Source organism: Staphylococcus sp. 8AQ, assembly GCF_902506595.1.
GTDB lineage: Bacteria > Bacillota > Bacilli > Staphylococcales > Staphylococcaceae > Staphylococcus > Staphylococcus pasteuri.
Window position 1 is genome coordinate 461,374 of record NZ_LR733871.1, and the last position, 115,343, is coordinate 576,716.

At 30.9% G+C, this 115,343-nt stretch carries 104 protein-coding genes, 2 tRNA genes, 2 pseudogenes and 1 riboswitch (2 of these 109 only partly in view); of the genes and pseudogenes, 69 read left to right on the forward strand and 39 right to left on the reverse strand.

The window, feature by feature from the left end; translation table 11 throughout:
• From lepB to GVY01_RS02480, 5 genes are all read left to right on the forward strand, one after another.
• Positions 1-6 carry the 3' portion of a signal peptidase I gene (gene lepB, locus GVY01_RS02460; RefSeq protein ID WP_017637416.1) on the forward strand. It extends 570 nt beyond the left edge of the window, so the window shows 6 of its 576 coding nt (coding positions 571-576); its start codon lies beyond the left edge, outside the window; the stop codon is at positions 4-6.
• Positions 7-468: 462 nt separating this feature from the next.
• Positions 469-3,939: a helicase-exonuclease AddAB subunit AddB gene (gene addB / locus GVY01_RS02465; protein ID WP_017637415.1), complete on the forward strand. Its 3,471-nt coding sequence runs from the start codon at positions 469-471 to the stop codon at positions 3,937-3,939.
• Entirely contained in the window at positions 3,936-7,595 is a 3,660-nt protein-coding gene (gene addA, locus GVY01_RS02470; RefSeq protein ID WP_017637414.1) for a helicase-exonuclease AddAB subunit AddA, read from the forward strand. Before addB ends, addA begins: the two co-directional genes overlap by 4 nt.
• 135 nt (positions 7,596-7,730) lie before the next feature.
• Positions 7,731-8,633 (forward strand): fumarylacetoacetate hydrolase family protein, encoded by a 903-nt coding sequence (locus tag GVY01_RS02475; protein WP_017637413.1) that lies wholly within the window; start codon positions 7,731-7,733, stop codon positions 8,631-8,633.
• Between the two features lie 254 nt (positions 8,634-8,887).
• Entirely contained in the window at positions 8,888-9,289 is a 402-nt protein-coding gene (locus tag GVY01_RS02480; protein ID WP_017637412.1) for a YisL family protein, read from the forward strand.
• 67 nt (positions 9,290-9,356) lie between these two features.
• Here GVY01_RS02480 and GVY01_RS02485 read toward each other — a convergent pair whose 3' ends face one another.
• Together GVY01_RS02485 and GVY01_RS02490 are read right to left on the reverse strand one after the other, a co-directional pair.
• Positions 9,357-10,673, reverse strand: a complete 1,317-nt coding sequence (locus tag GVY01_RS02485; protein WP_017637411.1) for a CoA-disulfide reductase — start codon at positions 10,671-10,673, stop codon at positions 9,357-9,359.
• Positions 10,674-10,749: 76 nt separating this feature from the next.
• Complete coding sequence (locus GVY01_RS02490) at positions 10,750-11,574, reverse strand: Cof-type HAD-IIB family hydrolase (protein WP_017637410.1); 825 nt, start codon at positions 11,572-11,574, stop codon at positions 10,750-10,752.
• Between the two features lie 113 nt (positions 11,575-11,687).
• On the opposite strand from GVY01_RS02490, the gene GVY01_RS02495 reads away from it, so the two are divergent.
• The 4 genes from GVY01_RS02495 to GVY01_RS02510 all read left to right on the forward strand — a co-directional run bounded on the left by GVY01_RS02495 (position 11,688) and on the right by GVY01_RS02510 (position 17,907).
• The gene (locus tag GVY01_RS02495; protein ID WP_017637409.1) at positions 11,688-11,996 is read left to right on the forward strand and encodes a metal-sulfur cluster assembly factor; all 309 of its coding nucleotides are present in this window, start codon (positions 11,688-11,690) and stop codon (positions 11,994-11,996) included.
• Between the two features lie 493 nt (positions 11,997-12,489).
• Positions 12,490-14,292, forward strand: coding sequence for an acyltransferase family protein (locus GVY01_RS02500; protein ID WP_159333627.1), 1,803 nt, complete (start codon positions 12,490-12,492; stop codon positions 14,290-14,292).
• 300 nt (positions 14,293-14,592) lie between these two features.
• Positions 14,593-17,199, forward strand: coding sequence for an ATP-dependent chaperone ClpB (clpB, locus tag GVY01_RS02505; RefSeq protein WP_017637407.1), 2,607 nt, complete (start codon positions 14,593-14,595; stop codon positions 17,197-17,199).
• Between the two features lie 192 nt (positions 17,200-17,391).
• Positions 17,392-17,907, forward strand: coding sequence for a YbhB/YbcL family Raf kinase inhibitor-like protein (locus GVY01_RS02510; RefSeq protein WP_017637406.1), 516 nt, complete (start codon positions 17,392-17,394; stop codon positions 17,905-17,907).
• 73 nt (positions 17,908-17,980) lie between these two features.
• On the opposite strand, the gene GVY01_RS02515 is transcribed toward GVY01_RS02510, so the two are convergent.
• A complete protein-coding gene (locus tag GVY01_RS02515) occupies positions 17,981-18,175 on the reverse strand; it encodes a YjzD family protein (protein ID WP_017637405.1) in 195 nt (64 codons plus the stop codon).
• Positions 18,176-18,488: 313 nt separating this feature from the next.
• Here GVY01_RS02515 and GVY01_RS02520 point away from each other — a divergent pair, with 313 nt between their 5' ends.
• Both GVY01_RS02520 and fabF read left to right on the forward strand, forming a co-directional pair.
• The gene (locus GVY01_RS02520) at positions 18,489-19,430 is read left to right on the forward strand and encodes a beta-ketoacyl-ACP synthase III (protein ID WP_017637404.1); all 942 of its coding nucleotides are present in this window, start codon (positions 18,489-18,491) and stop codon (positions 19,428-19,430) included.
• Between the two features lie 11 nt (positions 19,431-19,441).
• Complete coding sequence (gene fabF, locus GVY01_RS02525) at positions 19,442-20,683, forward strand: beta-ketoacyl-ACP synthase II (protein ID WP_159333628.1); 1,242 nt, start codon at positions 19,442-19,444, stop codon at positions 20,681-20,683.
• A gap of 44 nt (positions 20,684-20,727) precedes the next feature.
• Here fabF and GVY01_RS02530 read toward each other — a convergent pair whose 3' ends face one another.
• Positions 20,728-21,102 (reverse strand): DUF3899 domain-containing protein, encoded by a 375-nt coding sequence (locus GVY01_RS02530; RefSeq protein WP_026083492.1) that lies wholly within the window; start codon positions 21,100-21,102, stop codon positions 20,728-20,730.
• Positions 21,103-21,310: 208 nt separating this feature from the next.
• On the opposite strand from GVY01_RS02530, the gene opp3b reads away from it, so the two are divergent.
• From opp3b to GVY01_RS02555, 5 genes and pseudogenes are all read left to right on the forward strand, one after another.
• Complete coding sequence (gene opp3b / locus GVY01_RS02535) at positions 21,311-22,237, forward strand: oligopeptide ABC transporter permease (RefSeq protein ID WP_046466517.1); 927 nt, start codon at positions 21,311-21,313, stop codon at positions 22,235-22,237.
• Positions 22,237-23,295 (forward strand): oligopeptide ABC transporter permease, encoded by a 1,059-nt coding sequence (opp3C, locus tag GVY01_RS02540; RefSeq protein ID WP_017637401.1) that lies wholly within the window; start codon positions 22,237-22,239, stop codon positions 23,293-23,295. The genes opp3b and opp3C overlap by 1 nt, the downstream gene beginning before the upstream one ends.
• A gap of 18 nt (positions 23,296-23,313) precedes the next feature.
• Positions 23,314-24,393: an ABC transporter ATP-binding protein gene (locus GVY01_RS02545; protein ID WP_017637400.1), complete on the forward strand. Its 1,080-nt coding sequence runs from the start codon at positions 23,314-23,316 to the stop codon at positions 24,391-24,393.
• Positions 24,386-25,325 (forward strand): annotated as a pseudogene (locus tag GVY01_RS02550) (ABC transporter ATP-binding protein); the annotation flags it as partial. The gene GVY01_RS02545 and the pseudogene GVY01_RS02550, both read left to right, overlap by 8 nt.
• Before the next feature lie 22 nt (positions 25,326-25,347).
• Entirely contained in the window at positions 25,348-27,003 is a 1,656-nt protein-coding gene (locus tag GVY01_RS02555; protein WP_159333629.1) for a peptide ABC transporter substrate-binding protein, read from the forward strand.
• Between the two features lie 76 nt (positions 27,004-27,079).
• Here the strand turns inward: GVY01_RS02555 and GVY01_RS02560 are convergent, their stop codons facing one another.
• Positions 27,080-27,571, reverse strand: a complete 492-nt coding sequence (locus tag GVY01_RS02560; RefSeq protein WP_159333630.1) for a GNAT family N-acetyltransferase — start codon at positions 27,569-27,571, stop codon at positions 27,080-27,082.
• Between the two features lie 97 nt (positions 27,572-27,668).
• Positions 27,669-28,658 (reverse strand): tryptophan--tRNA ligase, encoded by a 990-nt coding sequence (trpS, locus tag GVY01_RS02565; RefSeq protein WP_017637396.1) that lies wholly within the window; start codon positions 28,656-28,658, stop codon positions 27,669-27,671.
• Between the two features lie 289 nt (positions 28,659-28,947).
• Here trpS and spxA point away from each other — a divergent pair, with 289 nt between their 5' ends.
• The 4 genes from spxA to pepF all read left to right on the forward strand — a co-directional run bounded on the left by spxA (position 28,948) and on the right by pepF (position 33,287).
• Complete coding sequence (gene spxA, locus GVY01_RS02570; protein WP_002450775.1) at positions 28,948-29,343, forward strand: transcriptional regulator SpxA; 396 nt, start codon at positions 28,948-28,950, stop codon at positions 29,341-29,343.
• Between the two features lie 262 nt (positions 29,344-29,605).
• Entirely contained in the window at positions 29,606-30,325 is a 720-nt protein-coding gene (mecA, locus tag GVY01_RS02575) for an adaptor protein MecA (RefSeq protein ID WP_029055569.1), read from the forward strand.
• Between the two features lie 117 nt (positions 30,326-30,442).
• On the forward strand, positions 30,443-31,435 hold the full coding sequence (locus tag GVY01_RS02580; RefSeq protein ID WP_159333631.1) for a competence protein CoiA: 993 nt from the start codon (positions 30,443-30,445) through the stop codon (positions 31,433-31,435).
• A 43-nt stretch (positions 31,436-31,478) separates the two neighbouring features.
• Positions 31,479-33,287, forward strand: coding sequence for an oligoendopeptidase F (gene pepF, locus GVY01_RS02585; protein ID WP_017637393.1), 1,809 nt, complete (start codon positions 31,479-31,481; stop codon positions 33,285-33,287).
• A 320-nt stretch (positions 33,288-33,607) separates the two neighbouring features.
• Here the strand turns inward: pepF and yjbH are convergent, their stop codons facing one another.
• From yjbH to GVY01_RS02600, 3 genes are all read right to left on the reverse strand, one after another.
• Positions 33,608-34,417, reverse strand: coding sequence for a protease adaptor protein YjbH (gene yjbH / locus GVY01_RS02590; RefSeq protein ID WP_159333632.1), 810 nt, complete (start codon positions 34,415-34,417; stop codon positions 33,608-33,610).
• Between the two features lie 16 nt (positions 34,418-34,433).
• Positions 34,434-34,805 (reverse strand): truncated hemoglobin YjbI, encoded by a 372-nt coding sequence (locus tag GVY01_RS02595; protein WP_029055566.1) that lies wholly within the window; start codon positions 34,803-34,805, stop codon positions 34,434-34,436.
• An 89-nt stretch (positions 34,806-34,894) separates the two neighbouring features.
• Entirely contained in the window at positions 34,895-35,476 is a 582-nt protein-coding gene (locus tag GVY01_RS02600; protein ID WP_017637390.1) for a CYTH domain-containing protein, read from the reverse strand.
• Positions 35,477-35,736: 260 nt separating this feature from the next.
• Between GVY01_RS02600 and GVY01_RS02605 the strand changes: the two genes are divergently transcribed.
• From GVY01_RS02605 to fabI, 7 genes are all read left to right on the forward strand, one after another.
• Entirely contained in the window at positions 35,737-36,084 is a 348-nt protein-coding gene (locus GVY01_RS02605) for a hypothetical protein (RefSeq protein ID WP_017637389.1), read from the forward strand.
• A gap of 16 nt (positions 36,085-36,100) precedes the next feature.
• Complete coding sequence (locus tag GVY01_RS02610; protein ID WP_017637388.1) at positions 36,101-36,736, forward strand: GTP pyrophosphokinase; 636 nt, start codon at positions 36,101-36,103, stop codon at positions 36,734-36,736.
• Positions 36,737-36,748: 12 nt separating this feature from the next.
• A complete protein-coding gene (locus GVY01_RS02615; protein ID WP_017637387.1) occupies positions 36,749-37,558 on the forward strand; it encodes an NAD kinase in 810 nt (269 codons plus the stop codon).
• Positions 37,555-38,409: an RluA family pseudouridine synthase gene (locus GVY01_RS02620; protein ID WP_017637386.1), complete on the forward strand. Its 855-nt coding sequence runs from the start codon at positions 37,555-37,557 to the stop codon at positions 38,407-38,409. Before GVY01_RS02615 ends, GVY01_RS02620 begins: the two co-directional genes overlap by 4 nt.
• Before the next feature lie 41 nt (positions 38,410-38,450).
• Positions 38,451-39,824: a magnesium transporter gene (gene mgtE / locus GVY01_RS02625; RefSeq protein ID WP_371106437.1), complete on the forward strand. Its 1,374-nt coding sequence runs from the start codon at positions 38,451-38,453 to the stop codon at positions 39,822-39,824.
• A gap of 10 nt (positions 39,825-39,834) precedes the next feature.
• Complete coding sequence (locus tag GVY01_RS02630) at positions 39,835-41,679, forward strand: monovalent cation:proton antiporter family protein (RefSeq protein WP_017637384.1); 1,845 nt, start codon at positions 39,835-39,837, stop codon at positions 41,677-41,679.
• Positions 41,680-41,891: 212 nt separating this feature from the next.
• Entirely contained in the window at positions 41,892-42,662 is a 771-nt protein-coding gene (gene fabI, locus GVY01_RS02635) for an enoyl-ACP reductase FabI (protein ID WP_017637383.1), read from the forward strand.
• Positions 42,663-42,855: 193 nt separating this feature from the next.
• Here the strand turns inward: fabI and cozEa are convergent, their stop codons facing one another.
• On the reverse strand, positions 42,856-43,941 hold the full coding sequence (cozEa, locus tag GVY01_RS02640) for a lipoteichoic acid biosynthesis protein CozEa (protein ID WP_017637382.1): 1,086 nt from the start codon (positions 43,939-43,941) through the stop codon (positions 42,856-42,858).
• 209 nt (positions 43,942-44,150) lie between these two features.
• On the opposite strand from cozEa, the gene GVY01_RS02645 reads away from it, so the two are divergent.
• From GVY01_RS02645 to GVY01_RS02655, 3 genes are all read left to right on the forward strand, one after another.
• Positions 44,151-45,716, forward strand: a complete 1,566-nt coding sequence (locus GVY01_RS02645) for an alanine/glycine:cation symporter family protein (protein ID WP_108016846.1) — start codon at positions 44,151-44,153, stop codon at positions 45,714-45,716.
• 183 nt (positions 45,717-45,899) lie between these two features.
• On the forward strand, positions 45,900-46,646 hold the full coding sequence (locus tag GVY01_RS02650) for an esterase family protein (protein ID WP_029055560.1): 747 nt from the start codon (positions 45,900-45,902) through the stop codon (positions 46,644-46,646).
• Between the two features lie 204 nt (positions 46,647-46,850).
• Positions 46,851-47,360 (forward strand): YjcG family protein, encoded by a 510-nt coding sequence (locus GVY01_RS02655; protein ID WP_017637379.1) that lies wholly within the window; start codon positions 46,851-46,853, stop codon positions 47,358-47,360.
• Between the two features lie 105 nt (positions 47,361-47,465).
• On the opposite strand, the gene ltaA is transcribed toward GVY01_RS02655, so the two are convergent.
• Complete coding sequence (ltaA, locus tag GVY01_RS02660; RefSeq protein WP_017637378.1) at positions 47,466-48,653, reverse strand: lipoteichoic acid biosynthesis MFS flippase LtaA; 1,188 nt, start codon at positions 48,651-48,653, stop codon at positions 47,466-47,468.
• Positions 48,631-49,806, reverse strand: a complete 1,176-nt coding sequence (locus GVY01_RS02665; protein WP_017637377.1) for a diglucosyl diacylglycerol synthase — start codon at positions 49,804-49,806, stop codon at positions 48,631-48,633. The genes ltaA and GVY01_RS02665 overlap by 23 nt, the downstream gene beginning before the upstream one ends.
• A 588-nt stretch (positions 49,807-50,394) precedes the next feature.
• Here GVY01_RS02665 and GVY01_RS02670 point away from each other — a divergent pair.
• From GVY01_RS02670 to GVY01_RS02700, 7 genes are all read left to right on the forward strand, one after another.
• Entirely contained in the window at positions 50,395-51,879 is a 1,485-nt protein-coding gene (locus tag GVY01_RS02670) for a UDP-N-acetylmuramoyl-L-alanyl-D-glutamate--L-lysine ligase (protein WP_017637376.1), read from the forward strand.
• On the forward strand, positions 51,860-52,117 hold the full coding sequence (locus GVY01_RS02675; protein ID WP_231577495.1) for a YueH family protein: 258 nt from the start codon (positions 51,860-51,862) through the stop codon (positions 52,115-52,117). The genes GVY01_RS02670 and GVY01_RS02675 overlap by 20 nt, the downstream gene beginning before the upstream one ends.
• Positions 52,117-53,679, forward strand: a complete 1,563-nt coding sequence (locus GVY01_RS02680; RefSeq protein WP_017637374.1) for a peptide chain release factor 3 — start codon at positions 52,117-52,119, stop codon at positions 53,677-53,679. The genes GVY01_RS02675 and GVY01_RS02680 overlap by 1 nt, the downstream gene beginning before the upstream one ends.
• A 304-nt stretch (positions 53,680-53,983) precedes the next feature.
• A complete protein-coding gene (locus GVY01_RS02685) occupies positions 53,984-54,790 on the forward strand; it encodes a TerC family protein (RefSeq protein ID WP_046466527.1) in 807 nt (268 codons plus the stop codon).
• 205 nt (positions 54,791-54,995) lie between these two features.
• Entirely contained in the window at positions 54,996-56,837 is a 1,842-nt protein-coding gene (locus tag GVY01_RS02690) for a trypsin-like peptidase domain-containing protein (protein ID WP_159333633.1), read from the forward strand.
• A gap of 16 nt (positions 56,838-56,853) precedes the next feature.
• The gene (locus GVY01_RS02695) at positions 56,854-58,212 is read left to right on the forward strand and encodes a TrkH family potassium uptake protein (protein WP_017637371.1); all 1,359 of its coding nucleotides are present in this window, start codon (positions 56,854-56,856) and stop codon (positions 58,210-58,212) included.
• 144 nt (positions 58,213-58,356) lie between these two features.
• Positions 58,357-59,865 carry a bifunctional metallophosphatase/5'-nucleotidase gene (locus tag GVY01_RS02700; RefSeq protein ID WP_017637370.1) on the forward strand — a complete coding sequence of 503 codons (1,509 nt, stop codon included), beginning with the start codon at positions 58,357-58,359 and terminating at the stop codon, positions 59,863-59,865.
• Positions 59,866-60,021: 156 nt separating this feature from the next.
• Here GVY01_RS02700 and GVY01_RS02705 read toward each other — a convergent pair whose 3' ends face one another.
• Positions 60,022-60,624: a CPBP family glutamic-type intramembrane protease gene (locus tag GVY01_RS02705; protein WP_017637369.1), complete on the reverse strand. Its 603-nt coding sequence runs from the start codon at positions 60,622-60,624 to the stop codon at positions 60,022-60,024.
• 5 nt (positions 60,625-60,629) lie between these two features.
• The gene (locus GVY01_RS02710) at positions 60,630-60,815 is read right to left on the reverse strand and encodes a YkvS family protein (protein ID WP_002450747.1); all 186 of its coding nucleotides are present in this window, start codon (positions 60,813-60,815) and stop codon (positions 60,630-60,632) included.
• A gap of 203 nt (positions 60,816-61,018) precedes the next feature.
• Here GVY01_RS02710 and GVY01_RS02715 point away from each other — a divergent pair, with 203 nt between their 5' ends.
• Complete coding sequence (locus GVY01_RS02715) at positions 61,019-62,005, forward strand: lipoate--protein ligase (RefSeq protein ID WP_017637368.1); 987 nt, start codon at positions 61,019-61,021, stop codon at positions 62,003-62,005.
• A 78-nt stretch (positions 62,006-62,083) separates the two neighbouring features.
• Here the strand turns inward: GVY01_RS02715 and GVY01_RS02720 are convergent, their stop codons facing one another.
• Positions 62,084-62,302, reverse strand: coding sequence for an IDEAL domain-containing protein (locus tag GVY01_RS02720; protein ID WP_017637367.1), 219 nt, complete (start codon positions 62,300-62,302; stop codon positions 62,084-62,086).
• Between the two features lie 217 nt (positions 62,303-62,519).
• Here GVY01_RS02720 and GVY01_RS02725 point away from each other — a divergent pair, with 217 nt between their 5' ends.
• The 3 genes from GVY01_RS02725 (at position 62,520) to GVY01_RS02735 (ending at position 63,402) form a co-directional block, all read left to right on the forward strand.
• Positions 62,520-63,089, forward strand: a complete 570-nt coding sequence (locus tag GVY01_RS02725; RefSeq protein WP_017637366.1) for a competence protein ComK — start codon at positions 62,520-62,522, stop codon at positions 63,087-63,089.
• A gap of 148 nt (positions 63,090-63,237) precedes the next feature.
• A tRNA-Asn gene (locus tag GVY01_RS02730) sits at positions 63,238-63,312 on the forward strand.
• Position 63,313: 1 nt separating this feature from the next.
• Positions 63,314-63,402, forward strand: a tRNA-Ser gene (locus tag GVY01_RS02735).
• Positions 63,403-64,107: 705 nt separating this feature from the next.
• On the opposite strand, the gene GVY01_RS12720 is transcribed toward GVY01_RS02735, so the two are convergent.
• Positions 64,108-64,242 carry a hypothetical protein gene (locus GVY01_RS12720; RefSeq protein WP_256219674.1) on the reverse strand — a complete coding sequence of 45 codons (135 nt, stop codon included), beginning with the start codon at positions 64,240-64,242 and terminating at the stop codon, positions 64,108-64,110.
• 69 nt (positions 64,243-64,311) lie between these two features.
• Positions 64,312-64,668, reverse strand: coding sequence for a DoxX family protein (locus GVY01_RS02740; RefSeq protein ID WP_017638419.1), 357 nt, complete (start codon positions 64,666-64,668; stop codon positions 64,312-64,314).
• A 302-nt stretch (positions 64,669-64,970) separates the two neighbouring features.
• Here GVY01_RS02740 and GVY01_RS02745 point away from each other — a divergent pair, with 302 nt between their 5' ends.
• Genes GVY01_RS02745 through GVY01_RS02755 form a run of 3 tightly spaced genes read left to right on the forward strand, consistent with a single transcriptional unit; the run spans position 64,971 to position 66,570 of the window.
• A complete protein-coding gene (locus GVY01_RS02745; RefSeq protein ID WP_070452237.1) occupies positions 64,971-65,423 on the forward strand; it encodes a MarR family winged helix-turn-helix transcriptional regulator in 453 nt (150 codons plus the stop codon).
• Positions 65,424-65,438: 15 nt separating this feature from the next.
• A complete protein-coding gene (locus GVY01_RS02750; protein ID WP_119477648.1) occupies positions 65,439-65,948 on the forward strand; it encodes a GNAT family N-acetyltransferase in 510 nt (169 codons plus the stop codon).
• A gap of 16 nt (positions 65,949-65,964) precedes the next feature.
• Positions 65,965-66,570: an FMN-binding negative transcriptional regulator gene (locus GVY01_RS02755; protein WP_017638067.1), complete on the forward strand. Its 606-nt coding sequence runs from the start codon at positions 65,965-65,967 to the stop codon at positions 66,568-66,570.
• 53 nt (positions 66,571-66,623) lie between these two features.
• On the opposite strand, the gene GVY01_RS12725 is transcribed toward GVY01_RS02755, so the two are convergent.
• Together GVY01_RS12725 and GVY01_RS02760 are read right to left on the reverse strand one after the other, a co-directional pair.
• Positions 66,624-66,725, reverse strand: coding sequence for an SAR1012 family small protein (locus tag GVY01_RS12725; protein WP_017638068.1), 102 nt, complete (start codon positions 66,723-66,725; stop codon positions 66,624-66,626).
• A gap of 103 nt (positions 66,726-66,828) precedes the next feature.
• Positions 66,829-67,041 (reverse strand): TM2 domain-containing protein, encoded by a 213-nt coding sequence (locus tag GVY01_RS02760; RefSeq protein WP_017638069.1) that lies wholly within the window; start codon positions 67,039-67,041, stop codon positions 66,829-66,831.
• 216 nt (positions 67,042-67,257) lie between these two features.
• On the opposite strand from GVY01_RS02760, the gene GVY01_RS02765 reads away from it, so the two are divergent.
• On the forward strand, positions 67,258-67,809 hold the full coding sequence (locus tag GVY01_RS02765) for a GNAT family N-acetyltransferase (protein WP_017638070.1): 552 nt from the start codon (positions 67,258-67,260) through the stop codon (positions 67,807-67,809).
• Positions 67,810-67,856: 47 nt separating this feature from the next.
• Here the strand turns inward: GVY01_RS02765 and GVY01_RS02770 are convergent, their stop codons facing one another.
• Positions 67,857-68,795, reverse strand: a complete 939-nt coding sequence (locus tag GVY01_RS02770; RefSeq protein WP_017638071.1) for a 1,4-dihydroxy-2-naphthoate polyprenyltransferase — start codon at positions 68,793-68,795, stop codon at positions 67,857-67,859.
• Between the two features lie 175 nt (positions 68,796-68,970).
• On the opposite strand from GVY01_RS02770, the gene GVY01_RS02775 reads away from it, so the two are divergent.
• Genes GVY01_RS02775 through menB form a run of 4 tightly spaced genes read left to right on the forward strand, consistent with a single transcriptional unit; the run spans position 68,971 to position 73,593 of the window.
• Positions 68,971-70,326 carry an isochorismate synthase gene (locus tag GVY01_RS02775; RefSeq protein ID WP_017638072.1) on the forward strand — a complete coding sequence of 452 codons (1,356 nt, stop codon included), beginning with the start codon at positions 68,971-68,973 and terminating at the stop codon, positions 70,324-70,326.
• On the forward strand, positions 70,319-71,992 hold the full coding sequence (gene menD / locus GVY01_RS02780) for a 2-succinyl-5-enolpyruvyl-6-hydroxy-3-cyclohexene-1-carboxylic-acid synthase (RefSeq protein ID WP_017638073.1): 1,674 nt from the start codon (positions 70,319-70,321) through the stop codon (positions 71,990-71,992). Before GVY01_RS02775 ends, menD begins: the two co-directional genes overlap by 8 nt.
• Positions 71,979-72,782: a 2-succinyl-6-hydroxy-2,4-cyclohexadiene-1-carboxylate synthase gene (gene menH, locus GVY01_RS02785; protein ID WP_159333634.1), complete on the forward strand. Its 804-nt coding sequence runs from the start codon at positions 71,979-71,981 to the stop codon at positions 72,780-72,782. The genes menD and menH overlap by 14 nt, the downstream gene beginning before the upstream one ends.
• Positions 72,775-73,593 (forward strand): 1,4-dihydroxy-2-naphthoyl-CoA synthase, encoded by an 819-nt coding sequence (menB, locus tag GVY01_RS02790; protein ID WP_017638075.1) that lies wholly within the window; start codon positions 72,775-72,777, stop codon positions 73,591-73,593. Before menH ends, menB begins: the two co-directional genes overlap by 8 nt.
• 78 nt (positions 73,594-73,671) lie before the next feature.
• On the opposite strand, the gene GVY01_RS02795 is transcribed toward menB, so the two are convergent.
• A complete protein-coding gene (locus GVY01_RS02795; RefSeq protein WP_017638076.1) occupies positions 73,672-74,853 on the reverse strand; it encodes an aminotransferase class I/II-fold pyridoxal phosphate-dependent enzyme in 1,182 nt (393 codons plus the stop codon).
• 138 nt (positions 74,854-74,991) lie between these two features.
• Positions 74,992-75,999 carry an acyltransferase family protein gene (locus GVY01_RS02800; RefSeq protein WP_017638077.1) on the reverse strand — a complete coding sequence of 336 codons (1,008 nt, stop codon included), beginning with the start codon at positions 75,997-75,999 and terminating at the stop codon, positions 74,992-74,994.
• Positions 76,000-76,152: 153 nt separating this feature from the next.
• Here GVY01_RS02800 and GVY01_RS02805 point away from each other — a divergent pair, with 153 nt between their 5' ends.
• On the forward strand, positions 76,153-76,572 hold the full coding sequence (locus GVY01_RS02805; protein WP_017638078.1) for a MarR family transcriptional regulator: 420 nt from the start codon (positions 76,153-76,155) through the stop codon (positions 76,570-76,572).
• Between the two features lie 225 nt (positions 76,573-76,797).
• On the opposite strand, the gene GVY01_RS02810 is transcribed toward GVY01_RS02805, so the two are convergent.
• From GVY01_RS02810 to GVY01_RS02825, 4 genes are all read right to left on the reverse strand, one after another.
• The gene (locus tag GVY01_RS02810) at positions 76,798-80,895 is read right to left on the reverse strand and encodes a glucosaminidase domain-containing protein (RefSeq protein ID WP_159333635.1); all 4,098 of its coding nucleotides are present in this window, start codon (positions 80,893-80,895) and stop codon (positions 76,798-76,800) included.
• A 236-nt stretch (positions 80,896-81,131) separates the two neighbouring features.
• Positions 81,132-81,557 carry a GNAT family N-acetyltransferase gene (locus GVY01_RS02815; RefSeq protein ID WP_017638080.1) on the reverse strand — a complete coding sequence of 142 codons (426 nt, stop codon included), beginning with the start codon at positions 81,555-81,557 and terminating at the stop codon, positions 81,132-81,134.
• Positions 81,558-81,633: 76 nt separating this feature from the next.
• Positions 81,634-82,104, reverse strand: a complete 471-nt coding sequence (locus GVY01_RS02820) for a DUF2538 family protein (RefSeq protein WP_017638081.1) — start codon at positions 82,102-82,104, stop codon at positions 81,634-81,636.
• Positions 82,105-82,139: 35 nt separating this feature from the next.
• The gene (locus GVY01_RS02825; RefSeq protein WP_017638082.1) at positions 82,140-83,393 is read right to left on the reverse strand and encodes an LCP family protein; all 1,254 of its coding nucleotides are present in this window, start codon (positions 83,391-83,393) and stop codon (positions 82,140-82,142) included.
• Positions 83,394-84,175: 782 nt separating this feature from the next.
• On the opposite strand from GVY01_RS02825, the gene GVY01_RS02830 reads away from it, so the two are divergent.
• A complete protein-coding gene (locus GVY01_RS02830; protein WP_108016961.1) occupies positions 84,176-85,372 on the forward strand; it encodes a serine hydrolase domain-containing protein in 1,197 nt (398 codons plus the stop codon).
• A gap of 66 nt (positions 85,373-85,438) precedes the next feature.
• Here GVY01_RS02830 and rihC read toward each other — a convergent pair whose 3' ends face one another.
• The 6 genes from rihC to GVY01_RS02860 all read right to left on the reverse strand — a co-directional run bounded on the left by rihC (position 85,439) and on the right by GVY01_RS02860 (position 91,035).
• A complete protein-coding gene (rihC, locus tag GVY01_RS02835; protein WP_017637026.1) occupies positions 85,439-86,347 on the reverse strand; it encodes a ribonucleoside hydrolase RihC in 909 nt (302 codons plus the stop codon).
• Between the two features lie 97 nt (positions 86,348-86,444).
• Positions 86,445-86,735, reverse strand: coding sequence for a cytochrome aa3 quinol oxidase subunit IV (gene qoxD / locus GVY01_RS02840; RefSeq protein ID WP_017637027.1), 291 nt, complete (start codon positions 86,733-86,735; stop codon positions 86,445-86,447).
• Positions 86,732-87,337 carry a cytochrome aa3 quinol oxidase subunit III gene (gene qoxC / locus GVY01_RS02845; protein ID WP_017637028.1) on the reverse strand — a complete coding sequence of 202 codons (606 nt, stop codon included), beginning with the start codon at positions 87,335-87,337 and terminating at the stop codon, positions 86,732-86,734. Before qoxC ends, qoxD begins: the two co-directional genes overlap by 4 nt.
• Entirely contained in the window at positions 87,327-89,315 is a 1,989-nt protein-coding gene (gene qoxB, locus GVY01_RS02850; RefSeq protein WP_017637029.1) for a cytochrome aa3 quinol oxidase subunit I, read from the reverse strand. The genes qoxC and qoxB overlap by 11 nt, the downstream gene beginning before the upstream one ends.
• Positions 89,315-90,433, reverse strand: coding sequence for a cytochrome aa3 quinol oxidase subunit II (gene qoxA, locus GVY01_RS02855; protein WP_017637030.1), 1,119 nt, complete (start codon positions 90,431-90,433; stop codon positions 89,315-89,317). Before qoxA ends, qoxB begins: the two co-directional genes overlap by 1 nt.
• A gap of 284 nt (positions 90,434-90,717) precedes the next feature.
• Complete coding sequence (locus GVY01_RS02860; RefSeq protein ID WP_017637031.1) at positions 90,718-91,035, reverse strand: DUF5011 domain-containing protein; 318 nt, start codon at positions 91,033-91,035, stop codon at positions 90,718-90,720.
• A 261-nt stretch (positions 91,036-91,296) separates the two neighbouring features.
• Between GVY01_RS02860 and GVY01_RS02865 the strand changes: the two genes are divergently transcribed.
• Positions 91,297-92,442 (forward strand): globin domain-containing protein, encoded by a 1,146-nt coding sequence (locus GVY01_RS02865; RefSeq protein ID WP_017637032.1) that lies wholly within the window; start codon positions 91,297-91,299, stop codon positions 92,440-92,442.
• 79 nt (positions 92,443-92,521) lie between these two features.
• On the opposite strand, the gene folD is transcribed toward GVY01_RS02865, so the two are convergent.
• Positions 92,522-93,379 carry a bifunctional methylenetetrahydrofolate dehydrogenase/methenyltetrahydrofolate cyclohydrolase FolD gene (gene folD, locus GVY01_RS02870; RefSeq protein WP_017637033.1) on the reverse strand — a complete coding sequence of 286 codons (858 nt, stop codon included), beginning with the start codon at positions 93,377-93,379 and terminating at the stop codon, positions 92,522-92,524.
• A 199-nt stretch (positions 93,380-93,578) separates the two neighbouring features.
• On the opposite strand from folD, the gene purE reads away from it, so the two are divergent.
• From purE to purD, 11 genes are read left to right on the forward strand one after another with little or no spacing between them, the layout of a single operon-like run.
• Positions 93,579-94,061, forward strand: a complete 483-nt coding sequence (purE, locus tag GVY01_RS02875; protein WP_017637034.1) for a 5-(carboxyamino)imidazole ribonucleotide mutase — start codon at positions 93,579-93,581, stop codon at positions 94,059-94,061.
• Positions 94,048-95,175 carry a 5-(carboxyamino)imidazole ribonucleotide synthase gene (gene purK / locus GVY01_RS02880; RefSeq protein ID WP_017637035.1) on the forward strand — a complete coding sequence of 376 codons (1,128 nt, stop codon included), beginning with the start codon at positions 94,048-94,050 and terminating at the stop codon, positions 95,173-95,175. Before purE ends, purK begins: the two co-directional genes overlap by 14 nt.
• Positions 95,175-95,879, forward strand: a complete 705-nt coding sequence (gene purC / locus GVY01_RS02885) for a phosphoribosylaminoimidazolesuccinocarboxamide synthase (protein WP_017637036.1) — start codon at positions 95,175-95,177, stop codon at positions 95,877-95,879. The genes purK and purC overlap by 1 nt, the downstream gene beginning before the upstream one ends.
• Complete coding sequence (purS, locus tag GVY01_RS02890) at positions 95,879-96,139, forward strand: phosphoribosylformylglycinamidine synthase subunit PurS (RefSeq protein WP_017637037.1); 261 nt, start codon at positions 95,879-95,881, stop codon at positions 96,137-96,139. Before purC ends, purS begins: the two co-directional genes overlap by 1 nt.
• Before the next feature lies 1 nt (position 96,140).
• The gene (purQ, locus tag GVY01_RS02895; protein WP_017637038.1) at positions 96,141-96,812 is read left to right on the forward strand and encodes a phosphoribosylformylglycinamidine synthase I; all 672 of its coding nucleotides are present in this window, start codon (positions 96,141-96,143) and stop codon (positions 96,810-96,812) included.
• Positions 96,805-98,994 (forward strand): phosphoribosylformylglycinamidine synthase subunit PurL, encoded by a 2,190-nt coding sequence (gene purL / locus GVY01_RS02900; protein ID WP_017637039.1) that lies wholly within the window; start codon positions 96,805-96,807, stop codon positions 98,992-98,994. The genes purQ and purL overlap by 8 nt, the downstream gene beginning before the upstream one ends.
• Positions 98,973-100,457 (forward strand): amidophosphoribosyltransferase, encoded by a 1,485-nt coding sequence (purF, locus tag GVY01_RS02905; protein ID WP_017637040.1) that lies wholly within the window; start codon positions 98,973-98,975, stop codon positions 100,455-100,457. Before purL ends, purF begins: the two co-directional genes overlap by 22 nt.
• The gene (gene purM / locus GVY01_RS02910; protein WP_029055540.1) at positions 100,450-101,478 is read left to right on the forward strand and encodes a phosphoribosylformylglycinamidine cyclo-ligase; all 1,029 of its coding nucleotides are present in this window, start codon (positions 100,450-100,452) and stop codon (positions 101,476-101,478) included. Before purF ends, purM begins: the two co-directional genes overlap by 8 nt.
• A 2-nt stretch (positions 101,479-101,480) precedes the next feature.
• Positions 101,481-102,047 carry a phosphoribosylglycinamide formyltransferase gene (gene purN, locus GVY01_RS02915; RefSeq protein WP_017637042.1) on the forward strand — a complete coding sequence of 189 codons (567 nt, stop codon included), beginning with the start codon at positions 101,481-101,483 and terminating at the stop codon, positions 102,045-102,047.
• 17 nt (positions 102,048-102,064) lie between these two features.
• Complete coding sequence (gene purH / locus GVY01_RS02920) at positions 102,065-103,543, forward strand: bifunctional phosphoribosylaminoimidazolecarboxamide formyltransferase/IMP cyclohydrolase (protein ID WP_017637043.1); 1,479 nt, start codon at positions 102,065-102,067, stop codon at positions 103,541-103,543.
• A 27-nt stretch (positions 103,544-103,570) separates the two neighbouring features.
• Positions 103,571-104,809 carry a phosphoribosylamine--glycine ligase gene (purD, locus tag GVY01_RS02925; protein ID WP_017637044.1) on the forward strand — a complete coding sequence of 413 codons (1,239 nt, stop codon included), beginning with the start codon at positions 103,571-103,573 and terminating at the stop codon, positions 104,807-104,809.
• On the opposite strand, the pseudogene GVY01_RS12515 reads toward purD, so the two are convergent.
• From GVY01_RS12515 to graF, 5 genes and pseudogenes are all read right to left on the reverse strand, one after another.
• Positions 104,773-105,134 (reverse strand): annotated as a pseudogene (locus tag GVY01_RS12515) (hypothetical protein); the annotation flags it as partial. The gene purD and the pseudogene GVY01_RS12515 overlap by 37 nt on opposite strands.
• 476 nt (positions 105,135-105,610) lie before the next feature.
• Positions 105,611-106,417 carry an energy-coupling factor transporter transmembrane component T family protein gene (locus GVY01_RS02930; RefSeq protein WP_159333636.1) on the reverse strand — a complete coding sequence of 269 codons (807 nt, stop codon included), beginning with the start codon at positions 106,415-106,417 and terminating at the stop codon, positions 105,611-105,613.
• Positions 106,410-107,813: an ABC transporter ATP-binding protein gene (locus GVY01_RS02935; protein WP_017637046.1), complete on the reverse strand. Its 1,404-nt coding sequence runs from the start codon at positions 107,811-107,813 to the stop codon at positions 106,410-106,412. The genes GVY01_RS02930 and GVY01_RS02935 overlap by 8 nt, the downstream gene beginning before the upstream one ends.
• Before the next feature lie 12 nt (positions 107,814-107,825).
• Complete coding sequence (locus tag GVY01_RS02940; protein WP_017637047.1) at positions 107,826-108,401, reverse strand: ECF transporter S component; 576 nt, start codon at positions 108,399-108,401, stop codon at positions 107,826-107,828.
• Positions 108,402-108,488: 87 nt separating this feature from the next.
• A riboswitch (TPP riboswitch) is annotated at positions 108,489-108,590 on the reverse strand.
• Between the two features lie 278 nt (positions 108,591-108,868).
• Positions 108,869-109,003, reverse strand: a complete 135-nt coding sequence (graF, locus tag GVY01_RS02945) for a glycopeptide resistance-associated protein GraF (RefSeq protein ID WP_017637048.1) — start codon at positions 109,001-109,003, stop codon at positions 108,869-108,871.
• 154 nt (positions 109,004-109,157) lie between these two features.
• Between graF and auxA the strand changes: the two genes are divergently transcribed.
• The 5 genes from auxA to ptsP all read left to right on the forward strand — a co-directional run bounded on the left by auxA (position 109,158) and on the right by ptsP (position 114,641).
• Positions 109,158-110,456, forward strand: a complete 1,299-nt coding sequence (gene auxA, locus GVY01_RS02950; protein ID WP_029055534.1) for a lipoteichoic acid stability factor AuxA — start codon at positions 109,158-109,160, stop codon at positions 110,454-110,456.
• A 270-nt stretch (positions 110,457-110,726) separates the two neighbouring features.
• The gene (locus tag GVY01_RS02955; RefSeq protein WP_108000134.1) at positions 110,727-111,899 is read left to right on the forward strand and encodes a class I SAM-dependent rRNA methyltransferase; all 1,173 of its coding nucleotides are present in this window, start codon (positions 110,727-110,729) and stop codon (positions 111,897-111,899) included.
• Positions 111,900-111,956: 57 nt separating this feature from the next.
• Positions 111,957-112,499: a hypothetical protein gene (locus tag GVY01_RS02960; RefSeq protein ID WP_017637707.1), complete on the forward strand. Its 543-nt coding sequence runs from the start codon at positions 111,957-111,959 to the stop codon at positions 112,497-112,499.
• 155 nt (positions 112,500-112,654) lie between these two features.
• Entirely contained in the window at positions 112,655-112,921 is a 267-nt protein-coding gene (locus GVY01_RS02965) for a phosphocarrier protein HPr (RefSeq protein ID WP_159333637.1), read from the forward strand.
• A 1-nt stretch (position 112,922) separates the two neighbouring features.
• Entirely contained in the window at positions 112,923-114,641 is a 1,719-nt protein-coding gene (ptsP, locus tag GVY01_RS02970; RefSeq protein ID WP_017637705.1) for a phosphoenolpyruvate--protein phosphotransferase, read from the forward strand.
• Between the two features lie 67 nt (positions 114,642-114,708).
• Here the strand turns inward: ptsP and GVY01_RS02975 are convergent, their stop codons facing one another.
• Entirely contained in the window at positions 114,709-114,939 is a 231-nt protein-coding gene (locus GVY01_RS02975; RefSeq protein ID WP_017637704.1) for a glutaredoxin family protein, read from the reverse strand.
• A gap of 199 nt (positions 114,940-115,138) precedes the next feature.
• Between GVY01_RS02975 and GVY01_RS02980 the strand changes: the two genes are divergently transcribed.
• Positions 115,139-115,343 carry the beginning of a cytochrome ubiquinol oxidase subunit I gene (locus GVY01_RS02980; protein WP_017637703.1) on the forward strand. Its footprint extends 1,151 nt past the window's final position, so 205 of the gene's 1,356 nt are visible here — the first part of the coding sequence; the start codon lies at positions 115,139-115,141; its stop codon lies beyond the right edge, outside the window.

Sequence of the window (115,343 nt, forward strand, 5' to 3'; positions counted from 1 at the left end):
AATTAATTTTGAAAGCGATAGACGCTAAGTCTATCGCTTTTTGTGTGTAAAATTGTGTAGATATATTAATGAATAAATATGTATAACGGAAAGTCATACTTTTTGTAAAACAAATTAGTATGACTTACCTAATAGTGATAGCTATTAGGTTCAATAATGTAATTCTGTGAAAATGAAGTGAACTTAAAAAATAGAAATAAGTTACAAATTGGCAGTAGTAGACTGATAAAGTAATTCTTTTTCTTTAGAAATTAGAATTACTTATGCATGAGTGTTAACTCATGTAATCCTTAGTTGAACACTTTAGCTAAAGCTAATGTGTAAGTATCATTAAACTATTATAAATAGTAGTGATACTTTACTAACTTAGTCAACCTTGCCGGGGCGAGACTACGAAATAAATTTTGTAAAAATGTTATTTCTGTCCCGCTCCCATGTTAAAATGTTGTCAAAGGAGTGAGGGTTGTTATGGAATTAAATGCATATATAGGGAGAGCTGGGACAGGGAAGTCTACAGCTATGGTTAATGAAATCAAAGATAAAATGAAAACTGACCCACTTGGTGATCCAATTATTTTAATCGCTCCAACTCAAAGTACTTTTCAATTTGAACAAGCATTTGTTAATGATTCAACATTAAATGGAAGTTTGAGAACAGAGGTACTTCACTTTGAAAGATTAAGCCATAGAGTGTTCCAAGAAGTTGGGGGATTTACGGAACAACGATTATCTAAAGCGGCAACTGAAATGATGATTTATCATTTAGTACAACAATATCAATCAGATATGAAATTATATAAATCACAAGCCAAATACTTTGGGTTTAGTGAGAAATTAGCCGAACAAATTCAAGATTTTAAAAAATATTCTGTCTTACCTGAATATATTGATGAATTTCTAAATACACACGATATTCAAACCAGAACTAAACATAAATTAGAAGATATTTCTTTAATATATAAACAATTTGAGTCTCGAACTCACGGCAATTTTATTACAGTTGAAGATTCGTTACGAAAATTTATCGAACAAATGGATAAATCTGAATGGCTAAAACGCTCAGAAATATACATAGACGGTTTCCATAACTTTTCAACTCTTGAATACGAAATGATTCAAGCATTAGTAAGAAATGCTAAAAAAGTAACGGTATTATTAACTACTGATGGTAATCAAGATGCTTTCAGTTTATTTAGAAAGCCATCTGAAGTTTTAAATCATTTAGAAGAGATTACTCAAGATTTACATATTCAACTTCAAAAGCGTTTTTTCAAAGAAGTCTATCGATTTAATCATAATGATCTAAAAGCTTTAGAATCCCAATTCAACGCATTACAACTAACGCCTCAACAAAATCAGGGGCATATCGATATTCTTGAATCTTCAAGTATGAGAGAAGAAATTAATGAAATTGCAAGACAAATTCTTAAAGATACACGTGATAACCAATTGAGATTTCAAGATATTGCAATCTTATATCGAGACGTATCATATGCCGATTTATTTGAATCTATTTTACCGCTATATCAAATTCCTTTTAACATAGATACAAAACGTTCAATGACACATCATCCTATTATGGAAATGATTCGTTCACTAATCGAAGTAATCCAAACTAATTGGCATATCAATGCAATGATGCGTTTATTGAAAACAGATGTGCTGACTAACCAATATAAAAATAGTACACACCTAATAGATTTATTAGAAAATTTTGCTATAGAACGTGGTATTTATGGAAAAAGATGGTTAGATGACGATTTATTTAATGTAGATAATTTTAGAAAAATGGGTCGTAAAGAACATCAACTTACACAAGAAGAAAGAGAGACATTCGAACAAGTTGTTAAATTAAAAAATGATGTGATTGATAAAATTCTTCATTTTGAACAAGCAATGAATGAAGGTAACACAGTTCGTGAGTTTGCTACTGCATTTTATGAAAGTATGGAATATTTTGAATTACCCAATCAGTTAATGACACAACGAGATATTTTAGATAATGATGGTTACCATGAAGAAGCTGAAGAAATTGATCAAATTTGGAATGGTTTAATTCAAATACTAGATGATTTGGTAACTGTGTTTGAACATGAAAGCATGACATTAACTCGCTTTTTAGAAGTATTTGATATTGGATTAGAACAATTAGAATTTGTGATGATTCCTCAAACACTTGATCAAATAAGCATTGGTACGATGGATTTAGCTAAAGTAGATAATAAAAAGCATATCTATCTTGTCGGTATGAATGATGGTTCTATGCCTCAACCTATTTCTTCTTCAAGCTTAATTAGTGATGATGAGAAAAAATTATTCGAACAAAATGCTCAAATAGAATTAAGCCCAACGTCAGATATCTTACAAATGGATGAAGCATTTGTATGCTATATTGCTATGACTCGTGCAACAAATAGAGTTACATTTTCATATAGCTTGATGGGATCATCAGGTGATGAAAAAGAAATGAGTCCATTTTTAGCACAAATAAAAGATATTTATGACAATTTAGATGTAATAAATATTCATCAAATGCATCAAGAACATCCTATTTCATTAATTGAGCATGTTCATCAAACAAAAATTAATTTGTTTGAGTCACTAAGAGCTTGGTTAGATGAAGAAATTGTAGCAGATACATGGCTTGATGCATATCAAGTAATGAGTGACGATGAGCGTCTTAATGAGGGATTGGATTATTTAATCACTTCGTTAACTTACGATAATGAGACGAAGCAGCTTAGTGAAACACTGGCACAGGATTTATACGGTAAAACGATTAATGCGAGTGTATCTAGATTCGAAGGGTATCAACAATGTCCATTTAAACATTTTGCTTCACATGGTTTAAGATTAAATGAGCGAACAAAATATGAACTACAAAACTTTGATTTAGGTGATATTTTCCATTCTGTATTGAAATATATATCTGATCGTATAGATGGAGACTTTAAACATCTTGATCAGAAAAAAATCAAAACATTAACATCAGAAGCGCTTGAACAAATTTTACCTAAAGTTCAATTTAATCTATTAAATTCATCAGCTTATTATCGTTATTTATCCAGAAGAATAGGCGCAATTGTTGAAACAACTTTAAGTGCTTTGAAATATCAAGGAGACTATACGAAATTCAAACCACAACAATTTGAAACGGGCTTCCGTAAATCACCTAAATCTGATGAAGAATTGATGGCTAAATCATTAACAACTACACAAGGTGTTCCTATTAATATACGTGGTCAAATTGACCGAATAGATACTTATACAAAAGAAAATCAAAGTTACGTTAATATCATTGACTATAAATCATCAAAAAATAGTGCAACACTTGATTTAACAAAAGTTTACTATGGTTTACAAATGCAAATGATGACTTATATGGACATCGTATTACAAAACCAAGAAAGATTAGGCTTAACAGATATCGTTAAACCAGGTGGCTTACTATACTTCCATGTTCATGAACCAAGACTCAAATTGAAAAATTGGTTAGAAATTGATCAAGAAAAATTAGAAAAAGAGCACATTAATAAATTTAAGATGAGTGGATTAGTTAATAGTGATGAAAATGTGTTAGATGCTTTAGATATTAGATTAGAACCTAAATTCAAATCTGATATTGTGCCAGTTGGTTTAACTGCTAAAGGAACAATAAATAAAGCTAGTAGTCAGGTTGCAGATGAAAACACTATTTACAAATTTATAGAACATAATAAAAAGAATTTTATTGAAACGGCAAGTCATATTATGGATGGACATACAGAAGTAGCACCACTCAAATATAAACAAACATTGCCATGCCAATATTGTAGTTACCAATCTGTTTGCCATGTAGATGGCATGATTGATAGTAAAAGATATCGCACTGTTGATGAGTCCATTAATCCAATAGAAGCGATTCAACAAATGGAAGAAAATGGAGGTGGAACTGAATGATACCTACGAAACCACAAGATGTTATTTGGACAGATGCACAATGGCGCAGTATTTATGCCAAAGGTCAAGATATTTTAGTAGCTGCAGCTGCTGGTTCTGGTAAAACAGCTGTACTGGTTGAAAGAATTATTCAACGTATTTTAAGAGATGAAATTGATGTAGACCGTTTACTAGTAGTGACATTTACTAATTTAAGTGCAAGAGAAATGAAACATCGAGTTGACCAACGTATTCAACAAGCTTCGATTGAAGATCCAAATAATGAACACTTGAAAAATCAGCGTATCAAAATACATCAAGCTCAGATTTCCACTTTACACAGTTTTTGTTTGAAATTAATTCAACAACATTATGACGTACTAGATATTGATCCTAATTTTAGAACGAGTAGTGAAGCAGAAAATATCTTACTTTTAGAACAAACGATTGATGAAGTGTTAGAGCGACATTATGATTATTTGAAACCAGAATTTATTGATTTAACTGAACAATTATCAAATGACCGTAGTGATACACAATTTAGAAGTGTAATTAAACAACTTTATTTCTTTAGTATTGCAAACCCGAATCCTCAAGAATGGTTAAATCAACTTTCAACGCCATATATGGATGAATCACAACAAGATGAGTTATTAAAATTATTAAATGATTTGGCAATGATTTTTATAAATGCTGCGCAAGAATCACTTGAAAAAAGCTATGAGTTATTTTCAATGATGGAAAGTGTAGATAAGCAGTTAGAAGTCATAGAATCAGAACGACGATTTATGAGTCAATTATTTGAAAATGATACATTACAAATTGAAACGCTTATAAATCATCAATTTGCAAGTAGATTTCCAGCTATAACAGCAAAAATCAAAGAAGAAAATGCCATGATGGTAGATGCATTAGAAGATGCGAAAGCTGCGTACACTAAATATAAAGATATGATTACTAAAGTTAAAAGTGATTATTTCTCAAGAACTGCAGAAGATTTGAAACATGATATGCAATTGTTAGCGCCAAGAGTTTCATATTTATCAGATATTGTGAAAGATGTCATCAATGAATTTGGGAAACACAAACGCCAAAGAAATGTATTAGACTTTGCGGATTATGAACATTTTGCTTTACAAATTTTAACTAATGAAGATGGTTCACCTTCACAAATTGCTGAAATGTATCGTCAACATTTTTCTGAAATATTGGTTGATGAATACCAAGATACTAACCGTGTTCAAGAGAAGATTTTATCTTGTATCAAAACAGGTGAAGAATCTAACGGGAATTTATTTATGGTTGGTGACGTTAAACAATCGATTTATAAATTCAGACAGGCCGATCCAAGTTTATTTATCGAAAAATATAATCGTTTTAATACTGAAGGACAAGAAGCTGGTATGCGTATAGATTTGTCTCAAAACTTCCGATCCCGTAAAGAAGTATTATCTACTACAAACTATCTATTTAAACACATGATGGATGAAGAAGTAGGAGAAATTACTTATGATGAAGCGGCACAATTATATTATGGTGCGCCATTTGACGATGTTAATCATAATGTCGAATTACGTACAATGGTTGAAGCGAGTTCTGAAGATAGTGATTTAACTGGTACAGAACAAGAGGCTAATTATATAGTTGGGCAAGTTAAAGACATTTTAGACCATAAAAAAGTATATGATATGAAATCTAATTCATATCGGCCTGCGACATATAAAGATATCGTTATATTAGAACGTAGTTATGGTCAAGCGCGTAATTTACAGCAAGCTTTTAAAGATAATGATATTCCATTCCATGTGAACAGTAGAGAAGGTTATTTCGAACAGACAGAAGTACGACTTATATTATCGTTTTTACGTACAGTTGATAATCCGTTACAAGATATCTATTTGGTTGGATTAATGCGCTCAGTTATTTATCAATTTACAGAAGATGAATTAGCAAATATTCGTGTATTTAGTCCTAATGATGATTATTTTTATCAATCAATTCATCAATATATTAATAATGATGTTGCTAATAAAAAGTTAGTTAAAAAGTTAAAACGCTTTTTAGATGATATTCAACACTATCAAGAATATAGCCAACGTTATCCGGTTTATCAATTAATTGATAAATTTTATAACGATCATTTTGTTATTCAATATTTTAGTGGATTAATAGGTGGTAGAGGGCGTAGAGCGAATTTATATGGACTATTTAATAAGGCTATTGAATTTGAAAACTCTAGCTTCCGTGGATTATATCAATTTATTAGATTTATAGATGAGCTAATTGATAGAGGTAAAGACTTTGGTGAAGAAAATATTGTAGGGCCAAATGATAACGTAGTACGAATGATGACAATTCATAGTAGTAAAGGTTTAGAGTTTCCATTTGTCATATATTCTGGTTTATCTAAGAAATTTAATAAAACAGATTTAAGAGGACAAGTTGTTTTGAATCAGAAATATGGATTAGGGATGGATTACTTTGATGTAGAAAATGATATTGCTTATCCATCGTTGTCTTCAGTCGCTTATTCTGCAATAAATGAAAAAGAGATGATTTCTGAAGAAATGCGTTTAATCTATGTAGCATTAACAAGAGCCAAGGAACAATTGATATTAATAGGTAGAATTAAAGATGAAAAGGAATTAGATAAATTAGAAAGATTGCCTATTTCGGGAAATCATATCGCTGTTAATGAACGTTTAACTGCATCTAATCCATTTACAATGATTTATAGCATATTATCAAAATATCAATCGTCTAGTATTACAAATGACCAAAAATTTGAAAAAGATGTTGAACAATTGGATAGTAATGTAAAACCAAGAGTGACATTATTTATTGATCATTTCGAAGATATTTCTACAGAGATTGCAACTACTGATCAAGAACATAGAAGTATAGAAGATATTGAAATGTATCAAAGTGGAAACGAAGATGTTAAAGCTAAAATAAAAGACAAGTTAACTTTCGAATATCCTTATTTAGTCGACACTGAAAAACCCTCTAAACAATCTGTATCAGAATTAAAACGACAACTAGAAACGGAAGAAAGTGGTACTAACTATGATAGAGTGCGACAGTATAGAATAGGTGTCTCAACATATGAACGTCCTAAATTTTTAAGTCAACAAGGAAAACGCAAAGCGAATGAAGTCGGTACATTGATGCATACAGTAATGCAACATTTACCATTTAAGAAAGAAAGAATGACTGAAGATGATTTAGATCAATATATTAATCAGATTATAGATAAAAATATCATTGAATCTGACGCAAAAGAAGATATTAGATATAAAGAAATTATGCGTTTTATAAATAGTAATTTGTATTTAGAAATAGCAAACGCTGATCAAGTTTATAGAGAATTACCTTTTGTAGTGAATCAATCTAAAGTTGACCAATTAGAACTGAAAGATGAAGACGTTTCAATTATTCAGGGGATGATTGATTTAATATATGTTAAAGATAAACAATATTATTTTGTAGATTATAAGACAGATGCTTTTAACCGTCGAAAAGGATTGACAGATGAAGAAATCGGTCAACAATTGAAAGATAAGTATCGCATACAGATGAAGTATTACCGCAATACATTAGAAACGATTCTTCAAACTAAGGTCAAAGGTTATTTATATTTCTTTAAATTTGGCATGTTAGAAATTGATGATAATTAAGATACCCTTACTTACGGATAATTTGAAAAAAGAAATATGTAGAAACTTTCTTAATTTTCTTACTTATATATTTGTTATTTCATGGTCATAACAGTTATAATATGTATTAAGATATAGATGAGGAGTTGATTATGAATGAAATTTTTATCATTCAAGCATAATGACAGAACTTCATATGGTGTTAAAGTTAAACGTGAAGATGCTGTTTGGGATTTAACATTAGTATTTGCAGATTTTGCAGAAAGTGATTTTCATCCGAAAACATTATTAGCAGGATTACAACAAAACCAAACGTTAGATTTCCAAGAACAAGTACGTAAAGCAGTTGTAGCTGCTGAAGATAGCGGTAAAGCTGAAGATTATAAAATTTCATTTAATGATATTGAATTTTTACCACCGGTTACTCCACCAAATAACGTTATCGCATTTGGTCGTAACTATGAAGATCATGCAAGTGAATTAAACCATGAAGTACAACGATTATATGTTTTCACTAAAGCAGCATCATCATTAACAGGTGATTTAGCAACAATTCCAAATCACAAAGATATTACTGATCAATTAGATTATGAAGGCGAGTTAGGTATTGTAATTGGTAAATCAGGAGAGAAAATTCCTAAAGCATTAGCGTTAGACTATATTTATGGATATACAATTATCAATGATATTACTGACCGTAATGCCCAAAATAACCACGACCAAGCATTCTTATCTAAAAGTTTAACAGGTGGTTGCCCAATGGGACCATATATCGTAACTAAGGATGAACTACCTACACCTGAAAACGTTAATATTGTTACTAAAGTAAACAATGAAATTCGTCAAGATGGTAACTCAGGAGAAATGATTTTAAAAATTGACGAATTAATCGAAGAAATTTCTAAATACGTTGCTTTACATCCAGGAGATATTATTGCTACTGGTACGCCAGCTGGTGTTGGTGCTGGTATGCAACCTCCAAAATTCTTACAACCTGGTGATGAAGTTAAAGTAACTATCGATAATATTGGTACGTTAACTACTTACATTTCTGAATAAGATTAAACTAGTAATAATCAATTAGATTATTTAGTTATAGGCCTGGGACATAAACAAATGTCTCAGGCTATAATTTTGTATGGGCATAGGGTTAGCGTTTTATATTTCTGTACTACTCTCATTATTTTTGTTTATTAATATGACGAACAATCTCTAAAATGGGGAATAAATTGTATACTTATATCATTTAAAATAAATTATTCGTTTTGTGGTATCATTAGTTAAGTAAAATTTTAAGTGGGGGGAACATTAATTTGTTACATGTTCATATTTTAAGTTGGGTATTAGCAATTATTCTTTTTATTGCTGCATACTTAAACGTTTCTAAAGCACAAGGAGCTACACCATATTTTAAACCATTACAAATGGCATTAAGATTGTTTATGATATTAACATTAATTTCTGGTTTTTGGGAATTAATTAAAGAATTTGCTGCAGCCAGTAATGGTGAAGGTGGCAATCATATGCTTTTAACATTGAAGATGTTATGTGGTTTAGGTGTTATTGCATTAATGGAAATTTCTATTACTAAAAGAAAGAAACACGAAGATTCTACAAAATTATTTTGGAGTACTATTGTCTTAATTATTATAACAATGGCAATTGGTGTTATTCTTCCTTGGGGTCCTATCTCAAAAATGTTAGGTTTAGGATAGGTCATTAAATTATTTATAAAATAAAAAACATGCAAAACGGTTTTAATTAACCGTTTTGCATGTTTTTTTATTGTGCTTTATATCCAATCATATTAATAAGATCTTTAGGATGACTATAAGGTGGGGCATACGCAACTTCAAACTCTGTTAATTCATCAACAGTCATATTATTTTGCATGGCCATAGATAATACATCAATACGTTTATCAGCACCTTCTTGACCAACTGCAGCTGCACGTATGATTTTTCTAGTATCCTGATCAAAGTATACTCTCAAATGTAATGGTGTATTTCCTGGGTAATAACCTGCATGTGCGCCTTGTTTAGTTTCTACCATTTTATAATTGAATTGAGATAATTCTTCAGGTTTAACACCAACGCTAGCAAACGTATAATTGAAAAATTTAACAATATTAGATCCAAGATATCCTTTAAATTTAACATTATCGTTTCCTGCAAATTGTTCAGCAATAATACTCGCAGCACGATGTGCGCCCCAGGCTAGAGGAACATTTGCTTTTAAATCAACATGTCTGTAATGTGAAGTAATGACATCTCCAAGAGCATAAATATTATTTATATTTGTTTGGAAAGCATCATTCACTGGAATAAATCCCTTTTCATCAAGTTGAACGTTAGAATTTTTTACAAAATCAGAGTTAGGCTTAGTACCTATACCTTCAATAATGATATCGTAGTCTTCTTTTTTTCCTGATTTGAATGTAATTTCATTACCATTTATATCAGCAATTTCTTCATTTAAACGATATTGAATATGTTTATCTTTTAATTCATCAAAGATAGGTTGGTTCATATCTTGGTCCATTAATTTATTTACCTGTTCAGAACGATGAATAAGTGTGATATCTAATCCTCTATGATATAAATTTTCTAATACTTCTAATGAAATGTATCCAGCACCTACAATTAATGCTTTTTGAGCATTATTTTTATCAATATATGAATTGATAGCGTCTGTATCTTCTAAATTTCTTAATGTGAAAGCTATATCTGTATCAAAATTAAGTCGATTTGCACTACAACCAGGGCTTAAAATTAAGTAATCATATGATTCTTCAAATGATTCATTTGTATTTTTATTTTTAACGGTTATAGTTTGTTTAGCATCGTTAATAGCAATGACTTCATGATACGTTTTAACTGATATTTGTTTTTTATCAAAAAACTTATCCGGAGTATAAGCTAACACTTTTTCTCTTTCAGTAATTGTATCACTCAAATAGTAAGGCAATGCGCAGTTGGCAAAGCTCATATCTCTATCTTTTTCAAAAATTATAATCTCGCTTTCAGAGTCTAAACGTCTAATTTGACTTGCACAAGTTGCACCACCTGCAACTGCACCGACGACAACTATTTTACTCATGCGGTTATCCCCCCTGATATAATAAAATTCTGAGACAGCATAGTATATCTATCTCAGATGTGTTGAAACGCTATTCTTATGAATAATAACGTATATTCAAATCAAAGAAATTATTTAAATATCTTCCAATACCATCTTCATTATTACTAAATGTAGTTTCATCAGCAATATCCTTAAGTTCTTGAAGACCATTGTCCATAGCAATACCATATTGTGCGTATTTAATCATTTCGATGTCATTATCTTCATCACCAAAAGCAATAATATGTTCTGGTTCAATATTTAAAAATTGTCTAACTTGGTCAATACCACGAGCTTTATTAATACCGCGTTTAACAATTTCAATAACAGGAAATGGTGCACCCCAACGACGGTGTTCAATATTTTCAGCATAAAACTGTGTTAATTTATCTTTGATTTCTGGAATTTTGCTTTCTTCTGCTTCTACTAATAGAGATGTTGGTGCTTCGTTAAGTTGTTCTAATAAATTACCAGTTTGTATTCTAGGATTTCCCATTGAGAAACCTTCAAATAAACGAGGATCATGGTTGTTAATAAACACATAATCTTTTACTTCAGCAATAATATTAGTTACATGAAATTGCTGTAATTTTTCGATAATATTTTTAGAAATATCAACATCTAAAACTTCATGTATTGTATTAAAATCGTTTGATTTAGGATGATGTACATACGCACCATTAAAGTTTACGACCGGCGTATCCATATTTAATTCATGATAATACATTTGACTGGCACGATATGGACGGCCTGTAGCAATCATGATTGAATGACCACGTTGTTGTAATTCTGTTAAAACTTGTTTTGTATAATTAGAAATTTCTTTATTATCATTTAATAATGTTCCATCTAAGTCTAAGCAAATTAAATGAGGCTGCATAACGTTCTCCTTATGTCGTAATAATATATTGTAGTTGTATCATAGCATTTTATTGGCGTTTTGTCGGATATTTGATATATTAGTATAAAGAAAAATGTAGAGAGGTGATACTAATGGAAGAGGCATTAAAAGATAGTATCCTAGGAGCTCTAGAAATGGTAATCGACCCTGAATTAGGTATTGATATTGTTAATTTAGGATTAGTATATAAAGTTGATGTAGATGACGAAGGACTTTGTACTGTTGAGATGACATTAACTTCTATGGGTTGTCCTTTAGGACCGCAAATTATTGATCAAATTAAAACTGTATTAGCAGAAATTCCAGAAATTCAAGATACTGAAGTTAATATCGTATGGAATCCACCTTGGAATAAAGATATGATGTCTAGATACGCGAAAATTGCTCTAGGTGTTGGTTAATCTAATTCTGATAATAAGAATGGTTATGTAGTAATATACACATTGCGTGTATACATTACATACCATTCTTTTTTATGTTGTCTAAATTAGAGATGGCAAATTAAAATGAATTAAATTTGAAAATTTATGCTATCTAAACGATAAGAAACCAATATTCTGAAAATAAAAATGTATTTATTAATAAATTTAAAAAAATCCAATCGTCATTAAATAAATAATATTCAATTGCTATTTAAATTGAATTTATATTACGGTTGTATTACAATAATTAAGACTAATTGTAACTTGAATGCAATAAATTTAAGTAATAAATAAGTTGTTGCAAGTTTATTTTAACCAAATCATTATTAGTCATAAGATTTATCAAGTTGTTTTAATTATTTCTCAATAAGTAATGAAACTTAGATTAAATACAAGATACATGACTATTTTAATATAAAACTTAAACTACTATGAATATTCGAAAATGATTTGATGGGGAAGAAAGTGAAATATGAATAAGGAATATAAAAGCACTAGAAATAGGGGAAAGAAATTAAGATATATGCCTGGTTTAGATGGTTTAAGAGCAATTGCTGTTATCGGCATTATTATTTACCATTTAAATAAACAATGGTTAACAGGCGGATTTTTAGGTGTAGATACATTTTTTGTTATTTCAGGTTATTTAATAACGAGCTTATTATTAAAAGAATACGAAGAAAATGGCATAATCAATTTAAAGAATTTTTGGTTACGTCGTTTGAAAAGGTTAGTTCCAGCTGTATTAGCGCTATTATTAGTAGTTGGTATAGCCACATTACTTTTTAAATCAGAAGAGATAGTTAGAGTAAAACATGATATTATTGCTGCAATATTTTATGTTTCAAATTGGTGGTATATCGCTAAAGATGTTAACTATTTTGAACAATTCTCTTTTATGCCACTTAAACACTTATGGTCATTAGCTATTGAAGAACAGTTTTATTTAGTTTTTCCAATAGTTTTAATTACTTTATTACTAACTTTAAAGAAATACCGTAATGTGACGCTCATTTTTTGGATCATTTCATTATTATCACTTATGTTAATGATTATCATTTCAGAGCCACATCTGAACCATTCAAGAGTATATTTTGGTACAGATACGCGTTTACAAACATTATTATTGGGTGTCATATTGGCATTTTTATGGCCACCATTCAAATTAAAAGCACAACCTCCTAAAGCGTTACAGCGTGCAATAGATATAGTAGGTATATTAGGATTGGCATTTTTAATTCTATTATTTGTAACTGTTCAAGACGAAAGTGACTGGATTTATAATGGTGGATTTTATATTATTTCTGCGATGACTTTATTTATCATTGCTAGTGTGGTGCATCCAGCAACATTTGTGTCTAAACTATTAGGTAATACTTTGTTTGTATACATAGGTAAACGGTCTTATAGTTTATATTTATGGCACTTTCCGATTATTAGTTTTATTCATAGCTATTATATTGATGGACAAATTCCTTTATATGTCTACATTATAGATATTGTTTTAACATTTGTTTGCGCTGAGTTGTCATATCGTTATGTAGAAACGCCATTCAGAAAACAAGGTTTAAAGGCATTTACTTTGAAACGTAAGTATAAACCTGCACTTATTAGAACGATTACGATTATTATTTTAATTATTCCATTTGCTTTTATTATGATTGGTTCATTTGATGGATTAGGTAAAGATAAAATTAATCATAAGTCCAATTCATTTAACACAGATTTAGAAGATAAGTATTTAATTAGAATGATTCCTATTGATAAAATTGGTCAAAATGGAAAAAATGATACAGATGTAGATACAGATATTAGTCCATTATTAATAGGTGACTCAGTAATGGTAGACATAGGAGAAACTTTTAAAGACAGTGTACCAAAAGCTAAAATTGATGGTAAAGTTGGTAGAAATTTATATCAAGCGATTCCATTAGCAGAACAAAATTATTCTCATTATAATAAAAAATCTGATCAAGTTGTATTAGAATTAGGTACTAATGGCGATTTTAATAAAGAACAGCTTGATGATTTAATTAGTAAATTTGGTAAAGCTCAAATTTATTTAGTCAATACACGAGTACCAAGAGGTTATGAAAATCATGTTAATAAGCTAATGGCTGATGCAGCAAAAGATAAGAGTAATGTGACTTTAATTGATTGGTATAAAAGATCAGAGGATCATAAAGAGTACTTTGCACCTGATGGCATTCATTTAGAAAATAGTGGCGTAAAAGCACTTACTGACGAAATTTTAAAACATATTAAAAAGAAATAATCTAATCAAATAATGGAGTAGTATTGAAAGATGTTTATTAAACTAAACGTACTCAATACTACTTCTTTGTTTATTATTTGAAAATATGTCAATTCAATACTTAAAGAGGTTTTTAGATTGATTTTTTAAGTATTATCTATTCAAATTTCAATTGATTAAAATTAATAAAAATTTTAGGTTCAAGTTGTTGATTAATTTTAAAAAGAGGACTATAATATAGTTAAGGTCAAAGAAAGTCAAAGTCAAAAATAAACTTTGATAAATGAATGACTGACTCTAAATAAATAGAGGTGAAAACAATTGGATATAAATAAAATGACTTTTGCTATTCAAGGCTCATTACAAAGAGCAATTGAATATAGTAAAGAATTTGAATTACAAAATATAGAAATAGAAGCAATACTAAAAGCAACATTAAACGAAAGTGAAAGTTTATTTAAAAGTGTGTTAGAACGTGCAAATATTGACGTAGACCAATTAGAAAAAGCTTATGATAAGAAGTTAAAATCTTATCCAACTGTTCAAGGTGATAATGTTCAATATGGACAATATATCAGTTCTAAAGCAAACGAATTAATGAACAAATCTGAAACTTACATGAATGATTATGATGATGAATTCATTTCAATGGAACATGTTTTAAGAGCAGCTATGGACATTGATCAAACAACTAAAGAATTCATAGGTAATAAATCTGAAGTTATCAAAGAAATTATAAATAAAATAAGAGGGGGAAATCATGTGACTAGCCAGAACCCAGAAGTAAATTATGAAGCATTAGAAAAATATGGCCGTGACTTAGTAGAAGAAGTGCGTCAAGGTAAAATGGATCCTGTCATTGGCCGTGACGAGGAAATACGTAATACGATTCGTATTTTAAGCCGTAAAACAAAAAATAATCCAGTACTTATAGGTGAACCAGGTGTAGGTAAAACAGCAATAGTTGAAGGTTTAGCTCAACGAATTGTTAAAAAAGACGTGCCTGAATCATTATTAGACAAAACTATTTTCGAGCTTGATTTAAGTGCCTTAGTTGCAGGTGCAAAATTCCGAGGAGAATTCGAAGAACGTTTGAAAGCAGTACTTAAAGAAGTTAAAGAATCTGATGGTAGAATAATCCTATTTATTGATGAAATTCATATGTTAGTAGGCGCAGGTAAAACAGACGGTGCTATGGATGCCGGCAACATGTTAAAACCTATGTTAGCACGTGGTGAATTACATTGTATTGGTGCTACAACATTAAATGAATATAGAGAGTATATTGAAAAAGATTCTGCCTTAGAACGTCGTTTCCAAAAAGTAGGCGTAAGCGAACCAGATGTTGAAGATACAATTTCAATCCTACGTGGTTTAAAAGAACGTTACGAAGTATATCATGGTGTACGTATTCAAGACCGTGCTTTAGTTGCAGCAGCAGAATTATCTGATAGATATATTACTGACAGATTCTTACCGGATAAAGCGATTGACTTAGTCGACCAAGCTTGTGCAACTATTCGTACAGAAATGGGCTCAAATCCTACTGAATTAGACCAAGTCAATAGACGTGTAATGCAGTTAGAAATAGAAGAAAGTGCATTAAAAAACGAATCAGATAATGCAAGTAAACAACGACTCGAAGAACTTCAAGAAGAATTATCTAATGAAAAAGAAAAACAAGCCTCATTACAATCTCGTGTTGAACAAGAAAAAGAAAAAATTGCTAAATTACAAGAAAAACGTGCTGAATTGGATGAAAGTAGAAAAGCTTTAGAAGATGCGCAAACTAATAATAATCTTGAAAAAGCAGCAGAATTACAATATGGTAAAATACCTCAATTAGAAAAAGAATTAAAAGAATTAGAAGATGTCTTCCAAGATGAGCAAGGTGAAGATAACGACAGAATGATTCGTGAAATCGTTTCTGACGAAGAAATTGGAGATATCGTAAGTCAATGGACTGGTATCCCAGTATCAAAACTAGTAGAAACTGAAAGAGATAAATTACTGCACTTAGGTGATATTTTGCATAAACGTGTAGTAGGTCAAGATAAAGCAGTAGATTTAGTTTCTGATGCTGTAGTACGTGCCAGAGCAGGTATCAAAGACCCTAATAGACCAATTGGTAGTTTCTTATTCTTAGGACCAACTGGTGTAGGTAAAACTGAATTAGCTAAATCATTAGCAGCGTCATTATTTGATTCTGAAAAACACATGATCAGAATCGACATGAGTGAGTATATGGAAAAACATGCTGTGTCTAGATTAATTGGTGCCCCTCCAGGCTATGTAGGTCATGATGAAGGTGGTCAATTAACTGAAGCGGTAAGACGTAACCCATACTCAGTTATCTTACTTGATGAAGTGGAAAAAGCCCACAGTGATGTATTTAACGTATTACTTCAAATTTTAGATGAAGGTCGATTAACTGATTCTAAAGGTAGAAGCGTTGATTTTAAAAATACAATTATTATTATGACAAGTAATATTGGCTCACAAGTATTGTTAGATCAAGTATCTGAAACAGGTGATATTAGTGAATCTACTGAAAAAGCTGTTATGGATAGCTTACATGCATACTTCAAACCAGAAATTTTAAACCGTATGGATGACATCGTATTATTCAGACCATTATCAGTTGACGATATGAGTATGATTGTCGATAAAATTATTGGTAACTTGAATATAAGATTAGTAGATCAAAGAATAACTATTGAAGTAACTGAAAAAGCGAAAAAATGGTTAGGTGAAGAAGCTTATGAACCTCAATTTGGTGCAAGACCATTGAAACGATTTGTACAAAGACAAATTGAAACACCATTAGCACGTATGATGATTAAAGAAAACTTACCAGAAGGTACTAAAATATATGTAGATTTAGATGAAAACAATGAACTAACATTTGATGTTAACAAACCTGAATAATAAATAACTAAAACCAAGAATTTGAACGTAAGTTCATCTTCTTGGTTTTTTGTTTGTGATGTAAAAGGTGGATTTTAGTATTTAAAAGTATGGATTGATTCACATATTGAACTAAACAAATGATGCATATACTTTAATTAGTTAATTTATAATATAATAAAAATAACAGTAATCATTCGAGGAGTGAACATCATGAAAATCAACACAGAATTTAAAAACAATTTTATCCCATATGCCTATGCAGCTGGCGCAAATGAAAGTGACATAATCAATGGCAATCCAATCAAATCATTTCCTTTTGAAGTGACTGAACTTCCTAAAGATACTCAATATCTTGCTTGGTCATTAATAGACTATGATGCTATTCCAGTTTGTGGATTTGCCTGGATTCATTGGAGTGTAGCAAATCTTAAAGTTTCAAATTCAAATATTTCTGTAAAAGAAGATTTCTCTAGAATTACGACTGACGGTATTCAAGGAAAGAATAGTTTCACAAGTGGCTTATTAGGAGAAGATTTCTCAGCAATTGATAAGTATTATGTAGGACCCACACCTCCTGACAAAGATCATCAATATGAATTAACAGTTTATGCATTAAAAGAAAAATTAGATTTAGATAATGGATTTTATTTGAATGACTTTTTAAAACAAGTAAACAAACATAAAATTGACGAAACAAGTGTACAATTGACGGGGAGAAAAATTTAAAAATAGTAAATTTATGATATAAATTATAAAAAAACTGGTAGCAACTGTATAAAAGTCTGCTACCAGTTTTTACTTATTCGTATTGTTCAGATTTATTTTTAGGACTAATTATTGCACCTAAAATAGCAGTTGTTATTGTAAATATAACTGCCATAATGATAGGTGAAACAACATTTAAGCTGTTACCTTCACCATTTAAACTGTTCAATACGAAATTGACCATTTGTAATAAAACGAATGCCCAAAAGAATGTCATGAGGTATTTCATTGCATGCAACCTCCAATATAGTATATATACATATATTTTAATGGAAAAAAGATTGTTTGTATAGAGTGAATCCAAATGAGTTTGAAACAGTGGTATCAAACTTATATATGATATGATTTAATTAAAGCATTTTTGTATTAGTTGAAATTAAAAAGCTATTTAAATGACGGTATTTAATGATTGTATAGCTAATCATATAAGTATGTGTAGAGATAGCAGCTATTCAATTAGATTTCTATATACTTGAGTTTAAAATGAAAAATATGTTAAATTAATACCTGGTATTAAAAATTTATTAAGAAGGTGTACAACCATGGATGTGGGTATTAAAGGTTTCGGGGCATACGCTCCAGAAAATATTGTAGACAATGCCTATTTTGAACAATTTTTAGAAACATCAGATGAATGGATTTCTAAAATGACTGGAATCAAAGAAAGACATTGGGCTAATGAAGATCAAGATACATCAGATTTAGCTTACGAAGCTAGTGTAAAAGCAATTAAAGATGCTGGTATTCAACCAGAAGATATAGATATGATTATAGTAGCGACTGCGACAGGTGACATGCCATTCCCAAGTGTTGCTAATATTTTACAAGAACGTTTAGGTACAGGAAAAGTACCTACAATGGATCAGTTAGCAGCTTGTTCTGGTTTTATGTATTCAATGATTACTGCTAAACAATATATTCAATCAGGTGATTATAAAAATATACTAGTAGTAGGCGCAGATAAATTATCTAAAATTACTGATTTAACTGACCGTTCTACAGCTGTCTTATTTGGCGATGGCGCTGGTGCAGTTGTTATTGGCGAAGTATCAGAAGGTCGTGGTATTATTAGTTACGAAATGGGATCTGATGGTAGTGGCGGAAAATACTTATATTTAGATAAAGAAACTAAGAAATTAAAAATGAATGGTCGTGAAGTATTTAAATTTGCTGTAAGAATAATGGGCGATGCGTCAACACGTGTTGTTGAAAAAGCAGGTTTAACTTCAGAAGATATCGATTTATTTGTACCTCATCAAGCAAATATAAGAATTATGGAATCAGCTCGTTTAAGATTAGGTATTGAACCTGAAAAAATGAGTGTATCTGTTAATAAATACGGTAATACATCTGCTGCTTCAATACCGTTAAGTATTAATCAAGAGTTACAAAATGGTAAAATTAAAGATGACGATACGCTAGTTTTAGTAGGTTTCGGTGGCGGACTTACTTGGGGTGCAATGGTTATTAAATGGGGAAAATAGGAGGATAACTAATGAGTGAAAATAATAGAGTTGTTATTACTGGTATCGGAGCCTTATCTCCAATCGGTAACGATGCTGAAACAACATGGCAGAATGCACTAAAAGGAGTTAATGGTATCGATACTATTACAAGAATTGATACTGAAAATTATAATGTGCATCTAGCAGGCGAATTAAAAGATTTTAATGTAGAAGATTTTATTGATAAAAAAGAAGCACGTCGTATGGATAGATTTACGCAATATGCAGTTGTTGCTGCTAGAGAAGCAGTACAAGATTCCCAGTTAGACGTTAAAGCGAATGCAAATCGTATTGGTGTGTGGATTGGTTCAGGTATCGGAGGAATGGAAACATTCGAAAAAGCCCATACTCAATTAGTTGAACGCGGACCAAGACGTGTAAGTCCATTCTTCGTGCCAATGTTAATTCCAGATATGGCGACAGGACAAGTATCTATTGATTTAGGTGCTAAAGGTCCAAGTGGCTCAACTGTAACTGCTTGTGCAACAGGAACTAACTCAATTGGTGAAGCATTTAAAATCATTCAACGTGGTGATGCGGACGCAATGATAACTGGTGGTACGGAAGCTCCTATTTCACATATGGCTATTGCTGGTTTCAGTGCGAGTCGTGCATTATCTACAAATGATGATAAAGAAACGGCTTGCCGTCCATTCCAAGAAGGCAGAGATGGCTTTGTTATGGGTGAAGGTGCAGGGATTGTAGTTATAGAATCTCTTGAATCTGCAAAAGCACGTGGTGCTAAAATTTATGCAGAAATTGTGGGCTATGGTACAACAGGTGATGCTTACCATATTACTGCACCAGCGCCAGAAGGTGAAGGCGGTTCTAGAGCAATGCAAGCAGCACTTGATGATGCGGGCATTGAAGCAAAAGATATTCAATATTTAAATGCGCATGGTACAAGTACTCCAATGGGTGACTTATACGAAGTACAAGCTATCAAGAATACTTTTGGTGATGCAGTTAATACATTAAAAGTTAGCTCAACAAAATCTATGACAGGTCATTTACTTGGCGCAACTGGTGGTATTGAAGCGATTTTCTCTGCTTTATCAATTAGAGATTCAAAAATTGCTCCAACGATTCATGCAGAAACACCTGATCCAGAATGTGATATAGATTATGTGCCTAATGAAGCTCAAGACTTAGAAATTACACATGCAATGAGTAATAGTTTAGGTTTTGGTGGACATAACGCAGTACTGATTTTCAAAAAATTCGAAGACTAAAATATACAAAACGCAAGTGTCGGCTTAATGTGACACTTGCGTTTTTAAATAGTGAAAGAAACAATAATAGTGACGATAACTAACAATATATTAATACAAAGACTAGGGAGCACCCATGAGGAAATCATGTAGTGTTCCTTTTTTGCGCTTTTAGGATTAAAAAACGCATCATCTTTCATACTTTTCTTTTTCGAATTAGATGAAAGTTGGTATGTTAAACGTCGAAAACCATAACTAGTGACATCGAATATGCCTTCCTGTACTAAAAGAATAATAAACAATAGTATGAAAGAAATTAAAGATACATAAAATAAGACGTTAATATAATCAGTCCATGTATGAGAAGTCCAAATCCAAAATAGAAAAGATATGATGACTGTTATAAATAACGGTAATAAATAATTTTTTATCGATTTCAATAAAACCACTCCGATTAAGTATTGTCTATAGTTTAACTCAACCAAATTATTCTGAAAACAAAAAAATATATTTTTATAAAATGATTGCTTTATTGCATTAACGCAAAACTATATTGATTTTATATGCATTGTAAATATATAATACTAGTTAAGTATTCAGAAAATTTTGAAGGGAATGTCAATTTTGAAAATAATCGGGAGGAATTAGATGGGAAAATACATATTTAAACGATTAGGATATATGTTTTTATCGTTGTTTATTATTATTACAATTACTTTTTTCTTAATGAAAATGATGCCGGGATCACCGTTTAATGATGCTAAGTTAAATGCTGATCAAAAAGCAATTTTAAATGAAAAATATGGATTAAATGATCCGGTAGCTGTACAATACGTACATTATTTAAAAAATGTAGTAACTGGGGACTTTGGTTATTCATTCCAATATCATAATCAACCAGTTTGGGAACTTATTAAACCTAGATTATTACCATCATTTGAGATGGGTATTACAGCAATGATTATTGGAATTATTTTTGGTTTGGTATTAGGGGTTGCGGCAGCAACAAAACAAAATACATGGGTTGATTATACGACAACAGTAATTTCAGTTATAGCAGTTTCAGTACCATCATTTGTATTAGCAGTATTATTACAATACGTTTTTGCAGTTCGTTTGAGATGGTTTCCAGTAGCTGGATGGGAAGGTTTTTCTACAGCAGTATTACCGTCACTTGCTTTATCAGCAGTAGTTTTAGCAACTGTTGCAAGGTATATAAGGGCCGAAATGATTGAAGTGCTCAGCTCCGATTATATCCTATTAGCACGTGCTAAAGGTAATTCAACAATGAGAGTGTTATTTGGTCATGCGTTACGTAATGCATTAATTCCAATTATCACGATTTTGGTACCGATGTTAGCAGGAATTTTAACAGGGACATTAACAATTGAAAATATCTTTGGTGTACCTGGCTTAGGGGACCAATTTGTACGTTCAATAACTACTAATGATTTCCCTGTTATTATGGCAACAACAATTCTGTTTAGCACATTATTCATTGTTTCTATTTTTATAGTAGACATTTTATATGGCGTAATTGATCCGAGAATTCGTGTTCAAGGAGGTAAAAAGTAATGACAGAAAAACGAATGGATAAAGATTATTCAAATGCAGCAATGTCACATACCTCTAAAGGAGCAGTTTCTACTGATTTTGTTATTAGAGAATTAGATTTAAATCAAGAACCAGAATTACAACGCGAAAGTAAGAATTTCTGGCAAGATGCTTGGGCGCAATTAAGAAGCAATAAATTAGCAGTAGTAGGTATGATAGGTCTGATTATTATTGTGTTATTTGCATTTATTGGACCTCTGATGAGCAACAGAGATTATGCAGCTCAAAACGTAGAGCATAGAAATTTACCTGCTAAAATAGCAGTTTTAGATAAAGTACCATTCTTGCCTTTTGATGGAAAAGGGGCAGATGGTAAAGATGCATACAAAGAAGCGCATGCCAAAGATAATTATTGGTTTGGTACAGACCAACTTGGTAGAGATTTATGGACAAGAACTTGGAAAGGTACTCAAGTTTCGTTATTCATAGGCATTGTGGCAGCCCTTCTTGATATTTTTATTGGGGTTACTTACGGTGCAATATCAGGGTTCTTTGGTGGTCGTATTGATAATGTGATGCAGAGAATTTTAGAGGTTATTGCCTCAATTCCTAACTTAATTGTCGTTATTCTTTTTGTGTTAATTTTTGAACCTTCAATTTGGACAATTATTTTAGCTATGTCTATTACTGGTTGGTTAGGCATGAGTCGTGTGGTTAGAGGTGAATTTTTAAAACTCAAAAATCAAGAATTTGTATTAGCTTCTCAAACACTAGGTGCATCAAAATTCAAACTTATATTCAAACATATTTTACCTAACACGTTAGGTGCTATTGTTGTTACTTCAATGTTTACTGTACCAAGTGCGATTTTCTTTGAAGCATTTTTAAGCTTTATCGGAATCGGTGTGCCAGCACCTCAAACTTCATTAGGTTCACTGGTAAATGATGGGCGTGCAATGTTATTAATTCATCCACATGAATTATTTATACCAGCGATTATTTTAAGTTTATTAATATTATTCTTCTATCTATTTAGTGATGGATTACGCGATGCATTTGATCCGAAAATGCGTAAATAAAGGAGGGGAGTGCAGTTTATGTCAGAAAGAATTTTAGAAGTTAATAATTTACATATATCTTTTGATATTACAGCTGGAGAAGTACAAGCTGTGAGGGGTGTGGATTTTTATCTCAACAAAGGAGAAACTTTAGCAATTGTAGGGGAATCAGGTTCTGGTAAATCTGTAACAACTAAAGCAATTACTAAACTTTTCCAAGGTGATTCTGGTCGTATTAAAGAGGGAGAAATAAACTTTTTGGGAGAAGACCTTGCGAAGAAAAGTGAAAAAGAATTAATCAAATTACGTGGTAGAGATATCTCAATGATATTCCAAGATCCAATGACATCGCTTAACCCCACAATGAAAATAGGAAAACAGGTCATGGAACCTCTAATTAAGCACAAAAAAATGAGTAAATCTGAGGCAAAACGTAGAGCGTTAGAAATTTTAAATTTGGTAGGATTGCCAAATGCTGAAAAAAGATTTAATGCATATCCGCATCAATTCTCCGGTGGCCAAAGACAAAGAATTGTAATTGCTACAGCGCTTGCTTGTGAGCCAAAAGTACTTATTGCTGATGAACCTACAACTGCATTAGATGTAACCATGCAAGCTCAAATATTAGATTTAATGAAAGAACTACAACAAAAAATTAATACATCTATCATTTTTATCACCCATGATTTAGGAGTAGTAGCCAATATTGCTGATAGAGTTGCTGTTATGTATGGTGGGCAAATGATTGAAACAGGTAATGTGGATGAAATATTTTATGGACCTAAACATCCATATACATGGGGATTATTGTCATCAATGCCTGATTTAACTACAAGCAATGAAACTGATTTAATAGCGATTCCAGGAACACCACCAGATTTATTACATCCTCCAATAGGTGATGCATTTGCACGACGTAGCCAATATGCTTTAGATATTGACTTTAAAGAAGAGGCACCATGGTTTCAGGTATCTCCAACACATTTTGTGAAATCATGGTTATTAGATGAACGTGCACCTAAAGTAGAACCGCCATTGGCAGTACAAAAGCGATTTAAAGATTTACCGAATCGTTATGAAAAACCCATCAAAGTAGAGAGGGTGGCGTTTAATGAATAATAACAAAACTAAACTTTTAGAAGTGAAACATTTAAAACAATATTTCAATCAAGGGAAAAAGAATGAAGTCAGAGCAATTGAAGATATTTCTTTCGACATTTATAAAGGTGAAACATTAGGTTTAGTTGGTGAATCTGGTTGTGGTAAATCAACAACTGGTAAAGCCATTATTAAATTAAATGATATCACTAGTGGTGAAATAATATATGACGGTATAGATATTCATAAAATTAATAAACGAAAAGATATGTTGAAATTTAACAAGAAAATTCAAATGATATTCCAAGACCCATATGCTTCATTAAACCCTCGTCTAAAAGTGATGGATATCGTTGGTGAAGGTATTGATATTCATCATTTAGCGACTGATAAACGCAATAGAAAAAAGCGTGTATATGATGCTTTGGAAACAGTAGGTTTAAGTAAAGAACATGCCAATAGATACCCGCATGAATTCTCTGGAGGACAACGCCAGCGTATAGGTATTGCAAGAGCATTAGCTGTAGAACCTGAATTTATTATTGCGGATGAACCGATTTCTGCATTAGATGTATCTATCCAAGCACAAGTTGTAAATATCATGTTGAAATTACAAAGAGAAAGAGGAATCACTTTCTTATTTATCGCTCATGACTTATCTATGGTGAAATATATTTCTAACCGAATAGCAGTTATGCATTTTGGTAAAATTGTCGAATTAGGACCAGCAGATGATATATATAACCACCCATTACATGACTATACAAAATCATTACTATCAGCTATTCCTCAACCTGATCCTGACGTTGAAAGACAAAGAAAACGTATTACATATCAACCTGATGATAACGATATTGAAAATAAACAATTGTATGAAATAAGACCAGAACACTTTGTCTTAGTCACAGAGACTGAAGCAGAAAAATTAAAACAACAAATTAATACTGCAGGATAATAAAAGGGAGGGGGATACATATGAAAAAGTGGATAACACTGATAGTAACTTTAATCATTACATCATCGATACTGTCAGGTTGTAGTAATAGTAAAAGTTTATACTCAGATGAAGGACAAGTATTTAGAAAAGTAATACCACAAGATATGACAACTTTAGATACTACAATGATTTCAGATGCAGTATCTGGTGATATAGCGGGACAGTCATTTGAAGGTTTATATTCAATGAATAAACATGATAAGGCAGAACCTGCTATTGCTACGAGCTTACCTAAGAAAAGTAAAGATGGTAAAACATTAACAGTAGACTTACGAAAAGATGCTAAATGGAGTAATGGGGACCCGGTAACAGCTGATGACTTTGTATTTGCATGGAGAAAAGTTGTTAATCCTAAAACAGCTTCAGAATTTGCATATATTATGAGTGATATAAAAAATGCTGATGACATTAATGCTGGAAAGAAACCAGTTAAAGACCTTGGAATCAAAGCATTAAATAAATATAAATTACAAATTAATTTAGAAAGACCTGTCCCATATATAAATGAATTATTAGCATTAAATACATTTGATCCTCAGAATGAAAAAGTAGCCAAAAAATATGGTAAAGCATACGGTACTACTGCTGATAAAGCAGTATATAATGGTCCATTCAAAGTAGTAAACTGGAAAGTTGAAGATAAAATTCAATTAGAAAAAAATAATCAATATTGGGATAAAAAACATGTGAAACTTGATAGAGTCAATTATAAAATTCTTAAAGATAATCAAGCTGGTGCAGCACTGTATGATACCAACTCAGTTGATGACGCAATTATTTCATCTGAGCAAGTAGACAAATATAAAAAGTCACCTGCCTTAAGAAAAAGATTAACAGCTGCAACTTTTTACATTAAATTAAATGAAAAAGAAGTACCAGAATTTAAAAATAAGCATTTGAGATTAGCAATTGCACAAGCGATTAATAGAAAAGAATATGTTGATTCTGTATTTAATGATGGTTCATTACCTTCAAGTAATTTTACTGGTTATGGAACTGCTACAACTCCAAGTGGTAAAGATTTTGCTAGTACAATTAAATCACCATTGAAATATAACAAACATGAAGCTGCAGATAATTGGAAGAAAGCTCAAAAAGAATTAGGTAAGAAAAATGTAACCTTTACTTTAAATGTTCAAGATACTCCTGTTCAAAAGATTTCAGCTGAGTTTATTAAATCTCAATTAGAGACTAATTTACCTGGTGTAGAAGTGAAAGTGAAGCAATTACCATTCAAACAAAAAATAAATCTTGAATTATCTAATAACTATCAAGCATCTTATGCTGGATGGTCACCTGACTATCCTGATCCAATGGCATTTTTAGAAATTATGAAAACTGGTAATCCTCAAAATAATACTGATTGGGGTAATAAAGAATATGACCAATTAATCAAAGATGCTAATGGAAAATTATTACAAGAACCAGAAAAGAGAAATGAAGCTTTACAACAAGCTGAAAAAATTCTATTAGAAAATGCTCCGGTTACACCAATTTATCAAAAAAGGGAAGCACATTTAACAAACCCTCAGGTCAAAGGATTGATTTACCATAAAGTAGGTCCTGATACGACATTAAAAGATGTTTATATCGATAAATCAATCGATAGAGAAACTGGTAAAAAGAAAAAATAATTAAATTAAAAATGGCGGAGAAAAGCGTATCGATACGTTTTTTCTTCGCCATTTAATTTATATCATTTATGATCAACTAATGTTTAAATTCCTTCATTAAATTAAACCATTTTATACCACCATGTTGGGAACTAGAAACCCCTTTATTGACGTAACCATTTTTTTCATAAAATGGTATCAGTTCTTCTTTACAGGTTAATGTTATACCTAAACGATGATGTGTTTTAGCTCGTTGTTCTATCTCATTTAGTAATTTACCAGCAAGACCTTGATTTCTTTGTGATTGATCAACGACTAATCCTAATATAGCTACATAACCTCCAGTTGTTGGATTCTCATCTATACTTTCAAATAAGTCATCAGTAATGAATGGTTGATTAATTACCGGTCCATTAATATAACCAACAACCTTTTCATTCAATTCAGCGATAATAAATGTATCATTAATCATTTCAATTCTTTTTATTAAAGCTGATTTTGTTGCTGCTTCTTCTGGTGTAAAACCTTGGTTTTCAATAATTAAGATTTCTTCTAAATCTTCTATTTTGGCATTTCTAAATTGATACAAAATAGCTTCCCCCTAAAATACTTTATGAAATTTTGATATAAAAGAAACCATTCAAAGTGTTAACACTTTGAATGGAAAATTAATTTTCGATAATAATTTATCTTTTACGTCCTAAGCCCATAGCTTTTTCCATTTTTTTCAACGTTTTAAATGAGGCTTTTTGAGCTTTGTCTCTACCTTTATCTAAGATATCATCGAGTTCATCAGAATTATAATAAGATTCATATTTTTCTTGGAAATCGATTAAAAATGATTTTACAATTTCTGCTAAATCACCTTTGAATTTACCATAACCCTCTCCAACGTATTTCGCTTCAATATCTTTAATTGTTTCATTAGTTAGTCCTGAATAAATAGATAATAAATTAGAAACGCCTGGTTTATTGTCACGATCAAACTTAATAACACCATCAGAATCTGTGACAGCACTTTTAATTTTTTTAGCTGCAACATTTGGTTCATCTAATAATGAGATAAAGTTCTTTTGGTTATCGTCACTTTTACTCATTTTTTTAGTAGGGTCTTGTAAACTCATAACACGTCCACCGACTTTAGGCATACGAATTTCTGGTTTAGTCAATACGTCGTTATATTTACTATTGAATCTATCTACTAAGTTACGAGTTAATTCCATATGTTGCTTTTGATCTTCTCCAACAGGAACAATATTTGTATTATAAATAACGATATCAGCTGCCATTAAAGGTGGATATGTAAGTAATCCTGCTGGTACTCCGTCAGTTCGTTTTTGCGCTTTGTCTTTAAATTGTGTCATACGTTCTAATTCACCGATTGAAGCGATTGTAGTGAGCATCCATCCAGCTTGGACATGTGCTGGTACTTCTGACTGAATAAATAGTGTTGATTTATCAGAATCAATGCCTGATGCTAAATAAATCGCAGCTAATTGTCTGATTTGTTTACGTAACTTCAAGCGGTCTTGTGGTACTGTGATAGCATGTTGGTCAACAATACAAAAGAAACATTCATAGTCATTTTGAATTTCTTCGAATTGTTTTAATGCACCTATATAATTACCAATTGTAGGTATACCACTTGGTTGAATGCCTGAAAATAATGTTTCCATATAAGATGCCTACTTTCTCAAATAATATTTACATATCATTATAACAGTATTTCTTTAAAATGTAAGTTGTGTTAAGATGAATGTATATTTAAGCATTGAAATATTTTGAGAGACTATTTTGAATTATTTCAAAATTTCTCAGAAAAATTAGGATTTTCTCATTTAATTTTAATGTTAGATGGGTATAATGTAAAATGTAAGGTTAAGAAAGCGAAAGAAACATAAATTTCTTTAATCTATAACATATTTAAAAATAACGAATGAATCCAATTATAGGAGAGTGAGATGTATGGTAACATTATTTACTTCACCAAGTTGCACATCTTGCCGTAAAGCGAAAGCATGGTTACAAGAACATGACATTCCATATACGGAGCGTAACATTTTTTCTGAACATTTAACAATTGATGAAATTAAATTAATTTTAAAAATGACTGAAGACGGAACTGATGAGATTATTTCAACTCGTTCTAAAACATACCAAAAATTGAATGTTGATATTGATTCTTTACCATTACAAGATTTATACTCAATTATTCAAGATAATCCTGGTTTACTACGTCGTCCAATTATTTTAGACGATAAACGTTTACAAGTTGGTTATAACGAAGATGAAATTAGACGTTTCTTACCAAGAAAAGTCCGTACGTTCCAATTACAAGAAGCTCAACGTTTGGTTGACTAATAACTTTAATAACTATGTGATTTAATCACTTTACTAAAAGATATTACAACAACACTATTTTTGAAATGGTGTTGTTTTTTGTATATTATAGAAGTTGAATTGAGTCATAGATAGTTGTTTTTTACCTATGAAAATGGGGAATATAACACTATAAGAACCTCATAAAAATATAGTTAAATTTAATCAAACAAATAGATTGTAATTTAAGTCACGTTCTAATACAATATGGTTACTATTCATCGACTGTAAGGAGTGAGATGATATGAGAATAGAACGCGTAGATGATACAACAGTTAAATTGTTTATAACATATAGCGATATAGAAGCGCGTGGCTTTAGTCGTGAAGATTTATGGACAAACCGCAAACGTGGAGAAGAATTCTTTTGGTCTATGATGGATGAAATCAATGAAGAAGAAGATTTTGTTGTTGAAGGTCCATTATGGATTCAAGTACATGCCTTTGAAAAGGGTGTGGAAGTGACTATTTCTAAGTCTAAAAATGAAGAAGCTATGAATATGGCTGATGATAATCATTTTGATCAATTTGATGACCAAGTAAATGAACTTCTAGCTCAAACACTTGAAAGTGAAGATAATGTAGAAAATATATTTGAACAACGCGATCAACAAAAGAAAGCACAACAAGAACAACCTCAAAGACAGCGTAAACAAGCAAGTATGCGTACTGTCATAGTTAAATTTGAAGATCTAGAGCAAGTAATAAATTATGCTTATCACAACAATCAAAGTACAGTAGAGTTTGAAGATTTACTTTACATGATTGATTCACAATATTATTATGCTATCCATTTTGATGAAAATGTAGATCAAGAGACAATTAATGATAGTTATAGTCAATTGTTAGAATTTGCTTATCCAACAGATAAAACTGAAGTGTACTTGAATGACTACGGTAAAATCATTATGAGTCACAATGTCACTTCTCAAATGCGTCGTTATTTTACTGACGCAACTGAATAAAAATAGTATTTTAGACGAGACATGAAAATGTCTCGTTTTTTTATGGACTTCTTTAAACCTATATGTTGTCAAAAGTAAAAATAGTGTTTGCTTCGTTAACATTTATGAGGTGAACGTATGTTAGAAGCTTTAAATCATAACAATGAACATATCTTAGCTAAAAACGCCATTAAAAATGTGGATTATTATTGTCCTCATTGCCATTCAAAATTAATTTTGAAAAAAGGAATAAAAGTTATGCCTCATTTTGCACATGAAAGCCAGAGTCAAAGATGGTGTGCAAAAGGTGAATCAGAACTTCACTATCACGCAAAATACCAATTAGCAACTATGTTAAAACGATTAGGATATACTGTCCGAATTGAGCCATTTTACAAATTGATTAATCAATTACCAGATATAGTAGTTAACGATAAAATAGCGTTAGAATTACAGTTTTCTATGATTAGTTTATCAAAGATACGACTACGTAGTGACGGTCTGAATAGTATTGGATTACATCCCATATGGATTGTTAAAGATATTAAATATGATAAAAGCAAAATGATGCTAAGTCTAAGTGACTTTCAAGCAAGTACTATTGATTGTGAAACTAAGAGACTTTTAACTTGGAATGAACAAGATAAGTCACCTATAGTTTATTCAGATATACAACATATTGGTGGTAAGACATTTAAAGCGAGAAGACAAACATTGATAAACTATTTAGATAAGGCTAATAAACTTAGTCATAGTTCAAATACAATTTATAAACTGAGTAATCAAAAGATTTTAAAATATATACAACGATGTTGTTGGAAGAATTCAGTATTAGAGCCTACTTTAAGTGCGATGTATCAATTACAATTGTTTGAGGATAAGGTGGCGTATAAAGTGGGATTTATCGTACCTCATCAAATATATATCAAAACCCATCCTATCGAATGGCAACTTCAATTATTGTTATTAGAGAAAGAAAAACGATTGAATTATCAATACTTTGAAAAATGCCTTGATTTCAGACAATTTTCAAATCCTACAAAAGCTAAAATTGAGATTATTAAGGCGATAATAATGGAATATCAATATGCTATAAATCTTAACAGTAAAGACGTGCAAATTATCTACTAAAATGAGAAAATTAAGTTATTGAGAATTTCGAGGAGGTTTATTTATGAATCAACAATTAACTAGAGAAGAACAGGAACTTAAATATCCTGAATATACATGGGATCTAACAACGATTTTCCCAAACAATGAAGCATTTGAAGAAGCATTTAAAGAAGTTGAAAATGATATCGGTAAAGAAGAGCAATTTAAAGGGCACTTAGGTGACAGTGCCGAAACTTTATATGAAGCATTAGCATTAGAAGATGAAATAGGTACTAAATTAGAGAAGGTGTATGTTTATGCTCATCTTAAACAAGACCAAGATACTGCTAATGATCAATATACTGGTATGGAATCACGTGCACACCAATTAATTATTAAATACAGTTCAGCATGGAGTTTCTTAGTGCCAGAGATTTTACAAATTGATGAAGCGACAATTCAATCGTTTATTCAATCTAACGATAAATTGAAACAATATGAGTTCGATTTACAACTTATTAATGAAAAACGTCCACATATTTTAGATGCTGATACTGAAAAATTACTTACTGAAGCTCAAGATGCTTTATCTACACCATCAAATGTATATGGAATGTTCAGTAATGCTGATCTAGAATTTGAAGATGCTATAGATAAAGATGGAGAAGCACATCCACTTACACAAGGTACTTTTATTAAATATCTAGAATCAGATGATAGAGTATTAAGAGAATCTGCTTTCAGAAATGTTTATAAAGCTTATGGAGCACATAATAATACTTTAGGTGCAACATTAGCAGGTGAAGTTAAGAAAAATGTCTTTAACGCTCGTACACACCATTACAATTCTGCACGTGAAAAAGCTTTAAGTAATAATCATATTCCGGAAGAAGTTTATGATAACTTAGTGAAAACAGTTCATAAATACTTACCTTTACTACATAGATATACTAAATTGCGTCAAGAGTTATTAGGTATTGATGATTTGAAAATGTATGACTTATATACACCATTAGTAAAAGACGTTAAATTTGAAATGCCTTATGAAGAAGCTAAATCATGGATGTTAAAAGCACTTGAACCTATGGGTGAAGAATATTTAAATGTAGTTAAAGAAGGACTAGAAAATCGCTGGGTAGATGTATATGAAAATAAAGGTAAACGTTCAGGCGGCTACTCATCAGGTGCGCATTTAACAAATCCGTTCATCTTATTAAATTGGTCAGATACAGTATCTGATTTATATACATTAGTTCATGAATTTGGTCATTCAGCTCATAGTTATTTCAGTCGTCAAAACCAACCTTCAAACTTAAGTGATTATACTATATTTGTAGCAGAAGTTGCTTCAACTTGTAATGAAGCATTACTAAGTGACTATATGGATAAACATCTTGACGATGAAAGACGCTTATTACTTCTAAACCAAGAATTAGAACGATTTAGAGCAACTCTATTCCGTCAAACTATGTTTGCTGAATTTGAACATAAAATTCATCAAATTGAAGAAGCGGGTGAACCATTAACACCTAATCGTATGAATGAAGAATATGCCAAATTGAATAAACAATATTTTGGAGATGCTGTCGAAACTGATGAAGATATCAGTAAAGAATGGTCTCGAATTCCACACTTCTATATGAATTATTATGTATATCAATACGCAACAGGCTATAGTGCTGCACAAAGTTTAAGTCATCAAATTTTGACAGAAGGGCAACCAGCTGTTGAAAGATATATTAATGAATTCTTGAAAAAAGGTAGTTCAAATTATCCAATTGAAATACTAAAAAATGCGGGTGTAGATATGACAACACCAGAACCAATTGAACAAGCATGTGAAGTCTTTGAACAAAAATTAGATGCTTTTGAAAAGCTAATGAAAGCTTAATATGATTGAATTCGCTTACATTATGAACAGATTGTGACAATTTAAAATTTAATAAACTGAATGGTTGAAATGGGGTATGTGTCGTGTTATATTATGAACATGAAATTAATCACATAACAAACATACCCCTTTGTTTGAAGTGAAAAATTTCTCCCATCCCCTTTGTTTAGCGTCGTGTAATCAGACACGGCGTTTTTTTTATTTATTATAAAATTATACGTTGAACAATATACATAAATTATACAATTAATGAATAAACAAAAAGCCAGCACAAAAGATTATTTAAAATCATTTTGTGTTGGCTTTATTAATATTTATATTTAACAATTAGGTTTGGGCATTTTTGATTTCCAAAATTTACCTTCAGGATAATTAAGTTTTTCAACTTTTTGTTGAAGCATTAATTTTTTTAGTTCTTTATTAAGTAATTTCTCAGGCCATTCATATATAGTAAGCAATTCTTCCATTGTAACAAGTTGCTTTTGTTGAATGTATGTCTCTAATTTTGGTGGTAAGTTCTTTTCAATAGGACTACCCATAAGTTCGTTAATAATATATGTGTATATATGGTAAGGATATAATCCTTCAACTTTTAAACCTTCTTCGTGCACATCTTCATTGAAAAAAACGAGAGAAGGGGATTGTTCAATTTCCATTTCACGTGCTATATGCAAGTCAACTTTTAAACTTTCAGTAAGTTTACTTTTTTGTAAGTCTTCTTTAAACACTTCATAATCTATTCCAGTATTTTTTACACAATCACATATCATTTCTTCAGTGATAATATCACGCTTTGGAATAATTTCATTTTGCATTAAATGAATAAAACGCTCAGCTCTTAAACGACCTTGTAATTCAGCCGCTTTATAAGCAAGGGCAATATTATCAAAATCAGAGGTGCTTTGTGCTTGGCATTTTGTTAAAACTTTTAATGAAGGATTAAGAATATGTCTAACACGTATATATTGATTATATTCAATTCTTAATTTAGATAAAATTGCGGATAATTTAAAGCAATCTTTACTAAAGGGATCGAAAAAAGAGTAAATTTCTATTTTGCATACAGGTGATAGATCAGTATTTGCATCTTCACAACTCTTATTCTCCATTACTCTTAACTCTTCAGCCATGTCATTTCACCTACAATTAATTTTCGGAATTTACCATGTGATTAGCTGTTAGTCGCAATCTTTCATATAAATAGTCTCCAACCCCAGCGGGAAAATTAGCGTGGGTAATCGCAATAGACATATTTTCTAACCAAGCATCGCGTTCAAATTCAGTAATTGTAAATTCCATATGTCGTCTTTTTAACATGGGGTGTCCATGTTCTTGAGTATATAAATCAGGGCCACCTAAAAACTGAGTTAAAAATTGTTTTTGCTTTCGACTCGTTTCTTTAAAATCACCAGGGAATAAATGATTAATTCTATCGTCTTGTTCAACTAACGAGTAAAAATGATCAATCATTTGATATAGTGCGTCTTGCCCGATGATGTCATAAGGTGTTCTAGGCATATTATCACCGTGTTCCATTAATATATATCTAATATAACATGAATTTTTACATATGAAAGTAATTTGCATTATAGCTATTTTTTGCTAATTTAAGATAATTCTTTTTTTCGTTCAAAGAATCGTTGAACTTTATTCAATGGTTTTTGGTGAGCCAGATTAAATGACTGAAGTAACTCATTGAATTTTGTTAAACCTTCTTCATATTGGTTAACTTCAAATTCAAGTTCATAATCCTCAGTGCCCAGATATTCACTTTTATCCAGTACAAGTAATTCATTTTTATAATTGGTTTCCATTCGATATGTTGTTAATGCACCTAAAATAGATAAACTACCATCTTGAATGCCGTATTTTTCAGATATAATATGTCTAATGTCTGATGGTAATTGATCGTGGCTAATTACTTTATTAATTTTAGGTTCTATAGATACATCAAAATTATATTCTGTTAAACCGACTTCTGCTGGAACTTTAAGCGTCATTTCATAAGTATCGTCTTTCACACGTATTCTTAAAGCCGATTGATTTGATTTTAATTTAAAATCCTCAGTGTCAATATAATAGTTAATTTGTTTAAAAGGAGTATCGTCCTTAAAGTATTTGTGTTTAATGTCATTATATACATTTTCATTTAGTATTTGTTTAAATTCAATTTCATTATTAGTTGCCATGATAGAGATACACCCCGATGCTTTTCTTTATGTTTATTTTAAATTTATCAATATTATGACGTAAATCATCCATGATTTAAAGTAATTTTGATCATTTTGACGATGTACATTTTTACATATATTTTAATAATATCAGACATATACTTTTGGTTTTAATTTGAACAATCATAAACCTAATAATAATGTAAGAATAATGGCATAGATATGTGTGTTGAATGGCCAAATTATGTTAAACTAATATGGAATAAGGAGGGGCAAGCATGCGTATATATATAAATGAGATAAAAGTGAAAGATGATACAATTTATTGTTATTCAGAAGATTCTATTGAAGGATTAGAAGAAGTAGGACAAATGCTTGTTGACAGTGATAACTACGGATTTGCTTACATATTAGATGATGGACAATCCTATTCGTATTTGATCTTTGTTGAAGAAACATGGTCAATGCTACATGAAAATAAAGGTAAAAAACTAGTCGTAAATGAAACGTTAGAACTTAAACATTTCCAAGAAGAATTAGATTACATATTGGATAATATAGAAGGTAATAATAACTATGGTAAGGAGTTTGTTTCTGCTGTTGAAAAAACTTTTGAACTAGAATGAAGCGGAGTGAATGAATATGAACCAGTGGGATCAATTTTTAACACCTTATAAACAGGCCGTTAATGAATTAAAAGTAAAATTAAAAGGATTACGTAGACAATATGAAATTAGTGAACATAGTTCTCCCATTGAATTCGTAACAGGCCGCGTAAAACCTATTTCAAGTATAATTGATAAAGCCAATAAACGTGGAATTCAATTTGATAGATTAAGAGAAGAAATGTATGACATAGCTGGGTTACGAATTATGTGTCAATTTGTTGATGACATCGATGTAGTTGTCAATATTTTACGTCAACGTAAAGACTTTAGCGTCGTTGAAGAAAGAGACTATATTCGTAATACTAAAGAAAGTGGTTACCGTTCTTATCATGTCATCATTGAATATCCAATTGAAACATTGAGTGGACAAAAGTCGATATTAGCTGAAATTCAAATTAGAACATTGGCAATGAACTTTTGGTCAACGATTGAGCATACATTGCGTTATAAATATGATGGGGATTATCCAAGTGAGATACAACATCGTTTAGAAAGAGCAGCTGAAGCGGCATACTTATTAGATGAAGAAATGTCTGAAATCAAAGATGAAATTCAAGAAGCACAAAAATACTATACTCAAAAGCGTGCAAAAAAGCATGAAAATGACTAATGAGGTGTAAAGATGCGTTATACAATCCTAACTAAAGGCGATTCGAAATCCAATGCGTTAAAGCATAAAATGATTAGCCATATGAAAGACTTTCAAATGATTGAAGATAAAGAAAATCCAGAAATAGTCATATCAGTTGGTGGCGATGGTACTTTACTTCAAGCCTTTCATCAGTATAGTCATATGTTATCGAAAGTAGCATTTGTCGGTGTTCATACTGGCCATTTAGGATTTTATGCTGATTGGTTACCTCATGAAGTCGAAAAATTGATTATTGAAATTAACAATTCAGAATTTCAAGTCATTGAATATCCATTATTAGAAATCATAGTCCGATATAATAATAATGGTTATGAAACAAGGTACTTAGCTTTGAATGAAGCAACCATGAAAACTGAAAATGGATCAACATTAGTTGTGGATGTTAATATTCGTGGAAAACATTTTGAGCGTTTTAGAGGTGATGGTTTGTGTATATCTACACCATCAGGTTCTACAGCCTATAACAAAGCATTAGGTGGAGCGTTAATTCATCCTTCCCTTGAAGCAATGCAAATTGCTGAGATTGCGTCAATTAACAATCGCGTGTTTAGAACGGTAGGGTCACCACTTGTGTTACCTAAACATCATACTTGTCTTATTACTCCAGTGAATCATGATACGATACGTACGACTATTGACCATGTCAGCATTAAACATAAAAATGTGAATGCGATTCAATATAGAGTAGCAAATGAAAAAGTAAGGTTTGCACGCTTTAGACCATTCCCATTTTGGAAAAGGGTACACGATTCCTTTATTTCAAGTGATGATGAAATATGATATTCCGTTATACAATTACGCAAAAAGAAACGCTTAAAACATTTTTAAAACGACATGATTTTTCTAAGAAAACGATTAGCGCCATTAAAACTAATGGCGCTTTACTTGTAAATAATAAACCTGTAACAGTAAGGTTTGAACTTGATATCAATGACAAATTAGAAGTGCGTTTACCAAAGGAAGTTCCGAGCGCTAACTTAGTTCCATATTTGAAACCATTAGATATTTTATTTGAAGATGACTATATTATTATTGTCTTCAAACCTAATGGACAAAATTGTGCACCTTCTCGTGAACATCCACATGAGAGCTTAGTTGAACAAGTTTTAGGTTATTTACAAGACAAAGGTGAAAATACTAACCCACATATTGTTACACGATTAGATCGTAATACGACTGGTATTGTTTTATTTGCAAAATATGGATATATTCATTACTTATTTTCAAAAATTAATATGAATAAAAAATATATATGTTTAGCCCATGGTTTAACAAAACCAAGTGATGTGATTGAAGCGCCCATTTCAAGAACTAGTCATAGTATTATTGAAAGACAAATATCAGAAAATGGTAAGTATGCTAAAACCATATATCAGACGATTAAACAAAAGAGTCATGTAAGTTTATGTGAAGTCCAATTATGTACTGGTCGGACTCATCAAATAAGGGTGCATTTTCAACATTTAGGTCATCCTTTAATTGGTGATACATTATACGGTGGTAAACATGATAAAATAGAGGGGCAATGTTTACAGTGTTACAAACTAACATTTGAACACCCAGTAAGTAAAAATACAATTGAAATAACAACTGATTATAAACAACTAAATCAATGGTATGACATGATATAAAAAGCATTTTGGAGGTGTTTAAATTGTCTAACGACACAGAAATGAAAGAGAAAGAATACGCTAGCGAAGATGTGTACGATAAAGACTTATTAGATCAATTATTACAAAATGAAGATATAGATGCATTTAGAGAAGAATTTTTATCAATGCATAATTACGAACAAAGTGAATACTTTGAAGACACTGATGATGAGAATAGACAAAAAATATTCCAATTCTTATCACCACAAGAAGTTGCTGATTTCTTTGATCACTTGGATATAGACGATGAGGATTACGAAGAATTATTTGAAAAAATTAATGCAAACTATGCAAGTCATATTTTAGAAGAAATGTCATACGATAATGCAGTAGACATTTTAAACGAATTAACTAAACCTAAAGTCGCTAGTTTACTTACATTAATGAATAAAGAAGATGCCAATGAAATAAAGGCATTACTACATTATGAAGAAGATACCGCCGGCGGTATTATGACAACAGAATATCTTTCATTAAAATCTACTACTCCTGTTAAAGAGGCATTAATGCATGTTAAAGAACAAGCGCCAAATGCTGAAACAATTTACGTGATTTTTGCTATCAATGAAGATGATCAATTAGTTGGGGTTTTATCTTTAAGAGATTTAATCACAGCTGAGAACGATGCTTATATTGAAGATGTAATGAGTGAACGTGTTATTAGTGTAGATGTCGCAACTGACCAAGAAGACGTTGCACAAACAATGAGAGACTATGATTTCATTGCAGTACCTGTTGTTGATTACCAAAATCATCTATTAGGTATTATTACAATTGATGATATTTTAGATGTTATGGATGAAGAGGCAAGTGAAGACTACTCTCGTTTAGCCGGTGTCTCTGATATTGATTCTACTAATGATTCAGTAATCAAAACGGCAACAAAACGTTTACCTTGGCTAATTATTTTAACGTTTTTAGGTATGATTACTGCAACAATTTTAGGTAGCTTTGAAGACACTTTAGCAAAAGTCGCTTTATTAGCAGCCTTTATACCAATTATTAGTGGGATGTCAGGTAATTCTGGTACGCAATCTTTAGCCGTATCTGTACGTAATATTTCAACTGGTGATATCGACGAACAAAGTAAATTTAAAGTTGCTTTAAGAGAAGCGGGAAGTGGCTTTTTATCAGGAATTGTTTGTTCCATCATTTTAATCATTATAATTATTGCTATTTATAGACAACCCTTATTAGCAGTCATTGTTGGTGGCAGTTTAACGTGTGCTATGACAGTTGGTACATTAGTTGGATCAATGATTCCATTATTAATGAATAAATTAAAAATTGACCCAGCAGTTGCAAGTGGTCCATTTATTACAACAATTAACGACATTGTAAGTATGTTAATTTATTTCGGCTTAGCAACATCATTTATGTCATATTTAACTTAAGGAGGAACTAATGGAGTTCTTATCACTTGTGATTGTAGTTGTAGCTGCATTCTTAACACCTATTATAATAAATAGGTTGAATATTAATTTTTTACCTGTCGTAGTTGCTGAAATATTAATGGGGATAATTATAGGTAATTCATTTTTAAACTTAGTAACCAAAGATTCTATGCTTAGTATTTTATCAACATTAGGCTTTATCTTTTTAATGTTTTTAAGTGGATTAGAAATTGATTTTAACGCCTTTAAAAAAGATTCTCGTCCTCGACAAGGTGAAAGAAAAGAAGAGAAGAAATTACCAGGTCATTTAAACCTCGCAATGACAGTATTTGCATTAATCATGATTGTTTCAATTATTTTAGCATACGCATTAAAATGGTTTGGTTTAATAGATGATGTATTATTAATGATAATTATCATATCTACTATTTCATTAGGTGTGGTAGTTCCGACATTAAAAGAAATGAATATAATGAGAACGACTATTGGACAATTTATCTTGTTAGTTGCGGTATTAGCCGATTTAGTAACAATGATATTACTAACAATTTATGGTGCGGTTAACGGTCACGGTGGTAGTACCATCTGGCTTACAGGCATTTTGGTAGTATTTACAATTATTTTCTACGTGATTGGAGTACTATTTAAACGAATGTCATTTTTACAAAAATTAATGGGTGGTACTACACAAATTGGTATACGTGCCGTATTTGCATTGATTATATTACTTGTTGCATTAGCAGAAGGTGTTGGTGCTGAATACATACTTGGTGCATTCTTAGCTGGCGTAGTTGTATCATTATTAAATCCTGATGAAGAAATGGTTGAGAAATTAGACTCATTTGGATACGGATTTTTCATTCCTATATTCTTTATTATGGTGGGTGTAGATTTAGACATTCCATCATTAGTGAAAGAACCATCATTGTTAATCATTATACCTATTTTAATTTTGGCTTTTATAGTATCTAAGCTAATTCCAGTATTTCTTATAAAACGATGGTTTGATATGAAGACGACTGTTGCTTCAGCATTCTTATTAACGTCAACGCTATCATTAGTTATTGCTGCAGCTAAAATCGCTGAACAATTAAAGACAATTTCAGCAGAAACATCAGGGTTACTTATTTTAAGTGCAGTCATTACTTGTGTCTTTGTGCCTGTTATTTTTAAAAAGCTATTCCCAGTACCTAATGAAATGAATCGTCGTATTGAGGTAAGCTTGATAGGTAAAAACCAACTGACTATTCCTATCGTACAGAATTTAACTTCCCAATTGTATGACATTTCACTTTATTATCGTAAAGATTTAAGTGATAGTCGTAAATTATCCGATGAAATTACTATGGTCGAAATCGCTGATTATGAACAAGGAATACTTGAAAGATTAGGGTTATTCGATCGTGACATCGTTGTATGTGCGACTAATGATGATGAAATCAACCGAAAAGTCGCTTTGATGGCTAAAGAACATGGCGTAGAACGAGTGATATGTAGACTTGAAAGTACAAATGAAGACTTAGAAATGAAATCGTTAGGCATAGAAATATTTAGTAATTATCTAAGTAATAAAATATTACTTAAAGGATTAATAGAAACGCCGAATATGCTTAACTTATTAAGTAATGTAGAAACATCTCTATATGAAATACAAATGTTGAATTATAAATATGAGAACATTCAATTACGAAATTTCCCATTCGGTGGAGATATTATTTTTGTAAGAATTGTGCGCAATAATGATTCTATTGTTCCTCATGGTGATACGCAATTACGTTATAAAGATAGACTTATTGTGACAGGTTCAAAAGAATATGTAGATGAGTTAAAACAAGAATTAGAATTCTATTATTAATAAAGGATTATGGGTCTGTAAGTATACATCATACTTACAGATCTTTTTAATTATATAAATAATATGAAATTTAATATAAGTATAGTTTGAACTATAGAGTAAATCTAAAATGCTTTATTATCAGGTACTAAAAATGTTAAAATATATTGAGTGAAAAATTTAGAAACGTTTGAAATGATTTATTATATATCTTATTAAAAGGAGTTATTTGCATGTTAAATCTTGAAAATAAAACTTATGTCATTATGGGAATTGCCAATAAACGTAGTATTGGTTTTGGCGTTGCCAAAGTACTAGATCAACTAGGTGCTAAATTAGTATTTACATATCGTAAAGATCGTAGCCGTAAAGAATTAGAAAAATTATTAGATCAACTTAATCAATCAGAACAACGTTTATATCAAATCGATGTTCAAAGTGATGAAGATGTTGTTAATGGCTTTGCTAAAATCGGTGAAGATGTAGGCAATATTGATGGCGTTTATCATTCAATTGCTTTTGCCAACATGGAAGATTTAAGAGGACGTTTCTCTGAAACATCAAGAGAAGGTTTCTTATTAGCGCAAGATATTAGTTCATATTCACTAACTATTGTTGCAAATGAAGCTAAAAAATTAATGCCTGAAGGTGGAAGCATTGTTGCTACAACTTATTTAGGTGGAGAATTTGCTGTACAAAACTATAATGTTATGGGCGTAGCTAAAGCAAGTTTAGAAGCAAATGTTAAATATTTAGCACTAGACTTAGGTGAAGATAACATCCGTGTAAATGCAATCTCAGCTGGTCCTATTCGTACTTTAAGTGCTAAAGGTGTAGGTGGATTTAACACAATTCTTAAAGAAATTGAAGAACGTGCACCATTAAAACGTAACGTTGACCAAGAAGAAGTAGGTAAAACAGCGGCTTACTTATTAAGTGATTTTTCTAGCGGTGTTACAGGTGAAAACATCCATGTTGATGGTGGATACCACGCAATTAAATAATAAAGCTAGGAATTTTAAAACGAAAGCTACAAAATAAATCAAATGACCAAGTGAGATGTCTTTACGACCCACTTGGTTTTTGTTTTATGTGATTAGTTGAAGAAGTATTGGAAAACAATAAAAAACTGTGAAGAAGGCTATAGGCATCTTCACAGCTTTTTTAGTTATAATTTTATGTTATGTGAAAGAATATCTAATCTTTAACGTTACTATTCGCTTTATCGATAATTCGTTGACGATATTTAAAGATATTGCTAATTATTGTTTTTAATACTGCATATAAAGGTACAGCGATTAATATTAGTGTAAAACCACCTAAATCTCCAGCTGCTAAAATAACCACAATGATTGTTAATGGATGCATGCTTAGTGATTTACCCATAACATTTGGTGTAATGACATTTCCTTCTAATTGTTGTGCAATTAAAGTGATAACACACACCCAAACAAAAGTTGTCGGACCATCGATAATACCTAAAATAGCTGCTGGCGTGAATGAAAGCCATGGACCTAAGAATGGTATTAAATTAGCTACACCAGCAAATAATACTAATAATGGTGTATAAGGTAATCCAATAATTGTATAACCAATATATAAGATAATACCTAAAATAACACTAACTGTTACTTGTCCTTGGATATATGACTTCAACGTGTAGTTTAAATCTTTCAATAAATCTACTACAAATACTTTACGTTCTCCTTTGAAAAATTTACCAACTGCTGGAATGAATTTTTCGTGATCTTTTAACATATAAATAAGGAAGAACGGTACCATAATCAATAAGAAGATAGTAGAAATTAATGATGTGATATATGAAAGTGAGTTTGATAAGACATCTGTTACGCCATCACCCATTGATTTAACCATATTATTAATACGGTGAGTGACATCATTTGGTAATTTATCAATTTGAGTTAGTGCGAAATTAACCAGACGCTCAGTTTCTCTTTGTAATGCTGGTGTTTGTTTAATCAAATTATTCATATTTGAAATTAAGATTGGTGCAATAAAGGCTACAACTATAGCAATTATTGCTATTAACACGACAAATATAGTTACAATACTAGCCCATCTTGGAAATCCCCATTTTTCTAATAAATTTTGAAATGGTAAACATATATAAAATAAGAAACCACTAATAATAAATGGAAGGAAAACAGATCCAATAATGGTAACAATAGGGGTAAATACTTCATGCACTTGCATAAATAGTTTGATGAGTATGAACAACATAATTAAAGCTATGCCAGTTCGGAACCAAACTTTATTTAACATATATGATAGTCCTCCTGAAATTTTTCATTTTTTGATAGTCTTATATAGTATATCTCAAAATTTAATACTACAAAAGAGCCATATCGTTTAAATAAAGCACACAAATAGATAATAATATAATACATTTTATATAAAATTCTAAAAATATATTGATAAGTGTAAATATACATCGTATAATTTTTTTAATCTATTGATTAGGGAGGTATACGATGATTGAAAATATCGTTGCATTTTTAAATGAACTGGTTTGGAGTAAACCATTAGTATATGGATTATTATTTACGGGTATATTTTTTAGTTTAATGATGCGCTTTTTCCAAGTAAGACATTTTAAAGAAATGATTCGTTTAATGTTTCAGGGAGAAAAATCACCTAGTGGTATTTCTAGTTTTCAAGCTATAGCCGTGTCATTAGCGGGGCGTGTTGGTACTGGTAATATAGTTGGTGTATCAACAGCAATCTTTATTGGAGGTCCTGGTGCAGTATTTTGGATGTGGATGAGTGCCTTTTTAGGAGCGAGTAGTGCATTTATTGAATCAACATTAGGACAGATCTTTAAACGTGAAGTTAACGGTGAATATCGTGGTGGTCCAGCATATTATATCGAATATGGTATCGGTGGTAAGTTGGGTAAGATTTACGGATTAGCATTTGCAATAGTTACGATTATATCTGCCGGATTATTATTGCCTGGTGTACAAGCAAATGCAATCGCAAGTTCTATGAATAACGCTTTCAATATACCTAATTGGGTAGTTGCTGTGATCGTCGTAATTATTTTAGCGTTAATCATTTTTGGTGGATTACGTTCAATTGCTAATGTAGCTACTGCTGTCGTACCATTTATGGCTGTAATTTATATTTTGATGGCAATCATCATTATTGTGATTAACATTCAAGCTGTTCCAGCATTATTAGCTGAAATATTCAAATCTGCTTTTGGATTACAATCAGCATTTGGTGGAATTGTAGGCGCTATGATTGAAATTGGAGTTAAAAGAGGACTGTTTTCTAATGAAGCGGGGCAAGGTACTGGACCGCATCCAGCTTCAGCTGCAGAAGTATCTCATCCAGCAAAACAAGGATTAGTTCAATCATTTTCAGTTTATGTGGATACTTTATTTGTATGTACAGCGACAGCGTTAATTATTTTGCTTTCAGGTACATATAACGTTACAGATGGTCAAAATAATGCTAATGGCACACCACATTTAATAAAAAATGGTGGTGTATTTGTAGAAAATGCAGATGGTAGTAAAGATTATTCAGGTACAGCTATGTATGTACAAGCAGGTATAGATAAAGCATTTCATGGTAGTAGTTACCATTTTGATACTCATTTTTCTGGAATAGGTTCTTATTTTGTAGCAATTGCGTTATTCTTCTTTGCTTTTACGACAATAATAGCTTATTACTATATTGCTGAAACAAATGTAGCTTATATAACTAGAAAGCAAAACAATCATACAACCAATATTGCATTTATTCTCATAAGATTAGGAATCATTATTGCAACATTATATGGTGGTATTAAAACTGCAGATGTTGCTTGGGCTTTAGGTGATTTAGGGGCAGGTCTTATGGCGTGGTTAAACATTATAGCGATATGGATACTACATAAACCAGCTATAGAAGCATTAAAAGATTATGAAGTACAGAAGTCACGTTTAGGTTCAGGTTATCATGCATTATATAAACCTGATGCGAAAAAACTACCTAATGCTATCTTTTGGTTGAAAACCTATCCTGAAAGATTGAAAAAAGTAAGTAAATAAAACAGGATGTTATATATATAACGTTAATGAATTTATTTACGGAAAATAGTTGTTTATTAAAGAATTAAAATTACAATTAACAACTGAATTTCTTAATTTATTAAAAACTTTAAAATCTACATAATTTAAAAATATAACGTCTCTTGGTACAATGTTATTAATACTACTAGGGGGCGTTTTAACATGTCTGAATTTAAACCAGGTAAAATTAATAAACATCAATTCTATAGCGATATTTTAGAAAGAGAAGTTACGATATCGATTTATTTACCTGAAGATTATACAGATTTATTTAAACATCAAGTGATTATTTGTTTTGATGGATTAGATTTTTTAAGATTTGGAAGAATTCAAAGAGAATATGAAAGATTGCGTAAAGATCAGGAAATACAACGAGCTATTATTGTAGGATTTCATTACGAGAGTGTTGAAAAACGACGTGAAGAATTTCACCCACAAGGTAGTCGATCACATTTAACTGTTAAAGCAATCGGCAAAGAGTTATTACCATTTATTGATGCTACTTTCCCAACTTACAAAGTAGGTAATGCACGATTATTAATGGGTGATAGTTTGGCTGGAAGTATAGCTTTACTTACTTCATTAACGTATCCAACTATATTTAGCCAAGTAGCTATGCTTAGTCCACAATATGACGATATCATTAAAGAGAAATTGATAGATTGTGAAACAAAAGAACAACTTTCAATTTGGCATGCTATTGGTTTAGAAGAAGAAGATTTTACCTTGCCAACCAATGGAAAACGTGCGAATTTCTTAACGCCAAACCGAGAATTAAATCAACTTATTAAACAATACCATGTGAAGTATGAGTACCAAGAATTCGATGGCGGCCATAACTGGAAATCATGGAAACCAATGTTAGGCGATATACTAAAATACTTTTTAAATGAAGAAATTCCGGACTAACTTAATGAATGAGTATAAAAATAGGTATGTTTTTTAAAGATATAATTTGAAATAATACTGTTTAAAAAATCATAATCAACTATACATCGTATAAAAATTTTGAAGAATATAGTTTAAAATAGAAAAAATATTTTTAAGTTTAAAGTAACGGTTTTCATGGAATTTTGCTATAATGGAAATAGGTTAAACAAAGGAGGAATTCAAATGATTTTAGGATTAGCGTTAATCCCATCAAAGTCATTTCAAGAAGAGGTAAATGCATATCGTAAGCGTTATGACACTCATTACGCACAAATTATGCCACATATTACTGTGAAATCTCAATTTGAAGTTAATGATGCGGATTTAGATTCAGTTAAAAAAGAAATTGAAACTCGAATTAAAGGTATCTCATCAATCGATATCCATGCTACTAAAGCATCAAGTTTCAAACCAGTAAATAATGTTATTTACTTTAAAGTTGCTAAAAACGACGAACTTGAAGAAATTTTTAATCGATTTGATACAGATGATTTTTATGGTAAGGCTGAACATCAATTTGTACCTCATTTTACAATTGCACAAGGTCTTTCAAGTCAAGAATTTGAAGATATTTATGGTCAAGTAGAATTAGCAGGGGTAGATCATAAAGAGGTAATTGATGAATTATCGTTACTTCAATATCATTCAGAAGATGACAAATGGAACGTTATCGATACATTTAAATTAAATTAATTAGATTTTGAAAACCAATAATTATTAATAGTTAAAACATAAACAAAATGGAGTGAGATAGTGGTATCTATTTTATAATAGATGTCTATCTCACTCCATTTTCTGTTATTTTGCATGTTTTCGATTTATAAAGTAATAACCGTAAAATAGGGCTAAAACTAAGAAAATAAATGCAGAAAAATAAAATGTATTATTTAAGTTATTTGTGAATTGAGTAATTAAACCGCCTAATAATGGACCAATCATAGAACCGAAACCTTGTACACTATTAAAAACGCCCCAAGTTTCTTCTTGTTCTTTAGGATTAATATGGCCTGCCATGAATGTATTCCAAGCTGGAAGTAAAATACCATACATTAATCCAATAAATAAAGCGATACCCCATACAATATAAATATTTGTGATTAAAGATAATCCAAATATCATTAATGTATATAAAATGAAACCGCCAAATATAATACTATACATAAAGCCTTTGCTATTTTTATCTATAATTTTTGAAAGGAATAACATAGAAAAAGCACAACCTATGCCACCAATCATAATTGCTAGTGTATATTCAACAGTTGATACATGTACGATTTTAGTTGCGTATGTAGGTAATATAGGAACTAGCGCTGAAATAGCTGCACCTTGTAATAAGATGCCTGGAAATAAAATCATATGTCGTTTAGTTACATCGACAATTTGGAATAATTGCTCTTTTACAGGTTTAGTATTGTAGTTTGTGAGTCTTATATTGACAAAGTAGTATAAAACCCATGCAATTAAAACTACTAGTGACATCATAAATACAAAATGTAGGGGATGAATTTTAATTAGAAAATTCATGACTACCCAACCTACCAATAAACCTAATAACCAAGCAAAATAAACATAGCCCATTTGTTTGCCTCGTTTATCTTCTTGAACACTTGATAACATAATCACCCAAATGGGGCTAACAGCAATACCGAGCATAATTGCACTAATAATGATGATAATTGATGATGACGGAAACCAGATGACTAAGAATAAACTTAGAAATGCCATTAAAAAGCCTGATGTTAGCACTAATCTAGCACCGAATTTTTTTAATAAAAAGCCAATAACAAAATTTGTCGCAGCATCTGCAATAAAATGAATAGAAAAAGCAAGTGATGTCACTGCAACTGCAATTGATGTAACAGTAGGTAAGTAATTAATATAACTTAAAATATACATACCTCTAGCAAATTCCATTAAAAATAAAATGACTAACATAATAATAAAGTTTTTATTATTAGAATAATTATTTAACGAGGAATCTGGCATATAAAGGTACCTTTCCATATATCTCTTCAGGTTGTGAAGAGTGGCCTAATAATTCTAATAAGTCTTTACATAATTTCAAAGTAGAATATTCAATTCTAGATTCTTTCATATTAGAAGTCATTTTATTTAATAAAGTTTCATCATTTGTAATCTGCGTAACGATATCAATAGCTTCTTCTGGCGTATTAGCAATTTTACCCATATTCATTTTTTCAAAATAATGCGCATTTTCTAATTCTTGACCAGGAGCAGGATTTAAAAATACCATTGGAATACAGCGAGTATATCCTTCTGAAATAGTTATTCCGCCTGGTTTAGTAATCATTAATTGGCTTGATGCCATCCATTCATTCATATGTTTAGTAAATCCTAATATTAAAACATCAGGATTATTTTTAAATTTAGCTTGTAATGAACGTTTTAATTCTTTACTGCGTCCACAAATCATAACAACTTGTGAATGTTTACTTTTCTCTAAGATTTCATTAATCATTTGGTCAAAACCTTTTGAAACTCCAAATGCGCCTGCAGACATTAAGATAGTTGGTCTATCTGGATCTAAATGATGTTTACTCAACCACGCTCTTTGATCAATATATTCTTCAAATTTACTAGAAATAGGGATTCCAGTGACTTTAATGTTAGAGGCAGGAACGCCTACTTCCATGAAATCTTCTTTAGTTGTTTCAGTAGCAACATAATAACGTTCTGATTTTGGTGTAATCCAATTTTTTTGCATTCGATAATCAGTCATTACCGTCGCAATTGGAATATTAATATTGAATTGTTCTGTTAATACAGACATTACTGGTGTTGGGAATGTTAACAAAATTAAATCTGGTTTCTCATTAATCAGTATATTTATTAATTTATTTAGACCATAATACTTATAAAAACATTTATCTAGTTGATCAGGGCGGCTATAATAAAAGTTTTTATACATGTTTCTAAAATATTTAAAACTATTGATATACCATTTTTTACATATAGAAGTTAAAATCGGATGTGCTTCCATAAATAAGTCGTGTTGAATAACACTTAAATGGTCCAAATTCATTTCATTTAATTGGTTTACGATACTTTGAGTAACTTGCATATGACCGTTACCGAAAGAACCAGTAATAATCAATATTTTTTTATTTTGAGTAACCATTAAAAGCCACCCTCCGTTAATTTTTAAAATTTATAATAAGTGTAACGTATTTTAATACATTATAAAAGGAATATCACGATTTCCGTTAATTTCATTACCATTGACTTGAAGCAATTTTCTTGTGATTAAACTACAAGTAATACTTTATATGTAGATGTAAAATTTGTAATTATGCATTATACCATAACTATCTTAAAATAAAATTCGAAATTACTTAATAATGATGAAGTATTTTCTTCATAATTACATCAAATAAAATGTTTATCTATACTTTATGTTAGCATGATTCAATTAATAAGTATCATTAATTTCCTAAGCTAACAGTATTTTTAACCATTTTTAATGTTAGATTAATAAATGAGCTTTTAATTTACATTTAATTGTTGAAAATTTTTTGAAAGAAATGGCGATTAAAATCGTATAATCAACCAATTTACTACATATATAATAGAATAATGTTAATTTTTGTAGAGAGTATTACTATAAAAAAGTCGATAACAATGATTACATTTAAATATGAAGAATAAATTTATCATAACCATTAAAACGTGTATAATAGACTTATTGTAAAAAAAGGAGCGATTCATTTTGAATGCGAGTGTATTGTTCGAAAAAATTCGAGTAAAACAAGTAATTGGAACATTAGAAAGAAAAGTAGAAGATATTACTACTGATTCAAGAACAGCTAAAGAAGGCAGTATTTTTGTCGCATCAAAAGGTTATACAGTAGATAGTCATAAATTTTGTCAAAATGTAGTTGATCAAGGATGTAAAATAATTGTAGTTAATAGAGAACAAGAATTAAATGGTGAAGTAACACAAGTCATTGTGCCAGATACATTGAGAGTAGCGAGTCTATTAGCACATACGTTATTTAACTTTCCAAGCCATCAACTAGTTACATATGGGGTAACAGGTACAAATGGTAAGACATCTATTGCTACAATGATTCATCTAATATATAGAAAACTAAATAAAAATAGTGCTTATTTAGGTACAAATGGTTTCCAGATTAATGAAAAGAAAACGAAAGGCGCAAATACAACTCCTGAGACAGTATCTTTAACTAAAAAAATTAAAGAAGCTGCTGATGAAGGTGCTGAAGCTATGACATTAGAAGTATCAAGTCATGGTTTATCACTTGGTCGTTTGAGAGGTGTTGAATTTGATGTTGCTATATTCTCCAATTTAACTCAAGACCATTTAGATTTTCATGGAACAATGGAAGCATATGGACATGCTAAATCGTTGTTATTTAGTCAATTAGGTGAAGACTTAGCAAAAGAAAAATACGCCGTTATAAATAACGATGACTCATTTTCAGAATATCTTGCTTCAGTGACACCTTATGAAATATTTACATATGGTATTGATAACGAAGCACAGTTCATGGCCACAAATATTAATGAATCATTGCAAGGCGTGAAATTTGAATTTGAAACGCCATTCGGAAGTTATCATGTTGAAAGTCCATATGTCGGCAAATTCAATATATCGAATATTATGGCAGCAATAATTGCGGTTTGGAGTAAAGGAATTTCATTTGAAGAAATTATTAAAGCAGTTAAATCACTTGAACCAGTTGAGGGACGTTTAGAAGTACTGGATCCTAGTTTGCCAATTGATTTAATCATCGATTATGCACATACAGCAGATGGAATGAATAAGTTAATTGATGCAGTTAAACCATTTGTTAAACAGAAATTAATATTTTTAGTGGGTATGGCCGGAGAGCGAGATATGACAAAAACTCCTGAAATGGGTAGTGTCGCTTGTCGTGCAGATTATGTTATTTTTACGCCTGACAATCCCGCTAATGATGATCCGAAAATGCTTACAGCTGAATTAGCTAAAGGCGCTACACATTCAAATTATGTAGAATTTGAGGATAGAGCAGAAGGAATTAAACATGCAATTGACATCGCTGAACCAGGTGATACTGTTGTTCTCGCATCTAAAGGTAGAGAACCTTACCAAATTATGCCGGGACATATCAAAGTTCCTCATCGAGATGATTTAATAGGTCTAGAAGCAGCATATAAAAAATTTGGTGGTGGACCAGTTGAAGATTAGGGAATATACAGATGATTCGAACAAATTTTATGTATATTTTCAAAAATTAAATCAAACACTATTGATAGCAATACCTGATCAATTTTGGTCAGTTGAAATTTCAAATGACTTAAGTATAGAAGAAATTAATGAAACATTATTAATGCAATTTTTTACATTTAATGATGAAAATGAAGCAGAAAATCTTGCTAATAAAGTAACAAGTTGGATTGAAACAATACTAAAGGAGAATGATTAATGAATTTAAAGGAAGAAGTAGAGTCAAGAAAGACCTTTGCTATTATTTCCCATCCCGATGCTGGTAAAACAACATTAACTGAAAAACTATTATATTTCAGTGGAGCCATTCGTGAAGCGGGTACAGTTAAAGGTAAAAAATCTGGGAAATTCGCTACAAGTGACTGGATGAAAGTTGAACAAGAGCGTGGTATCTCAGTAACAAGTTCAGTCATGCAGTTTGATTATGATGATTATAAAATTAATATATTAGATACACCTGGACACGAAGACTTTTCAGAGGATACGTATCGTACATTAATGGCTGTCGATAGTGCTGTAATGGTTATCGACTGTGCAAAAGGTATCGAACCACAAACACTTAAATTGTTTAAAGTTTGTAAAATGAGAGGTATACCTATTTTTACTTTCATTAATAAATTAGACCGTGTGGGTAAAGAACCATTTGACTTATTAGAAGAAATTGAAGAAACGTTAAATATTGATACTTATCCAATGAATTGGCCTGTAGGAATGGGACAAAACTTTTTCGGTATTATCGATAGAAAAAGTAAATCAATTGAACCTTTTAGAGATGAAGAAAATATTTTACATCTAAATGATGATTATGAATTAGAAGAAGATCATGCCATTAAAAATGATAGTGCATTTGAACAAGCTATCGAGGAGTTAATGTTAGTAGAAGGAGCAGGGGAAGATTTTGATAATGATGCATTATTAAATGGTGAATTGACTCCAGTATTTTTCGGTTCTGCTTTAGCTAACTTTGGTGTTCAAAACTTCTTAAATGCATACGTTGATCATGCACCAATGCCTAATGCAAGACAGACTAAAGAAGAAATCGAAGTGAGTCCATTTGATACTGACTTTTCTGGATTTATCTTTAAAATACAAGCTAATATGGATCCTAAACACCGAGATAGAATTGCATTTATGAGAGTTGTTAGTGGTGCATTTGAACGAGGAATGGATGTTACTTTACAACGTACTAGTAAGAAGCAAAAAATCACACGTTCAACTTCATTTATGGCAGACGATAAAGAAACTGTTAACCATGCTGTAGCAGGAGATATTATTGGGTTATACGACACAGGTAATTACCAAATTGGAGATACGTTAGTAGGCGGTAAGCAAAAATTCAGTTTCCAAGATTTACCACAGTTTACTCCAGAAATATTTATGAAAGTTTCTGCTAAAAATGTAATGAAACAAAAGCATTTTCATAAAGGTATAGAACAACTTGTTCAAGAAGGTGCTATTCAATACTATAAAACGTTACACACTAATCAAATTATTTTAGGTGCTGTTGGTCAGTTACAATTCGAGGTATTCGAACATCGTATGAAAAATGAATACAATGTAGATGTTGTCATGGAACAAGTAGGACGTAAAATTGCTAGATGGATAGAAAATGAAGATGATATTAAAGATAATATGAATACATCTCGTTCTATACTTGTAAATGATCGTTATGATAATAAAGTATTCTTATTTGAAAATGAATTTGCAACACGCTGGTTTGAAGAAAAATTCCCAGAAATTAAATTATATAGTTTACTTTAAGATGTTTGATATTGAGTGGTTTGGGTATTAAACAGTATGTTATTACAATTTTATAAAAAAATAAATTGTCATTATGCACATATGTCTGTATAATAACCATATTCACAAATAAATACCTATGACATTTATGTCAGAGGGGAGTAACTTGATGGTCACTTTAACAATTAAGTGATTTTACACTTTATCGTCATTACGAAGTCTTATCTTCCGGTAAAGTGGGCAATAATATTTGCTAAGTGAGACCTTTGCTATTTTTTAGCATAGGTCTCTTTATTTGTAATTTAAATCAAAGGAGTTGTCCACAATGGAATTTGAACCGAGTATGTTATTATCCTATGGATGGGTTCTAATTGTACTAGTATTTTTAGAGGGTTTACTAGCTGCTGATAATGCCATCGTAATGGCGGTTATGGTAAAACATTTGCCACCTAAACAAAGAAAAAAAGCATTATTTTATGGTTTATTAGGTGCATTTGTATTTAGATTTATAGCATTATTCTTAATAAGTATTATAGCTAATTTTTGGTTTATTCAAGCAATTGGTGCGATCTACTTAATTTACATGTCTATTAAAAACTTATGGGATTTCTTCCATAAGACTGAAGAAGACCATCAAAAACATGAAAATGATGACCATCATTTTGATGAAGAAGGCCAAGAGAAAGCTGTTGGACCGAAAGAATTTTGGGCTACAGTATTTAAAGTTGAATTTGCAGATATCGCATTTGCAATTGACTCAATGTTAGCTGCATTAGCAATAGCAGTTACCTTACCTGAAATTGATATTGATTTCGGAGGTATGGATTTAGGTCAATTTGCAGTAATGTTCCTTGGCGGAATGATTGGTGTTATTTTAATGCGTTTTGCTGCTACATGGTTCGTTGAACTATTAAACAAATATCCTGGTTTAGAAGGCGCAGCATTTGCGATTGTAGGCTGGGTAGGTATTAAATTAGTAGTACTCGTGTTAGCACATGAAGATGTTGGTATATTACCTGAAGAATTCCCACATACTGTTTTATGGCAATCAATCTTCTGGGCAGTACTTATTTTACTTGTTGTTATCGGTTGGTTAACATCAGTAGTGAATAATAAAAAGAAAAAGAAATAGTATTAATTGACTTCGTTCAAATTAGAACGAAGTATTTTTTGTTACTATACAACATTGCAGTTTTAATTATAAAATATTAAAATTTACGTATACATAGGACTTTTTCTTAGGAATATACAATCTTTTCTAGAAAATATTACCTCATTATTATTTGAGTATGTCATAATAAAGATAATTGAGTGAAATGATAGGAGTGAACTATCTAGTGGATAAAAATAAAAAACAAGTCATCCCTCGTAAAAACTATCGACGAGAACGTCGTGAATTCTTCCATAATGAAGAACGAGAAGCTAGAGTAGAACAACAAAAGGAAGAAGAAAGAATTCAAGCAAAAAAAGACGAATATCAATCTAAAGTTAATGAAGAAAGAGTCAAAGACAATTTAAGAAAAGCAAGAATAGAAAAATTGACTAAAGATGAAATTCAACAACAACAAAATATCGCTTCACAATCTAGTAATAAAATGGACAACGACCAAGACTCATCATCACATAATGAATCAAATTTAACGTTACCTGAAGAACATCAATTAAAGCGATCCAAAAATCAATCAAAAGATAACACGAACGATTTAAAACAAACTGACGAAAATGGTATTAATGCTGATAAAAGTATAAATACTAGCTCAGAGTTTAATAATTTGGATGAAAATAAGTCAAAAAATAAAATAGATACTGATAAAGATTCTAGTGAAAATAACATAGAATCTAATAGTAAGCATAGATCAAAGAATGAAAAAGAAAATGCTACAAATGACAACGAAACACGTTCAGCTAAAAATAGTGGTTTAACAGAAAGTAAAGAGAGAAGTCATCATCAAAATGAAAAAGAACGCGATAAAGATCACAACAATAAAGCTATACATATGAGCGCATCTTCATCAGAAAATAAATCTAATAATAAGAATAAAGATTATATTGATATAATTAAATCATTCTTTATTGAACATTGGCCTAAAATTGCTATTATTATTGGTATTATTTTATTAATAATTATCCTTAACGCTATTTTTACTAACGTTAATAAAAACGATCACACCAATGATAGTGCTTTATCACCAACGAATAAACATTATACAGATACAATGAAAAGTGCCAATAGTTCAGTTAAATCTGTTGTTACTGTGGAAAATGAAGAAGTAAAAGATACTTCGGTTCCTAATAACACATCTAAAGCAGATAATGAAATTGGTTCAGGTGTCGTCTACAAAAAAGTGGGCGACTCTCTTTTTATTATGACTAACGCTCACGTAGTGGGTGATAAGGATAAACAAAAAATTACATTTGGAAATAATAAATCAGTTGAAGGTAAGGTTGTTGGAACTGATAAATGGTCTGATATTGCAGTTGTAAAAGCCAAAAGTGTAGATAAGTCCGTTAAAGCAATTAAAACTGGAGATTCCAATCATTTAGTTTTGGGAGAGCCTATATTAGTAGTAGGTAATCCTTTAGGTGTAGATTTTAAAGAGAGTGTATCAGATGGTATCATTTCTGGTTTGAATAGACATGTACCAGTAGATATAGATAAAGACGATAGCTATGATGTATTAATGAAAGCATTTCAAATTAATGCGCCCGTAAATCCAGGGAATTCAGGTGGTGCAGTAGTTGATAGAGATGGTAAACTTATAGGTATTGTATCGCTTAAAATAGATATGGATAACGTTGAAGGAATGGGATTTGCTATTCCTATTAATGAAGCTCAAAAAGTGGCTAGACAGTTAGAAAAAGATGGTAAAATTGAATATCCTAATACTGGTATTAAAATTAAAAATATTGCTGATATAGACAATAGTGAACGTCAATCCATCAATTTACCTGATCAAATTAAAAATGGCGTTTTAATAGGTGAAGTTAAACCTAATTCACTTGGAGATAAATCAGGGTTGAAAAAAGATGATGTAATAGTAGAATTAGATGGTAAAAGATTAGAAGACAATTTACGTTATAGACAAATTATTTTTAGTCATAGGGAAGATAAAGATACATTAAAAGCTAAAATATATCGAAACGGTAAAGAGAAAAGTATAGATATTAAATTAAAATGATGTTGAGGTGAAATGAATGTCGATTTTTGGTCAACTATTAAAAAGGTCCAGTCCTCAACAAGGGATAGTACTTTATTATTTAGCAGCTATTATCGTCGCATTTTTATTATTGAATTTACCATATGTGCATAAGTCTGGCGTTGACGTAAATCCAATAGATACACTTTTTGTGGCTGTATCAGGCATAAGTGTGACTGGATTAACACCAATCAGTATTGTGGATACTTATTCAACTTTTGGTCAAATTATTATATTAGTAATTTTAAATATCGGTGGCATTGGTGTTATGGCTATTGGAACCTTGTTGTGGGTTGTTTTAGGTAAGCACATAGGTATTCGTGAACGTCAACTCATTATGCTTGATAATAATAAAGATACAATGAGTGGAACAGTTAAGCTGATACTTGAAATAGTTAGAACAATAATCGTTATTGAATTTATCGGCGCAATATTGCTTGCATTTTATTTTTACAGGGACAATCCAGATTTAAAATATGCTATCATGCAAGGAATATTTGTTTCTATTTCTGCAACAACAAACGGTGGTCTTGATATTACTGGTGATTCGTTAGTGCCTTATGCAAAAGATTATTTTGTACAAACGATAGTAATGTTTTTAATAGTTTTAGGTTCGATAGGATTCCCAGTATTACTTGAAGTTAAAGCATATATAAAAAATAGAGTAACTAACTTTAGATTCTCATTATTTACGAAAATTACTACTTCAACATATTTATTTTTATTTGTATTTGGTGTGATAATAATATTTCTTTTAGAACATAATCATGCATTTAAAGGCATGAGTTGGCACCAGTCATTGTTTTACTCTCTGTTTCAATCTGCTACAACGAGAAGTGCAGGATTGCAAACTATAGACGTTTCACAATTTAGCGACCCCACAAATATTATTATGAGTTTATTAATGTTTATCGGGTCATCTCCTAGTTCGGTAGGTGGTGGTATACGTACTACTACATTTGCTATTTTAATACTATTTGTTATTAATTTTAGTAATTCGGCAGATAAAACATCCATCAAAGTGTTTAACCGTGAAATTCATATAATGGATATTCAACGTTCATTTATGGTGTTTACAATGGCTTCAATTTTAACATTCACGAGTATGATAATTATATCCGCAGCAGAACAAGGTAAACTAACCTTCTTACAAGTGTTCTTTGAAGTGATGTCAGCATTTGGTACGTGTGGACTCACATTAGGTGTTACAGATGATATTAGTAATTTAACTAAAATTATTTTGATGATATTAATGTTTATCGGACGAGTAGGGTTAATCTCCTTTATCATAATGATAGGGGGACGAAAAGAACCTAAAAAATATCATTATCCTAAAGAACGTATTCAAATTGGTTAAATTCTATATTAAAGGCATTTCAAGTATTAAAAGCTATTTTTACTTGGAGTGTCTTTTTTTAATTAAAAATTATAGGTATAGTAAAAGTGTTATCGTAAAGATATGATTACATGTTAAACTATGCATAATGAGAGGTGTTTTAAGATGGAGAGAAACGAAAATATAAACGTAGATGTAATCGTAACTTCGGATATGCATAGTCATTTTTTAAATGGGGATTATGGATCAAATATCTATCGTGCTGGAACATTTGTTAATAAAGTAAGAGAGAATAATCAAAGAGTTATTTTATTGGATAGCGGTGGTAGTTTAGCCGGCTCACTAGCGGCATTTTATTATGCAATTGTTGCGCCATATAAACGTCATCCAATGATAAAATTAATGAATGCAATGCAATATAATGCAAGTGGTATTAGCCCAAATGAATTTAAATTTGGATTATCGTTTTTAACACGTTCAGTTGCTTTAGCAAGATTTCCGTGGTTATCAGCTAATATAGAATATATCAAAACTAAAGAACCATACTTTTCAACACCATACTCAATTCAAAATTTTGATAATTTGAAAATAGCTATCGTTGGACTAACTGCAGATGGACTTATGAAAAATGAATATGCAGAAATGGAACAAGACGTTAGTATTGAAAAAACAATACTGTCAGCTAAAAGATGGATTAGATATATTCATGAAATAGAAGAACCTGACTTTTTAATTGTAATATATCACGGTGGATTAGATAAATTTAGTAATTCAGAAAAGAAAAATGAAGATAACGTTAACCAAGCTGAAATATTGATGAAAGAAATTGGTGTGATTGATTTAATTATAACTGCACACCAACATCAAACACTTGTAGGACAAGACCATGATACAGTCTACGTTCAAGCCGGACAAGATGCCGAAGAACTTGTTCATGTGAAAATTAAATTTAAAAAAAGAACGAATACATATGAAGTGGAAGAAATATCGCCAGAGGTCATTGATTTAAATGATTATGACGAAGATGAAGATCTACTTAAAGTAACGTATTATGATAGAAAAGCAGTTGAACATTGGGCAAATGAAGTTATAAATGATGAACATGTTAATTTACCTGTTAAAGATTTAGCTGAGTTAGTAGGTCAACCACATCCATTTGCTCAATTATTACATGATAGTATTAGATTAGCTTATGATTACCCAATTAGTTGCGTTCACGTACCTAAGAATGGCGAAGAAGGGCTGCATGGTATTATATCTAATCGTCAAATTTATGAGGCTTATCCATATCCAGATAAACCTGTAGATTTAACAATAAAAGGTCAATGTATTAAAGATATATTAGAATTTTCTTATTCATATATTGAGTTTGAAGCGGATACACTAAAATCTACGCTTATTGACGAAACACTATGCACATTGTGGCAGGGATTTGATTATAAAGTAGATATGACTAAAGAACCTTTTAATCGTGTCACGTTGGATAATATTAATCCAAATAATTTATATAGAATAGTAATGACTGATTATTGTTTCAGAAACTATCAATCGTATTTAAAAGATGCAACGATTCATCATACTAGTGAAGAAACTATGAGCATGTTAATTGCTAAAAATTTAGCTGATTCAAAATATAAGATTAATTTAGAACAAAACTTTGAGGTGTTTAAATAACATTTTTAATATTTACCCTCTCACTTATAATAACGTTGTAAAAATGAAAATTACTTTATTTATTATAAAAGAGCTCCAAATCGAGTTACTATAACCGATTTGAAGCTCTTTTATAATATGTTATGTTTTAATATTTCTGAAAAATAAAATCAGAATCTATCCATGAAAAATTAATAATAAAATGATAGCAACAATTTGTGCAATTGATGTTGTAGCAATACGTCTAGAATATTCGTAACTGATTGATAATAATAATTGAGTTATAAAAATAAATATCACTATCGACCAATTATCTAAATATATAAATAGAGAGCTTGAACAAATTGCAGTGATTAAAATAGATAACCAGTTAGGCAAATTGTATTTATCTAACTCACTTTGTAAAACAGTACGCATATATAATTCATGACATGGTATAACAAATAATAATGTAATTAGCATTTGCCATTTCCAATGAACGCCTGTTTTAGTTAATTCTCGAATCAATGAAGCATAGGTTAAATCAGATGTTATCAGTGATAAAACCAATTGAATAATAATTAAAATAATACTGGCTATAATACCAATGCCTATAGAGGTTAATAAACGCTTTGATTTGATATCTCTTTGATAAAACACATAACTAATACCAGCAATAAGCATAATTCCTGTATATAAATACCAGTATTCTTGATGCTCGCCCCACATGATAAGTAAAATAGCATGAAAAACTATGAAACTAATTATAAACCATAGCAAAGCTTTCGAAACTTTTTTCATTTCAATTAACCTTCTTGTTCAACAATTTTATAACGTTTATGGTTAATAACCGTTTTTTCAGGTAAATCAAGTGAATTGAAGTTTTCCATAATAGTTAAGTCAACGATAACTGAGTTGTCATTTATTTTTTCTACACGGCCTCTTAAACCATCATAAAATTCTACGATATTACCTACTTCTGCAACAGTCATTTCGAGTCCTCCCTTAATTCATAGCTAGACTATATTGTACTAAAAATTACGCTACAAATAAACTAATAACACTAAAAACCCTACAATTTAATTCATAAATTATGAAAAATTTGTCATTATTGAGTAAATAATTGGAATTTTAAATGTAAATAAGGCATAAATAAAGTAAGGGCATATATAGAATCTATTAAGGAGAGTTTTATATGAAATTTATAAGTAACAATAATATAACTGATCCAACATTGAATTTAGCTATGGAAGAATATGTCTTAAAAAACCTTCCAGCTGAAGAAAGCTATTTTTTATTTTATGTTAATCGCCCATCAATAATCGTAGGTAAAAATCAAAATACCATTGAAGAAGTTAATAAAACATACGTTGATGAAAAAGGAATTGACGTAGTACGAAGAATTTCTGGTGGTGGTGCAGTTTACCATGATACTGGTAATTTGAATTTTAGTTTTATCACTGATGATGACGGTAATAGTTTCCATAACTTTAAAAAGTTTACAGAGCCTATTGTGCAGGCTTTACAATCACTTGGCGTCAATGCGGAAATGACAGGCCGTAATGATATTCAAGTGGGAGCTGCAAAAATTTCTGGTAATGCAATGGTTAAAGTGAAAGATAGAATGTTTAGTCATGGTACTTTGATGTTAAATAGTGAGTTAGATGAAGTTCAAAATGCATTAAAAGTAAATCCAGCAAAAATTAAATCTAAAGGTATTAAGTCAGTACGTAAACGTGTTGCAAACATTGAAGAATTTTTAAATGAGCCAATTAATATTGATCAATTTAAACAAATTATATTGAAAACGATATTTGGTGAACAACAAGTTGAAGAATATATTCTAACAGATGAAGACTGGAAAAATATCGAAAAACTCAGTAATGAGAAATACCGCACATGGGATTGGAATTATGGTAAAAATCCTAAATATAATTTTGAACGTGAAGAGAAATTTGATAGAGGTTTCATTCAAATTAAATTTGATGTAAAAAAAGGAAAAATAGAACACGCTAAAATATTTGGTGATTTCTTTGGGGAAGGGGATATTACCGAATTAGAACATGCATTGGAAGGTTGTTTACATGACTTTAATCACTTGGAAGAAGCTTTAGCAAATTACGATTTATATCATTATTTTGGTGATATAGATAGAAATGAAATATTAAGATTAATGTCTTAATTAATATAAATTAAAAGGTCTATTCTCTAGCTCAATTAAGTAGGGAATAGACCTTATTTTGAATGACTCGAATCTAAATTATTCACTGAGTAATGCCTCCAAATTTTTATATTCTACCATGTACTCGTTGAATGCATTTTCGTCTTTATTGACTAATGCTTCATCGATTAAAGTTCTCAGTTCTTTTTTTCTTACTTCTCTAAGTGCTTCGTCAATGACAAGTTCAACGCCTAAATCATTAACAGTAGTTACAAATTGTTCTAGTGTCGTATGCTTCACATGAGTATTATGATTCATAAAGATCTCGACCTTTCAATTGTATTTATTATATAAATATTATACATATTTTGAATTTTGAAATCAATGAATTTTCTGACTTTTTATCAAGAAATATGTATATTATTACACCGAAAGGAGAACTTGACTTTACACAATTTTGTTATAAAATAAAAAATGTATTATTACTCAAAAAATTAAGGGTAATAATAAAACTAAATAAAGTGAGGTTTTCCCTATGACAACTCAGAGTATTTACGTTATTAGAAAGGGAGATATGGTTATCAGACCTAACTATGATGAAAATAATCAGCAAAATGGTTCTGAAATATTAAGGTATGATAAGTCAATTATTCAGAGTCCATTTAAGGTTCAAAAGATTATTGAAAGATCATGCAAATTTTACGGTAATAATTATTTAAGTAAAAAAGCAGAAACTAATCGTATTACAGGTATTTCTAGTAAACCCCCGATTTTATTAACACCCATTTTTCCTACTTATTTTTTCCCAACACATTCTGACAGGCAAGAAGAAAATTTATGGATTAACATGCATTATGTTGAATCAATTAAAGAATTAAAACATCGTAAATGTAAAATCACATTTGCTAATAATGAAACGATTATTTTGAACATATCATTTCACAGTTTATGGCATCAATACACCAATGCAATTATCTTTTATTACATGGTTGATAAACAATCCCGCATGAAATCAAATGACCCCGATAAACCTATTGATTATGAAAAATCCTCTTTAAATATCTTTGAAGCACTTTCACGTTATTCCCTATTTGTAGACAAATAAAAATATGTTGAAGTTTATAATATGTGGAACGTTATATTAATTTAGTGTAAATGTTCCGCATATTTTTTTAAGTTATCTCTTGAAAATTTGTACAATATTGATATAATAATATTTGTGCTTGATAGAGATATCAATAAAATTTAATTAATCCGCAGTAGCTCAGTGGTAGAGCTATCGGCTGTTAACCGATCGGTCGTAGGTTCGAGTCCTACCTGCGGAGCCATGGAAACGTACTCAAGTTGGCTGAAGAGGCGCCCCTGCTAAGGGTGTAGGTCGCGAGAGCGGCGCGAGGGTTCGAATCCCTCCGTTTCCGTATTTTAGTAAAAATCAGTGAAAATCTGATTAACACTATTTCCGAAGAACGTTGTTAAATCAACGTTCTTTTTTATTTTGGTGAAAATCTGTTACAATCTGTTTTGAATTAAAATGTCAACGAATTCGACAACATTTAAATTTTCATTCAATATTGTCGGTTTGGTTGTCGGCTTAGACTTCAAAAGCCTAGAATGGTCTAAATCCATTCCAGGTTTATTTTTTGTTTACAAATAAGCCTTTATAATAAAAATAGAAATTCAGTAATCATAAGATTTACTTTATATTTAGCATTGTTTTAGTGAACATTTATTTTTTAGACCAAGTATTTGTTATTGCAGTCTTATAAGAGGTGGTATTATTAGACAAAAACATATTTATCTCATATTAATTATATTAGTAGGGGTTGCCCTAATTTGTATTCCTTGGACAGATACCTATGAAATAATAAGACGATATTTAATGTTGTCATTAGCTATACTAATACCATTATATTTTTTATCACCAACTAAAAAAGATAAAAAATAAAAAAATAAGATAGACTATTCAGTTAGTCTATCTTATTTATTTAATAATTATAAAATTATTAGTTATCCTTTTGATACGTGGCTTTAATCTATTAAATTTGGTTAATTATTTCAACTCAATTCGATTCTAATCAAAATGTTTCTAAATTTAATCGTTTAAAATACACTACTAAGTTATATTACTTCCTATATTCTTCTTTAACGTATTGTTTAACTAAAAACTCAAGAATGAGTTCAGTCATCAATTCATTTTCTTCATATTCTTTGCGTAGCTCTTTTACTTTTTCAATCAATTTATCTTCAGGTGTCTGCAAAATCAATTCTCCTTTTGCTTAAATAATTTGTTTTGATATATTAAAATCACAACAGCCAAGTTAATTTATTTAATAAAATTGAATCCATTTTTTCCAACTATAACTCATCATTACAGCTATATTCATCACAATATGTATAACTTCAAACTCATAACCGCTTACATAACCTCGTGTAATCTTTAAAGTGAATATTGATCCAAGCATGACAGAAATATAAAAAACATTAACATAAGGCGTTAAGATACCAAATATTAAAAAAACTCCACCAATGACTTCACCAATAGACATTAAAATAGCAATTGTAGGTGTTAGCCCCAATGAACCTAAGAAATGAATAGTTCCATTTAAATCATGGAATTTTAGTGTTCCATGTACTAAGAAAGACACTGCCAACATCCATCTAATTAATAATATGCCAATTCTCATTGATACATGACCTCCAACAATAAAGATTTAAAATTAAACTTTATAAATTTACTAATCTAACATGTATATTAATAAGGAAACTCTAGATATAGTTATAAATATTATTACTTATAAAATTTATTTTATTATATATTAATTTTTATTTCTTGTCACTTAGTATTCATTTGGTAAGGTAGTTTAAAATAATTCAGAGATACGCAGAAACATGTACTAAAAATCATATTAAATTCGTAAATATACCATAAATGTGTTATTCTTAGTTTGTAAAATTATTGCAAATGCAATAAAAAGAGGTGTAGAATTTGCAAGATATTTTAAGAGATATAGGAATAATAGCAAGAGCATTAGATTCAATCAGTAATATTGAATTTAAAGATTTGAAACTTTCAAAAGGTCAATTTATCTATTTAGTAAGAATTTGTGAAAATCCAGGTATGATACAAGAGCAACTTGTAGATATGTTGAAAATTGATAGAGCTACAGCATCAAGATCAATTAAAAATTTGGAAAAGAACAATTTTATATATAAAACCTATAATGAAAATAATAAAAAGAACAAATTGTTATATCCTACTGAAAAAGGGCAGAAATTATATCCATTTATTATAAGGGAAAACAATCATTCCAATGAAGTGGCATTAGAGGGATTCAATAATAAAGAAATTGATGAATTATCAAAAATGTTGAATAGAGTTAAACATAATATATCTGAGGATTGGAAAAATGTTAAAAATGGTAACAAGCGAATATATTAAAAAGGGGTTATTACTATGTTAATAAGACAATGTAATGAAGAGGACTTAGAAAAATTAAAAAATATTGAGTATAAGACTTTTAATGAAACATTTAGACCACAAAATAAAGATGAAGATATTGATAATTATTTGAAACAAACTTTCACTGATAATAATGTGCTTAAAGAATTGCAAAATGAAGATTCATTTATATATTTTATTTATGTTGAAGATCAATTGGCTGGGTATTTAAAACTCAATATTAACAAGGCACAAACCGAAGATTTTGGTAATGAATATATTGAAATTGAACGAATTTACGTACTTAACCATTATCAAAAAATGGGTGTTGGAAGAGAACTTTATAATCATGCTTTAAAGGTTGCAAGAGAACATGGATACAACAAAATATGGTTAGGCGTTTGGGAACACAATCTAAAAGCAATTCAATTTTATAAAAAACTTGGCTTTGAAAAAATAGGGGAACATGCTTTTTATATGGGAGAAGATAAACAAATTGATGAAATAATGTCTATTGCTATATAAAAGGGAGGAGAATTATATGTATATTCCAAAGCAATATCAAATCCATGATTATGAAATGATTAAATCATTTATGAATGAACATAATTTTGTCACGGTAGTTACTTATAATGGAACGACACCAATTGCTACTCATTTACCAGTAAATATTGAAGAAAAACATAATGAATTATACATTTCGGGTCACTTTGCTAAAGGTAATGAACAATGGAAAACGATCGATCAGAATCAGCAAGTATTAATCATTTTTCAAGGGTCTCATGGATATATATCTTCAACTTGGTATGATACTGAAGATGTGCCGACTTGGGATTACCAAAGCGTTCATGCATATGGAACAGGACAATTATTAACAACTGAAGAATTAGAAAGTGAATTAATTAAAATTCTTGATAAATATGAAAACCATCGACCTAATGGTGCAACTTGGAATAATTTATCTAAAGAAGCAAAACAACAAATTAAAGGTATTGTTGGATTTAAAGTTAAAATTAACAAACTTGAAGCAGCATTTAAAATGAGTCAAAATAGAACTCAATCTGAAAAGGAAAATATTATCATACATCTTAATCAAAGCGATCAATTAAATGATAAAGATTTAGCTTGTGAACTTAAAAAATTATAGTAAAGCAAAAAGTCAGCCCATTTAGGACTGACTTTTTCACATAACTCAAATATTTATTTTCCACCGTTTGATTTACCTGAAATTAAATTGCGGATAGCTTTTACAATGTAACCTGTAATAACTATTCTAATTGCGCGTTTAATAATATTCATCATTAAAAAATCTCCCTTTATTTTTGTTCTATTTAAGTTATATATACCCAAATTTCAACATTTTAAATGTAAGATATGATTTTTATATGAATATTATAATCATTTTTTACCTTTCGAATACAATATATCCATCTTTATCAGCTTTTTTAGTAAATGCAACGATAATAGCGTGTACAATTGCTACAATACTAGGAATTCCTGTCCAAAAGAAAACGAGATGTAGTACGCCTTGACCAACTTTATCGGCATAAAATTTATGGACACCCACGCCGCCTAAAAAGATTGCTACAAGTATATAAATAAGTTTGTTCACTTTCATGATTGACTGCCTCCTTAATTTTTATTTTAAACAATTAAAGGTTAGTTATTCAATTAAACTGTAATTATAGGTATGTGTTATATATTATGATATCAACAAAGACATTTTTTAAATGAGTCATGATAACTATTGGAAATTAGATGATGACTTTCGTTTATATCGTAGCGTAGTTTCTATATAATTAAATTATGACACTTAATAAAGGAAGGGTATTTGATGATTAGACAAGCGCATCCTAGTGATAATAAAAGAATAGCGGAATTATGTTATATGATATGGGAAGACATGGAATTAGATATGGTGAAGCAAATAAGTAAAGAACGAATTATTCATATTTTAGAATTGAGTGTGGTCAATGTTAAATATCGTAGTTATTATGAGAACGTTTGGGTTTATGAGGAAGATGGCGAAGTAGCAGGTTGTTTAATTGCATATGATGGTGAAAATGAACTTGAATATGAAAAGAAATGGCTTGAACTTCCACTCGATGAAGATATCAGAGCATTTGGTACACCATTACCTATTAAAGAAGCAGAAGATGATGAAATGTATATCGAAACAGTTGCTACCTTCCCGGAATATAGAGGTAAAGGAATAGCCACAAGTTTATTAAAGTATGTGATTGAAAATCATTCCGATAAAAAATGGAGTTTAAATTGCGATTATGGTAATACTAGAGCACAAAGATTATACGAAAAACTAGGTTTTAAAACAGTTAGTGATATTGATCTATACGGTCATATATATCAACATATGATTAAACAATAAAAAAATCGACAATGAACATGTTCATTGTCGACTATCTATATATTTAATTAAATTGCGCCAAGTAATGCACTAATATAAATGCCTAATGCATATAAAATACCGAAAATAGTATTTGTTTTTCCTGTAGCAGCCATTGCTGGCATCATTGTTTCTGGTGTGTCGTTTTTATTAAATCTTCTAACAGCTTTAATTGGCATTGGGAATGACAATAATACTAATAAATAGAAGAGTGATCCACCAGATTTAAATAATGCAGTGAAAATGACAATTAAATACGCAACGATATACATAGTTGCCATAAAGATAACAGATGCTCGTTTACCAAGTAAAATTGGTAAAGTTTTACGTCCGCTTGCTTTATCTTTAACACGGTCTCTAATGTTGTTAGCCATGTTAATAAGACCAATTGTAATAACGATAGGAATACTTAACCATACAATTAATCCTTGTACATTTCCAGTTTGAATAAAGAATGATAAAAGAATAATAATCATACCCATAAACAAGCCGGAGAATAATTCACCAAACGGTGTCCAAGAAATTGGAATTGGACCGCCAGTATATAAATAACCAATCGCCATACATACAATTCCAATAGGAATAATCCAAAATGAACTTTGGAAAGCGAGGAATATACCTAGTAAAGCGGCAATAATGTAAAAGGCAATTGCGATGTTCATAACTAATTTAGGGCTCATACCATTACGTACAATAGCGCCACCAATACCTACGGATGTATGATCATCTAGACCTTTTTTAAAATCGTAATATTCATTAAACATGTTGGTAGCTGCTTGAATTAACAAACAAGCAAGTAACATTGCTAAGAATAAACTAAATTTTAGATGATCTTCGCTTCCTAGAAGATATAGTTTAGCCGATGCAGTACCCACTAACACGGGAACAACTGCAGCAGTTAAAGTATGAGGTCTCATTAATTGCCAATATTTTTTCACAGTTGAATATTGTTGATATTGATCTGCCATAATTTATAACCTCTTATTTTTTTATAGTTTTAACATTAATATTTTAAAGTAATTATTAATAAAGGTCAATTCACGTGAAAAATTGCATTACTTTATTAAGCAATTCCACTAAAATTAAGTTTGAAAAATGATACAATATACTAATGAGTAAATATAGAAGAAAGAAGTGAAATGAATGGCTGTTAACGTTAAAGAAGATGAGATTGTCAATAAGTTATATGGAAGCTCTAAAGATTGGGTCTCAGTAGAAGTTGAAATCAACCAAAGTATAGATCCAAGTACGTTATTTCATTTAACTGAATCACAAGCAGGTGATCGTTTTTATTTACGTCTAAACGATAATCAATCTTCATATTTCGGATATCATGCAATTCGAAAGTTCAAAAATAATTTCGAAAATAAACAGTCTATCTTTAAAGAATGGGAAGCCTTAAAAAAAGATATAGAATTAATACATCCAGATAGTGAAAAACACCATTTACGTTTATGTGGTGGTTTTCAATTTTCAAAACATAAATCAGATGATGAGTGGAGAGAATACGGTTTAAATCATTTTGTATTACCTGAAGTTTTAATCTCAACAGAGGGACAACGTCATTTTATCACTTACACAACAGAAAGAGATAAATTTGATATAGATGCTTTTAAAACATTAGTTAGTCAATTTGAGCAGGCCAATGTAGATTCATACGATGAGCATATAGGTAATGTGACAAGAATGGAAGATATTTATTTAGACGAATGGCGTGACTTGGTTAAAGAAGCCATCGAAAGTATAGATTATTCTAAGAAAATTGTCTTAGCACGTAGACGTTTAATTAAATTTGATGAAGAAATCAGCATTCCATATGTTTTATCTAAAGCTTTAAAAAATGAAAAAAATAGTTATATCTTTTTACTTGAATCAAATCAATCTGTCTTCTTTTCACAAACACCAGAACAATTAATCAAAGTTGAGAATCAAGTTCTATCTACTAAAGCTGTTGCTGGAACAATTAAACGATCTCATGATGAACAGGAAGATCAAGCGAATATAAATGCTTTTCTAAATGACAAAAAGAATTTAGGTGAACATCAATTTGTCGTTGAAAGTATCTTAAATGATATTCAACCTTATGTTGAAGATGTAGACTACAATGAAACACCTAATATTTTAAAAAATGACCATTTATATCACTTATATACACAAATAGAAGGTAAGTTAAATGATCATTCATATATTAGTTTAATCGATCGTTTGCATCCTACACCTGCATTAGGTGGATACCCTAAAGATGAAGCATTAGAATTTATTGAGAAAAAAGAATTTGGAACACGTGGTTTATATGGGTCACCAGTAGGTTTTATTGATGTATATGATGATTGTGAATTTATAGTAGCTATTCGTTCGATGTTAATTAAAGGCGATCAAGCAACATTATTTGCAGGTTGTGGAATAGTGAAAGACTCTGATCCAGATAGTGAAATTGCTGAAACAGCAGTAAAATTTTCACCAATGATGAATGCATTAGGAGTAGATGAAAATGAGTAATTATAATGAAGCATTAACAACTCAAGTATTTACATTTGCATCAGAATTATATGCTTATGGCGTAAGAGAAGTTGTAATTAGTCCGGGATCTCGTTCGACCCCATTAGCTATCGCATTAGAAGCGCATCCAAACATTAAAACTTGGATTCATCCAGATGAACGAAGCGCTGCCTTTTTTGCATTAGGTTTAATAAAAGGTAGCGAGAGACCTGTAGCTATATTATGTACTTCTGGCACAGCAGCGGCTAATTATACACCTGCAATTGCTGAAAGTCAGATTAGTCGTATACCACTTATTGTCTTAACTAGTGATCGTCCTCATGAATTAAGAAGTGTAGGAGCGCCACAAGCAATTAATCAAGTGAATATGTTTAGTAACTATGTGAATTTCCAATTTGATATGCCAATTGCTGATGGAACACCTAACATGCTAGATACTATTCATTATCAAATGCAAATTGCTAGTCAATATTTATTTGGACCACACAAAGGACCAATTCACTTTAATTTACCATTTAGAGAACCTTTAACACCTAATTTAGATAGAACAGAATTATTAAAATCAGAATCTAAGACACTACCACATTATCAAAAAATGATTGATGTTATGCCAATCAAAGAAAAAATAGAAAAAGATAAAGGTTTAATCATAGTAGGTGATATGCAACACCAAGAAGTTGACCAAATATTATCTTATGCAACTGAAAATGATTTACCTTTGTTAGCCGATCCGCTAAGTCAGTTAAGACGTAATAACCATCCTAATATTATTACTACTTATGATTTATTGTATCGAGCTGGTATGGATTGGGAAGTCGATTTTGTAATTAGAGTTGGTAAACCTGTTATATCTAAAAAGTTAAATCAATGGTTGAAGAATACATCAGCGTTTCAAATATTAGTTCAAAATAATGATAAAATTGATGTATTTCCAGTACCGCCTGATGTTTCTTATGAAATATCTGCGAATGACTTTTTCAGATCTTTAAAGAATAACCAACCTATTAATAGAAAAGCATGGATAGAGAAATGGCAAACATTAGAAAAGCAAGCTCGTATTGAAATAAATGATTATCTACAACATGCTACTGATGAAGCGGCTTATGTAGGAGAATTGATTTCAAAACTAACTAAACAAGATGCATTATTTGTAAGTAATAGTATGCCAGTAAGAGATGTTGATAATCTATTATTTAATAGTGAAGCTGAAATCTATGCCAATCGTGGTGCCAATGGTATTGATGGTGTTGTATCTACAGCATTAGGTATGGCAGTTCATAAACATGTTACTTTATTAATTGGAGATTTAGCTTTTTACCACGATATGAATGGACTACTCATGTCAAAATTAAATAACATACACTTAAATGTAATTTTATTGAATAATGATGGGGGAGGTATCTTTTCATATTTACCTCAAAAATCATCTGCATCAGAATACTTTGAGCGTTTATTTGGTACACCAACTGGGTTGGATTTTGAACATGCCGCATTATTATATGAATTTAATTTCAAACGTTTTAATACTTTATCTGAATTTAAAGATATGACGCTTTCACAATCCGGCGCTATCGTATATGAAATCATTACTGATAGAGAAGACAATTTACAGCAACATCAAATTTTATATAAGAAATTGAGTGAAATAATTAATGCTACATCATAAATTTTATTCATCCAACAAACCATCCAATCAATTGTTGATTATGTTACATGGCTTTATTAGTGATGGATCAACATTTGATAGTCATATAGATACGTTGACTAAACAAGTTAATGTATTGACTGTTGATTTGCCAGGACATGGTAATGATGATTCACCTATGGACCAAGAATGGAACTTTTCATATATAAGTCAACAATTAGACCAAATATTAAGTGAATATCATCAATATCATCAATATTTATTAGGTTATTCTATGGGTGGTAGAGTATCACTTTACTATGCATTACATGATACTAATGAATTGTCAGGTTTAATATTAGAAAGCACGTCGCCCGGTATACAAAAAGAAGAAGATCAGATAGAACGACAACAAGTTGATAATGCTAGAGCGAAAGTATTAGAAATTGCTGGACTGGAAATATTTGTTAACGATTGGGAAAGATTACCGTTATTTGCATCCCAATATGATTTAGATAAATCAGTTAAAAAACAAATTCGTCAAAACAGAATGAATCAAGATCCTAGTAAGTTAGCAAAAGCTTTGAGAGATTATGGTACAGGGCAAATGCCAAATTTATGGCCATCACTTATTAACATTCAAATACCGACAATTATATTAGCTGGTCAAAAAGATGAGAAATTTGTAAATATTGCCCAAAAGATGAATGAACAAATTATTAATAGTAGAAAAACAATAGTTTCTGAAGTAGGTCATACAATTCACGTGGAAGATAGCGCGGAATTTGATACAATAATATTAGGTTTTTTAAAGGAGGAGCAAAATGACTAGACAGTGGGAAACACTTAGAGAATATGATGAAATTAAATATGAATTTTACGATGGAATTGCAAAGGTAACAATTAATCGTCCAGAAGTACGTAATGCATTTACACCTAAGACAGTAGCTGAAATGATTGATGCCTTTTCACGTGCGCGTGATGATCAAAAAATATCAGTTATTATTTTAACTGGTGAAGGAGATAAAGCATTCTGTTCTGGTGGAGATCAGAAGAAACGTGGACACGGTGGTTATGTTGGCGAAGATGACATTCCTCGTTTAAATGTATTAGATTTACAACGTTTAATCAGAGTTATTCCAAAACCAGTTATCGCAATGGTACGTGGTTATGCTATTGGTGGAGGTAACGTATTAAACGTAGTATGTGACTTAACTATTGCAGCAGACAATGCTATTTTCGGACAAACTGGTCCTAAAGTAGGTTCATTTGATGCTGGTTATGGTTCTGGTTATTTAGCAAGAATTGTTGGACATAAGAAAGCAAGAGAAATTTGGTACTTATGTCGTCAATATAATGCACAAGAAGCATTAGACATGGGATTAGTTAATACTGTCGTTCCATTAGATCAAATAGAAGACGAAACAGTTGCTTGGTGTCAAGATATCATGAAACATTCACCAACAGCACTACGTTTCTTAAAAGCAGCTATGAATGCAGATACAGATGGCTTAGCAGGTTTACAACAAATGGCTGGAGATGCAACTTTACTTTATTATACAACTGATGAAGCTAAAGAAGGTCGTGACGCATTTAAAGAAAAACGTGACCCTGACTTTGACCAATTCCCTAAATTCCCATAAGATTTGATATAAACGAACCCCTTAAAGTATGGTGTTAAAGCCATCATACTTTAAGGGGTTTTTTACTGTGTTTATGATTTATTTATTAGTTGGAAATTGTTCCGGATATTGCTCTTTTAAATAATCTTCTAAACGTGACATACCTTCTTTGAGTAATGACATATCATAAGCATAAGAAATTCTTACATGGCCTTTCCCAATATCTGTAAAGGACGAACCAGGTACCATAGCAACGTGAGCTTTTTCTAACACATCAACACAAAAATTAAAATCATCATCTGTATAATTTTTTATACTTGGGAAAATGTAAAATGCGCCTTCAGGTACAGCATTTAATTCGAAACCAAGGTCTTGAAGTTTTTCGATTAAATAGTCACGACGCTCAATATAAGCTTTATTCATATATTTTGGCGCTTCTAAACCTTCATTTAATGCAGCGATACATGCATGTTGAGCTGGAACATTTGTACAAATGCAATTATATGCATGCATGAAAGTTAATTTTTCAATTAAATATTCTGGTCCAATTAAAAATCCAACACGGATACCAGTTGCTGAATGTGATTTACTTAAACCACTGATGAGTATTAATTGATCTCTAATCTCATCGAATTCAGCGAAAGAAGTATGAACACCATTAAACGTGTTTTCTGCATAGATTTCATCACTAATGATAAATACATTATATTTAGACAATGTATTTACAATATCGCTGACTTCTTCACGATTTAATGTCACGCCTGTAGGATTTGTAGGATAATTAAGTAAAACAGCTTTTGTATTTTCATTGATATATTGATTCAACAATTCTGGTGTGATTTTGAAAGATGTTTCGGTAGTATCAATAAATTTTGGCACAGCACCTAAAGTTTGAATTAAAGGGATATAGCCCGCATATGTAGGACTTGGAATGATAATTTCATCTCCTGGATTGATAATACTACGCAATGTAGTATCTAAAGCTTCACTAGCACCATTAGTCATAATTATTTCATCAACACTATATTCGAAACCATATTTATTTTGATAATAATTACTTATAGCCTGTCTAGCTTCTATGATCCCTTTATTGTGAGAATAACTTGTTTGGTCATTTTTAATGGCTTTGATGTAAGCGTCTTTTACCACTTCTGGCATATGAAAATCAGGCTGCCCAATTGTTAAATTGATACAATCATCAATATCTTTCATACGGTTTGAAAATTGTCGAATACTAGGTGCTTTTAAAAATTTTGACTGCTCATTTAATTGTAATTTCATAAATCATTACTCCTCTAAAAAATACCAAAATATAGTACTTTTAATGTTTGAAATGTCGTATAATTCTTTCAAATTATTACAATCATAACATATTTTAAGCACTACATTTTGGTATACGAATTAATTTTATAATAAACATTACCCTTTGAATTTAGAAGGGGATTTTAAGTTTATGATTGGATTTGTCCATTTACATATCCACCGGTTCGATAAGATATAAACTATAATGCCAGATGTAATAAATAAAAATAGATAAGTAAATACAGAAATTGGCGATTTAAATGGATAGAGTTCAAATCCACGAATAATACCAATAATTAAACCATGTAATAAATAGACATACATTGTCCTACTACCAATATAGGTATAAAAACGTAATTTTTGAGATGTTAAATTTAAGAATGCAAACATCGAAACTAATATAACTACATATAATAGTAAACGTTTCAGTGGACTATATACGTCTTCGGCATTTTGTTCTAATGAAGTGTAAGGTGTGCTACCCAATAACCAATCAGAATTAATTGGATGTAAATAATAACCTACAAAGTAAAGGATAAATACAAGAATGGAGATAGGCACCCATTTTTTACTTCTTAACACCATACTTTGGTTTTTAGTAAATAAATGACCTAAATAGAAAATTGGGAAGAATACAATGGTACGAGAAATACTCATGTATTCATCAATGTTAGCCGAATAACCGGCAAATACTGAAAAAACAATGGAAATAGTAAGAACAATCCATGGATTATATCTTCTTACAATAACTAAAACGACATGGAAGAAGAATAACGTTAATAAAAACCATAATGCAAATACAGGGTTGAATGGATCTAATTGTAAACTATCGCTTTTTCCAGTTAAAAAATAATACACCGAGTAAAATGCGAAAAATATGAAATACGGTAATAATAATTTTTTAGCAATATTTTCTAAATAATAAGGTTTGTCTAAATTTTTAGCAAAGTAACCTGATATAAATAAAAATGTTGGCATGTGGAAACTATAAATAACTAGATATAGTGCTGATAAATTTTTATCTTCTGAAGTATACGGCTGTAATAGATGTCCAAACACTACTAAAAATATAAGTATCGCTCGGGCATTATCAAAAAAATAATCCCTGTCCTTAATGGAAGGCATAAATATGTCTCCTTTTTATTGTTTAACTGTACTTAATTTATTATATTTTATGGCGATAATGCAACGATTTTGACTACAATATAAAATTCTATTGTATATCTTATAAAAAAAGCATATAATATTATCAACTAAATAAAGTGGAGTAGAAACAGCATGTATAAACAACTTGAAAAACTTATTACACTTACTAACAACGATTTGAATATAGTTAACCGACGCTTTGGACAAAGAACAGACATTACATCAGAACAATTAGAGTTATTACGAATACTGTATAATTACGACCGTTTATCACAATATGATTTAACAATGAAGATTAGTCGAGAACAATCGATTGTGTCACGATGGATTAAAAAACTTGTATTGAAAGGATATATTACAAGTCAGCAGTCACATGAAGATTTAAGATGTAAGGAATTAATTCTTACAGAGGAAGCACGAGCATTAATTAAGCAGATAAATACTGCTCGATGTGAATTAATAGAGGTTAGATGTCAATGCTTATCAGAAAACGAAATCGAAAGTTTAAATCAATTATTAAACAAGTTAAATAGTCGCCATAGTTTTCATTAATGGATGATAAAGATATTAAAAATGTCGTGAGTCAATGATTTATAGATTTAATAAATATAAAGAAAGCAATTTCTATTGAAATAAGATAGAAATTGCTTTCTTTATTTATATCGGAATAATATTAACAAGAAAATTTCCTTTTAAAGGTTATAGGATCATAGAAAAGAGAAGGGGGACGTAATAAAAATCGACTAACAAGAATTATCTTGTTAGTCGAAATAAGAATTATTTAAATGTAGGAATATCAAAGAATTTACCAACTTCTCCGATTTGATCATATAATCCTTTTAATACTTGTGCATTTGAATCTGCCCAATTAATATCTGTTGCATATTGATGTGTACCTGGGTGTGCAGGATTCCAACGCATTTTGTATAACGTGTTTTGTCCAGCTTTCACATATGAATTACCTATGAATTTAGCTCCACCGATAATCGCTTTTGAAACTGAATTCCAACCAGACGCTTTAGCAAAGTTTAATCCTTCGCCTAGAGCATTATAGTCGTAAGCACCAATACCAAATACATTATGATATTTAGTTGCAGAACGAGTATTTACTACACCGTTTGTAATGTTAGCACCTTTAGCTAATTGAGATTGTCCATTTCCAGTTTCTAATAAAGCATGTGAAATTAAGTAAATTTCATTTAAGCCATATTTTTTAGCCGCTTGACTAAATGCTGCACCTTGGTTTTCAAGTACGCCTTTACCTTTAAGTAATTTATTTAAAGTAGCTTCAGATAAATACTGTGGTTGATCTAAACGTAAAAATTGATATTTAGATACAGGATTTTTAGCTAATTTATTAGAATCCATAGCATTTTTTGTTTCATAGTAAGTTGCATTTGACCATACGCCAGGAGTTCTTTGAACTTGTGGGCCATAGCTTAAATTACTTTGAATAGAAGCCATTTGGTTTAATGTACGTCCTGTATTTGAATACTTAACCAATTCTTTTGTTAAATCGTTTGCTTTAACCCAAGCATATTTACCATTAGTTAATTTACCGTAATACCAAGTAACACCATTTTGTTGTTTTTGTTTAATGACTACAAATGGTTTTTCATAATAAGTTTTTAATGAATAACCGTTCTTTGCAGCAGGATCATCATAATAATAACCATTATTATTTTTGATAACGAAAGTATAATTATATGGCGTTGCAGGATTATTAGTATTAGATTGTTCTAAGTCTTTTGCTGCAATCCAACCAGTGCGATTGTTAACTGTACCATATAAATATTTTTCGTTACCTACATATATAGCTTTTGAAGCGTTAAAAGTTTGATTTACTAATTGACTTGTAGGTAATAATTGTTGGTTTTTAGTTCCCCATGCAATTGAATAAAGCCCATTATTATTGCTATTCACTTTATATTTACCTGTTTCTTTAGCTTCATTTCCTAGGTTTTGAACATTAATATCATTAATGTTAACCCAGCCTAATGGTGTGTTTGATACTGTGTTTTGTAATAACACATAAGTTTGATTACCTTCAGTTCTTTGTTTAGAAATTGTGAAAGTACGATTTGCGTATTTAGCACCATTTTTAGCTGTTTTATCATATACAGAACTACGAATACCAGAGTTGTTAAGTTTTACTTGACCAATTTTTTTAGTAGTTTGAGTAATGTTAGTTTTAGCCGTAGTTTGAGTTTTAGGTGTTTCTTCGTTTGTTACAGCATATGATTTAAAAGCCATTTTAGGTTTAGCAACAGTTGATTTAGTTGAAGTTGGTTCAGATAAATAATACTTACTAATCCAACCAGTGATACCATTTACAGTTCCATATAGATAAGTAGCTTTATCAATTTGTTGCTGTTTAGTAGCTTTAAATGTTTGGTTACCGTTACCTGAAACTGTTCCTGCTTCTTGTTTATAAGTACCCCAAGGAACTGTATAAGCTTTTGTACCAGGTTTAACGCTATATGAATGATTTACAGAAGTAGGTGATTTAGCCGTATTATAGACTACATCTCCTTGTTTAACCCAACCATAAGTTTTGCCAGTATTATAATCTTGAACTAAGTAAAATTTATCATTACCTAATGTAGCTGTTTTAGAAACTGCTAATGTTTTTTGTACTTCTTTTGTTGTTTTACCAGATTTATCGTAAACAGTTGTATATAAACCACTATTTTTAGAATTGATTTGAGCTACGCCATTATTTGCTGCAACTGTTAATTTATTATTAGTAGTTGTAGGCTTAGTTGTTGGTTTTGTAGCTGGTTTAGTAGTGTTAGTAGGTGTAGTTAAATAAGCTTTACTAATCCATCCAGTTAAACCGTTAACTGTACCATATAAATATGTTGATTTATCAATTTGTTGTTGTTTAGTAGCTTTAAAAGTTTGATTTCCTTTTCCTGAAACTGTACCAGCTACTTGTTTACTAGTACCCAAAGGTACTGTATAAGCTTTAGTACCAGATTTAACATTATAAGATTGATTAACTTTTACTGGTGATTTAGCTGTATTATAAATTACTTCATTTTGTTTAACCCAACCAAATTTTTCCCCAGTATTATAATCCTGTACAAGGTAAAATTTATCATTACCTAATGTTGCAGTTTTAGTTACTGATAATGCTTTTTGTACTTCTTTAGTAGAGTGACCTTTTTTGTCATAAACAGTTGTGTATAGTCCACTATTTTTTGTGTTAATTTGAGCCATACCATTATTTGCAGCAACTGTTAATTTACTATTACTAGTTGAAGGTTTAGTAGTAGGTTTAGTTGTTGTACTTCCACTAGAAGGTTTAGTTGTACTTGTTGAAGTAGTACCCCAAGGTGCAACTTGTCCCATTTTAATTTGATATTTTTCATTGATTAAATCGTATAATTCATTATAACTATAATTATGTTGTTTAAAGTAACCATGTGGGTCAGCATGGTCTGTACCACCTAACCATCTACTAATTGCTGAATGTGTCCAAACAGTACCGTTACCATCGTTTTCAGCGCTATTAGGTTTTAAACCATAATATTGTAATTGTGTTGCAGCGTAATCAGCATAGTTGTTCATTGAACGTGCAAATGAATCATAGTCATGTGTATGAACAATTTCAACGTTTATATAACGTTCATTACCGTATGGACCAGCTCCCCATGATAAGTAATCAGTAGGGGCAGTTTCGATGATTCTGTTGCCGTCTACAAACGCATGTACGAAAGCTGAGTTGTAATTGTTCTTCATGTAATTGATTTCGCCCGTAATTGTTGAATTTTCATTAGCTGTATCATGGACAACAATTCCTTCAGGTTTACCTACACCATTTCTGTATCCATATTTAGGGAAGTAAGATGAATAATCTTCTTCAATCTGAGGTGCTTTAAAATTCTTTTTACGAATATAATCATTTATTGAAGATTTCACTGCTGGTTTGTATTTTGGTAAAGAAGATGTTGCTTTTTTAGCAGTTGCATACATCATTCTTGGTTTGGCTACTGATCTAAAAGTAGACACTTGATTATTTGATGAATCGTTCACTTTAGCTGATTCAACTTTAGCTGATTCCTTAGTATCATTTTTAGTGTTTGTTGTATTAGTGTTTGTTGATTTTGTAGTTTGATTAGAGATAGCTGATTTATCTGTTTTATTACTTTCAGATTGTGCAGTTGTTACTGTTTGTTTAGTAGTGTCATTTGAATTGTTATCTGACACATTTTCACTCTCAACATCATCTTCATCATCAATTAAACTATAACCACCATTATTTTTAACTGTTTGCTTAGTTGATTGGTTAGTAGATTCAGTGTTTTCATTTTGACTAGTTTCTTGGCTAGTTTTATTTTTTACATTATTATCTGTATCTTGAGTTTGCTGTTGAGCTTGAGCATTAGTGTTATTGTCAGTTTGTTCTTTAACAGCTTCATTATTATCGTTAGTTGATTTATCAGAGTCAACGTTAGTTGTTGATTGATTATCAGTAGCATCAGTACTCACATCTTTTTGATTGTCAGTATCATTTTGTTTAGATTCTTTATCAGAATTTGTACTATCACTTGTTGTATTAGTAATATTTGTTACATCTGCAGTATCATTTTGTTTAGATGTATCATTATCTTCTGTAGAAGTAGTCTGTACAGGTTTTACTTTAGTTGGATCTTGATAAGTTTGAGTACCAGAAATATTTTGTGTTGGGTTACTCACTTCTTTTTTAGCATTGTTAGCTTGTTTTAAGGTTGTTTGGTCATCCAGTACATTCTTGTTTTTAGTTTGGTCTTGAGTAGCTTCTGCTGCATCTGCATGGTGAGCCGTAAATGCTGTTCCAAATAAAGTTAGTGCAACCATTGACGGTAATTTGTAATTGAATTTTTTCGCCATTATTATAATTACTCCTTGTATGTTATGAATTTGTATTAATTATAATATGCGAAAATAAAAGTGTATTGTTTTTAACAGATTTGTAATAGAACTTTAACCTATAACTTTTTAAATTTATTACGATGTAAGGGGTTTAAACATTGATAGTACGCAAGTAATTTCATATAAAAAATTAATTTGTGGTTAATGAAATATTACAAAGTATGACAAAGAAAATAATTTGAGAATACTATATGTTACAAATGTTTTTCCATAACGATATGCTTAATATTTTCTTCATCAAATGGTTCGCCTACAACGTTGTAACCTAATTTTTCATAAAAGGAGATTGCGTAGTGTTGAGCATTCATTGTTAAAAATGTTAATTGATTTTCATTAGCTGTTTGTTCAACAAAATTCAATAATTTTAATCCTAAGCCTCGACCTCTATAATCTTTTAAAATTGCTACGCGTTCGACTTTTCCGGTAGTTTCATTCAATAAGCGTATTCGTGCTGTTGCAATAGGGTGGTTATCATTGTCATAGCCAATGACATGAATTGCATTCTCATCATATTCATCAATTTCATGATCTTCTGGCACATTTTGCTCTTTAACAAACACTTCTTTTCTAATTTCAAAACACGCTTCTAACATTTCTTTATTCGTAACTTTATAGAACATATTTAGTCTCCTTTATTATAAAAAAGGAAGAAGCCCGGTTATTTGATGACTTCTTCCTTAAGTGATATTTAATATTTTATAATGCTTCTTTTCTTATAATTGCAGTGTATTGCCAAAAAATTCTCATTTGAGCGATATTCCAATTATTCATTCCCATTGTATAACCAGATGGTTTAAATAGATTTACATCAGTTACTTCAAGTGCAGCAGCAATTAAATATTGTAACGGTACGCTAATACTTTTCATTTCTTCAGTAATACCATTTTCATCATATACCCAAGTAAATGGTAAATCAGATTCGAAAATATCTACTTTATTAAATATTTCTGGTAGGGCTACAATATAACACGCTCCATCTACAACAGGATTATTTGCACTTTCTTTATAATAAATGAGTAAAGCCTCGTAGTTTTCTCTATGTTCATGGTTTACATAAAAGAATTCATTTCTAAATAAAGCCATGTCTTTACTATGAATAATTTGTTGTTCTAAAACGTTAAACATACCATTTATATTAGCGATTTTTTCATACGTTTTTCGTGACATTTAAGCAGCTCCTCTCATTAAATAATATATTAAAATTAATAAGCAGTAGTATCTTGTTGTTGTTGGTAATTTTGATTATTAACGGTATTATCTTGTTGCGTGTTCATACCGTTGTTTTGATTATCCATTTGTTGATTGTTTTGAGTTTGATCGTTAGTTCCACTGTTTTGTTGATCATCATTATTACTGTCATTACTGCTATCATTATTATCTTTATCTTTTTTGTCATCAGTTGTATCATTTTGACCTTTTCTTAAAAGAGAATCATCTAGTTCAGTTAATGGTACTAGAGAGCCATAATGATCAATAACTCTTTGATTTAAGAAATCATCTTTATCAGTAATTTTAGATAATCCTAAATCAGTACGCAAGATGTTTGAATATTTCTGGATACTACTAATGCTAGGATTGTAATAATAAACGCCATCTAACATATCATCATCACCTTCTAGTTGTGATTTTTTCATTTTAACACTGTCAGATAGGTACATTCTAGATAATGATTTAATCTCAGATTTAGTTAAATTATGCTTAGCATTTTTACCTACAATATTAATAACTTCATCTAATTTATCAAATGAATCAAGTGTTTGTGCTTTTTTGAATAATATTTTAATTAAGTCCATTTGACGTTGTCCACGTTTTAAGTCTGAGTCATGGTGGCGCGTTCTAGCAACTGCTAATGCTTCATCACCATTTAATTTTTGATAGCCTTTTTTAATTTTAATTCTACCTGTATCATCACTATTTGGTTCGTTTAAATTATATGGAACATCATAGTAAATGCCACCAAGTTCATCGACAGCTTCAACGAATGCTTTCATATTAACACGTGCATAGTAATCAACTGGCACATTCATTGTTGCTTCAACGGAATCCATTGCAGCAATTGGGCCACCGTATGCATGGGCATGAGTGATTTTGTCATAATAACCTACTTTAGGAATGTAACTTATCGTATCACGGGGGATACTCAACATTCTAATTTGATGTTTTTTTTGATTAAAAGTAGATAAAATCATCGCGTCAGATCTTGAATGTTCCAAGCTTTGTCCGTTTTTTTCTCGTCCTTCATTATCATCAATTCCTAAAAATAATATAGAAATTGGATCTTTTTCAGGGTTGACCTTTGAACTTCTTAGATTTGATTGACGATCTGCGTTACTTTTATCTTGAGAAGATTCAAACGCTTTTTCTGAAGATTTGAATAGGTTACTAGCAAAAACAACAGGAATAGCAATAAGAGCGAAAGTCAGTAGAATTAAAAAGTATTTAAAGAATTTATTCATATTTGTTGCTCCTAAACATTATTAACTTATTTTTAAATATATGATTAAAATTTATGTAGTTTCTTCGTATTGTTGTCTATAATTTTTCACACTATAGCCCTAAATTGTATTACTTTATAGTAAAAATTACAACTCATATATCAATAAATAGTATTGAATTCTAAAATTTTATTTATATCTTATAGTATAAATGATTGATGGTAAGAAATGTGAGTATTTGATTACATTTATTGTGACACTTTAATAACCAATATAACAATTCAAATTCAACAATTATTATTATGCATATTTATACTTATGCTAATTTATGTTGAAACTATTTGCTATTATGATCTTATCTAAACAATTCATTTCCATTTTTATTAAATTGACTGGCGTTAAAATACTGTGTTGTCAGTTTCATAAAATTTTTTAAGATATTATTATTTATGGTACTAAAGTACTATGTAATCTTTCTGTTAAAGGTGTACTATATAATTAAAGTGATTTTATGCATAAAATGATTTATAATTATGCATATCATATTTATTGAGTAACATCGTAGTAATCACAATAGCTTTATAATTTTTTAAGATCTTTATAGAGGTAATTAATAAAAAAAGGGAGGATTAAATTTAAAGTAAGGTAATAGAAATTAAATTGATAGATACGTTCAAGACAAAATAAAAGACAAATAGATATATTTTTCAGCGAGTATTATGGATATAAAAGTAAGACCTTGATATCTAATGTTTATATTTCTAAGAAAAATATTGATATTATTATGTGAGGCAAATTTCGAAATGAAACTAAACAAGATTAAGATTGTGTTTTTCATCATTGTGTTAATTATACTAATCATATTAATGATAATTTTTGGAAAAAAATGGAACGAATATCTGCACATGGATAGTCGGTACTTCCAAAAAAATGATAATGCTACATATATTATTAAAAAAGATAAACATGAGAAAGCACCTAAAAAGCTAAAAACCGTTGTTAATAAGAAAAAACCTATATATAAAGAAATTGATAACTATTTAAAAGATACAAATTTTAATGGTACTGCTGCTATATTTGAAAATGGTAAGATTAAGTTGAATAAAGGTTATGGCTTTCAAAACTTTGAATCTGGTAAAAAGAATACAGCTAATACAATGTATCTTATCGGTTTATCACAAAAATTCACTACTGGATTAATGTTAAAACAACTTGAATTAGAAAATAAAGTGAATATCAATGATCCAGTAACCAAATATTTACCTTGGTTTAAAACAAGTAAAGAAATCACATTAAAAGATTTGATGTTACATCGAAGTGGGTTATACAAATATAAAGCATCAACAAATATTAAAAATTTAGATCAAGCAGTCAAAACAATTCAACAAAGAGGTATAGATGAAAATTATTACCATAAAGATCATTACAATGATGGGAATTATTTAGTGCTTGCGAAAGTTATCGAGCAGGTTACAAATAAGCCTTATGTTGCCAATTATTACAATAGATTAGGTAATCCATATCAATTACAACATACAGCTTTCTTTGATGAAAAATTATATCGTAAAAATATGGCAAATGGATACAAATTGACTCATAATAAATTTTCTTTGATGCATCCTAAAATATTAAACCAATATTATGGCGCTGGTAATTTATATATGGCTCCATATGATATGGGCAAATTAGTCAATGCACTGCAACAGTATAAGATATTTAATGCAGATACAGCTAATCCATTTTTACATGAATTTGGTACTAAAGAATATCCAATTGAATATAGATATGGTTTCTACGTTACTCCTACAATGAATAGGATTAATGGCGTGTTCTTCGGACAAATATTTACTGTTTACTATAATGATAAATATACTGTTGTTTTAGCAAGTAATTTAATTACAGAAAATGAAAAAGCGAATGAAAACAAAATGAAACATATTTTCTATAATATGCTTCATCAAAAAAAGGAATATAACGTTCCTGGTGTTAAAGTAAAATAATAATAAATTAAACAACTGAACGCACATATATTGTCTGTTGAGACACTAAATATGTGCGTTCTATTTTTATTTACAATATGAAAGGGCGTTTAAAAATAAATCTTGATAGTGTGTTGAAATAGGGGAATGTACTACCTTACAATTTGGTTCTAGCGACTCAAAATCAACAACAGTGGCACCCTTAGTTAATAAACCATGAAGCTCAATCTGTACATTGGCATCATAAACGTTAAATATATCTGGATTAATTAAATATAAAATTGTAAATACATCATATAACTTTATACCTTCGTGAACATTTTCAGTTCTGTAATGTTGTAATAAATGATATAACATATTTCCTGTTTGATTAACTTGTTTAATTTCTTTTATAAAATCATGTGAGAACATAGCTTTTCTTGCTAAATCTAATCCAATCATCACAACTGGTATTTGTGCATTAAAAACAATGTTTGCTGCTTCTGGATCACAATATATATTAAATTCTGCTAAAGGTGTGACATTGCCTCTACCGCTACTACCACCCATAATAACAATTTGTTTGATATTCGATTTTACTTCAGGATAAGTAGCTAAAAGTAATGCAATATTTGTTAATGGTCCAATAGCAACAATAGTTATTGGATAAGAACTCTTCATAATTTCATCTTTGATTGCTTCTATTGAATTTGTTTGTGGAATATGATGATTTTCAAATGATTCAAAATCATAGCCGTCCATTCCTGACTCGCCATGTACTTCGGCTGCATCAACAGGATCGGAAATTAAAGGACGAGCTGTACCTTTATAAACTGGGACTTTACTATCGAAAAAATGAACTAATTTAAGTGCATTGTTCGTTGTTTTATCAACATTCACATTTCCATTAACAGTAGAAATCATTTTAACTTCTATATTAGGATGACTCAATGCCAAGCTGATGGCAGCTGCATCATCAATACCTGGATCAGTATCTATAATAATAGGTATGACCACTGATACCAACTCCTCTCATTTATCATTAGTTCTATTTTGACGTAAAAAAGACCTACTAGCAATGCTAGTAGGTCTAAAAGTATGAACTTTATACTTTTTATAAGTGGTGTGAGTGACCACCTTGCATAACCCAATAAGTACCGATAACAGTAATTAGAGTTATGATAATTGCAAAGATAACTTTAAACATTTGGACACGTCCATCTTTACCTTCAGTTAAATGCATGAACATTAATAATTGAAGTGCAGCTTGGATAAATGCGAATCCAAAAATAATTGTTACTTTAGCATGGAAACTCATTGATGTGTATAGTGTTACGAAAACTGCTAAAAGCGTCAATACGATAGAAGCAATAAATCCGACTGTATGTTTTACGATTGTATTCATCCGCTATACACCATCCCTATCATATATACGGCAGTGAAGATGAAGATCCAAACAACATCTAAGAAGTGCCAGTATAAACTTACTATAAATAATTTTGGAGCATTATATGAATCCAAACCACGAGTTCCAATTTGAATTAATAAGCAAATAATCCAAACAATACCAACTGAAACGTGACAACCGTGTGTTCCTAATAGAATAAAGAAACTAGACCAGAAGGAACCGATAGTAGGGTTGACACCTTCAGAAACATAATGTGCGAATTCGTAGATTTCAAATCCTACGAATACAAGCCCTAGTAGTACAGTAAGAATCATCCAAAACATCATTAAGTTTTGTTTTTCTTTACGCATGTAGTAGATTGCAATACCACATGTATATGAACTTAATAATAACGCGAATGTCATTATTAAAACTAAAGGTAATTCAAATAACTCTGTAGTCATCTTGCCAGCGTAATCGCCACCATGTTGCAAAGTTAATAACGTTGCGAATAGGGTACCGAATAACGCGAATTCGGCTGTAAGGAAAATCCAAAAGCCAAGTTTATTTAATTCGCCTTCATGCGTACGTGAATCAATTGTATTAGTATCATGACTCATGACTTACAGCCTCCCTTTCTTTAATACGTGCTTCTCTTAAACGTGCTTCAGTTTCAGCTACTTCAGAAGCAGGGATATGGTAACCATGGTCAATTTGGAAACTTCTCCAAATCATTGTACCGAAGATACCTGCTAAACAGATAGCGGCTGGAATGATTGTTTCAAAGATTAAGAAGAAACCACCGATTGTAAAGAATATTCCCATCCAGAAACCAACTGGTGTGTCGTTTGGCATGTGAATATCTTTGTAATTATGGTTGTCTAAATAATGTCGACCATGTTCCTTCATATCTACGAATGTGTCATAGTCATTCCAATCTGGAGTGATAGCAAAGTTGTATTTAGGTGGAATTGCTGATGCAGTAGTCCACTCTAAAGTACGACCAAGTCCATCCCAGTTATCGCCTGTAGCTTCACGTGGTGCTTTAATGTGACTGTAAACAATGCTTACCACTAAGAATAAGAAACCAATTGCCATTAATAAAGCACCGATAGTTGAGATAACATTTAATAAGAACCAACCATCAGAAGGCATATAAGTGTATAAACGACGTGGCATACCATCTAATCCAAGAATGAATTGTGGTAAGAAACAAACGTTAAATCCGATCATGAAGAACCAGAAGCACCATTTGTTTAACGTTTCGTTTAATTTGTAGCCCATCATTTTTGGATACCAGAATATTAAACCAGCTAAGCAGGCAAATACTACACCAGTAACCAATGTATAGTGGAAGTGAGCTACTAAGAAATAAGTGTTGTGATATTGATAGTCAGCTGATGCCATCGCAAGCATTACACCTGTAACCCCACCTAATAGGAAGTTAGGGATAAATGCTAATGAGAATAACATAGGTGACTCGAAAGTAATTCTACCTTTATACAATGTTAATAGCCAGTTGAATAGCTTAACTCCGGTTGGTACACCGATTAACATTGTAGAAATTGAGAAGAATGAGTTAATTAAAGCACCATTACCCATTGTGAAGAAATGGTGAACCCAAACTAAGAAACTTAAGAACGCGATACCAGCAGTTGCCCAGACCATGCTTTGATGTCCGAACAAGCGTTTACGCGCAAATGTTGGAATAATTTCAGAGTAAATACCAAATGCAGGTAAGATAACGATATATACTTCAGGGTGCCCCCATACCCAGAAGAAGTTAGCCCATAACATAGGCATACCGCCATCAGCTACTGTAAAGAACGCTGTTCCGAATATTCTATCGACTGTCATTAACGCTAAAGCCACTGTAAGAACAGGGAAGGCTAAGATAACGATTAATGTAGTGATGAATGTAGTTACAGTAAACATTGGCATTTGCATAAACTTCATTGTAGGTGTTTTACATCTTAAAATCGTTACAAAGAAGTTAATACCGGTCATTAACGTACCTAAACCGGAAATTTGGATAGCAACTAGATAGTAGTTGACACCTGGTCCAGGACTAAATTCACCAGCAAGTGGTGCATAGTTTGTCCAACCAGCAGCTGGAGATCCACCTACGATAAATGATAGGTTGAATAAAATCATACCAGCAAAGAATAGCCAGAAACTTACGTTGTTCATTACAGGGAAGGCAACATCACGTGCACCGATTTGTAATGGAACAACAATATTCCATAAACCAAAGATGAAAGGCATAGCCATGAAAATAATCATGATAACGCCGTGTGTACTAAATACTTCATTGTAGTGGTTAGATTCTAAGAATGTGTTATCTGGAACAGTTAATTGAGTACGAAGCATTAACGCATCAATACCACCACGGACGAACATTAATACGGCACAGATTAAATACATAACACCGATTTTTTTATGGTCTACGGATGTGAACCATTCTCTATAAAGATATTTCCATAATTTGAAATAAGTAATTACTGCGATAAGGCCGATAACTAAGAATGGTGCACCGATTTGTGCCATCGTAATCATCCAGTTACCTTTAACTAGTAATTGATCCCATGGAAAATTCATTAATGTCCACCTCCATGATCATCATTTTCTTTGTTTTTAGACGCATTACCGTCTTTAGCTTCTTTGGAAATTTTTTCCATTTCCTTAGAATTGTGTTTTTCTTTCTTCTTGAATTCATTGTCGTATTTTTCATTGTTGCCAAGAATCATTGGTGTCATACCGTGACGTTTATAGTTAGCATTTGAAATTGTAACCTTACGAGCTGGTTTGACTGGTTTATCTTTTACGTCTTTATAAAGATCTTTTTCATCAACGAAGTTAGGATCTTTTTGAACGTAATTGTAACGTTTGTATGCGTAGAAGATATACTCAGGATCAGCTGCAGGATCTACGAACGCCATATGCGTACCATTAAACGTTAATTCTTTGTTAGGTGTGCTTGGTAAGATTTGTTTATCAAATGTATCTTGATCTAACGTTTTCTTACTTTGAGCTTTTTTCACCCATTTGTTGAAATCACTTTGGCTTACAGAGTTTACATCAAATGTTTGACGTGAGAAACCTTCACCATTGAAGTTAGAGTTTCTACCTCTGAAAGTACCTGTTTGATCTGCTGTTAATGTCCAATTCATAGTCATACCAGTCATGGCATATTTCTGACCACCTAATTGTGGAATCCAGAAACTTGTCATAGTATCCATAGATTGTAACTTGAATACTACTGGACGATCTTTTGGAATTGTTAACGTATTAACAGTTTCGATGTGTTGATCTGGGTAGGCAAAGAACCATTTGTAACCAGCGCTTACTGCGTAAACCACAAGTGGGTCCTTGTCTTTCTCTGGTGGTTTTTCATAATCGTATAATGTTTTAACAGTTGGAATTGCTAAAGCAATAACGATAATGATAGGTACCACAAACCAAATTGTTTCAATTAAAGAATTGTGGTGCATCTTACCAGATTCATCATTCTTACTATAACTGTACTTAAAGATGAAGAATGCAAACATGGAAAGAACAACGACAACAATAACAAGCATGAAGATAATTGAATAGATGATCAAGAACTTCTGACTACTTGCTACTGGCCCTTTTGCATTAAAAACTTCAATGTTCGAACAACCACTAAGTAAAATTAGGGTTCCGACCATTAGAAGCAAAGACTTAAATTTTGACACTTTTTTTGACCTCCTAATACTACAAATGTAGGGCTTACCACTAATTTTAAGTTATTACACAATATTTACAAGTACCTAGAAGAAAAAAATTATTAATATAAGCCAAAAATTTTAAAAAGTTTGAGATATGACGGGGATTGTAAGATTTGTTAAAATTATGTGTACATTTTGTGAAAAAGGACAAATTTGTGAAAATACAATAAATAAAAGCGTTTTTAGTCTAAAAAAGCAATAATTCAGAAAAATAAAAAAAGTTGAGAAATAATCTCAACTTAAGTATCTTGTTATTTAACTTTGATATTTCTAACTGTTGTATTTTGTGCTCCATCTGAATCAGTAACTTTGTATTTAACTTTATATGTACCAGGTTTATTAGTATCAATATCGCCATCGACTTTAATTTTATGAGTTAAATCGCCATCTTCTTTGTCATAAGCACTAATTCCTTTTAATAAATTATAATCTTCGCCTTGTTCAATAATCATATCATTAACACCTCTAAGTTGAGGTTCAGAATTAGTTGTAGCTTCGGCATTTAAATTCGGTGTGACTATAGTAGCAGATACTCCGATAGCTGATAATGACTGTATTAGTTTGTTCATAAAGTAACCTCCGAATATTAGTCGACTATGATTTATTTATAATATACCTTAATTTTCAGAATAATACATCATACTATAGTCTTAATATACCTGATTGATTAATTATTTAAAACATATAATAAGAAAAAATTTAATTAAGCTTTTGTAAATTGAACGATATGTGAACATTTCTACATTATATTGCATATACAATTAACATAGGATTAGAATGAATATGCAAATTGAATTAATTTTAATTCTAGATTAGTGGGAGTGGAAATTATGTTAAGTGAAAGAGAAAAAGAAGTCGTCAAAGAAACGGTGCCTGTATTGCAGGATAAAGGTACAGAAATTACTTCGAAATTTTATGGTCGTATGTTAAATCAACATCCAGAATTAAGAAATATGTTTAACCAAACAAACCAAAAAACAGGATTACAATCTACTGCATTAGCTCAATCTGTATTAGCAGCAGCTGTAAATATAGATAATCTTGGAGCTATTTTACCTGTAGTTAAAGGAATTGCCTATAAACACTGTGGCTTACAAGTACCACCAGCTGGATATGATATTGTTGGTGAAAATTTGATCGAAGCAATTAAACAAGTTGTTGGTTTAGATGATGATCATGAAATTATCAAAACATGGAAAAAAGCATATCAAGAAATTGCAGATGTGTTTATTTCAGTTGAAAAAGATATTTATGCAGAAATGTTATGGGATGGATTCCAACCATTTAAAGTTGAAACAATTGAAGAAGTTTCTTCTGATATTAAAGCATTTACAGTATCTTCAAAAGACTATGATTTAAGCCAATTTGTACCTGGTCAATATATTACTGTTGATGTAGGTAGTGAAAAAATGCCATATAGAGCAAAAAGACACTATTCAATAGTTAAAGGTGACGAAAATTATTTAACATTTGCAGTTAAACGTGATGTAACTACTGAACATGAAGGTGAAGTTTCTACTATATTACATGACGAATTTAAAGAAGGCGACGACATCAATTTATCTGCACCAGTTGGTCCGTTCCACGTAGTTGAAAAAGACAATAAACAATTATTCTTAGGTTCAGGAATTGGTGTAACACCACTAGTATCTATGTTTAATGAAGTAGTTAATAATGATAGCACTACTCGTTTTGTACAAGTTACAAATGATATTAATGATGCGCCATTCTCTTCTGTACTAAAAACAATTGCTAATGGCAGTGACAATGCAACATATATGCTACATGATAAAACTAAAAATGGATATATTGGTAGCGAAGATTTAAAAGAATGGATCGATGAAAATACAGAAATATATGTATGTGGTGGTAAATCATTCATTCAATCAATTATTAAATCTATAAAAGAACTTGATATAGACACAAATAAAATTCACTATGAAACATTTATCCCTAAATTAAGTTTCCAAGTATAAAATATTAATAAAAACAAAACATTAAAAAAGCCGAAGAAACATTTTCTTCGGCTTTTATTTATATGTTAAAAGTCAAAACTTATTTAATACCACGGCGCATTTTTTCTGCTAATAAAGTGTTGTTTAATACCATAGTGATTGTTAATGGACCAACGCCTCCTGGAACTGGAGTAATAGCGCCAGCAACTTCTTTAACTTCTTCAAAATCGACATCGCCTTTTAATTTTCCATTTTCATCAGGTGTATTACCTACATCGATGATGACAGCACCTTCTTTAACCAAATCTTTTGTTACTAATTCAGGTTTGCCAACTGCACTTACGACAATATCTGCATCTTTAACAAAACTTGCCATATCTTTTGATCTAGAATGCAAAATAGTCACTGTAGCATTTTGTTGTAATAACAGTTTAGAAACAGGTTGACCAACGATATGACTTCTACCGATTACTACTGCATTTTTGCCTTCAATATCAATATCTGCATGTTTTAAAATTTCCATAATACCAAGTGGTGTACATGGTACAAATGTTTGTTCATCAATATATAACTTACCAATATTACTAGGGTGGAAACCGTCTACGTCTTTTTCAGGATTAATAGCTTCTAATACTTTTTGTTCACTTACCTGCTCTGGAAGAGGGACTTGAACAAGAATGCCACTGACAGAACCATCATTATTCAAACGTTCTAATTCAGATAACACGTCTTGTTCAGATGTATCTTCATCTAAATGAATAATTTCAGAAATCATACCAATCTTTTCAGCGGCTTTCTTTTTTGATTTCACATAGCTTAGGCTGGCACCGTCATTACCAACTATTATTACAGACAATTTTGGTGTATAACCTTTTGTTTTAAGCTCTTCCACTTGTTCTTTTAATCCTTGTCTATAATCTTTTGCGATTTGTTTACCATCTAATAGCTTTGCTACCACAATATCTCCTCCTAATAATTTAATAACTTAACTTTAACATTAATAATACGTCATTTAATAGCTAAAAGACGTAAATTTAATTAAAATTTTCAATCAAAGTTCGATTTTTGATTGAAAAAGCATATAATGATTGTTATGCTATATCTGTAATATACAACTTAAAGACAAATAAATCCAAAGTTTTGAAAGGGTGTACATTGTGAAAGTTGCAGTCATTATGGGTAGTTCTTCCGATTGGGAAATTATGAAAGAAAGTTGCAATATGCTTGAAGAATTTGGAATTCCGTATGAAAAAAAAGTAGTTTCAGCACATCGTACGCCACATTTAATGGTAGATTTTGCAAGTCATGCTGTTAATGACGGCTACGACTTAATTATTGCTGGTGCAGGTGGAGCAGCACACCTACCAGGTATGGTTGCTTCAATGACTACATTGCCAGTTATAGGCGTACCTATAGAATCGAAAAGTTTAAAGGGCTTAGATTCTTTACTATCAATTGTTCAAATGCCTGGTGGAATTCCAGTAGCGACAACAGCAATTGGTAAATCTGGCGCTAAAAACGCAGGTATATTAGCAGCGAGAATTCTCGGTATTAGTCATTCTTCAGTTCGTAAAAATTTGGAAAATTATGAAAAATCTCTCGTACAAAAAGTGGAGGAAATGCAAAATGAACTTCAATAAATTATCATTTGGCGCTACTATTGGCATCATCGGAGGCGGCCAACTAGGTAAAATGATGGCACAATCAGCACAAAAAATGGGATATAAAGTTATTGTTTTAGATCCTAATATTGATTGTCCATGTAGATATGTTGCCCATGAATTTATACATGCTGAGTATGATGACGAAAAAGCGTTACAACAACTTGGAGATAGTGCAGATGTCATCACTTATGAATTTGAGAACATATCAGCTAACCAACTTAAATCGCTAACAGATAAATATAATATTCCTCAAGGTTATCAAGCGATTGAATTACTTCAAGATAGATTAACTGAAAAGCAAACTTTGGAGCAAGCGGGCACACAAATTGTTCCTTATACCTCTATAAAAAATAAAGATGATTTATCAAATGCCGTATCAGAATTAGGTTATCCATTTATAGTTAAAACGCGTTTTGGTGGATATGATGGAAAAGGACAAGTATTGGTCAAGACAGAAGAAGATTTAGAAGAAGCAGAAACTATCATATCGAAACAAGAATGTGTAGCTGAGAAATTTCTGGAAATTGATAAAGAAGTTTCACTTACTGTTACAATCGGTAATCATCAACAAATCACTTATTTCCCACTACAAGAAAATGAACATAGAAATCAAATTTTATTTAAAACAATTGTTCCAGCAAGATCTGATAAAACTGAAAGTGCAAAGAGAGAAGTAGAGAAGATAACTAACGTAGTTCACTTTGTCGGCACTTTTACTGTTGAATTTTTCATTGATGAAAACAATCACTTATATGTTAATGAAATTGCACCTAGACCACATAATTCAGGACATTATTCTATTGAAGCATGTGATTATTCACAATTTGATACACATATATTAGCAGTAACTGGACAATCATTACCCCAGCAAATTGAAGTTTTAAAACCAGCAGTAATGATGAATTTATTAGGTAAAGATTTAGATTTATTAGAACATGAATTTGGAGAACATCCAGAATGGCATGTACATATATACGGTAAATCTGAACGTAAGCCAAATAGAAAAATGGGCCATATGACAATACTAACTAATGATATCGATGAAACTGAAAAAGATATGTTAAAGCGTTTTGAGGGGAGAGAAGGTTAATGTCATTACTATATGAAGGTAAAGCAAAACGAATTTATTCTACTGATAAACCTAATGAATTAAGAGTGGAATATAAAGACGAGGTCACTGCCGGTAATGGTGCTAAAAAAGATGCGATGCTAGGCAAAGGGAAATTAAACAATCAAATTACTTCTATTATATTTAATTATTTAAACGAAAATGGATTGAAAAGTCATTTTATAAAACAATTATCAGAAACAGAGCAACTTGTAGAATCAGTAAAAATTATTCCATTAGAAGTCGTAGTTAGAAATATAGCAGCAGGTTCAATTACTAAAAGATTAGGTTTTGAAAAAGGTTACGTTTTTGATGAGCCATTAGTCGAATTCTTCTATAAAAATGATGATTTAAATGATCCGCTTATCACTGAGGATCACATTAAATTAATGCATATTGCTAATAACGAACAAATCGACACTTTAAAATCAATGGCATTAGATATTAATACAATATTATCTAAATTAATGAATGAAATGGAATTAAGACTTGTTGATTTCAAGATTGAATTTGGCATTACAGAAACTGGAAATATTTTATTAGCTGATGAAATTTCTCCAGATACATGCAGAATATGGGACAAATATTCTGATACAAATTTTGACAAAGATGTATATCGAAATGACACTGGATCACTAATTGAAACGTATCAATCATTTTTAAATAAATTGGAGGATTTAAAATAATGAAAACTATTGAATTACACGTAACGTTACAACCACAGGTATTAGATACACAAGGACAAGCATTAAACAGAGCTGTTCATGATTTAGGTTATAACCAAGTGAATGATATTCGAGTAGGAAAGTTATTATATATGACTGTCGATGAAGCAACTGATGAGGCTGTAGATAACATTATTACAACATTAAGTGAAAAATTATTTGCTAATACAGTTATTGAAGAATATAGCTATAAAGTGATTGATGAAAAGGAGAATGCATAACATGAAATTTGCTGTTCTTGTATTTCCAGGGTCAAACTGTGATAGAGATATGTATAATGCTGCAATTAAATCAGGTGTTGAAGCGGAATATGTTGATTATAGAACTACCTCTTTAGAAGGGTTCGATGGTGTACTTATTCCTGGTGGATTCTCTTTTGGAGATTATTTAAGATCAGGTGCTATGGCAAGTGTAGCTCCAGTCATCAATGAAGTGAAAAGATTAGCAAATGAAGGTAAACCAGTACTCGGGGTATGTAATGGTTTCCAAATTCTAACTGAAATTGGTTTACTACCTGGTGCATTACTTCATAATGATTCACATTTGTTTGTTAGCAGAAATGAATCACTACGTGTAGTTAATAATCAAACACCCTTCACTAATTTATATAACGAAGACGAAATTGTTGTTTATCCGGTGGCACATGGAGAAGGACATTACTATTGTAATGAAGAAATTTATAAGGATTTAAGCCAAAATAATCAGATTATTTTGAAATATACTGATAATCCTAATGGGTCATATGATGATATAGCAGGGATAGTTAATAAAGCAGGAAATGTTTGTGGTATGATGCCTCATCCAGAAAGAGCAATGGAATTATTATTAGGTACTGATAGTGGCGTCAAATTATTTGAAGCAATGGTAAATAGTTGGAGGGAACAAAATGTCTAAATTTATCGAACCAAGTATTGAAGAGATTAAGTTAGAAAAGTTATACCAAGATATGGGATTAAGCGATAAAGAATATGATAAAGTTTGTGAGATTTTAGGTAGAGAACCTAATTTTACTGAGACAGGTATCTTTTCAGTTATGTGGAGTGAACATTGCTCATACAAACATTCGAAGCCATTTTTAAAACAATTCCCAACATCAGGTGAACATGTATTAATGGGACCGGGTGAAGGTGCAGGGGTTGTAGATATTGGTGACAAACAAGCAGTAGTATTTAAAGTTGAATCTCATAACCATCCATCTGCTATAGAGCCGTATCAAGGTGCAGCAACTGGCGTAGGTGGCATCATCAGAGACATTGTTTCCATTGGCGCTCGTCCAATTAATTTATTAAATAGTTTACGTTTTGGTGAATTATCAAATAAACAAAATCAAAGGTTACTTAAAGGTGTCGTTAGTGGTATTGGTGGTTACGGTAATTGTATTGGGATACCAACGACTGCCGGAGAAATTGAATTTGATGATCGCTATGATGGCAACCCGTTAGTTAATGCGATGTGTGTAGGTATTATCGATCATGACATGGTGCAAAAAGGGACAGCTAAAGGTGTAGGAAATTCTGTTATTTATGTAGGATTGAAAACAGGACGAGATGGTATACACGGTGCTACATTTGCGTCTGAAGAATTGACAGAAGAAAGTGAAAGTAAAAGACCATCTGTACAAATTGGCGATCCATTTGTTGGTAAAAAATTAATGGAAGCAACTTTAGAAGCTATCACTTTTGATGAATTAGTTGGTATACAAGATATGGGTGCAGCTGGATTAACTTCATCATCTTCAGAAATGGCTGCTAAAGGTGGAAGCGGTCTTCATTTAAAATTGGATCAAGTTCCCACAAGAGAACCAGGTATTTCTCCATATGAAATGATGCTATCTGAAACACAAGAAAGAATGTTACTAGTTGTAGAAAAAGGAACAGAACAAAAATTCCTAGATTTATTTGAAAAACATGAATTGGATAGTGCAATTATTGGAGAAGTAACTGACACTGATCGTTTTGTATTAACGTATGAAGATGAAGTATTTGCGGATATACCTGTTCAACCATTATCTGATGAAGCTCCTGTTTATGTACTTGAAGGTGAAGAAAAGGAATACAACACTTCTAAAAATGATTACAGTCAAATTGATGTTGAATCTACATTCAATCAATTATTAAATCATCCTACAATTGCTTCAAAAAAACATTTGTATGAACAATACGATCAACAAGTCGGTGCAAATACGATTGTTAAGCCAGGTTTACAAGCTTCAGTTGTTAGAGTAGAAGGAACGAATAAAGCCATTGCTTCAACAATTGACGGGGAAGCACGCTATGTATTCAATCAACCTTATGAAGGCGGGAAAATGGTGGTTGCTGAAGCGTATCGCAATTTAATTGCTGTCGGTGCGACGCCATTAGCTATGACAGATTGCTTGAATTATGGTTCACCAGAGAAAAAAGAAATTTATCAACAATTAATTGATTCTACTAAAGGTATGGCAGAAGCATGTGACGTATTAAATACACCAGTTGTATCAGGAAATGTTTCTCTTTATAACGAAACTAGAGGTACCTCTATATTCCCAACACCTGTAGTAGGTATGGTTGGTTTAATTGAAAATATTGATTACTTAACTGATTTTAAACCTCAAGCTGGAGATAAACTTTATTTAGTTGGAGAAACCCGTAATGATTTTGGTGGCAGTCAACTTGAAAAATTAATATATGGTTCAGTCAATCACGAATTTGAATCTATCGATTTAAGTAAAGAAGTTGAAAAAGGAGAAGCCATTAAAGAAGCCATTAGAAATGGAATTGCATCACATGTGCAAACAGTAGGTAAAGGTGGCCTATTAATTACATTAGCTAAAATGAGTGCTTATTATGATTTAGGACTTGAAGCTCATGTAAATGTATCTAATCCACAATTATTTAGTGAATCTCAAGGTAGATATATTGTAGCGGTTAAAGCAAATCAATCTTTAAATATTGATGGTGCTATTGAAATTGGTCAGTTAACACATACAAATCAATTTAACGTATCAAATGAACAAACTAAGATTACCAAAGAAGTAACGGATATTAAACATGTTTGGGAAGGAGCAATTCACCAATGTTTAACTACTCAGGATTAAATGAGGAATGTGGTGTCTTTGGCATATGGAATCATCCTGATGCAGCACAATTAACTTATATGGGGTTGCATAGTTTACAACATAGAGGACAAGAAGGAGCCGGTATTGTAGCTTCTAATCACGAAAAATTAGTTGGTGAAAGAGGTCTTGGCTTACTAACGGAAGCAATTAAAGATAATCAATTAGCTAGATTAAAAGACTATAATCACGCCATAGGTCACGTCAGATATGCAACTTCTGGAAATAAAGGCATTGAAAATATACAACCATTTTTATATCACTTTTATGATATGAGTGTTGCGATATGTCATAACGGTAATCTGATTAATGCTAAATCTTTAAGACAAAATTTAGAAAAACATGGTGCGATATTCCATTCTTCTTCTGATACAGAGGTAATCATGCATTTAATACGAAGAAGTAAAGCACCAACATTCGAAGAAGCACTTAAAGAAAGCTTACGTCAAATTAAGGGTGGATTCACTTTTGCTATCCTTACGAAAGATGGATTGTATGGGGCTGTTGATCCTAATGCAATTAGACCGTTAGTAGTTGGGAAAATGCAGGATAATACTTATATTATAGCTAGCGAAACATGTGCCATTGATGTACTTGGTGCTGAATTTGTTCAAGATATACATGCAGGAGAATACGTCATTATTAACGATGAAGGGGTTCATGTTAAATCTTATACACGACACACTAATACGGCTATTTCAGCTATGGAATATATTTATTTTGCAAGACCAGATTCTACTATTGCTGGAAAAAATGTTCATGCCGTTCGTAAAGCATCTGGTAAGCGTTTAGCACAAGAAAGTCCTGTAAAAGCAGATATGGTTATTGGTGTACCTAATTCTTCATTGTCAGCAGCTACTGGTTATGCAGAAGAAATTGGACTTCCATATGAAATGGGACTTGTAAAAAATCAATATGTTGCTCGTACATTTATACAACCTACCCAACAATTACGTGAGCAAGGTGTAAGAGTTAAATTATCTGCAGTTAAAGATATCGTAGATGGTCAAAATATTATATTAGTCGATGACTCAATCGTACGAGGTACTACATCTAAACGAATTGTCAAAATGTTAAAAGATTCAGGTGCAAATGAAGTCCATGTCAGAATTGCTTCTCCTGAATTCATGTTTCCAAGTTTTTATGGCATTGATGTGTCAACAACTGCTGAACTCATATCAGCTAGTAAATCACCTGAAGAAATTTGTGAGTATATTGGTGCTGATTCACTTGCTTATCTTAGCGTAGATGGATTAATTGAATCTATTGGTTTAGATTATGATGCACCATATCATGGCTTATGTGTAGAAAGTTTCACCGGAGATTATCCAGCAGGATTGTTTGATTATGAAGAAAATTATAAAAAGCATTTAAGTAAACGCCAAAAAGAATATATTACTAAAAATAAACATTATTTTGATAGTGAGGGAAATATAAATGTCTAAAGCATACGAACAATCAGGTGTTGATATTCACGCAGGTTATGAAGCGGTAGAAAGAATGTCTAGTCATGTTAAACGAACATTGCGTAAAGAAGTTATTGGAGGATTGGGTGGTTTCGGTGCAACATTTGATTTGTCCCAACTTAATATGAAAGCACCTGTACTCGTATCGGGTACAGATGGTGTTGGTACCAAATTAAAATTAGCAATCGACAACGACAAACATGACACTATTGGAATAGATGCAGTTGCAATGTGTGTCAATGATATCTTAACAACGGGTGCCGAACCACTATACTTCTTAGATTATATTGCAACACATAAAGTCGTGCCTGAAATTATTGAACAAATAGTAAAAGGTATCAGCGATGGATGTGAAGAAACCAATACAGCATTAATAGGTGGAGAAACAGCTGAAATGGGCGAAATGTATCACGAAGGTGAATATGATTTAGCCGGATTTGCTGTTGGTGCAGTTGAAAAAGAAGATTATATTGATGGATCAGCAGTCAAACCTGGACAAGTCATCATCGGGTTAGCTTCGAATGGTATACACTCAAATGGTTATAGTCTTGTTAGACAATTAATCAAAAAGTCAGGTATTAATTTAAACGATTCGTTTGGAGATAGTACCTATTTAGAAACGTTTTTAGCTCCTACTCAATTATATGTTAAACCGATTCTTGAATTGAAGAAACATGTCTCAATTAAAGCCATGAATCATATTACAGGTGGTGGATTCTATGAAAATATTCCACGATCATTACCTGAAGGACTTGCAGCGGACATAGATAGTCATGCTTTTCCAACGCCAGCTATTTTTGACTGGTTGCAAAAAGAAGGAAATATAAGTACAGATGAAATGTATAACATTTTTAACATGGGTATTGGCTACACTGTCATTGTGAATGAAAATGACAAAGAGCAGGCTTTAAAAGTGTTAAAAGAACAAAATATAGATGCGTATGAGATTGGTCGTATTATCAAAGATGACCGTAAACCAATTCACATTCAGGGGGTATAAATGTGATTAAAGTAGCGATTTTTGCTTCTGGTTCTGGTAGCAATTTTGAAAATATAGTACGACAAGTACAAAATGGAAATTTATCGCATATTGAAATTTCAGCACTATATACAGACCATAATGACGCATACTGCATCGATCGTGCGAAAGCATTAGGCATCAAAGTACATATCAATGAACCGAAAGACTTTGAATCTAAATCACAATATGAAAAACACTTACTGACATTATTATCTGAAGAAGGGGTTCAATGGATAATATTAGCAGGTTATATGAGATTAATAGGACAAGATATATTAAATGCGTTTCCACATAAAATTTTAAATATCCATCCTTCATTATTGCCGAAATTTAAGGGGATTGATGCAATAGGACAGGCATATCGTAGTGGAGATATTGTAACAGGATCTACAGTACATTATGTTGATAGCGGTATGGACACGGGAGAAATTATTGAACAAAGACAATGTGATATTAAAACGGACGATACTAAAGAAGACTTGGAAGAAAGAGTTAAACAATTAGAATACGAATTATATCCGAGCGTTATTGCAAAAATCATTCAATAGAGGAGTATTACAAAACAATGAAAAAAGCAATTTTAAGTGTTTCAAATAAAAGCGGTATTGTTGAATTTGCAAAATCATTACACTCTTTAGGCTATGAACTTTATTCAACAGGTGGTACAAAACAAATTTTAGAAGAAGCTCAAGTTGATGTGAAATCTGTTTCAGAACTCACACAATTTCCTGAAATCATGGATGGTCGTGTTAAAACATTGCATCCTGCAGTTCACGGAGGCATATTAGCTGATAGAGATAAACAAGAACATTTAGATCAATTAAAAGAGCAACATATTGATCTTATAGATTTAGTTGTTGTTAATCTTTATCCATTTCAAAAAACAGTTGAAAATCCTGATGTAACGGAAGATGATGCAATCGAAAATATAGATATTGGTGGTCCGACGATGTTAAGAGCTGCAGCTAAGAATTTCAAACATGTCACTACAATTGTTCATCCGTCAGACTATAATGAAGTGATTAATAGAATAAAAAACAACCAATTGGATGAAGCATACCGTAAATCACTAATGATTAAAGTATTTGAACATACGACTCAATATGATGAAGCAATTGTTAATTTCTTCAAAGATAATAAAGAAACATTACGTTACGGAGAAAATCCACAACAATCAGCTTATTTTGTAAGAACATCTAATGCTAAACATACTATTGCAGGTGCTAAACAATTACATGGTAAGCAATTAAGTTATAACAATATTAAAGATGCAGATGCAGCACTGTCATTAGTAAAGAAATTTGAAGAACCAGCTACAATAGCTGTTAAACATATGAATCCGTGTGGCGTCGGAATTGGAAAATCTATAGAATTTGCTTTTCAAAATGCATTTGATGCAGACAATCAATCGATATTCGGTGGTATTATTGCGCTAAATCGTGCAGTGACGGCAGAATTAGCTCAAACGTTACATTCAATCTTTTTAGAAGTAGTTATCGCACCAAAATTTACAGATGAAGCGCTAGAAATTTTGACTCAAAAGAAAAATATTCGATTATTAGAAATAGATACTACGATTGATAGTAGAGAAGAGGAATTTGTATCAGTATCTGGTGGATATTTAGTACAGGATAAAGATAATTACGAAGTTAGTCGTGAAGACATGAAGGTTGCAACTGAAGTTCAACCCACAGAAAAGCAGTGGAATGCAATGTTATTAGGTTGGAAAGTTGTAAGTGCTGTTAAAAGTAATGCTGTTATCTTAAGTAATGAAAAACAAACAGTAGGTATTGGTGCGGGCCAAATGAACCGAGTTGGATCAGCTAAAATTGCATTAGAAAGAGCAATAGAAATTAATGAGAATGTAGCTTTAGTATCTGACGGCTTTTTCCCGATGGACGATACAGTAGAATTAGCTGCTAAAAATGGCATTAAAGCAATTATTCAACCTGGTGGTTCAATTAAAGATCAAGAGTCGATAGATATGGCAAATAAATATGGAATTACAATGGTAATGACAGGTATGCGTCATTTTAAACACTAAAAGTTAAAACATGAAGGGAGTAAATTCATGAACGTACTCGTTATAGGTGCTGGTGGTCGTGAACATGTATTAGCAAATAAATTAAATCAATCTCCATTAGTTGATCAGGTGCATGTTATACCTGGTAATGAAGCTATGGTAAATGTTGCACAAATTCATACAGATATTAAGGAAAATGATAATGAAGGTATTTTAGAATTTGTAACTCAACATCAAATTGAATGGGTCGTGATTGGGCCTGAACAACCACTGATTGATGGTCTGCCTGATTTATTAAGAGAACATCAAATTAAAGTATTTGGGCCTAATAGTGATGCTGCTCAAATAGAAGGATCTAAGTCTTTTGCAAAGAGAATTATGGATAAATATCATATTCCAACAGCTCAATATAGAGAAATTGATAATAAAGACGAGGCATTAACATATGTTAATCATTGCGATTTACCAATTGTGATTAAAAAAGATGGTTTAGCAGCTGGTAAAGGGGTAGTTATAGCTACCAATCGAAATGATGCTAAAGAAGCTGTGAATCAAATGTTTAGTGAGGACTCTGGTACAGTAGTATTTGAGGAGTTCTTAGAAGGTGAAGAGTTCTCAGTCATGACCTTTGTTAATGGTAAAAGAGCTATACCTTTTGATTGTATTGCGCAAGATCATAAGCGTGCATATGATAATGACGAAGGACCTAATACGGGTGGTATGGGTGCATATTGTCCAGTACCACATATTAACCAAGATATACTAAAAAGAACGAATGATGAAATAGCTCAACCTATTGCTAATGCAATGGCTGAAGAAGGTTATCATTTCTTCGGTTTGTTATATATCGGAGCTATTCTTACCGAAGATGGACCAAAAGTCATTGAATTTAATGCAAGATTTGGCGATCCAGAAGCACAAGTATTATTAACACGTATGAAAAGTGATTTGATGGATCATATCATCGCTCTAGATAAAGGTGACGAGATTCATTTAGAATGGAAAGATGAATCTGTAGTTGGTGTGATGTTAGCCTCTAAAGGCTACCCAGGTCATTATGAAAAAGGGCATAAAGTAAGTGGATTCGAATTGAATCAGAACTATTATGTAAGTGGCTTGAAAAAAGAAAATAATCAATACGTTAATTCAGGAGGTCGTGTCATATTAGCTATAGGACAAGGAGACAATTTAGCTAAAGCACAACAAGAAGCCTATAAAAATGTTGAAAAAATTAATAGTGATAATTTATTCTATAGAAACGATATTGGTAATAAAGCACTAAAGTAATGACACCGTACTCTGATTAACAGTTTATAAAATGCAAAAAAGGTCCGGGACATAAAGTTCTTGGACAAATGAAAAAAGGTAATTTCTATTGAAATAATATAGAAATTACCTTTTTCATTGTTATTTTGATTATTTTCAGCTCGTTGAGCTACTACATTAATCCAAAAAATGGTTCTACATCTATTTTCCTTTGACTATAGATTACTTTCGTTATAGTCCCAATTTTGAGTATTAAACATGTAACTTTTATATTTTTAGCTTTACCTTTAATAAACATGCCATAAGTTATCAATGATGTTTGATTAAATTCATCTATGATTACCAATTAATTAGACTCATGTGTGGGAATAATAATTGAAGTTCCCATTGGTAATGTAAGTTGAGTCTTGTTTTAGTCTTTATACAGAAGACTCTTCGTTAATTAAGTTTAGTTGTGTTTACTAAATTATACGAAAGAGTTTTTTTGAGTATATTAGCGTAAAATTACATATAAATACGTAGTATTTATGGCAAGACTTCTGAGGGAACAGTACAAGTTGAAGACCTTAGAAATTCCCACAGATTTATCTGTGTAGAATTTCTGGCTGAAACTGTACCATCGGAAGGGACCCAACACAGAGAAACTGATTAAATCAGTTTCTACAAGCAAAGCAAGTTGGGCATAGCGTAGCCATACAATACGAAGTATTGGATATAAAGAAAGCACTAAGATGATTAAAATAGATCACCTTAGTGCTATTATTTTGGGAGTTATTTCCCAGCCTAGTTACTTTTTTATGTGAATTGAATGGATAAAATAAATTATTCTAATTTACCTATACGAACATCATGAATGCCTGTGATAGGAAATGTAGTAGATAAATAATAAGATAGCCCAATAATGACTAATAAACTCAATATAAATATAAGATCTTTATATGAGAAAGGTGCTCTATAGTAATATGTTCTAGGTCCATCTTTAAATCCTTTAGATTCCATTGCAACAGATAATTGATGGGCACGTCTAATATTCTGACTTAATAATGGAATAATTAAATGTTTTAATCGTTTAAATCCTCGATAATTTGATTTATCGATAATTTGGTATCTCATTTTTAAAGAACGTCTTAATTGAATTAATGAACTAATAATTAATGGAATCATTCTTATTGCAGCCATAAATGCATATGCTACTTTAGGTTTGACTTTTAAATGTTGCATTAAACTATAAAAAATCATAACAACTTGTGAAGTTAATACAATTAGAATACCAAACATAGATACTGTAATCGTACGAAGTGATAAATGAATACCGCGAACAATACTTTCTGTACTAATTTGAATAATTCCAAATTTGAACAATATGTGATTTCCATCACCGTATAAAATCATAAATAATGATGATAGTAAGGCAAAGAATGTAGTTACTAATATAAAAGTACCAGTTATTTTAAATTCAGTTCCATTAAATATAATTAAAAAAATGAACATAAGTGTTACGATATATATCATGAAATCAAAGTTATGAATAAAAATAATAAAGAAAAATAACAGAACACCTAATATAAGTTTGGTAATAATATTAACATCATCTACGAAGGTATGTCGGATTTTCCAGTGTTCAAACATGTTGTTCACCTTCAATCTCTGTTAATTGCTTATTATTAATCGCCCATCTCCTAGTTGGATAGCGCTTAATGATTTCAGGGTCGTGCGTTACCATAATAATGCTTTGTCCTTTAGAAACTCTTTCTTGAAATAGTTCGATTAATTGGAAAGTATTATGGCTATCTAATCCAAACGTAGGCTCATCAAGTAAGATGATGTCTGCATCAGAACTTAACGCTGTTGCAACGCTTAATCGACGTTTTTGTCCCATTGAAATTTCATAAGGGTGTTGATTTTTTACATTAGTTAAATTAAGCAATTCTAATAGTTGTAATGTTTTCTCATCTGCATGAGTTGAATCTAAATGATTATAATGAATAAAAATTTCTTCATATACTGAATTAGTAATAAATTGTAGTTCTGGATTTTGATATACAAGATACATATGTTGGGATGCATCTTTGATTTTACGTAATTCTTGATTTTGGTATGTCATTATACCTTTGTATTTAATTAACTGTAATATTGACTCTAATAAAGACGTTTTACCAGTACCATTTTTTCCAGTAATTGTAATCCATTCCCCAGAATTTATTGATAATTGGTCTACTTTAAATAAAGTTTTCTTACTACGAAGTATTTCTCCATCATTAAATTTAAATAATTGTTGTTGTGTAGATGGCGTTATTTTTTTCGGTTCTGGGGCATAATTCCATGCTTTAGGGTGCCATACTCCATATTCACTTAGCAGATGTTCAAAATGTTGTAAAATATGTTCTGGACTATCATCAGCGATAATTTGACCTTCATAGTTCATCAATAGGACTCTATCTACATGTTGCCAAATATGTTCTACTTTATGTTCTACAATCAGAACCGTTTGATCTTGCCATAGGTCTATTAGTCGCTGCCATAAATCTTCTGTAGCTTCTACATCTAACATAGCAGTAGGTTCATCTAAAAATAGGGTATCAGCTTGTTGCAAAATTGTTTCTACAATAGCTAGTTTTTGTTTCATGCCGCCACTTAGATGATTAATTTGTGTTGTTTCATTTACATTTAAGTTTACTGAGTTTAATGCATTTTCAATAGCTTCATCCATATCTTTTCTAGGAAGTTGTCTATTCTCTAATACAAAAGCTAATTCTTCATAAACTTTAGGCATACAAAATTGTGTATCTGGATCTTGAAAAATAACGCCATTATGGTCATTGATTTCTAAAGTGTCATATTTCATAGGTAATTCAATTAATTTTGGTACGATGCCACTTAATACATGGAGTAGTGTACTTTTACCAGAACCAGAAGGGCCGAGCAATAATACTTTTTCTTTGTCTTTAATTTCTAAATTAAGATCATCGAATATTTTTCGGTGACCATTTGGGTACTTCAAACGTAAATTTGTAACTTTTAGCACTTTAAAATCCCCTTATAATGAATCGTAGTCATCTTTAGATGCGGGTCTAAATAATTTAGTTACACCAGTTTGATCCAATGCTTTTACTAATAAGTAAGAAAGTAAACCAGATATAATGATGCCACTAAGTGCACGAAAAACAATAAATAAAATTAAATTCCATCCGGCAACTTCGTTTAAATATCCGTAATAGTAATCGACAGGGAATGAAATAAGTGCTGTAACCAATCCAGCTAAAATAGCAACCATAACTGAACGAGATTGATATTTAAAGATAGCGAATACAATTTCGCATGCTAAACCTTGTAAAAGTGCATATACGATTGTCGGAATATCAAATTTCCCCATAACAATTGTTTCACCAGCACCAGCTGCAAATTCAGCGAGTAAGGCGATACCTGGTTTAGGTATAATTAAATAACAAACTACTGCAGCCATAAACCAAACGCCATACGTTAATTGTTCAAGATGTAAGCCAGCAACTTGAGCAACATTGTAAAACAACCACCATAAATTATAAATGATTGCAAAAATAACAGAGATAAGCACTGTCACTAGTATCTCAGAAAGTTTTAAACCTTTTGACATAAAAAACATCCTCCTAAAAAAACGCACAACCTTCTCTAGGAAAGTTGTGCGCAAAACATAAGAATATGTCTAAACATACGTTTATATCTTCTGTTAGTTACACTTTCCTACGCTAGTATCTAGCTAGATCAGGTTCAAAGGGTTTGAGGGTTAACCTCATCTCAGTTCAAAACACCCCTAGTGCGTTCATTAATTTAATTTGTCTTTAATGTAAGTTTTTTCGTGAAGAATGTCAAGGCGGTATAGAATATAAAAGTATAAATTGATGTTAATTTAATATACTTATAGACAACAAATACAATTCATGGAAAAAGAAGATTTTAGAACAATAATTTTAAAAGAAAGGGTATCTCAAATTAATTTATCAAAATACAAATAAGCTATGTAAATAGTATTACCTATCTACATAGCTTTATTCTTAAATTCATTACAAGTGCCTATCTGTATAATTAAAATTTAGTCAACTATTAGTTTAATGCATCGTCGATATCTTTTTTAGTTTGCTCAATATCATCAGATTTATTTTCTTTTTGCTCTTTTAATTTTTCTTCTGCTTCTTTTGCTTTTTCAGCTGATTTTTTATTTAATTCTTCGTTACTCATAATAAATCCACCCCTAATTGTGTTTTATTTGTTTACATACTACTTTTACCCAGTTATGCTAATATTAAACTTTTCTAGGTCTATAGATGTATTTAGTGATTTATTAAAGACAAGAAGAAGTTCTTCATATATAATAACTTTTGAGGTGAATAGTATGTCTTTTCTTAAGAAACACACCGAGATTATATTTAGTTATATTATCGGTATCGTTTCACTTTTCACAGGACTCATTATATTAATCAATTTACCACTTATTAAACAATTAAATGGTGATAAGAAGGTAAATACTCATGTACATAATATATGGGAATTCCTGAATGCATTTTTCGCTGAAATCATAAAAGTGATGAGTAGATTTATAGGGAGCTTCCCAATAATAAGTGCCATTATCATTATTTTATTTGGTATCTTAGTTATGTTACTCGGTCATACATTATTTAGAACAATTAAGTATGACTATGATATTTCTATTTTCTTCTTAGTTATAGGGATTATGTATTTCCTAATAACTTTAATTCTAATGATGCAAGTATATGGTTTCTTCGGTATCGTATTTATTATTCCATTCATCATTCATATCGGTTATATCGTTTATAAAGATGAATTAAATAGTAATAATCGAAAAAGTCACTATATGTGGATAATCGTATCTTATGGTATCAGTTATCTAATTACACAAATTGCACTGCATGGTCGTATTGACTCAAATGAAATTGAATCTATTGATATTTTAAGTGTGAATACATTCTTTATCATCATGTGGTTATTAGGACAAATGTCTATTTGGAACTTCTTATTCTTAAGACGAGCTTTACCGCTAACGAAACAAGAATTAGGGGAAGAAGAACCAGAATTATCAAGAACAAGTAAAGGTAACGTTTCAAATCAAACTAAAGTTCACTTAAAACAACTTCAAGATAAGACAACAGAATATGCACGTAATACTAGAAGAAGTGTCGATTTAGAAAAAATTAGAACTAAAAGAGATAAGTTTAAAGAAAAAGTTAAAAATATTGTTGATATCCAGGAAGATGATATTCCAAATTGGATGAGAAAACCTAAATGGATAAAACCAATGTATGTTGAAATATTCTGCGGTGTAGTTATTTTCTTCTTTACATTTTTAGAATTCAACAACAGAAATGCCTTATTCTTATCAGGTGAGTGGGAATTATCTCAAACACAATATGTGATTGAATGGGTAACATTGTTACTGCTGTTATTTATTATCATTGTATATATTGCGACAACATTAACTTATTTCTTAAGAGGTAAATTCTATTATCTTCAATTATTTATGGGAAGCATTTTATTCTTCAAATTATTAACCGAATTTATGAATATTATGGTTCATGGATTATTATTATCAGTGTTTATTACACCGACGCTATTACTAATGTTAATTGCAATCATAATTGCATACTCATTGCAATTAAGAGATAAACCAAAATAATACAATTGAAGTTATGCATGAAATAGATATGTATCGTTAACAATAATAATACGTATTTTTGAGCGGGTTACAGTTCCTTCTTATTAAAGATTGAATTGTGATACCGCTCTTTTTTTGTTAGAAAATAGGAGTAAGATGAAAAATTTGTTAAAATAGCGATTGAATTAAAATATTTACTTGTTAGCTTATAAAAATTAAAGTATAAGGCTTAATTGTGAATTTAAATTAATTTCCCGTAGAAATATATTAAAAGAGAGGTAAGTTAAGTATATGAAAATAGCAACTTTAAATAGAGGAAAAGAAACAAAATACCATAATCAATATCCACTAATAGACGAAGATGATATTTATGCACATGATCACCTGAAAGAGGGGGATTTATTCAAATTAGTAGATGGTAGGGAGCAATATATCGCAACCGCTTATGTAGGTCGACAACATAAAGGTTTAGGATGGGTGTTAAGTTATAATCCTTCTGAAGATATTAATACTGCTTTTTTCAAAAGACTATTCGAAAAGGCATTGACTGAAAGAGAATATTATTACCATATTGATGGAACAAATGCTTTTAGATTATTTAATGCTGAAGGCGATGGTGTCGGAGGATTAACAATTGATAATTATGATGGGAACTTGTTAATTCAATGGTATTCAAAAGGAATTTATAAGTACCGTTACTATATTTTAGAAGCAATAAAATCAACATTTGAGTATCAATCTATTTACGAAAAAATGCGTTTCAAAGATACAGAGTATACTGGTGGATTTGTTGAAGGAGAACGTCAGACATTCCCAATTGTTATAGAGGAAAATTTCACATTTTATAATGTTGACTTAGAAGATGGATTAATGACTGGTATATTCCTAGATCAAAAAGAAGTAAGGAAAAAATTACGCGACCAATTTTCTGAGGGACGTCATATTTTAAACGTGTTTAGTTATACTGGCGCATTTTCTGTGGTAGCTGCACAAAATGCTTTATCAACAACAAGTGTAGATTTAGCTAATCGTTCAAGAGGATTAACAGAGGAAAACTTTGGACTAAATGCGATTGACCCTAAATCTGAATATATTTATGTTATGGATACATTTGATTTTTACAATTATGCCAAAAGACATGGTCATCAATATGACACAATCGTTATAGATCCACCAAGTTTTGCACGTAACAAGAAAAAAACATTTTCTGTTCAAAAAGATTACGATAAATTAATTGACGGTGCTTTAGACATCTTATCTGAAAAGGGAACATTATTGTTATGTACGAATTCTAGTGTATTTTCACTTAAAGCATTTAAAAATGTAATTAAAACCACGTTAGATAATGCTGAAGTTGAATATGAAATTAAAGAAGTTATGGGATTACCTAAAGACTTTAAAACACATCCTCACTACAAACCTTCAAAATATTTAAAAGCGATTTTCGTAAATATTGAGCATTAATTATTTGTAAACTGGGTATATAGTCTTATTGAATATGATTCTGGGAAGGTGAATTAGATGAGTATTAGAAATAAAATGACTAATAAAGTTACTAATACTGTTGGTAACAGAGTTTTAAATATTGAAGAAATTAAAGAAAAAAGTAATTTACCAGTAACTCAAAGTGAATTACAAGATAGACGAGAATCAGCAGAAAACCTCGTTAAGAAGAAATCTATATTATCATCTGGTATGAGTATTGTACCTATTCCAGGTTTAGATTTTGGTGTTGATATCAAATTAATGAGAGATATCATAAGTGATGTTAACAAAATCTATGGATTAGATCATAAACAAGTTAATTCATTAAGTGATGATGTTAGAGAACGTATTATGTCAGCGGCAGCTATCCAAGGTAGTCAATTCATTGGTAAAAAATTGACAAATGCTTTGATGAAAGTAGTTATCAGAGATGTTGCTAAAAGAACAGCTGCTAAACAAACGAAATGGTTCCCATTTGTTGGACAAGCAGTTTCAGCATCAATTAGTTATTATTTCATGAAAAAATTAGGCCAGGATCACATTGAAAAATGTGAAAAAGTCGTCAAAGATTTACTTTAAAGACTATAAATTGTTATAATTTTGTAGAAATATACTGAAACCGGTTTTAAAGAAATTGAATTTAACTATTGGTTTTGGTAAAGTTAAAGTATAAAAAATTATGTTAGATTGTAAGTATATTGAAGATTCTAACTTATAGAAGGAGAAATAAATTTATGGAACAAAAATCATATGTAATTATCGACGAAACAGGAATTCACGCTCGCCCAGCAACAATGTTGGTACAAACAGCTTCAAAATTTGATTCAGATATTCAATTAGAATACAACGGTAAAAAAGTTAACTTAAAATCAATTATGGGTGTTATGAGTTTAGGTGTTGGTAAAGATGCTGAAATTACAATTTATGCTGACGGTAGCGACGAAACAGAAGCAGTTGAATCAATCAGTGATGTCTTATCAAAAGAAGGTTTAACTAAGTAATATGTCTAAATTAATTAATGGTATTGCGGCATCTGACGGTGTAGCAATCGCTAAAGCATACTTAATAGTTGAGCCAGACTTAACTTTTGACAGCAGTGAAACAATCACTGATGTTGAAGGTGAAACTAGCAAATTCAATAACGCTATCGAAGCATCTAAAATTGAATTAACTAAAATAAGAAATAATGCAGAAGTTCAATTAGGCGCTGATAAAGCAGCTATTTTTGATGCACATTTACTTGTTTTAGATGATCCAGAATTAATTCAACCAATCCAAGATAAAATTAAAAATGATAAAGTTAATGCTGCGACAGCATTAAATGAGGTTACTACTCAATTTATTACTATTTTTGAATCTATGGATAATGAATATATGAAAGAACGTGCTGCTGATATTAGAGACGTTTCTAAACGTGTTTTAGCACATATTCTTGGTGTTGAATTACCAAACCCAAGTATGATTGATGAAAGTGTTGTTATTATTGGTAATGACTTAACACCTTCTGATACAGCACAATTAAACAAAGAATTCGTTCAAGGTTTTGTTACGAATATTGGTGGCAGAACAAGCCACTCAGCAATTATGAGTCGTTCTTTAGAAATCGCTGCTGTTGTAGGTACAAAATCAATCACTAAAGAAGTGAAACAAGGTGATATGATTATTGTCGATGGTTTAACAGGTGATGTTATTATCGACCCTACAGAAGATGAAGTAATTGCTTATCAAAATAAACGTGAACGTTTCTTTGAAGATAAACAAGAATTACAAAAATTACGTGATGCAGATACTGTATCTGTAGATGGTGTTCATGCTGAATTAGCAGCTAACATCGGTACACCAAATGATTTACCAGGTGTAATTGAAAATGGTGCACAAGGTGTTGGATTATATCGTACTGAGTTCTTATACATGGGTAGAGATCAATTACCTACTGAAGAAGAACAATTCGAAGCTTATAAAAAAGTATTAGAAACTATGGAAGGTAAACGTGTCGTTGTTCGTACATTAGATATTGGTGGCGATAAAGAATTACCTTACTTAGACTTACCTGATGAAATGAATCCATTCTTAGGTTACAGAGCGATACGTCTTTGCTTAGCACAACCCGATATTTTCAGACCACAATTACGCGCGTTATTACGTGCCTCTGTTTATGGTAAATTAAATATTATGTTCCCAATGGTTGCAACTATCAAAGAATTCCGTGATGCTAAAGCTATGTTATTAGAAGAAAAAGAAAATCTTCAAAACGAAGGTTATGATGTATCTGATGACATTGAAATTGGTATCATGGTTGAAATTCCAGCAACTGCAGCTTTAGCTGATGTATTTGCTAAAGAAGTTGATTTCTTTAGTATCGGTACAAATGATTTAATTCAATACACATTAGCTGCAGACCGTATGTCAGAACGTGTATCTTATTTATACCAACCATACAACCCTTCAATTTTACGTTTAGTTAAACAAGTTATTGAAGCTTCTCACAAAGAAGGTAAATGGACAGGTATGTGTGGTGAAATGGCAGGAGATGCAACTGCAGTGCCATTATTATTAGGTTTAGGATTAGACGAGTTCTCAATGAGTCCTACATCTATTCTTAAAGCTAGAAGACAAATTAATGGCTTAAGCCAAAACGAAATGTCAGAATTAGCAAATCGTGCTATTGATTGTGCTACACAAGAGGAAGTTATCGAATTAGTTAATAACATTTCAAAATAATATATATTAAAAAGCAACTAGGGCAATTAATTTTGCTCTAGTTGCTTTTTTGTTTGTTCATTCAAGATTATTTAATATTAAAAGCATCATTAATTTTATCCATATCAACTTGATACATAGGTTGGTTATCTAACAATATAAATGGGGTAGCAAACGCATCATAATCCATCATTTCAATACGATATTGATTATTTTTAATGTTTTTTTCTATAAAATCAACATTATTTGCTTTTAGATGATTTTTAACAAATGTACAAGGTGGACAATCGTCTTGAGTATATAATGTTATCTGTGACATCGAAAATTTCCTTTCTCTTAAATTTGTATAGACTTATCTTATAGATAAATTCTTAAAATATCAATGGTGTGAACATTGTGTGTCTTTTAATAAATTTTATATCAAAATTGTAAGCAGATGTATTTTGTTTGTGATACAGAAGATTTATAATTTTAAGCATTGTAAAATATTTAAAATTATAAGTACAAGGTGATTATATATGGATTCAGTAGAAATAAGCCGATTGCTTACAGGTATGACATTAGCAGTACATATCATATTTGCAACAATCGGTGTTGGTATGCCATTAATGTTTGTTATTGCAGAATTTCTTGGTATACGTAATAATGATGCGAATTATATAGCATTAGCAAGAAGATGGTCAAAAGGTTATACAATAACTGTTGCAGTTGGTGTTGTAACGG

Excerpts from the sequence above, each read along its gene's own strand:
- addB (WP_017637415.1), top strand. The coding sequence starts at position 469 with ATGGAATTAAATGCATATATAGGGAGAGCTGGGACAGGGAAGTCTACA.
- addA (WP_017637414.1), top strand. The coding sequence starts at position 3,936 with ATGATACCTACGAAACCACAAGATGTTATTTGGACAGATGCACAATGG.
- GVY01_RS02475 (WP_017637413.1), top strand. The coding sequence starts at position 7,731 with ATGAAATTTTTATCATTCAAGCATAATGACAGAACTTCATATGGTGTT.
- GVY01_RS02485 (WP_017637411.1), bottom strand. The coding sequence starts at position 10,673 with ATGAGTAAAATAGTTGTCGTCGGTGCAGTTGCAGGTGGTGCAACTTGT.
- GVY01_RS02490 (WP_017637410.1), bottom strand. The coding sequence starts at position 11,574 with ATGCAGCCTCATTTAATTTGCTTAGACTTAGATGGAACATTATTAAAT.
- GVY01_RS02495 (WP_017637409.1), top strand. The coding sequence starts at position 11,688 with ATGGAAGAGGCATTAAAAGATAGTATCCTAGGAGCTCTAGAAATGGTA.
- GVY01_RS02500 (WP_159333627.1), top strand. The coding sequence starts at position 12,490 with ATGAATAAGGAATATAAAAGCACTAGAAATAGGGGAAAGAAATTAAGA.
- GVY01_RS02510 (WP_017637406.1), top strand. The coding sequence starts at position 17,392 with ATGAAAATCAACACAGAATTTAAAAACAATTTTATCCCATATGCCTAT.
- GVY01_RS02515 (WP_017637405.1), bottom strand. The coding sequence starts at position 18,175 with ATGAAATACCTCATGACATTCTTTTGGGCATTCGTTTTATTACAAATG.
- GVY01_RS02520 (WP_017637404.1), top strand. The coding sequence starts at position 18,489 with ATGGATGTGGGTATTAAAGGTTTCGGGGCATACGCTCCAGAAAATATT.
- fabF (WP_159333628.1), top strand. The coding sequence starts at position 19,442 with ATGAGTGAAAATAATAGAGTTGTTATTACTGGTATCGGAGCCTTATCT.
- opp3b (WP_046466517.1), top strand. The coding sequence starts at position 21,311 with ATGGGAAAATACATATTTAAACGATTAGGATATATGTTTTTATCGTTG.
- opp3C (WP_017637401.1), top strand. The coding sequence starts at position 22,237 with ATGACAGAAAAACGAATGGATAAAGATTATTCAAATGCAGCAATGTCA.
- GVY01_RS02545 (WP_017637400.1), top strand. The coding sequence starts at position 23,314 with ATGTCAGAAAGAATTTTAGAAGTTAATAATTTACATATATCTTTTGAT.
- GVY01_RS02555 (WP_159333629.1), top strand. The coding sequence starts at position 25,348 with ATGAAAAAGTGGATAACACTGATAGTAACTTTAATCATTACATCATCG.
- trpS (WP_017637396.1), bottom strand. The coding sequence starts at position 28,658 with ATGGAAACATTATTTTCAGGCATTCAACCAAGTGGTATACCTACAATT.
- spxA (WP_002450775.1), top strand. The coding sequence starts at position 28,948 with ATGGTAACATTATTTACTTCACCAAGTTGCACATCTTGCCGTAAAGCG.
- mecA (WP_029055569.1), top strand. The coding sequence starts at position 29,606 with ATGAGAATAGAACGCGTAGATGATACAACAGTTAAATTGTTTATAACA.
- GVY01_RS02580 (WP_159333631.1), top strand. The coding sequence starts at position 30,443 with ATGTTAGAAGCTTTAAATCATAACAATGAACATATCTTAGCTAAAAAC.
- pepF (WP_017637393.1), top strand. The coding sequence starts at position 31,479 with ATGAATCAACAATTAACTAGAGAAGAACAGGAACTTAAATATCCTGAA.
- yjbH (WP_159333632.1), bottom strand. The coding sequence starts at position 34,417 with ATGGCTGAAGAGTTAAGAGTAATGGAGAATAAGAGTTGTGAAGATGCA.
- GVY01_RS02595 (WP_029055566.1), bottom strand. The coding sequence starts at position 34,805 with ATGCCTAGAACACCTTATGACATCATCGGGCAAGACGCACTATATCAA.
- GVY01_RS02600 (WP_017637390.1), bottom strand. The coding sequence starts at position 35,476 with ATGGCAACTAATAATGAAATTGAATTTAAACAAATACTAAATGAAAAT.
- GVY01_RS02605 (WP_017637389.1), top strand. The coding sequence starts at position 35,737 with ATGCGTATATATATAAATGAGATAAAAGTGAAAGATGATACAATTTAT.
- GVY01_RS02610 (WP_017637388.1), top strand. The coding sequence starts at position 36,101 with ATGAACCAGTGGGATCAATTTTTAACACCTTATAAACAGGCCGTTAAT.
- GVY01_RS02615 (WP_017637387.1), top strand. The coding sequence starts at position 36,749 with ATGCGTTATACAATCCTAACTAAAGGCGATTCGAAATCCAATGCGTTA.
- GVY01_RS02620 (WP_017637386.1), top strand. The coding sequence starts at position 37,555 with ATGATATTCCGTTATACAATTACGCAAAAAGAAACGCTTAAAACATTT.
- mgtE (WP_371106437.1), top strand. The coding sequence starts at position 38,451 with ATGAAAGAGAAAGAATACGCTAGCGAAGATGTGTACGATAAAGACTTA.
- GVY01_RS02630 (WP_017637384.1), top strand. The coding sequence starts at position 39,835 with ATGGAGTTCTTATCACTTGTGATTGTAGTTGTAGCTGCATTCTTAACA.
- fabI (WP_017637383.1), top strand. The coding sequence starts at position 41,892 with ATGTTAAATCTTGAAAATAAAACTTATGTCATTATGGGAATTGCCAAT.
- cozEa (WP_017637382.1), bottom strand. The coding sequence starts at position 43,941 with ATGTTAAATAAAGTTTGGTTCCGAACTGGCATAGCTTTAATTATGTTG.
- GVY01_RS02645 (WP_108016846.1), top strand. The coding sequence starts at position 44,151 with ATGATTGAAAATATCGTTGCATTTTTAAATGAACTGGTTTGGAGTAAA.
- GVY01_RS02650 (WP_029055560.1), top strand. The coding sequence starts at position 45,900 with ATGTCTGAATTTAAACCAGGTAAAATTAATAAACATCAATTCTATAGC.
- GVY01_RS02655 (WP_017637379.1), top strand. The coding sequence starts at position 46,851 with ATGATTTTAGGATTAGCGTTAATCCCATCAAAGTCATTTCAAGAAGAG.
- ltaA (WP_017637378.1), bottom strand. The coding sequence starts at position 48,653 with ATGCCAGATTCCTCGTTAAATAATTATTCTAATAATAAAAACTTTATT.
- GVY01_RS02665 (WP_017637377.1), bottom strand. The coding sequence starts at position 49,806 with ATGGTTACTCAAAATAAAAAAATATTGATTATTACTGGTTCTTTCGGT.
- GVY01_RS02680 (WP_017637374.1), top strand. The coding sequence starts at position 52,117 with ATGAATTTAAAGGAAGAAGTAGAGTCAAGAAAGACCTTTGCTATTATT.
- GVY01_RS02685 (WP_046466527.1), top strand. The coding sequence starts at position 53,984 with ATGGAATTTGAACCGAGTATGTTATTATCCTATGGATGGGTTCTAATT.
- GVY01_RS02695 (WP_017637371.1), top strand. The coding sequence starts at position 56,854 with ATGTCGATTTTTGGTCAACTATTAAAAAGGTCCAGTCCTCAACAAGGG.
- GVY01_RS02700 (WP_017637370.1), top strand. The coding sequence starts at position 58,357 with ATGGAGAGAAACGAAAATATAAACGTAGATGTAATCGTAACTTCGGAT.
- GVY01_RS02705 (WP_017637369.1), bottom strand. The coding sequence starts at position 60,624 with ATGAAAAAAGTTTCGAAAGCTTTGCTATGGTTTATAATTAGTTTCATA.
- GVY01_RS02710 (WP_002450747.1), bottom strand. The coding sequence starts at position 60,815 with ATGACTGTTGCAGAAGTAGGTAATATCGTAGAATTTTATGATGGTTTA.
- GVY01_RS02715 (WP_017637368.1), top strand. The coding sequence starts at position 61,019 with ATGAAATTTATAAGTAACAATAATATAACTGATCCAACATTGAATTTA.
- GVY01_RS02720 (WP_017637367.1), bottom strand. The coding sequence starts at position 62,302 with ATGAATCATAATACTCATGTGAAGCATACGACACTAGAACAATTTGTA.
- GVY01_RS02725 (WP_017637366.1), top strand. The coding sequence starts at position 62,520 with ATGACAACTCAGAGTATTTACGTTATTAGAAAGGGAGATATGGTTATC.
- GVY01_RS02740 (WP_017638419.1), bottom strand. The coding sequence starts at position 64,668 with ATGAGAATTGGCATATTATTAATTAGATGGATGTTGGCAGTGTCTTTC.
- GVY01_RS02750 (WP_119477648.1), top strand. The coding sequence starts at position 65,439 with ATGTTAATAAGACAATGTAATGAAGAGGACTTAGAAAAATTAAAAAAT.
- GVY01_RS02755 (WP_017638067.1), top strand. The coding sequence starts at position 65,965 with ATGTATATTCCAAAGCAATATCAAATCCATGATTATGAAATGATTAAA.
- GVY01_RS12725 (WP_017638068.1), bottom strand. The coding sequence starts at position 66,725 with ATGATGAATATTATTAAACGCGCAATTAGAATAGTTATTACAGGTTAC.
- GVY01_RS02760 (WP_017638069.1), bottom strand. The coding sequence starts at position 67,041 with ATGAAAGTGAACAAACTTATTTATATACTTGTAGCAATCTTTTTAGGC.
- GVY01_RS02765 (WP_017638070.1), top strand. The coding sequence starts at position 67,258 with ATGATTAGACAAGCGCATCCTAGTGATAATAAAAGAATAGCGGAATTA.
- GVY01_RS02770 (WP_017638071.1), bottom strand. The coding sequence starts at position 68,795 with ATGGCAGATCAATATCAACAATATTCAACTGTGAAAAAATATTGGCAA.
- GVY01_RS02775 (WP_017638072.1), top strand. The coding sequence starts at position 68,971 with ATGGCTGTTAACGTTAAAGAAGATGAGATTGTCAATAAGTTATATGGA.
- menD (WP_017638073.1), top strand. The coding sequence starts at position 70,319 with ATGAGTAATTATAATGAAGCATTAACAACTCAAGTATTTACATTTGCA.
- menH (WP_159333634.1), top strand. The coding sequence starts at position 71,979 with ATGCTACATCATAAATTTTATTCATCCAACAAACCATCCAATCAATTG.
- menB (WP_017638075.1), top strand. The coding sequence starts at position 72,775 with ATGACTAGACAGTGGGAAACACTTAGAGAATATGATGAAATTAAATAT.
- GVY01_RS02795 (WP_017638076.1), bottom strand. The coding sequence starts at position 74,853 with ATGAAATTACAATTAAATGAGCAGTCAAAATTTTTAAAAGCACCTAGT.
- GVY01_RS02800 (WP_017638077.1), bottom strand. The coding sequence starts at position 75,999 with ATGCCTTCCATTAAGGACAGGGATTATTTTTTTGATAATGCCCGAGCG.
- GVY01_RS02805 (WP_017638078.1), top strand. The coding sequence starts at position 76,153 with ATGTATAAACAACTTGAAAAACTTATTACACTTACTAACAACGATTTG.
- GVY01_RS02810 (WP_159333635.1), bottom strand. The coding sequence starts at position 80,895 with ATGGCGAAAAAATTCAATTACAAATTACCGTCAATGGTTGCACTAACT.
- GVY01_RS02815 (WP_017638080.1), bottom strand. The coding sequence starts at position 81,557 with ATGTTCTATAAAGTTACGAATAAAGAAATGTTAGAAGCGTGTTTTGAA.
- GVY01_RS02820 (WP_017638081.1), bottom strand. The coding sequence starts at position 82,104 with ATGTCACGAAAAACGTATGAAAAAATCGCTAATATAAATGGTATGTTT.
- GVY01_RS02825 (WP_017638082.1), bottom strand. The coding sequence starts at position 83,393 with ATGAATAAATTCTTTAAATACTTTTTAATTCTACTGACTTTCGCTCTT.
- GVY01_RS02830 (WP_108016961.1), top strand. The coding sequence starts at position 84,176 with ATGAAACTAAACAAGATTAAGATTGTGTTTTTCATCATTGTGTTAATT.
- qoxD (WP_017637027.1), bottom strand. The coding sequence starts at position 86,735 with ATGAATACAATCGTAAAACATACAGTCGGATTTATTGCTTCTATCGTA.
- qoxC (WP_017637028.1), bottom strand. The coding sequence starts at position 87,337 with ATGAGTCATGATACTAATACAATTGATTCACGTACGCATGAAGGCGAA.
- qoxB (WP_017637029.1), bottom strand. The coding sequence starts at position 89,315 with ATGAATTTTCCATGGGATCAATTACTAGTTAAAGGTAACTGGATGATT.
- GVY01_RS02860 (WP_017637031.1), bottom strand. The coding sequence starts at position 91,035 with ATGAACAAACTAATACAGTCATTATCAGCTATCGGAGTATCTGCTACT.
- GVY01_RS02865 (WP_017637032.1), top strand. The coding sequence starts at position 91,297 with ATGTTAAGTGAAAGAGAAAAAGAAGTCGTCAAAGAAACGGTGCCTGTA.
- purK (WP_017637035.1), top strand. The coding sequence starts at position 94,048 with ATGAACTTCAATAAATTATCATTTGGCGCTACTATTGGCATCATCGGA.
- purC (WP_017637036.1), top strand. The coding sequence starts at position 95,175 with ATGTCATTACTATATGAAGGTAAAGCAAAACGAATTTATTCTACTGAT.
- purS (WP_017637037.1), top strand. The coding sequence starts at position 95,879 with ATGAAAACTATTGAATTACACGTAACGTTACAACCACAGGTATTAGAT.
- purQ (WP_017637038.1), top strand. The coding sequence starts at position 96,141 with ATGAAATTTGCTGTTCTTGTATTTCCAGGGTCAAACTGTGATAGAGAT.
- purL (WP_017637039.1), top strand. The coding sequence starts at position 96,805 with ATGTCTAAATTTATCGAACCAAGTATTGAAGAGATTAAGTTAGAAAAG.
- purF (WP_017637040.1), top strand. The coding sequence starts at position 98,973 with ATGTTTAACTACTCAGGATTAAATGAGGAATGTGGTGTCTTTGGCATA.
- purM (WP_029055540.1), top strand. The coding sequence starts at position 100,450 with ATGTCTAAAGCATACGAACAATCAGGTGTTGATATTCACGCAGGTTAT.
- purH (WP_017637043.1), top strand. The coding sequence starts at position 102,065 with ATGAAAAAAGCAATTTTAAGTGTTTCAAATAAAAGCGGTATTGTTGAA.
- purD (WP_017637044.1), top strand. The coding sequence starts at position 103,571 with ATGAACGTACTCGTTATAGGTGCTGGTGGTCGTGAACATGTATTAGCA.
- GVY01_RS02930 (WP_159333636.1), bottom strand. The coding sequence starts at position 106,417 with ATGTTTGAACACTGGAAAATCCGACATACCTTCGTAGATGATGTTAAT.
- GVY01_RS02940 (WP_017637047.1), bottom strand. The coding sequence starts at position 108,401 with ATGTCAAAAGGTTTAAAACTTTCTGAGATACTAGTGACAGTGCTTATC.
- graF (WP_017637048.1), bottom strand. The coding sequence starts at position 109,003 with ATGAGTAACGAAGAATTAAATAAAAAATCAGCTGAAAAAGCAAAAGAA.
- auxA (WP_029055534.1), top strand. The coding sequence starts at position 109,158 with ATGTCTTTTCTTAAGAAACACACCGAGATTATATTTAGTTATATTATC.
- GVY01_RS02955 (WP_108000134.1), top strand. The coding sequence starts at position 110,727 with ATGAAAATAGCAACTTTAAATAGAGGAAAAGAAACAAAATACCATAAT.
- GVY01_RS02960 (WP_017637707.1), top strand. The coding sequence starts at position 111,957 with ATGAGTATTAGAAATAAAATGACTAATAAAGTTACTAATACTGTTGGT.
- GVY01_RS02965 (WP_159333637.1), top strand. The coding sequence starts at position 112,655 with ATGGAACAAAAATCATATGTAATTATCGACGAAACAGGAATTCACGCT.
- ptsP (WP_017637705.1), top strand. The coding sequence starts at position 112,923 with ATGTCTAAATTAATTAATGGTATTGCGGCATCTGACGGTGTAGCAATC.
- GVY01_RS02975 (WP_017637704.1), bottom strand. The coding sequence starts at position 114,939 with ATGTCACAGATAACATTATATACTCAAGACGATTGTCCACCTTGTACA.